At 73.7% G+C, this 112,109-nt stretch carries 100 protein-coding genes, 3 tRNA genes, 1 pseudogene and 1 riboswitch (1 of these 105 only partly in view); of the genes and pseudogenes, 39 read left to right on the top strand and 65 right to left on the bottom strand.

Annotated features, from left to right (window positions below):
* The first annotated feature begins 264 nt into the window (after positions 1-264).
* Entirely contained in the window at positions 265-435 is a 171-nt protein-coding gene (locus ACIQVT_RS30255; RefSeq protein ID WP_403761138.1) for a hypothetical protein, read from the top strand.
* Positions 436-451: 16 nt separating this feature from the next.
* Here ACIQVT_RS30255 and ACIQVT_RS30260 read toward each other — a convergent pair whose 3' ends face one another.
* The 3 genes from ACIQVT_RS30260 to ACIQVT_RS30270 are packed head-to-tail and all read right to left on the bottom strand — an operon-like array spanning position 452 to position 4,523.
* Positions 452-1,684 (bottom strand): NAD(P)/FAD-dependent oxidoreductase, encoded by a 1,233-nt coding sequence (locus ACIQVT_RS30260; RefSeq protein ID WP_403761141.1) that lies wholly within the window; start codon positions 1,682-1,684, stop codon positions 452-454.
* Positions 1,681-3,096 carry an FAD-dependent oxidoreductase gene (locus ACIQVT_RS30265; RefSeq protein ID WP_403761144.1) on the bottom strand — a complete coding sequence of 472 codons (1,416 nt, stop codon included), beginning with the start codon at positions 3,094-3,096 and terminating at the stop codon, positions 1,681-1,683. Before ACIQVT_RS30265 ends, ACIQVT_RS30260 begins: the two co-directional genes overlap by 4 nt.
* Positions 3,093-4,523, bottom strand: a complete 1,431-nt coding sequence (locus tag ACIQVT_RS30270) for an FGGY family carbohydrate kinase (RefSeq protein WP_403761147.1) — start codon at positions 4,521-4,523, stop codon at positions 3,093-3,095. Before ACIQVT_RS30270 ends, ACIQVT_RS30265 begins: the two co-directional genes overlap by 4 nt.
* A gap of 253 nt (positions 4,524-4,776) precedes the next feature.
* Between ACIQVT_RS30270 and ACIQVT_RS30275 the strand changes: the two genes are divergently transcribed.
* From ACIQVT_RS30275 to ACIQVT_RS30285, 3 genes are all read left to right on the top strand, one after another.
* Positions 4,777-5,763 carry a hypothetical protein gene (locus ACIQVT_RS30275; protein WP_403761150.1) on the top strand — a complete coding sequence of 329 codons (987 nt, stop codon included), beginning with the start codon at positions 4,777-4,779 and terminating at the stop codon, positions 5,761-5,763.
* A gap of 114 nt (positions 5,764-5,877) precedes the next feature.
* Entirely contained in the window at positions 5,878-7,416 is a 1,539-nt protein-coding gene (locus ACIQVT_RS30280; protein WP_403761153.1) for an amino acid permease, read from the top strand.
* Positions 7,417-7,604: 188 nt separating this feature from the next.
* Positions 7,605-8,696, top strand: coding sequence for a mechanosensitive ion channel family protein (locus ACIQVT_RS30285; RefSeq protein ID WP_403761156.1), 1,092 nt, complete (start codon positions 7,605-7,607; stop codon positions 8,694-8,696).
* 134 nt (positions 8,697-8,830) lie between these two features.
* Here ACIQVT_RS30285 and ACIQVT_RS30290 read toward each other — a convergent pair whose 3' ends face one another.
* The 10 genes from ACIQVT_RS30290 to ACIQVT_RS30335 form a co-directional block, all read right to left on the bottom strand.
* Entirely contained in the window at positions 8,831-10,261 is a 1,431-nt protein-coding gene (locus ACIQVT_RS30290) for an MFS transporter (RefSeq protein ID WP_403761159.1), read from the bottom strand.
* Positions 10,254-12,167, bottom strand: coding sequence for a glycoside hydrolase family 15 protein (locus tag ACIQVT_RS30295; RefSeq protein ID WP_403761163.1), 1,914 nt, complete (start codon positions 12,165-12,167; stop codon positions 10,254-10,256). The genes ACIQVT_RS30290 and ACIQVT_RS30295 overlap by 8 nt, the downstream gene beginning before the upstream one ends.
* Positions 12,168-12,186: 19 nt before the next feature.
* A complete protein-coding gene (locus ACIQVT_RS30300; RefSeq protein WP_403761166.1) occupies positions 12,187-12,618 on the bottom strand; it encodes a hypothetical protein in 432 nt (143 codons plus the stop codon).
* 33 nt (positions 12,619-12,651) lie between these two features.
* Positions 12,652-13,122 (bottom strand): SHOCT domain-containing protein, encoded by a 471-nt coding sequence (locus ACIQVT_RS30305; RefSeq protein WP_403761172.1) that lies wholly within the window; start codon positions 13,120-13,122, stop codon positions 12,652-12,654.
* A 122-nt stretch (positions 13,123-13,244) separates the two neighbouring features.
* On the bottom strand, positions 13,245-13,889 hold the full coding sequence (locus tag ACIQVT_RS30310; RefSeq protein ID WP_403761175.1) for an HdeD family acid-resistance protein: 645 nt from the start codon (positions 13,887-13,889) through the stop codon (positions 13,245-13,247).
* Between the two features lie 163 nt (positions 13,890-14,052).
* A complete protein-coding gene (locus ACIQVT_RS30315; protein ID WP_392199423.1) occupies positions 14,053-14,250 on the bottom strand; it encodes a hypothetical protein in 198 nt (65 codons plus the stop codon).
* Positions 14,251-14,408: 158 nt separating this feature from the next.
* Positions 14,409-14,927 carry a hypothetical protein gene (locus ACIQVT_RS30320; protein WP_403761179.1) on the bottom strand — a complete coding sequence of 173 codons (519 nt, stop codon included), beginning with the start codon at positions 14,925-14,927 and terminating at the stop codon, positions 14,409-14,411.
* A gap of 46 nt (positions 14,928-14,973) precedes the next feature.
* Positions 14,974-17,646, bottom strand: a complete 2,673-nt coding sequence (locus ACIQVT_RS30325) for a LuxR C-terminal-related transcriptional regulator (RefSeq protein ID WP_403761182.1) — start codon at positions 17,644-17,646, stop codon at positions 14,974-14,976.
* A gap of 101 nt (positions 17,647-17,747) precedes the next feature.
* Positions 17,748-18,986 carry a hypothetical protein gene (locus tag ACIQVT_RS30330; RefSeq protein WP_403761185.1) on the bottom strand — a complete coding sequence of 413 codons (1,239 nt, stop codon included), beginning with the start codon at positions 18,984-18,986 and terminating at the stop codon, positions 17,748-17,750.
* A 645-nt stretch (positions 18,987-19,631) separates the two neighbouring features.
* Positions 19,632-20,510 (bottom strand): YhjD/YihY/BrkB family envelope integrity protein, encoded by an 879-nt coding sequence (locus ACIQVT_RS30335; protein WP_403761188.1) that lies wholly within the window; start codon positions 20,508-20,510, stop codon positions 19,632-19,634.
* Positions 20,511-20,697: 187 nt separating this feature from the next.
* Here ACIQVT_RS30335 and ACIQVT_RS30340 point away from each other — a divergent pair, with 187 nt between their 5' ends.
* The 6 genes from ACIQVT_RS30340 (at position 20,698) to ACIQVT_RS30365 (ending at position 25,922) form a co-directional block, all read left to right on the top strand.
* Positions 20,698-21,375, top strand: coding sequence for a GAP family protein (locus ACIQVT_RS30340; RefSeq protein WP_403761664.1), 678 nt, complete (start codon positions 20,698-20,700; stop codon positions 21,373-21,375).
* A gap of 152 nt (positions 21,376-21,527) precedes the next feature.
* Positions 21,528-21,986, top strand: coding sequence for a DUF6325 family protein (locus ACIQVT_RS30345; RefSeq protein ID WP_403761191.1), 459 nt, complete (start codon positions 21,528-21,530; stop codon positions 21,984-21,986).
* 45 nt (positions 21,987-22,031) lie between these two features.
* A complete protein-coding gene (locus tag ACIQVT_RS30350; protein WP_403761667.1) occupies positions 22,032-22,325 on the top strand; it encodes an SHOCT domain-containing protein in 294 nt (97 codons plus the stop codon).
* A gap of 17 nt (positions 22,326-22,342) precedes the next feature.
* The gene (locus ACIQVT_RS30355) at positions 22,343-22,777 is read left to right on the top strand and encodes a DUF4186 domain-containing protein (RefSeq protein ID WP_403761194.1); all 435 of its coding nucleotides are present in this window, start codon (positions 22,343-22,345) and stop codon (positions 22,775-22,777) included.
* 37 nt (positions 22,778-22,814) lie between these two features.
* The gene (locus ACIQVT_RS30360; RefSeq protein WP_403761197.1) at positions 22,815-25,034 is read left to right on the top strand and encodes an NADP-dependent isocitrate dehydrogenase; all 2,220 of its coding nucleotides are present in this window, start codon (positions 22,815-22,817) and stop codon (positions 25,032-25,034) included.
* A 108-nt stretch (positions 25,035-25,142) separates the two neighbouring features.
* Positions 25,143-25,922 carry an N-formylglutamate amidohydrolase gene (locus ACIQVT_RS30365; RefSeq protein ID WP_403761200.1) on the top strand — a complete coding sequence of 260 codons (780 nt, stop codon included), beginning with the start codon at positions 25,143-25,145 and terminating at the stop codon, positions 25,920-25,922.
* 40 nt (positions 25,923-25,962) lie between these two features.
* Here the strand turns inward: ACIQVT_RS30365 and ACIQVT_RS30370 are convergent, their stop codons facing one another.
* From ACIQVT_RS30370 to ACIQVT_RS30380, 3 genes are read right to left on the bottom strand one after another with little or no spacing between them, the layout of a single operon-like run.
* The gene (locus ACIQVT_RS30370; RefSeq protein WP_403761203.1) at positions 25,963-26,448 is read right to left on the bottom strand and encodes a hypothetical protein; all 486 of its coding nucleotides are present in this window, start codon (positions 26,446-26,448) and stop codon (positions 25,963-25,965) included.
* Positions 26,445-27,083, bottom strand: coding sequence for an RNA polymerase sigma factor (locus ACIQVT_RS30375; protein ID WP_403761206.1), 639 nt, complete (start codon positions 27,081-27,083; stop codon positions 26,445-26,447). Before ACIQVT_RS30375 ends, ACIQVT_RS30370 begins: the two co-directional genes overlap by 4 nt.
* On the bottom strand, positions 27,080-28,504 hold the full coding sequence (locus tag ACIQVT_RS30380) for a S8/S53 family peptidase (protein ID WP_403761209.1): 1,425 nt from the start codon (positions 28,502-28,504) through the stop codon (positions 27,080-27,082). Before ACIQVT_RS30380 ends, ACIQVT_RS30375 begins: the two co-directional genes overlap by 4 nt.
* 76 nt (positions 28,505-28,580) lie before the next feature.
* Here ACIQVT_RS30380 and ACIQVT_RS30385 point away from each other — a divergent pair, with 76 nt between their 5' ends.
* Positions 28,581-31,193, top strand: coding sequence for a CHAT domain-containing protein (locus tag ACIQVT_RS30385; RefSeq protein ID WP_403761214.1), 2,613 nt, complete (start codon positions 28,581-28,583; stop codon positions 31,191-31,193).
* A 954-nt stretch (positions 31,194-32,147) separates the two neighbouring features.
* On the opposite strand, the gene ACIQVT_RS30390 is transcribed toward ACIQVT_RS30385, so the two are convergent.
* Positions 32,148-33,917, bottom strand: a complete 1,770-nt coding sequence (locus ACIQVT_RS30390) for a LuxR C-terminal-related transcriptional regulator (protein ID WP_403761218.1) — start codon at positions 33,915-33,917, stop codon at positions 32,148-32,150.
* Positions 33,918-34,011: 94 nt separating this feature from the next.
* On the opposite strand from ACIQVT_RS30390, the gene ACIQVT_RS30395 reads away from it, so the two are divergent.
* Positions 34,012-35,097: a M12 family metallopeptidase gene (locus ACIQVT_RS30395; protein ID WP_403761221.1), complete on the top strand. Its 1,086-nt coding sequence runs from the start codon at positions 34,012-34,014 to the stop codon at positions 35,095-35,097.
* 381 nt (positions 35,098-35,478) lie between these two features.
* On the opposite strand, the gene ACIQVT_RS30400 is transcribed toward ACIQVT_RS30395, so the two are convergent.
* The 10 genes from ACIQVT_RS30400 to ACIQVT_RS30445 form a co-directional block, all read right to left on the bottom strand.
* Positions 35,479-36,858 (bottom strand): NtaA/DmoA family FMN-dependent monooxygenase, encoded by a 1,380-nt coding sequence (locus ACIQVT_RS30400; protein ID WP_403761224.1) that lies wholly within the window; start codon positions 36,856-36,858, stop codon positions 35,479-35,481.
* A gap of 17 nt (positions 36,859-36,875) precedes the next feature.
* The gene (locus tag ACIQVT_RS30405) at positions 36,876-38,084 is read right to left on the bottom strand and encodes an LLM class flavin-dependent oxidoreductase (protein WP_403761227.1); all 1,209 of its coding nucleotides are present in this window, start codon (positions 38,082-38,084) and stop codon (positions 36,876-36,878) included.
* A gap of 109 nt (positions 38,085-38,193) precedes the next feature.
* Complete coding sequence (locus ACIQVT_RS30410; RefSeq protein ID WP_361997623.1) at positions 38,194-38,316, bottom strand: putative leader peptide; 123 nt, start codon at positions 38,314-38,316, stop codon at positions 38,194-38,196.
* Positions 38,317-38,321: 5 nt separating this feature from the next.
* Positions 38,322-39,134, bottom strand: coding sequence for a GNAT family N-acetyltransferase (locus ACIQVT_RS30415; RefSeq protein WP_403761233.1), 813 nt, complete (start codon positions 39,132-39,134; stop codon positions 38,322-38,324).
* 41 nt (positions 39,135-39,175) lie between these two features.
* Positions 39,176-40,192, bottom strand: coding sequence for an ABC transporter substrate-binding protein (locus ACIQVT_RS30420; RefSeq protein ID WP_403761236.1), 1,017 nt, complete (start codon positions 40,190-40,192; stop codon positions 39,176-39,178).
* A gap of 95 nt (positions 40,193-40,287) precedes the next feature.
* A complete protein-coding gene (locus ACIQVT_RS30425) occupies positions 40,288-41,079 on the bottom strand; it encodes an amino acid ABC transporter ATP-binding protein (RefSeq protein WP_403761239.1) in 792 nt (263 codons plus the stop codon).
* Complete coding sequence (locus ACIQVT_RS30430; RefSeq protein ID WP_403761242.1) at positions 41,076-42,059, bottom strand: amino acid ABC transporter permease; 984 nt, start codon at positions 42,057-42,059, stop codon at positions 41,076-41,078. The genes ACIQVT_RS30425 and ACIQVT_RS30430 overlap by 4 nt, the downstream gene beginning before the upstream one ends.
* Positions 42,060-42,232: 173 nt before the next feature.
* Complete coding sequence (locus ACIQVT_RS30435; RefSeq protein ID WP_163010620.1) at positions 42,233-42,382, bottom strand: hypothetical protein; 150 nt, start codon at positions 42,380-42,382, stop codon at positions 42,233-42,235.
* A gap of 31 nt (positions 42,383-42,413) precedes the next feature.
* A riboswitch (SAM riboswitch) is annotated at positions 42,414-42,525 on the bottom strand.
* A gap of 77 nt (positions 42,526-42,602) precedes the next feature.
* Complete coding sequence (locus tag ACIQVT_RS30440) at positions 42,603-43,490, bottom strand: glutathione S-transferase C-terminal domain-containing protein (RefSeq protein ID WP_403761246.1); 888 nt, start codon at positions 43,488-43,490, stop codon at positions 42,603-42,605.
* Between the two features lie 130 nt (positions 43,491-43,620).
* Positions 43,621-43,743, bottom strand: coding sequence for a putative leader peptide (locus tag ACIQVT_RS30445; protein WP_403761249.1), 123 nt, complete (start codon positions 43,741-43,743; stop codon positions 43,621-43,623).
* Positions 43,744-43,929: 186 nt separating this feature from the next.
* On the opposite strand from ACIQVT_RS30445, the gene ACIQVT_RS30450 reads away from it, so the two are divergent.
* From ACIQVT_RS30450 to ACIQVT_RS30485, 8 genes are all read left to right on the top strand, one after another.
* On the top strand, positions 43,930-45,099 hold the full coding sequence (locus ACIQVT_RS30450) for an NAD(P)/FAD-dependent oxidoreductase (RefSeq protein WP_403761252.1): 1,170 nt from the start codon (positions 43,930-43,932) through the stop codon (positions 45,097-45,099).
* Between the two features lie 59 nt (positions 45,100-45,158).
* Entirely contained in the window at positions 45,159-45,443 is a 285-nt protein-coding gene (locus tag ACIQVT_RS30455) for a (2Fe-2S)-binding protein (protein WP_403761670.1), read from the top strand.
* A complete protein-coding gene (locus ACIQVT_RS30460) occupies positions 45,436-46,929 on the top strand; it encodes an FAD-dependent oxidoreductase (RefSeq protein WP_403761256.1) in 1,494 nt (497 codons plus the stop codon). The genes ACIQVT_RS30455 and ACIQVT_RS30460 overlap by 8 nt, the downstream gene beginning before the upstream one ends.
* A 31-nt stretch (positions 46,930-46,960) precedes the next feature.
* On the top strand, positions 46,961-47,857 hold the full coding sequence (locus ACIQVT_RS30465; RefSeq protein ID WP_403761261.1) for a dihydrodipicolinate synthase family protein: 897 nt from the start codon (positions 46,961-46,963) through the stop codon (positions 47,855-47,857).
* Between the two features lie 13 nt (positions 47,858-47,870).
* Positions 47,871-48,872 carry a proline racemase family protein gene (locus ACIQVT_RS30470; protein WP_403761266.1) on the top strand — a complete coding sequence of 334 codons (1,002 nt, stop codon included), beginning with the start codon at positions 47,871-47,873 and terminating at the stop codon, positions 48,870-48,872.
* Between the two features lie 12 nt (positions 48,873-48,884).
* Positions 48,885-49,577 carry a GntR family transcriptional regulator gene (locus tag ACIQVT_RS30475; protein ID WP_403761269.1) on the top strand — a complete coding sequence of 231 codons (693 nt, stop codon included), beginning with the start codon at positions 48,885-48,887 and terminating at the stop codon, positions 49,575-49,577.
* Positions 49,578-49,808: 231 nt separating this feature from the next.
* The gene (locus tag ACIQVT_RS30480) at positions 49,809-51,227 is read left to right on the top strand and encodes an amino acid permease (protein ID WP_403761272.1); all 1,419 of its coding nucleotides are present in this window, start codon (positions 49,809-49,811) and stop codon (positions 51,225-51,227) included.
* Positions 51,228-51,456: 229 nt separating this feature from the next.
* Entirely contained in the window at positions 51,457-52,995 is a 1,539-nt protein-coding gene (locus ACIQVT_RS30485; protein WP_403761275.1) for a polysaccharide lyase family 1 protein, read from the top strand.
* A 21-nt stretch (positions 52,996-53,016) separates the two neighbouring features.
* Here ACIQVT_RS30485 and ACIQVT_RS30490 read toward each other — a convergent pair whose 3' ends face one another.
* Entirely contained in the window at positions 53,017-56,157 is a 3,141-nt protein-coding gene (locus ACIQVT_RS30490) for an amidohydrolase family protein (protein ID WP_403761277.1), read from the bottom strand.
* 173 nt (positions 56,158-56,330) lie between these two features.
* A complete protein-coding gene (locus ACIQVT_RS30495) occupies positions 56,331-56,705 on the bottom strand; it encodes a cupin domain-containing protein (RefSeq protein ID WP_403761280.1) in 375 nt (124 codons plus the stop codon).
* Positions 56,706-56,775: 70 nt separating this feature from the next.
* Between ACIQVT_RS30495 and ACIQVT_RS30500 the strand changes: the two genes are divergently transcribed.
* On the top strand, positions 56,776-57,216 hold the full coding sequence (locus ACIQVT_RS30500) for a MarR family winged helix-turn-helix transcriptional regulator (protein WP_403761283.1): 441 nt from the start codon (positions 56,776-56,778) through the stop codon (positions 57,214-57,216).
* A 142-nt stretch (positions 57,217-57,358) separates the two neighbouring features.
* Here the strand turns inward: ACIQVT_RS30500 and ACIQVT_RS30505 are convergent.
* Both ACIQVT_RS30505 and ACIQVT_RS30510 read right to left on the bottom strand, forming a co-directional pair.
* A tRNA-Pro gene (locus ACIQVT_RS30505) sits at positions 57,359-57,432 on the bottom strand.
* A 110-nt stretch (positions 57,433-57,542) separates the two neighbouring features.
* On the bottom strand, positions 57,543-58,058 hold the full coding sequence (locus ACIQVT_RS30510; protein WP_403761286.1) for a hypothetical protein: 516 nt from the start codon (positions 58,056-58,058) through the stop codon (positions 57,543-57,545).
* Positions 58,059-58,187: 129 nt separating this feature from the next.
* On the opposite strand from ACIQVT_RS30510, the gene ACIQVT_RS30515 reads away from it, so the two are divergent.
* Positions 58,188-58,532: a cupin domain-containing protein gene (locus ACIQVT_RS30515; protein ID WP_403761289.1), complete on the top strand. Its 345-nt coding sequence runs from the start codon at positions 58,188-58,190 to the stop codon at positions 58,530-58,532.
* Positions 58,533-58,625: 93 nt separating this feature from the next.
* Here the strand turns inward: ACIQVT_RS30515 and ACIQVT_RS30520 are convergent, their stop codons facing one another.
* Both ACIQVT_RS30520 and ACIQVT_RS30525 read right to left on the bottom strand, forming a co-directional pair.
* Positions 58,626-58,844 (bottom strand): hypothetical protein, encoded by a 219-nt coding sequence (locus tag ACIQVT_RS30520; protein WP_403761292.1) that lies wholly within the window; start codon positions 58,842-58,844, stop codon positions 58,626-58,628.
* A gap of 162 nt (positions 58,845-59,006) precedes the next feature.
* Positions 59,007-59,915 (bottom strand): sugar phosphate isomerase/epimerase family protein, encoded by a 909-nt coding sequence (locus ACIQVT_RS30525; RefSeq protein ID WP_403761295.1) that lies wholly within the window; start codon positions 59,913-59,915, stop codon positions 59,007-59,009.
* Between the two features lie 308 nt (positions 59,916-60,223).
* On the opposite strand from ACIQVT_RS30525, the gene ACIQVT_RS30530 reads away from it, so the two are divergent.
* Positions 60,224-61,663 (top strand): cellulase family glycosylhydrolase, encoded by a 1,440-nt coding sequence (locus ACIQVT_RS30530; protein WP_403761298.1) that lies wholly within the window; start codon positions 60,224-60,226, stop codon positions 61,661-61,663.
* Between the two features lie 52 nt (positions 61,664-61,715).
* Here ACIQVT_RS30530 and ACIQVT_RS30535 read toward each other — a convergent pair whose 3' ends face one another.
* From ACIQVT_RS30535 to ACIQVT_RS30550, 4 genes are read right to left on the bottom strand one after another with little or no spacing between them, the layout of a single operon-like run.
* Positions 61,716-64,121: a beta-glucosidase gene (locus ACIQVT_RS30535; RefSeq protein ID WP_403761301.1), complete on the bottom strand. Its 2,406-nt coding sequence runs from the start codon at positions 64,119-64,121 to the stop codon at positions 61,716-61,718.
* The gene (locus tag ACIQVT_RS30540) at positions 64,118-64,936 is read right to left on the bottom strand and encodes a carbohydrate ABC transporter permease (protein WP_403761305.1); all 819 of its coding nucleotides are present in this window, start codon (positions 64,934-64,936) and stop codon (positions 64,118-64,120) included. Before ACIQVT_RS30540 ends, ACIQVT_RS30535 begins: the two co-directional genes overlap by 4 nt.
* The gene (locus ACIQVT_RS30545; RefSeq protein ID WP_403761307.1) at positions 64,933-65,889 is read right to left on the bottom strand and encodes a carbohydrate ABC transporter permease; all 957 of its coding nucleotides are present in this window, start codon (positions 65,887-65,889) and stop codon (positions 64,933-64,935) included. Before ACIQVT_RS30545 ends, ACIQVT_RS30540 begins: the two co-directional genes overlap by 4 nt.
* Before the next feature lie 7 nt (positions 65,890-65,896).
* On the bottom strand, positions 65,897-67,180 hold the full coding sequence (locus ACIQVT_RS30550) for an ABC transporter substrate-binding protein (RefSeq protein ID WP_403761674.1): 1,284 nt from the start codon (positions 67,178-67,180) through the stop codon (positions 65,897-65,899).
* Positions 67,181-67,332: 152 nt separating this feature from the next.
* Here ACIQVT_RS30550 and ACIQVT_RS30555 point away from each other — a divergent pair, with 152 nt between their 5' ends.
* Entirely contained in the window at positions 67,333-68,358 is a 1,026-nt protein-coding gene (locus ACIQVT_RS30555; RefSeq protein ID WP_403761311.1) for a LacI family DNA-binding transcriptional regulator, read from the top strand.
* A gap of 83 nt (positions 68,359-68,441) precedes the next feature.
* Positions 68,442-69,797 carry an APC family permease gene (locus ACIQVT_RS30560; protein ID WP_403761314.1) on the top strand — a complete coding sequence of 452 codons (1,356 nt, stop codon included), beginning with the start codon at positions 68,442-68,444 and terminating at the stop codon, positions 69,795-69,797.
* Here ACIQVT_RS30560 and ACIQVT_RS30565 read toward each other — a convergent pair.
* Complete coding sequence (locus ACIQVT_RS30565; protein WP_403761317.1) at positions 69,739-70,173, bottom strand: ATP-binding protein; 435 nt, start codon at positions 70,171-70,173, stop codon at positions 69,739-69,741. The genes ACIQVT_RS30560 and ACIQVT_RS30565 overlap by 59 nt on opposite strands.
* A gap of 246 nt (positions 70,174-70,419) precedes the next feature.
* On the opposite strand from ACIQVT_RS30565, the gene ACIQVT_RS30570 reads away from it, so the two are divergent.
* The 4 genes and pseudogenes from ACIQVT_RS30570 to ACIQVT_RS30585 all read left to right on the top strand — a co-directional run bounded on the left by ACIQVT_RS30570 (position 70,420) and on the right by ACIQVT_RS30585 (position 73,932).
* Positions 70,420-71,133: a GAF and ANTAR domain-containing protein gene (locus tag ACIQVT_RS30570; protein ID WP_403761319.1), complete on the top strand. Its 714-nt coding sequence runs from the start codon at positions 70,420-70,422 to the stop codon at positions 71,131-71,133.
* A 432-nt stretch (positions 71,134-71,565) separates the two neighbouring features.
* Positions 71,566-72,255 (top strand): glycoside hydrolase family 11 protein, encoded by a 690-nt coding sequence (locus ACIQVT_RS30575; protein WP_403761322.1) that lies wholly within the window; start codon positions 71,566-71,568, stop codon positions 72,253-72,255.
* Positions 72,256-72,336: 81 nt separating this feature from the next.
* Positions 72,337-73,017: pseudogene (locus tag ACIQVT_RS30580) on the top strand (polysaccharide deacetylase family protein); the annotation flags it as partial.
* A gap of 237 nt (positions 73,018-73,254) precedes the next feature.
* Entirely contained in the window at positions 73,255-73,932 is a 678-nt protein-coding gene (locus ACIQVT_RS30585; protein WP_403761325.1) for a hypothetical protein, read from the top strand.
* Here the strand turns inward: ACIQVT_RS30585 and ACIQVT_RS30590 are convergent.
* The 5 genes from ACIQVT_RS30590 to ACIQVT_RS30610 all read right to left on the bottom strand — a co-directional run bounded on the left by ACIQVT_RS30590 (position 73,886) and on the right by ACIQVT_RS30610 (position 81,720).
* The gene (locus ACIQVT_RS30590; RefSeq protein WP_403761328.1) at positions 73,886-76,117 is read right to left on the bottom strand and encodes a SpoIIE family protein phosphatase; all 2,232 of its coding nucleotides are present in this window, start codon (positions 76,115-76,117) and stop codon (positions 73,886-73,888) included. The genes ACIQVT_RS30585 and ACIQVT_RS30590 overlap by 47 nt on opposite strands.
* A gap of 157 nt (positions 76,118-76,274) precedes the next feature.
* Entirely contained in the window at positions 76,275-76,670 is a 396-nt protein-coding gene (locus ACIQVT_RS30595; protein WP_403761331.1) for an STAS domain-containing protein, read from the bottom strand.
* Between the two features lie 112 nt (positions 76,671-76,782).
* Positions 76,783-77,094, bottom strand: a complete 312-nt coding sequence (locus tag ACIQVT_RS30600) for an STAS domain-containing protein (RefSeq protein WP_403761334.1) — start codon at positions 77,092-77,094, stop codon at positions 76,783-76,785.
* Positions 77,094-81,242, bottom strand: coding sequence for a SpoIIE family protein phosphatase (locus ACIQVT_RS30605; RefSeq protein WP_403761677.1), 4,149 nt, complete (start codon positions 81,240-81,242; stop codon positions 77,094-77,096). The genes ACIQVT_RS30600 and ACIQVT_RS30605 overlap by 1 nt, the downstream gene beginning before the upstream one ends.
* Before the next feature lie 404 nt (positions 81,243-81,646).
* Positions 81,647-81,720, bottom strand: a tRNA-Pro gene (locus ACIQVT_RS30610).
* A 105-nt stretch (positions 81,721-81,825) separates the two neighbouring features.
* Between ACIQVT_RS30610 and ACIQVT_RS30615 the strand changes: the two genes are divergently transcribed.
* Complete coding sequence (locus tag ACIQVT_RS30615; RefSeq protein WP_403761337.1) at positions 81,826-82,332, top strand: DUF309 domain-containing protein; 507 nt, start codon at positions 81,826-81,828, stop codon at positions 82,330-82,332.
* 244 nt (positions 82,333-82,576) lie between these two features.
* Here ACIQVT_RS30615 and ACIQVT_RS30620 read toward each other — a convergent pair whose 3' ends face one another.
* The 4 genes from ACIQVT_RS30620 to ACIQVT_RS30635 all read right to left on the bottom strand — a co-directional run bounded on the left by ACIQVT_RS30620 (position 82,577) and on the right by ACIQVT_RS30635 (position 87,021).
* Positions 82,577-83,338 carry a cobalt-precorrin-6A reductase gene (locus ACIQVT_RS30620; RefSeq protein ID WP_403761341.1) on the bottom strand — a complete coding sequence of 254 codons (762 nt, stop codon included), beginning with the start codon at positions 83,336-83,338 and terminating at the stop codon, positions 82,577-82,579.
* A 59-nt stretch (positions 83,339-83,397) separates the two neighbouring features.
* Positions 83,398-84,171 (bottom strand): sulfite exporter TauE/SafE family protein, encoded by a 774-nt coding sequence (locus tag ACIQVT_RS30625; protein ID WP_403761344.1) that lies wholly within the window; start codon positions 84,169-84,171, stop codon positions 83,398-83,400.
* 82 nt (positions 84,172-84,253) lie between these two features.
* Entirely contained in the window at positions 84,254-85,765 is a 1,512-nt protein-coding gene (locus ACIQVT_RS30630) for a long-chain fatty acid--CoA ligase (protein WP_403761347.1), read from the bottom strand.
* A gap of 68 nt (positions 85,766-85,833) precedes the next feature.
* Positions 85,834-87,021, bottom strand: a complete 1,188-nt coding sequence (locus ACIQVT_RS30635) for a thiolase family protein (protein WP_403761352.1) — start codon at positions 87,019-87,021, stop codon at positions 85,834-85,836.
* A gap of 144 nt (positions 87,022-87,165) precedes the next feature.
* On the opposite strand from ACIQVT_RS30635, the gene ACIQVT_RS30640 reads away from it, so the two are divergent.
* The 4 genes from ACIQVT_RS30640 to ACIQVT_RS30655 all read left to right on the top strand — a co-directional run bounded on the left by ACIQVT_RS30640 (position 87,166) and on the right by ACIQVT_RS30655 (position 89,884).
* Positions 87,166-87,975: a lysophospholipase gene (locus ACIQVT_RS30640; protein ID WP_403761355.1), complete on the top strand. Its 810-nt coding sequence runs from the start codon at positions 87,166-87,168 to the stop codon at positions 87,973-87,975.
* An 83-nt stretch (positions 87,976-88,058) separates the two neighbouring features.
* Complete coding sequence (locus tag ACIQVT_RS30645; RefSeq protein ID WP_403761357.1) at positions 88,059-88,550, top strand: Dps family protein; 492 nt, start codon at positions 88,059-88,061, stop codon at positions 88,548-88,550.
* Between the two features lie 31 nt (positions 88,551-88,581).
* A complete protein-coding gene (locus ACIQVT_RS30650; protein ID WP_403761360.1) occupies positions 88,582-88,926 on the top strand; it encodes a DUF3140 domain-containing protein in 345 nt (114 codons plus the stop codon).
* A 163-nt stretch (positions 88,927-89,089) separates the two neighbouring features.
* Entirely contained in the window at positions 89,090-89,884 is a 795-nt protein-coding gene (locus tag ACIQVT_RS30655; RefSeq protein WP_403761366.1) for an SAM-dependent methyltransferase, read from the top strand.
* Between the two features lie 55 nt (positions 89,885-89,939).
* Here the strand turns inward: ACIQVT_RS30655 and ACIQVT_RS30660 are convergent, their stop codons facing one another.
* Positions 89,940-90,794: a Cof-type HAD-IIB family hydrolase gene (locus ACIQVT_RS30660; protein ID WP_403761371.1), complete on the bottom strand. Its 855-nt coding sequence runs from the start codon at positions 90,792-90,794 to the stop codon at positions 89,940-89,942.
* A gap of 254 nt (positions 90,795-91,048) precedes the next feature.
* Here ACIQVT_RS30660 and ACIQVT_RS30665 point away from each other — a divergent pair, with 254 nt between their 5' ends.
* Both ACIQVT_RS30665 and ACIQVT_RS30670 read left to right on the top strand, forming a co-directional pair.
* The gene (locus tag ACIQVT_RS30665) at positions 91,049-91,207 is read left to right on the top strand and encodes a hypothetical protein (RefSeq protein ID WP_403761376.1); all 159 of its coding nucleotides are present in this window, start codon (positions 91,049-91,051) and stop codon (positions 91,205-91,207) included.
* A 16-nt stretch (positions 91,208-91,223) separates the two neighbouring features.
* Positions 91,224-91,751, top strand: coding sequence for an NUDIX hydrolase family protein (locus ACIQVT_RS30670; protein ID WP_403761680.1), 528 nt, complete (start codon positions 91,224-91,226; stop codon positions 91,749-91,751).
* 56 nt (positions 91,752-91,807) lie between these two features.
* On the opposite strand, the gene ACIQVT_RS30675 is transcribed toward ACIQVT_RS30670, so the two are convergent.
* The 13 genes from ACIQVT_RS30675 to ACIQVT_RS30735 form a co-directional block, all read right to left on the bottom strand.
* Complete coding sequence (locus ACIQVT_RS30675) at positions 91,808-92,386, bottom strand: nitroreductase (protein ID WP_403761380.1); 579 nt, start codon at positions 92,384-92,386, stop codon at positions 91,808-91,810.
* A 55-nt stretch (positions 92,387-92,441) separates the two neighbouring features.
* Entirely contained in the window at positions 92,442-93,776 is a 1,335-nt protein-coding gene (locus ACIQVT_RS30680) for an aminotransferase class V-fold PLP-dependent enzyme (RefSeq protein ID WP_403761383.1), read from the bottom strand.
* 2 nt (positions 93,777-93,778) lie between these two features.
* On the bottom strand, positions 93,779-95,521 hold the full coding sequence (locus ACIQVT_RS30685) for a DUF885 domain-containing protein (RefSeq protein WP_403761386.1): 1,743 nt from the start codon (positions 95,519-95,521) through the stop codon (positions 93,779-93,781).
* Entirely contained in the window at positions 95,518-96,423 is a 906-nt protein-coding gene (locus ACIQVT_RS30690; RefSeq protein ID WP_403761390.1) for an EamA family transporter, read from the bottom strand. The genes ACIQVT_RS30685 and ACIQVT_RS30690 overlap by 4 nt, the downstream gene beginning before the upstream one ends.
* Positions 96,420-97,682, bottom strand: a complete 1,263-nt coding sequence (locus tag ACIQVT_RS30695; RefSeq protein WP_403761393.1) for an acetyl-CoA carboxylase biotin carboxylase subunit family protein — start codon at positions 97,680-97,682, stop codon at positions 96,420-96,422. The genes ACIQVT_RS30690 and ACIQVT_RS30695 overlap by 4 nt, the downstream gene beginning before the upstream one ends.
* On the bottom strand, positions 97,679-99,004 hold the full coding sequence (locus ACIQVT_RS30700) for an acetyl-CoA carboxylase biotin carboxylase subunit family protein (protein WP_403761396.1): 1,326 nt from the start codon (positions 99,002-99,004) through the stop codon (positions 97,679-97,681). Before ACIQVT_RS30700 ends, ACIQVT_RS30695 begins: the two co-directional genes overlap by 4 nt.
* Positions 99,001-100,347 (bottom strand): acetyl-CoA carboxylase biotin carboxylase subunit family protein, encoded by a 1,347-nt coding sequence (locus tag ACIQVT_RS30705; protein WP_403761399.1) that lies wholly within the window; start codon positions 100,345-100,347, stop codon positions 99,001-99,003. The genes ACIQVT_RS30700 and ACIQVT_RS30705 overlap by 4 nt, the downstream gene beginning before the upstream one ends.
* Before the next feature lie 72 nt (positions 100,348-100,419).
* Positions 100,420-101,172, bottom strand: coding sequence for a hypothetical protein (locus ACIQVT_RS30710; RefSeq protein ID WP_403761402.1), 753 nt, complete (start codon positions 101,170-101,172; stop codon positions 100,420-100,422).
* A 53-nt stretch (positions 101,173-101,225) separates the two neighbouring features.
* A complete protein-coding gene (locus tag ACIQVT_RS30715; protein ID WP_403761405.1) occupies positions 101,226-101,525 on the bottom strand; it encodes a 2Fe-2S iron-sulfur cluster-binding protein in 300 nt (99 codons plus the stop codon).
* A complete protein-coding gene (locus tag ACIQVT_RS30720) occupies positions 101,522-102,529 on the bottom strand; it encodes an NAD(P)/FAD-dependent oxidoreductase (RefSeq protein ID WP_403761408.1) in 1,008 nt (335 codons plus the stop codon). Before ACIQVT_RS30720 ends, ACIQVT_RS30715 begins: the two co-directional genes overlap by 4 nt.
* Positions 102,530-102,782: 253 nt before the next feature.
* Positions 102,783-103,607: a transcriptional regulator gene (locus ACIQVT_RS30725; protein ID WP_403761410.1), complete on the bottom strand. Its 825-nt coding sequence runs from the start codon at positions 103,605-103,607 to the stop codon at positions 102,783-102,785.
* A 754-nt stretch (positions 103,608-104,361) separates the two neighbouring features.
* Positions 104,362-104,820: a winged helix-turn-helix transcriptional regulator gene (locus ACIQVT_RS30730; RefSeq protein WP_403761413.1), complete on the bottom strand. Its 459-nt coding sequence runs from the start codon at positions 104,818-104,820 to the stop codon at positions 104,362-104,364.
* Positions 104,821-105,399: 579 nt separating this feature from the next.
* A complete protein-coding gene (locus ACIQVT_RS30735; RefSeq protein ID WP_403761416.1) occupies positions 105,400-106,629 on the bottom strand; it encodes an MFS transporter in 1,230 nt (409 codons plus the stop codon).
* 229 nt (positions 106,630-106,858) lie between these two features.
* On the opposite strand from ACIQVT_RS30735, the gene ACIQVT_RS30740 reads away from it, so the two are divergent.
* On the top strand, positions 106,859-107,980 hold the full coding sequence (locus ACIQVT_RS30740) for an IS701 family transposase (protein WP_403761419.1): 1,122 nt from the start codon (positions 106,859-106,861) through the stop codon (positions 107,978-107,980).
* A gap of 46 nt (positions 107,981-108,026) precedes the next feature.
* Here ACIQVT_RS30740 and ACIQVT_RS30745 read toward each other — a convergent pair whose 3' ends face one another.
* From ACIQVT_RS30745 to ACIQVT_RS30760, 4 genes are all read right to left on the bottom strand, one after another.
* Positions 108,027-108,794: an SDR family NAD(P)-dependent oxidoreductase gene (locus tag ACIQVT_RS30745; RefSeq protein WP_403761422.1), complete on the bottom strand. Its 768-nt coding sequence runs from the start codon at positions 108,792-108,794 to the stop codon at positions 108,027-108,029.
* Between the two features lie 114 nt (positions 108,795-108,908).
* Complete coding sequence (locus tag ACIQVT_RS30750) at positions 108,909-109,778, bottom strand: NAD(P)H-binding protein (RefSeq protein ID WP_403761425.1); 870 nt, start codon at positions 109,776-109,778, stop codon at positions 108,909-108,911.
* Entirely contained in the window at positions 109,775-110,398 is a 624-nt protein-coding gene (locus tag ACIQVT_RS30755; protein WP_403761428.1) for a ScbR family autoregulator-binding transcription factor, read from the bottom strand. The genes ACIQVT_RS30750 and ACIQVT_RS30755 overlap by 4 nt, the downstream gene beginning before the upstream one ends.
* A gap of 223 nt (positions 110,399-110,621) precedes the next feature.
* Positions 110,622-110,695 (bottom strand) — tRNA-Pro (locus ACIQVT_RS30760).
* Positions 110,696-110,819: 124 nt separating this feature from the next.
* Here ACIQVT_RS30760 and ACIQVT_RS30765 point away from each other — a divergent pair.
* Both ACIQVT_RS30765 and ACIQVT_RS30770 read left to right on the top strand, forming a co-directional pair.
* The gene (locus ACIQVT_RS30765; RefSeq protein WP_403761431.1) at positions 110,820-111,527 is read left to right on the top strand and encodes a transketolase; all 708 of its coding nucleotides are present in this window, start codon (positions 110,820-110,822) and stop codon (positions 111,525-111,527) included.
* A gap of 41 nt (positions 111,528-111,568) precedes the next feature.
* Positions 111,569-112,109 carry the 5' portion of a transketolase family protein gene (locus ACIQVT_RS30770; RefSeq protein WP_403761434.1) on the top strand. It continues 389 nt past the right edge of the window, so 541 of the gene's 930 nt are visible here — the first part of the coding sequence; the start codon lies at positions 111,569-111,571; its stop codon lies beyond the right edge, outside the window.

Raw genomic sequence — 112,109 nt, forward strand, 5'->3', positions numbered from 1 at the left:
TCGCGGTGCGGCAGACGGGTCGGCTTGGTGGACGTGGGCAGCCGGACGGGACACCGAGGCCCACCGGGCCGTGGCCCGGACGGGCACCCGGGGTGACGCGGCGCCAGTGGCGTGCCGTCGACGGCCGGAGGGTCGGGGGCGGTGGGACGCATGGGGGCCGGGGCCGCGGCGCTCGCGGTGCGGCAGACGGGTCGGCTTGGTGGACGTGGGCAGCCGGACGGGACACCGAGGCCCACCGGGCCGTGGCCCGGACGGGCACCCGGGGTGACTCTGCGGCAGGGGCACGCCGCCGACGGCCGGGAGCGGCAGGGGGCGGTGGGCCGGGGCGGGGCCCGGGCGGCGGCGTTCGCCGTGCAGCAGACGGCCGACCCGCTGGACGAGGGAAGCCGGACGGGGTACCGGGAGGCAGCCGCCGGGACGGGCACCCGGGGGTGACTCGGCGGCGCTGGGGTTACGTGGTCGTGATCCGTACCTCTCCGCCGCCGGGGTCGACCCGGTCGTGCCAGCGGGTGGTGAGGGTCAGGCTGCGGTGGACCGGGACGGTGCCCGGGCCGAGGCGTTCGCGGTGCAGGAGACGGCCGTCCTGGTGGACGAGGAGGACCGGCCGGGTCAGCGGGGCACCGGTGCGCAGCACATGGGGGCTGGTACGGGCGCCGGGGGTGACGCGGTTGGGGGCGATCCAGCGCAGCGGCGCTTCGACGGCGACGGGTACGCCCGGCTCGGGCCAGGGCGCGCCCGCCAGCAGGTCGAGGACGGCGCCGGCCGCGCGGGCGCCCTCGCGGGCCGCGGTGCGGGCCGGTTCCACGGCGTGCAGGACGTTGCCGGCGGCGAGGACGCCGGGGCGCGAGGTGTGCAGGGAACCGCCGACGGCGGGACCACGGGTGCCGGGGTCGAGGACGAGGCCGCCGCGCCTGGCCAGTTCGTGGTCGGGGACGAAGTCGCCGGTGAACACGACGGTGTCGCAGGCCAGTACGGCCGTGCGGCCGTCCCGGTGGCGGACCCGGACCCCGGACAGCCGTCCGTGGCCGAGGAGTTCGGTGACCGTGGTGCCGGTCAGCAGCGGGATGCCGCGCAGCAGCCGGGCCGTCTCGGCGCGGGCGCGGTGCGTTCGGGCGTGCGGATCCTCCGTGACCAGGGCGACGACGTCGGCGCCCGCCGCGCGCAGGGTGCCGAGGGCCGCGTACGAGACGTCCTCGGCACCGACGACGACGGCGCGGGTGCCGATGTGCTGGCCGAACAGGTGGACGGACTGCTGGAGTTCGCCGGTGGTGTAGACGCCGACGGGGCGGGTGCCGGGCACCAGCCGGGCCGAGCGCGGGCGTTCGCGGGCGCCGGTGGCGAGGACGACCGCCCGCGCCTCGACCGTCTCGGGGCCGCCGGGACCGACGGTGTGGAGGGCCGGGCCCTCCGTCGCCCAGTCCAGCGCGGTCGTCCGGGTGCGGATCGCGGCGCCCGCCCGTTCGGCGGCGTCGGAGAGCAGGCGGGCGTAGCCGGGGCCGGTCAACGGGTGTGTCCAGGTGCCGAAGCCGCCGTGGGCGCAGTGGCGGGGGACGCCGCCGGGCGCCGCCTCACGTTCGAGCACCTCCACGCGCCCGGCGCCGGCCGCGGCCAGCCGCGCGGCGGCGGCGAGCCCGGCGGGGCCGGCTCCGACGACGAGGACGTCGACGCGGCGCGGTGTCGTCACGGCCCGTGCCCTCCGTCCGGCCCCCGCTCGAACAGTTCGCGTACCGCCGCCCCGCAGTAGAAGCCCTGGCAGCGGCCCGCGCGGGCCCGGGTGCGGCGGCGCAGGCCCTCCAGGCTGCGGGGCGGGAGCGGGCCGGCGAGGGCGTCGCGGATCTCCCCGCGGGAGACGCGCTCGCAGTGGCAGACCAGGACGCCGTACTCGGGGTCCCGGGCGATGAGGTCCGGCCGCTGGTAGGGCCGGGGGAAGGCCTCGCCGAGCCGGGGCAGGGCGACCGGTCCGGGTTCGCGTGCCGGGCCGGGGTCGAGGCCGGCGTCGGTCAGCAGACCGGTGACGTGGGCGGCGATGGCCAGGGAGGCGGTCAGGCCGGTGGAGCGGATGCCGCCGACGGTGACGTACGCCTGCCCGGGGTGGGCGGTGATGCGGTAGTCGTCGTGCCCGGTGGCCGCGCGCAGTCCGGCGTAGACGGCGGTGACCTCCTCGTCGAGCAGCGCGGGCAGGACGCGCCGGCCCTGCTCGCGCAGCGCGGCGAGCCCGTCGGCGGTGGACCCGGTGGCCCGTCTGTCGGACAGGTCCTCGGCGGTGGGGCCGAGGAGGACGTTGCCGTGGACGGTGGGGGCGACCAGGACGCCCTTGCCGAGGGCGGTCGGCACGGGGAGCAGGATGTGCCGGACGAGGGGGCGGGCGAACTTGTCGAACACCATCAGCTGGCCGCGGCGCGGGGTGACGGTGAAGTCCTGGTGTCCGAGCCGGCGGTCCAGGGTGTCGGCGTGCAGTCCGGCCGCGTTGACCAGGTAGCGGGCGCGCAGGGCGCCCCGGCTGGTGGCCAGGAGGTGTCCGTCCGCCCGGCGCACGTCCCGTACGGCGGTGTTGAGGTGCAGGTCGGCGCCGGCGGCGACCGCCTGGGTGGCGTAGGCGAGGGTGGTCGTCCAGGGGCAGATGACGCTCTCGCCGGGGACGTGCAGGGCGCCGAGCGCGCCGGGCCCGAGGTGGGGCTCGCGGGCGTACAGCTCGCCGGGACCCAGCAGCGCGGTGCCGGGGCAGGCGTTGCGCCCGGCCTTCTCGGCGAGCCGGGGCAGCGCGGCGAGCTGCTCCTCGTCCCAGGCGACGAGGAGCGCGCCGACCTGTTCGACGGGGATGCCGGTGTCGGCGGCGTAGGCGGTGAGCCGTTCGTACCCTTCACGGACCAGGCGGGCCTCCAGGGTGCCGGGGGTCGCGTCGAAACCGGTGTGCAGGATCGCGGTGTTGGCCTTGGAGGTGCCCTGGCCGACGTCGTCCTGGGCCTCGACGAGGGCGACGCGCAGGCGGGGGTGGCGGGCGAGTTCGCGGGCGATGGCGCAGCCGACGACGCCGGCGCCCACGACCGCCACGTCGTACGCCGTCGACGGCAGCGGGCCGGCCGCGGTGACGGTCACGGGCGGAGGAGGGTGGCGACGGCGGTGCGGAAGCGGGCGCGGCGTTCGGCGGCCCGGTCGGCGGGGACGCGGGGTTCGTACACGGTGGCGGGTTTCCAGTCGGGCAGGGCGTCCTCGACGCGGAGTGCCGGGTCCGCGCCGAGGCGGGCGAGGGCGGCGGCGCCGAGTGCGGTGGCGTCGGGCAGCGCGGACACCTCCACGGGGCGCTGGAGCAGGTCGGCCTGGGTCTGCATGAGGAGCGCGGAGCGGGTCAGGCCGCCGTCGACGCGGAGGGTGTCCAGCGGGGTGCCGAGGTCGGTGGCGGCGGCGTCGGCGAGTTCGGCGACCTGGGCGGCGATGCCCTCGCACAGGGCGCGCACCAGGTGCCCCGGAGTGGTGTCGAGACCCAGACCGGTGAGGGAGCCGCGCAGGTCGCCGCGCCACCAGGGGGCGGCGAGTCCGGCGAGGGCGGGGACGAAGGTGACCCCGCCGCTGTCGGGCACGGTGGCGCCGACCGGGTCGAGGTCGGCGGCGCCGGAGAGGACGCCGAGGTCGGTGAGCCAGCGGACGGCGGAGGCGGCGGTGTACACCTGGCCGTCCAGGCAGTAGCTGGTGCGTCCGGCGAGCCGCCAGGCCACGCAGCTGACCAGGCCGGAGTCGCCGCGCCGGGGGCGGTCGCCGGTGTGGGCGAGGAGGAACGCGCCGGTGCCGTAGGTGCACTTGGCGGCGCCGGGCGCGGTGACGCCCTGGGCGAGCAGGGCGGCCTGCTGATCGACGGCGAGGCCGGTCAGCGGGATCTCGGGGCCGAACGCCCGTGTGGTGCCGACGGGTCGTGCGGCGTCGGTCACCTCGGGCAGGCGTTCGCCGGCCAAGCCGTACAGGTCGAGGGCGCGCGGGGACCAGGTGACGCTGTCCAGGTCGAGCAGCTGGGTGCGGCCGGCGGTGGCGGTGTCGGTGGCGAAGGCGCCGGTGAGGCGGTGGACCAGCCAGGCGTCGGAGGTGGTGACGACGCCCTCGCGGGTGAGGTGACGGCGGATCCAGGCCATCTTGGGGGCGGCGAAGTACGGGTCGAGGGGCAGGCCGGTCAACTGCCGCAGCTCGTCCGCGTGCCCGGCCAGCCCGGCGCAGACGGTCTCGGCGCGCCGGTCCTGCCAGACCAGGGCGTCGGTGAGCGGGCGGCCGGTCGCGGGGTCCCAGGCGAGGACGGTCTCGCCCTGGTTGGCGAGGCCGAGCGCGACGACGGGCTCACCGGCCTCGGCGAGCGCGCGGCGGCCGGCGGCGACCACCGAGTCGTACAGCCCGGCCGGGTCCGCCTCGACCAGGCCGCCGGGCAGGTAGCGGGGGCGGACCTCGGCGAACCCGGTGCCGATGACACCGCGTTCGGGGCAGACGACCAGCGCCTTGGTACCGGACGTGCCCTGGTCGACGGCGAGCACCGGCCCCGTCATCGCCCGCCCTCCGCCGCGGCACTGAAGATCACCACGTCAGCCTGCCGTCGCGCGGGGTCCGGCGTCAAGGGTTTCCGGATTCGGCCAACTGATCCATTCGATGGTTGAGTTGGCAATAATGGTTCGGCGGCGAGCCGCGCCTCTATAGTGACCGCCGACCACACGCGAGATCTTCATGACCGCCCAGGGGAGGGCTGTTGCTACGTCACCCCGCCACCACGCCGGTGCGCCAGTGGCCGGGGGCCGGCGGCTGATGGCCAGAGACGGAGCCCGCCCCTCCTACGATCCCGCCGGCCCCGACCAGGCCCTGCGCGCCGCGCTCCAGGACCTGCGTACCGGCCGCTGGATGGCGATGCGCGCCCTGCTCGGGGACACCACCCAGTGGTGGCGGTGGACCCAGCGCACCCAGATCCTCGCGGCGGCCGCGGCCGGCACCGACGTGGTGCGGGCCTGGCTCGCCGAGGAGCCGGGCAACGTGCACGCCGCGGTGATGCACGCCCGGGTGCTGGTGGAGCGCGCGCTGCGGGCCAGGCGGGAACGGCACCGCCGTACGCACGAGTTGTGGATCGAGGCGTGGGACGCCGCCCAGTCCGCCACGGCCACCGCCCCGCGCGACCCCGTGCCCTGGGTGTGCCTGCTGGCGCTGGCCCAGCTCGACCCGGAGCAGCGCTGGGAGGAGCACCGGGCCGCCGCGCCGGAGCCGATGCTGCCGCCGGGACCCTGGGGGCTGCTGGCCGAGGCCCGCCGACGCGACCCGGACAACCGCGAGGCCCACCACCGGATGCTCCAGTTCCTGTACGTGCGCGGCGGTTCCGGCCGGCTGGCGGAGGCCTCCGGGTACGCGCAGTGGGCCGCCGGGCAGGCCCCGCCGGGTGCCGCGGCGCACGTGCTGCCGCTGTACGTGCGGGTCGAGCGCTACCGCCGGGACAGCGGCCACGACGCGGCGCTGGACCTGCACTGGGTGGTGGACGAGGCGGCCCGCGAGGCGCGGCGGGCGCTGGACTCCTGGTTCGGCCGCACCCGGAGCGACGAACGCTCGCTGTCCGACCTCAACCATCTGGCGCACGCCCTGTGGGGTTCGCTCCAGTTCTCCGACGCGGCCCGGGTGTTCGAGGCGATCGGGCCGTACTTCACTCCCCCGCCCTGGATGTACCGCACCCCGGACCGGGAGCGCGCCGTCGAGGTCTTCACCCAGGCCCGGGACCGCTGCCGGGCCGCCGCCGACGGCCCCCGCCCCTGACCGGACCGGTACCGCCGGCGACCACGCACCACCCCGGAACCCCCCGCACCAGGCAAGTCCCGCTCCCCCTGAACGTGCCCTGTTCGACGACCCGTTGATCCCGGAGGTCCCCGCGTGTCCCCCATCCCCGATTCCTCGTCCGCCCCCGCCAAGGGCCTGCCGCAACAGGACGAGGAGCAGCGCCTGCGTGAACTCGGCTACCGGCCGGTGCTGGCCCGCCGCATGGGCGGTTTCGGCAACTTCGCGATCAGCTTCTCGGTGATCTCGATCCTGTCCGGCTGCATGACCCTGTACGGCTTCGGCCTGAACACCGGCGGCCCCGCCGTGATGCTGTGGGGCTGGGCCGGCGTCGGCCTGTTCGTGCTGTGCGTCGGCCTGGCGCTCGCCGAGGTCACCAGCGCCTACCCGACCTCCGGCGCCCTGTACTACATGGCCGACCGGCTCGGCGGCCGCCGCTGGGGCTGGTACACCGGCTGGCTGAACCTGCTCGGGCTGCTCGGCGCGATCGCCGGCATCGACTACGGCGCCGCGCTGTTCACCGGCGCGTTCGCCAACCTCCAGTGGGGCTTCCACCCGACGCCCGGCAGGACCATGCTGATCTTCTGCGCGATCCTGCTGCTGCACGCGGTGCTGAACCTGTTCGGTGTCCGGCTGGTCAGCGTGCTCAACTCGGTCAGCGTGTGGTGGCACCTGGCGGGTGTCGCGCTCATCGTCGGCGCCCTGGCGATCTTCCCCGACCACCACCGGTCGCCGTCCTTCGTGTTCACGGAGTTCGTCGACAAGACCGGCTGGCACAATCCGCTGTACGTGGCGGCGATCGGTCTGCTGCTCGCGCAGTACACCTTCTCCGGCTACGACGCCTCCGCCCACCTGTCGGAGGAGACCTCGCACGCCTCGGTGGCCGCGTCCCGCGGCATCGTCCGGGCCATCTGGGTCTCCTGGCTGGCCGGTTTCGCCCTGCTCGCCGGACTCACCTTCGCCATCCAGGACTACGACGCCACGCGCACCACGGACACCGGTGTGCCGCCCGCGCAGATCCTGCTCGACGGGCTCGGCACCGGCGGCGCCAGCGCGCTGCTGCTCGTCGTGATCGTCGCCCAGCTGTTCTGCGGGAACGCCGAGGTGGCGGCGGCCAGCCGGATGGTGTTCGCCTTCAGCCGGGACGGGGCGCTGCCCGGCTCGCACCTGTGGCGCAAGGTGAGCGACCGCACCCAGACCCCGGTCGCCGCCGTGTGGCTGTCCGTCGGGGTGGCCTGCCTCCTGGCCCTGCCGTCGCTGTACTCGGCGACGGCGTACAACGCGGTGACCGCCATCAACGTCATCGGTATCACCCCGGCCTACGCCATCCCCGTCTACCTGCGACTGCGCGCCGGCGACCGCTTCCAGCGGGGACCGTGGCACCTGGGCCGCTGGAGCAGACCCGTCGGCTGGGTGGCCGTCGTGTGGGTGGCGGTCGTGACGGTCCTGTTCTGCCTGCCGCAGTCGTCACCGGTGACCGTGGACACGATGAACTACGCGTCCGTGGCCCTCGCCGTGGTCCTGGTCCTCGCCAGCGTGTGGTGGTACGTCGCCCGCCGGTCGTACGGCACGCCCACCACCGCCGCCTACGGCAGCGACCGCGACCAGGCCGACCTGGCCGAGGGCATCGTCTGAGCCTGCCGTCCGGTGGACGCCGGTCCCGGTACGGACAGGCGTGCCGGATGCGGCAGGATGAACGAACGCGCCGGCCACCGGAGTTCCGGGGCCGGCGCGGTCGCACATCCCGGACATCGAGCAGGTGACATCGTGACGAGAATCCCCCACAGGCCTTCCCCGGCGGTTTCGTGCCCGGGAGGTGGCCGGTGAACCGCACGCCGACCCTGGACGACCTCGTCCTCGGCGGTGTCGCCCTGGGGGCGGGCCTGCTGCTCGCCTTCGTGTCGCGCACCCTGCTGCACTGGCTCGGCGGGCACGCCAAGCGGACCCGGTGGAGCGGCGACGACGTCATCGTGGACGCGCTGCGCTCGGTCGTGCCGTGGGCGGCGATCGCGGGCGGCGCGGCGGCCGCGGCGGCCGTGCTGCCGCTCACCGGGGTGGTCCAGCACCACGTGGACCAGGTGCTCCAGGTGTGGCTGATCGCGGTGGTGACGGTCTCCGCGGCCCGGGTCATCGCCGGCCTGGTGCGCACGGTCACCCACTCCCGCTCGGGCGTGGCTGGCTCGGCGACCATCTTCGTCAACATCACCCGGGTGCTGGTCCTGGCGATCGGTTTCCTGATCGTCCTCCAGACGCTCGGCATCTCGATAGCGCCGCTGCTCACCGCCCTGGGCGTGGGCGGTCTGGCCGTGGCCCTGGCCTTGCAGGACACGCTCGCCAACCTGTTCGCGGGCGTCCACATCCTGGCCTCCAGGACCGTCCAGCCGGGTGACTACATCCGGCTGAGCAGCGGCGAGGAGGGGTATGTCGTCGACATCAACTGGCGCCAGACGACGGTCCGCCAGCTCTCCAACAACCTCGTGGTCATCCCCAACGGGCAGCTCGCCAAGGCAAACATGACCAACTACACCCGACCCGAGCAGCAGTTGACCGTGCTGGTGCAGGTCGGTGTGGGATACGACTCCGACCTGGAGCACGTCGAGCGGGTGACCTCGGAGGTGGTCGCGGAGGTCATGGCGGATGTCGCGGGCGCCGTCCCGGACCACGAACCCGCCATCCGCTTCCACACGTTCGGTGACTCGCGCATCGGTTTCACGGTCGTCCTGGGCGTGGGCGAGTTCAGCGACCAGTACCGGATCAAGCACGAGTTCATCAAGCGTCTGCACCGCCGCTACCGCGAGGAGGGCATCCGCGTCCCGGCGCCCACCCGCACGGTGGCCCTCCAGCAGGGCGCGGTGGTGATCCCGCACCAGCGCAACGCCGAGGAGGTCGGCCCGGACGCCTTCCGGACCGAGTAGGACGGGCGCGCCGCCGCGTGCCCGTCGTGGGTGTTCGTCGCCGCGTGCCCGCCGTGAGCCGTCGGCGCCGCGTGCCCGTCGTGCGTCGTCGCCGCCGGCCCCTGCCGTGCCTCACGGGGCCGGCGGGCCGCCGTTCAGGTGGCGCCGCTCCGTTCGCCCCGCACGGGCTGGCCGCCGTGTCCTTCTCGGGGCGGGGTCCTCGGAAGGAGCGCCCCGGCGGCGAGGCCGCCCAGGCCGATCACCGCGAGGGTGATCATGGCGACGGCGTACGCGCCCTTGGTGAGCCCGGCGACGAGGATGGTCCCGGCGATCGCCGTGCCGAAGGACGAGCCGAGGTTGGACACGCTGCGGGACAGACCGGAGATCTCGCCCTGCCGCTCCTCCGGGAAGCTCGACTGGACGACGTTGACCGACGGCGTCAGCATCAGGCCCAGGCCGAGGCCCACGAGGAGCAGTCCGGGGACGAAGGCCCAGGCGGTGGTGAAGCTGCCGGCCAGGCCCACGAGCACCGCCACGCCCGCGACGGCGACCACGAACCCGGTGGTGATCAGGGTCCGCTGGGACCGCCGTCGGGCGAGCGCGGCGGCGGACAGCGACGTCACGAGCAGTCCCAGCGTCGCGGCCGTGAAGATCACGCCGGTCTGTACGGCGTCGTAGCCGCGGACCACCTGGAGGTAGGCGGCCACCGTGAACGACGTGCCCATCAGCAGCAGCCATTGCACGTTCTGCGTGATCAGTCCGAGGTTGGAGGTGCGGACGCGGAACAGGCCGAGTGACAGCAGCGGTTCCTCACCGGCTCGTTCCTTGTCGCGCGAGGAGCGCAGGAACCAGGCGAGGACGAGGACACCGAGGACGATCAGGCCGGCCATCAGCCAGATGTTGTTGTCCGCCGCCAGGATGCCCATGACGACCAGGACCAGGCCCGCCGCGGACAGCACGGCCCCGGTGGTGTCGAAGGACCGGGTGGGGTCAGGGGGCAGGGGGTCCTCGATACGGCGGCTCAGCCAGACGATCACCGCGATGACCAGCGCCTGGAACACGAAGGCCGCGCGCCAGCTGATGCCGGTGGTGATGAGCCCGCCGATCAGCGGTCCCGCCGCCGCACCGACGCCGCCCAGCGCCATGATGATGCCGAACGCGCGGGCGCGGGAGGTCAGGTCCCGGTACAGCAGTGTGGTGAGGATGTAGACGGGCGGGATGAGCAGGGCGGTGCCGACGCCCTCCAGGATCGAGTTGCCGAGGATGAGGACGCCGAGCCCCGGGGAGGCCGCGCTCAGCAGCGCGCCCACGCCGTAGACCACCAGTCCGGTGACGAAGCAGCGCTTGCGGCCGTAGCGGTCGGTCAGCTTCCCGCCGGGGATCATCAGCGCTGCCATGACCAGCAGGAAGACGGTGATGGCCACCTGGACGCCCTGGACGGTGGTGTCGAGGTCCTCGCTGATGTCGTTGATCATCACGTTCATGTTGGAGCCGGCGAAGCTGCATATGAACTGGGCCAGGGCCAGCGCGGCCAGGATGTGCCGCTGCTCCGGCGGCGGCCGCGTCGGCCCTGTCGTGTCAGTCATCCGCGGTTGCCTCCGTCGAGGGGTCGTTGGGGACCGTGAGGCCCTGGATGTCGGGGGGCCGGGCGGCGGTGCCCGCGTCGGCTCCGGTCGTGTCCCGGCCCAGCTCCTCGTCGAGGGCCATGGCCGCGGTGACCAGCGCGAGGTGGGTGAACGCCTGTGGGAAGTTGCCGAGTTGCTCCCCGGACGGGCCGATCTCCTCGGCGAACAGGCCGACGTGGTTGGCGTAGGTGAGCATCTTGTCGAAGGCGTACCGGGCCTGGTGGAGCCGGCCGCTGCGGGCGAGGGCCTCCACGTAGAAGAAGCTGCACAGGTTGAACGTGCCCTCGGAGCCGCGCAGTCCGTCGGGCGAGGCCGCCGGGTCGTACCGGTAGACCAGGCTGTCGCTGACCAGTTCGTCGTCCATGGCGTCGAGGGTGCTGATCCAGTCGGGGTCGCGCGGGGAGAGGAACCCGACCCGGGGCATCAGCAGCAGCGAGGCGTCCAGGACGTCGGTGTCGAAGTGCTGGACGAAGGCCCGCCGCTTCTCGTGCCAGCCGCGCTCGACGATCTGCTGGAAGACCTTGTCCCGGACGGCCGTCCAGCGGGCGGTGTCGGCGGGGCGGGAGAACCGGGTGGCGGACCGTATGCCCCGGTCGAACGCGACCCAGGTCATCAGCCGGCTGTAGGTGAAGTCCTGCCGGCCGCCCCGGGTCTCCCAGATGCCCTCGTCGGGCCGGTCCCAGTTGTCGGCGAGCCAGTCCAGTACGCCGCTCAGCGCCTTCCAGCCGCGTACCGCGCCGATGTCCCCGCCGACCGTCAGGGCGTCCGAGGCCTCGCCGTAGATGTCGAGCTGGAGCTGGTCGACGGCCGCGTTGCCCGCCCGTACCGGCCGTGACCCGCGGTAGCCCTCCAGGTGGTCCAGGACCTCCTCGCCCAGGTGGGGGTCACCGTCCACCCGGTACATGATCTGCAACGGGTCGCCCGAGGCGGTGCCGCCGGCCTCGACGCGGTCGCGCAGCCAGCGCCGGAAGGCGTAGGCCTCCGTCTCGAAACCCAGGTCGGTCAGGGCGCTCACGGACAGCGAGCCGTCCCGGATCCAGGTGTAGCGGTAGTCCCAGTTGCGTTCGCCGCCGACCTGCTCGGGCAGTCCCATGGTGGCGGCGGCGATGGGCGCGCCCGTCGGCGCGTAGGTGAGCAGCTTGAGGGTGATGGCCGACCGGTTCACCATGTCCTGCCAGCGCCCGTGATAGGTGCAGGACCGCAGCCAGGACAGCCAGAACCGGCGGCACTTCTCGACGTCCTCGGCGATGCCGGGCAGCGCGGGGAGGTCCGGAGCGGCTGCGCCGGCGCCCGCGCTGGTCAGCACGAAGGCGGCGGCCTCTCCGGTGCCGAGGGTGAACCGCGCGGTGACGTCGGCGCCGTCGGCCCGCAGCGGGGCCCCGACGGTGGACTGCACGTGCAGGTCCGTGCCCGGACCGCGCAGGACGGCGGCGTGGCCGTCGGTGACGTCGAGCGTGTGCGGTACCCGCCCGTAGTCGAAGCGCGGTCGGCACGTGAAGGTGAAGGGCAGGCTGCCCCGCATCACCCGGACGACCCGGATCAGGCGGTGCCGGTCGGTGGGCACCGGGGAGTCGACGGGGGGCATGAAGTCGGCGACCTCGCCGACACCGCCGGGCCCCATGAACCGGGTCACCAGGATCGCCGTGTCGGAGAGGTACAGCTGCCGGACCGACACCTGTCCGTCGAGGCCGTCCACGGCGAGCCGGCAGTGTCCGCCGTGCTCGCTGTCCAACAGTGAGGCGAAGACGCTGGGCGAGTCGAAGCGGGGGGTGCACCACCAGTCGACGGTTCCCCCGGACGACACCAGGGCCGCCGTCTGGAGGTCACCGACCAGCCCGTGGTCCGCGATGGGCGGATACCGGTCCATCGTGTCTCCTCCCGTTCCGTTACGGAGTCACCGCGGAGTCGTCGTCCTCGACCACGCACAGGGCCCAGATGACGAACCCGGAGAGGGCGATCATCATGACCGACCACAGCGGGAAGTAGGGCAGCGAGAGGAAGTTGGCGATGATGACCAGCCCGGCGATGACGATCCCGGACACGCGCGCCCACATCGCCCGCCCCATCAGGCCGAAGGCGACGATCAGCGCGATCACGCCCAGGACGAGGTGGATCCAGCCCCAGCTGGTGAGGTTGAACTTGAAGACGTAGTTGGGTGTGGAGACGAACACGTCGTCGTGGGCGATCGCCATGATGCCCCGGAACACGCCGAGCAGTCCGGCGAGCGACAGCATGACCCCGGCGAAGGAGGTCAGACCGCCCGCCCAGGCCTGCTTGGCGGAGTGGGTACGGGCACGGGTGGGATGTGTGGCGGCCATACGGAGTCCTCGATTCGTTGCCGTGGGCGCCGCTCAGCGCCCGGGGACGGTGGAGACGGTGTCGGAGCCGCGGGCCGGTCCGGCGCCGCTGAGGACCAGCTCCTTGGCCCTGCGGAACTCGTCGTCGGTGATGTCACCGCGGGAGCGCATGTCGGACAGCTTGGCGAGTTCGTCGGCATGGCTGGGCTGTGTCCCGCCGGACTGCGCGGTCTGCCGTACGTAGGAGTCGAGTGCCTCCTGCCGAGCGCGCGCGTCGGCCACCTCGCGCTTGCCCATGCCCTTGCCGCGCGCGATCAGGTAGACGAAGACGCCCAGGAAGGGCAGCACGATGACGAACAACGTCCAGCCGGCCTTGGCCCAGCCGTGCAGGTCGTCGTCGCGGAAGATGTCGACGATGATCCGGAACAGCAGGACGAACCACAGGATCCACAGGAAGAACACCAGCATGGTCCAGAAGGCGCTCAGCAGCGGATAGTCGTACGCGAGGTAGGTCTGCGCGCTCATGTCTCTCCTCGGTCAGGGGCACCGGCACGTGCGGTTCGAGGGCCGGTTTCTGCCGCTTTCAGCGTGCACACGACGAGGGCGGCGCGTCCTCACCCGGAGCGGGTGAACGTGCCCGCGGGGCGTCAGCCCATGGGCCCGGAGGCGCCCGGCAGCGTGCCGCCGCTCCTGCGCAGCGCCGCCCGCCAGGCCAGGGCGACGCCCAGCTCGACGAGGCCCAGCAGCACGAGCCACAGGCCGAGCAGCCGGGTCAGCGCGCGCGCCGACTCGGCGGGCAGCGCCAGCACCACGATCCCGGCGACGATGCCGAGCACCGCGGCACCCAGGACGACACCCCGGTGGGGCAGCTCCCTGACGGCGATCGCCGTGTACAGGGTGAGGACACCGGAGGCCAGCCAGGCCAGTCCGACGATCAACGACAGCGCGGTGATGGTCTGCAACGGGTTGCGCAGGCACAACACGCCGGCCAGGACGTACAGCACCGCGGCCAGCAGCCCGGGAAGCCGTTCCCCGTGCTCCTCCCGCGAGAACGCCGTCACGAACCGGAACGCGCCGCTGAGCAGCAGGCAGAGCCCGAGGATGACTGCCAGGACGTGCAGCGTCTCGTCCGGCCAGACGAGGATCAGCACGCCCGGCACGAGCGTGACGACGGCCGCCCCCAGACCCCAGGTCCAGGAGCGGGCGATCATCGTCATGGTGCCGTCGGGGCCGGTGGCCGTCCCACCGAACGGATCCGACGGTCCCGGCGCCTGTCCACGCGGTTCGGTCATGGCTCCTCCTCGCGTGTCCGTGGCCGGACCGTTCGCCGGTCCCCGGTGGGACGGCACCCGGCCCCTCGGTTCAACAGCCTGGCCGGAACTCCCGGGGCGCCGGATCACCCACCGCGGGTGAATCCCGCCGGTGGACCCGTCCCGCCCCCGGGCTGCGCGCCGCTCACTCCGGCAGCTGACGCATCTCCACCACCCTCAGCCCGAGCGACTGGCAGCGGTTGAGCAGTCCGTAGAGGTGTGCCTCGTCGACGACGGGGCCGAACAGGACGGTCTGCCCGGACATCAGCACCCGCTCGAGCTCCGGGAAGGCCTGGGCCAGGGTCTCGGACATGTGTCCATCGACACGGATCTCGTAGCGCATGGGGCCTTCTCCCGCCGCGGGCCTGGTGCGGTCTCTGGTGCGGTCTCCCTGGCGATCCTGCTCCGTCCGGCCGTGCCGGACCTCACCCGGCACAGGTGACCCGGCACCCGACCGCCCCCAAGGACCCTGGGCCGCCGGTGACGCCGGGTGCCGTGGCGTCAGTGGGTGACGGCGAGCTTGAAGGTGATGATCGCCAGGCCGAGCAGCAGATTGACCGCGGCGGTGCCGGCGACCAACCGCCAGGACGCGCCCGCCCGCCGTGCGCCGACCGCGGACCAGCCCACCTGACCGGCCACGGCCACCGCGACGGCCAGCCACCCCGCCCCCACCACACCCAGGCCGAACAGCGGGCTGACGGCGACCGCGACGGCGGGTGGGACGGCGGCCTCCACGATCGGCCACTCCTCCCGGCACACCCGCACCACGGTCGCCCGGTCCAGCGGGCGTTGCGCGAGGCGGGCCCCGAACAGGTGGGCGTGGACGTGCCCGACCCAGAACACCAGCCCGGTGACCAGCAGCAGGAGCATCAGCCGGAGCCGGGGGAACTCCCCCAGGCCGGAGGCGCCGATCACCACGGACGCGGCGAGCATCGACCCGTACACGGCACCCGTGTAGTCGGCGTGGGACCGGCGCGCGGTACGGCTCTCCGCAGCCGTGTCCTGCTCGGTGGAGGACATCACCGCCGCCTTTCGTCCGCGCTTTCGGGCATCGCCGGGCCGGGAGTCAGATCAGTCCGTGCTCGCGGGCCCGGCGGACCGCATCGGCGCGCCCGTTCACACCGAGCTTGCGGTAGGCGCTCTTGAGGTGGGTCTTCACCGTGTTGACGGAGACGTACAGGTCGGCGGCGATCTCCTCGGTGGACATCAGGTCGGCCAGCCCGCCCACGACCTCGCGTTCGCGCGCGCTGAGGTCCTCCACGACGAGGGGCGGGTCGGACGCGGCCGGTCCCGGGCCGTCGTGCGGGCCGGGCCCGTCCGGGACGAGCCAGCCCGCGGCCAGCCCCTGGAGGGAAGGTGTCTCAAGGAGGCGCCGGATACGGGGTCCGGCGTCGAGGAAGGGCCGCCGCAGCCGCTCCGGCCGGGCCTCCAGCAGGGCGTGGGCGAGCTGTTTGCGGGCCGTCGCGGTGTCGCCCGTCTCCTCGGCGTCCCGAGCGCGCACCAGCGCGGCGCGTACGGTCGCCCGGGGGCCCGTGAGGTCCCCGGTCCGCATCTGGTCGAGCAGGCCGAGGGCCGTCTCGCGGTTCCCGGCGGCGAGCTGGGCCCAGGCGATGTCGGCCGCGTACGCGGGCTCGCCGGCGCAGGAGACGTCGTCGAGGACCTTGACGGCACTGTCCGGGCGGCCCTCGGCCAGATGGGCCGCGGAGGTGATCAGTGCGGTGCGGGCCTCCGCCCAGGGTGAGGTCACGAGTGCCGGGACGGTGGGGACGGCCGCCGCGGCGGCGGCCACCGGCTCGTCCCGGGCCAGCAGCAGCCCGGCCGTGGCGAGGGACCGGCTGGTGGCCGTCACCGGGTCGCGCGGGGAACCGCCGTCGGCCGCCTCGTCCAGCAGGGTCTGGGCCCGCCCGAGCTCGCCGCGGTCCACGGCCACGGCCGCCAGCACGAGCCGGCCGAGGTCCGGGCCGGTGCGGCGCGGGTGGTCCGCGCCGGACGTCTCGCTGTCCGTCAGGGCCGCCAGCGCGGTGCGCTCGGCCCGGCAGAGCCGGCCGTCCAGGTAGTCGATCAGCGCCAGCTGTCCGAGGCAGTCCCCCCGGGGCAGCGCGGTCGGTGCCCCGCCCGGGCCCGAGACGACCTCGGACAGGGCGGCGCGCGCGTCGTCGAAACGCCCGGCCCACAGCCGGACCGAGCCCAGGTGGGTCAGCAGCAGGGCGGTCAGTTCGGGGTGCTTGTCCAGCAGCCGGGCGGGAACCTCGCCGCGCAGTTCCTCGGCGGCGGCCACGGCCTGCTCCGCGGTGCCGGGCGAACCGGACAGCCGGGCGCCCAGGGTGCGCAGCAGCAGACAGCTCAGCCGCAGGGTGGCGTCGGCCGGCCGCCCGGTCAGGTGCTCCTCGGCGCGGCGCAGATGGGCCAGGCCCCGGTCCACGTCGTGCGTGGACAGGTCGCGGGCGGCACGCACCAGGTCGGCCGCCGCGCCGGTGGCCTCGGGTCCCATCGGTGCGAAGAGTTCGGCGAGGTCGTCCGCGCGCAGGCCGCCGAGGAGCTGGCCGATGGCCAGGTCGTCGACGAGCGCCCGGGCCGTGAGGTTCCAGTCGCCGGCGGCGGCGCCGTGCGCCAGTGCCTCGGGCAGGAGACCGGAGGACCGCAGCCACCGCGCGGCACGCCGGTGGAGTTCCGGTTCCAGCCCCGGCGAGCGGGCCCGCAGATGGGCCCGGAGGATCTCCCCGAACAGCGGGTGCAGGCGGTACCAGGACTGTCCCAGGTCCTCCACGAACGCGTTCTGGGCGTGCAGCGCGGCGAGCACCGGCTCCGCCCCGCCGTGACCGGTCAGCTCCGCCACCAGACCGGGGCAGAAGCGGTCCGTGACACTGACGCGCAGGAGCAGGTCCTGGGTGCGGGGCCTCTGCCGCTTCAGGACCTCGGCGAGCAGGAAGTCGGCGATCGTGCTGCGGCCCGCCTCGAAGTCCCTCAGGTACGCCTCCGGGTCCGGGCTGCGCTCGGCGGCCAGGGCGCTCAGGCGGAGCCCGGCGGCCCAGCCCCCGGTGCGTCCGACCAGGGCGCGGGTGGCCTCCTCGGGGAGCCGCAGCCCGTGCAGTTCCAGGAGGGCCGCCGCCTCGTCAGCGGTGAAGGCCAGTTCGGCGTCCCGGATCTCGGTGATGGCGCCGGCCGCCCGGTAGCGGTGCAGGGGCAGCAGCGGCTCGGTGCGGGTGACCAGGACCAGGCGCAGTCCCGGCCCGGCGTGGTGCAGGACGAACTCCAGCTGTTCGGCGATGGGCGCGCAGGCCACCCGGTCGAAGTCGTCGAGCACGAGGACGACGGGCCGCTCGCGCCCGCTGAGGTCGTCGGCGAGGCGGGCCAGCAGCCTGTGCTCCACCCGGCCGGCTTCCGCGGGGCAGCCGACGCCGGGCGACGGGGGCAGGCCGGCGGTGCGCAAGGCCTGGAGCACGTACGCCCAGAACATCCCGCAGCGCTGGTCGCCCGGTTCGCCCGTCAGCCAGGCGACCGGTTGCCCGAGCCGAGCGGCCCAGTCCGCGACCAGCAGCGTCTTGCCCGCGCCGGCCGAGCCGTCGACCATCGTCAGCGGTGTGCCGAAGGCCTGGTCGAGGTGGTCGGCGAGCCGTGGGCGGCGAAGGAAGGTGGCCGGCCTGGCCGGCACCGCGAAGCGGGTCTGGAGGAACGGTTCGCCGAGCGGATCGGCGTACGCGGCGGCGTGCCCCGCCGTGTTCTGCTGCCTCTCGGACATCGGGACACCACCTGTCCGTCGGCCCCGTGGGGGGCTCCACCCGATCAGCATCGCAGTCCCGGGGCCCCGGCGCAGTTCGCGCGGGCGGTATCGCGCCGCCGTCAGCGCTCGTCGCCGGGCGGACGCGTCCGGTCGGGTGCCGCCGGGGCCTGGACGCGGGCGGTGGCCGCGAGCAGGGCGAGCAGGGCGAGGACGCCGAGGAGCACCAGGGCCAGCAGCAGGACCGTGAGCACCGTCGGGTGGTTCCAGAGCGCGAAGACGACCGCGATGACCAGCAGGGCGCCCAGGGTGAGCCACCGGCGGTAGGCCAGGGTCCAGGTGCCGGCTCCGCCGGTGCCGATGTGGTGGGCCGCCGCCCACCGTGCCGCGGAGTCCGCCGTGTGGTCGGAGGCGCCGCGGATCGCCACGGGCAGCCGGCCCGGACCGACGAAATAGGCGCCCAAGGCGATGACGACGCCCAGGACGACGGCGGTCCGCAGGCTGACCCTGAGGAAGCGGACCAGGGTGTCGAAGACGGCCGCGGCGGCGGACCGGGACTGCACCTGGGGCGGCAGGTGGTCGAGGTAGTAGCGGCGCGCCACGACCAGGGCTACGGCGACGACCAGGCAGGCGAAGGCGGCCCCGAGCGCGGTGCGGGCCAGGGCGCGGCGGCGCCGGTGGGCGAGGAGCACCCCGGCGGCGCCGAGGACGACGACCAGCACCGGGAACCAGTTCCCGACGATGTCGAGGAGGTGCGCGGCCTTGCGGTACTTGGCGAGCTGGTCGGAGTGGAAGAGCACGAACTCCTTGTTCACCTGCGGAATCCGGTCGGCGGGTTTCAGTCCCGCGTCGACCAGTTCCTTCTTGACCCGCTCGACGGCCGTGCCCACGTCCAGGGTGACCGTGCCGTCGCTGACCCCGACCGCGCCGCGGCCCTCGCCGGTCAGGGCGTGCACGACGGCGTTGTGGGCCGCGCGGTTGGCGGTGCGCCACACCGTGGCGAAGGCGTCGCTCTTCACGACCCGTGTGGCGATCTTGGTGACGGCCTGGTCGGCGGCGGAGTCGAGCTGTGGGCCCAGTCCCCGGACGGCGTCGGCGGCACGCGGCGGCAGGCCCTGGGACCGCAGCCAGGAGGCCAGGTCCCCGGCGGCCTGCACGCCGTTGACGTGGGGGTCGACGGCCTCGCTGACGCGGTGGATCGCGGCGTCCTGGACGGCCGGGTCGGTGGCGAGGGGCGCGACGGTGGAGACGTAGCGGTCGGTGTCGAGCGCGATGTCGTGCACCCAGGTGGCCAGGAGGGCGAGGGGTACGAGGATGCAGGTGAGGACGATGAGCACGGCCGAGGCGACACTGCGCGCCACGCGGCCGGCGCCGGAACCGTGAGCGCCGGGGCCGTTCCCGCGGGGGCCGTTGCCGCCGGAGCCGTGTCCGCGGGGACCCTTCTCGTCAGAGCGGTGCCCGCCGGGCCCGTTGCCGCCGAAACTGCTCCCGGCAGGACCGCTCCCGCCGGGGACCTTCCCGGCCGGGCCACTCCCGCCAGGGGCGTCCCCACCGGGGCCGTTCCCGGCAGGGCCGTTCCCGGCGGGGGTGCTCCCGGCAGGACCGTTCCCACCGGGACCGTGCCCGGCAGGACCGTTCCCGCCGGGAGTGCTCCCGGCAGGACCTTTCCCCACAGGGCCGCTCCCACTGGTAACACTCCCGGCAGGGCCGCTCCCGCCGGGGCCGTTGCCGCCGGGTGGCCGGGCCGTACCGCCCGGGGGTGGCGCCGTACCGCCGGGAGTCGCGCCGGGGTGCTCCCGCGGGGTGTTCTCCAGGTCCGGCGGGGTGGGCCGCGGGTCGCGCGGTGTCCGGTCCGGGTCCTGTGGCTGCGGGTCGGTCGGCTCGGTCACGGGGGTCTCCGGCGCGGTAGGTGCCTGGACACGCCCATTGCCTCAGCCGCGTCGCCCGGGCGCACTCCGGGTGGGCCGGACGGACGACACGGGCACGCCGCCGGGAGCCGTCAGCCGTCAGGAGGCGGGCGGGCGGCGCTCACGCAGGGGCGGCGGGCTGCCGAGGCGGCTCGCCAGGAAGGGCTCCTGTGCCAGGACGGCACCCACGCTGATGCTGACGGCGACCGCGACGCAGACCACGATCAGCCAGGAGAGCAGCACGAACACCGAGCCGACGGGACCGTACTCGCTCAGGGCGCGGTCGAGCGCGTGCGGCATGTACAGGTTCGCGGTGACGGTCAGCGCGGTGAGGACGCCGGCGGTGATCACGGCTCCCGGCAGCAGCGGCCGCCAGCCGACGCGCCCGCCCAGCAGCAGGTGCTGGGTCCACCACCACAGGCCCGCCTGTGTGAGCAGCACGAGCGGCGTGCCCAGCCAGGCGCCGGCGCCGAAGCCGTTCCGCACCGGTCCCTGGAGGATCAGGACCCCGAGCCACAGGACGAGCCAGGCGGGCCACCGCCAGGGGGCGACCCTGGTGCCGGCCCGGGGGATCTCCCAGGCGCGTTTGCACAGGCGCTGGAGCGCCCGGCTGACCGCGGTGGCCGACAGCAGCACCATCAGGCCGCCGATGATGCCGGTGGCCTGCTGGAGGTTGTTCGTCGTGGGGTGCAGCGCGTGCTTCAGCTCGCTGCTCACCGACTCGCTCAGGCCGAACACCGCCCGGACGGAGTCGATCAGCTGGCGGCGTACCGCCGGCGGGGCGTAGGCCGCGACGACGAAGAGCAGCGGGACGGCCGTCAGGAAGCACTGCGCGGCCAGGCGTGTGGCGGAGTCGAAGATGTTCACGGACACCAAGCGGTCCACGAGGTGCGTGAGGACCGGCAGGCGGCTCTCCGCCCGCCGGTGCGCCGACTTCGCCCGGGCCACCAGCCGCTGGACGCGCCCGTCCGCTGCCATCAGGATCGGGGGGACGGCATGACGTTGTTCCCTTCGCCGCGACTGCCTTCGCTGCGTCCAGAGTGGGGGGCGAGGTGGCCCGCGGCACCTCGGCGATCACCCGGCCGGCCGGGACGGCGGCGGCCACGAGATGTCGTTCCCGGGACCGCTGGCTACTGTCGAGGTGTCCCGACAGGATGAGGTCGCCGTGCTGCCCGACCTGCTGCTCGTGGCCCTGGCCATCGCCCTGGACCCACTGCCCCTGATGAGTTTCGTGCTGGTGGTGGGGTCGGCGAGGGGGGTGTGGAAGGGGTTGGTCTTCATCCTGAGCTGGCTGGCGTGTCTGGTCATGGTGATCGCGCTCGTGCTGACGGTGACCGGCGGGCAGCCGCCGGCGCCCCGGTCGCCGCCCTCGACGGCCGTCCTCGCGGTCAAGCTGCTCGCCGGGGTGCTGCTCGTCGGCTACGGCGGGCACCGGCGCCGGCGGGTCCCCGGCAGCCGCGACCGCGAGCCCGCTCCGGACCCCGGGCCGGCGGCGTCCGCGCGGCTCACCGACAGGATGGACCGCACGACGGTCTGGGCCGCCGCCGGACTCGCCGTGCTCGTGCAGCCCTGGGGACTGGTCGCGGCGGGGGCGACCACCGTGCTGGAGGCGGACACCTCGCACCTGTCGACCTGGTTCGTCCTGTGCGGTTTCTGTCTGCTCGCCACGGCCGAGCTGCTCGCCGTCGAGCTGTACGTGGTCTTCAGCCCCGTCCGGGCGAAGGCGCGGCTGCTGCGGCTGCGGGAGTGGCTGACCGGCCACCAGGAGCAGGCGCTGGTCACCGTCTGCCTGGTGCTGGGCTGCTGGCTGGTGGGGAAGAGCCTGTACCAGCTCACCGCGTGATCCGGCCGGCGCGGAGGTGCGGGGCCCCGTACCGCGTGCTGCAATGGCAGGCGGGGGCCGCCGGCCGCCGGTGAAGGCGCTGCCGGGGGCGACGGTACGGCCGGGCGGACGAACCGTCCCCGGCTCCCCTCCGGCTTCGACGAGGAGTGGCCATGGAGAGTGTCGAAGAGATGGGCCCCGTCGACTACCTCGTCATCGAGTTCCCCGGGAACCGCATGACGGGCGAGGCCTTCCCCCTGCTGGTCGACCTCGCCGAGCGCGGCGTCATCCGCATCATCGACCTGGCCTTCGTGCGCAAGGAGACGGACGGCTCCGTCGTCGCGCTGGAACTGCGGGACCTCGGCGGTGAGGTGGACCTGTCCGTCTTCGAGGGCGCCTCGTCCGGCGTGCTGGACCAGACCGACCTGGAGGAGGCCGGCAACGCCCTGGAGCCCGGCAACGCGTCCGCGGTGCTGGTGTACGAGAACCTGTGGGCGGCCCCGCTGGCCCGCGCGCTGCGGCGCGGCGGGGCCCAGCTCGTGGCGAGCGGCCGCGTCCCCGTGCAGGCCCTGCTCGCCTCGCTGGACGCCATCGAGGACCCGGTGCCGCCCGGCGGCAGCGCGGCGGCCTGAGCCGGTCACCCACCGGCCGACGCATCGACTTGGGAGATGACCGACATGCCCGGACTGCTTCGGGGCGTCGCACGCACAGCCGTCGTCGCCGGAACCGCCACCGCCGTGTCCAACCGCGTCTCACGCCGGCAGGCGGGCCGCTGGGCGCAGCAGGACTACGACCAGCAGCAGGCGCAACAGCAGCAGGCCCCGCCGCCTCCGCCCGCCGCGCCCCAGGCTCCCGCGTCCGACGACATGAGCCACCGGATCGAGCAGCTCAAGCAGCTGGCCGACCTCAAGGCCCAGGGTGTCCTGTCGGACGAGGAGTTCGAGAGCCAGAAGCGCCGACTGCTGGCCTGAGCCGGCGGTGCCCGCCGATGGACGAGGACCGGGCCCGCGCGCTCCGATCGCTGGACCGGCGGCTGGACGCGCTCGCCCGGCAGCCGTTCCGGGCCCGGTTCCACCTGCGCGGACGGGACCGGGCGACCGCCGTGCTGAAGGGGCCGGCGACCGTCCGCCGGCACGCCCGCGACCTGATCGCCCAGCGGCTGGCACCGGCGCAGCCGTACAAGGACGGCAGGCAGACGCCGTACCGCGGACACCCGGTGTTCGTGGCGCAGCACGCCACCGCCACCTGCTGTCGCGGCTGCCTCGCCCGCTGGCACGGCATCCCCGCCGGACGGGAGCTGACCCGGGCCGAACAGCGGTACGTGGTGGACGTGATCTGCCGCTGGATCGCGCGGGAGACGGGAGACAGCGCGTTTTCCGGCCAGGACCCCTGTCGAACCGACCCCGGTCACGAGATATCTTGATGTCGAGCAATGTTGCAGACGTGGAGCGGAGCACCCGGTGACTGACTCGACCATCATCTACACCTACACAGACGAGGCCCCGGCCCTGGCGACGCATTCGTTCCTGCCGGTGATCCGGGCGTACGCCTCGCAGGCCGGTGTGCCCGTGGAGACCCGCGACATCTCGCTGGCAGGGCGCATCATCGCCGTCTTCCCGGAGTACCTGAACGAGGACCAGCGCATCCCCGACGCGCTGACCGAGCTGGGCGAGCTGGCCAAGACCCCCGCCGCCAACATCATCAAGCTGCCGAACATCTCGGCGTCGATCCCGCAGCTCAAGGCCGCCGTCGCCGAGCTCCAGGCCAAGGGCTACGCGCTGCCGGACTACCCGGACGACCCCCGGACCGACGAGGAGCGCGACATCCGCGCCCGCTACGACAAGGTCAAGGGCTCCGCCGTCAACCCGGTGCTGCGCGAGGGCAACTCCGACCGCCGCGCCCCGGCCTCGGTGAAGAACTACGCCAAGGCCCACCCGCACCGCATGGGTGCCTGGAGCGCCGAGTCCCGCACCGACGTGGCGACCATGGGCGAGAACGACTTCCGCTCCACCGAGAAGTCCGTGGTCATCGCCGAGGACGGCGCGCTGCGGATCGAGCTGGTCGGCGAGGACGGCACCACCACCGTGCTGCGCGAGTCCGTACCGGTCCTGAAGGACGAGGTCGTCGACGCTTCCGTGCTGCGCGTCGCCGAGCTGAACACGTTCCTCGCCGCGCAGGTCGCCCGCGCGAAGGAGGAGGGTGTGCTGTTCTCCGTGCACCTGAAGGCCACGATGATGAAGGTCTCCGACCCGATCATCTTCGGTCACGTGGTGCGCACCTTCTTCCCGAAGACGTTCGCGAAGTACGGCGAGACCCTCAAGGCCGCCGGCCTCACCCCGAACGACGGTCTCGGCGGCATCCTGAAGGGCCTGGAGAAGCTGCCCGAGGGCGCGGAGATCAAGGCCTCCTTCGACGCCGAGATCGCCGAGGGCCCCGACCTCGCCATGGTCGACTCCGACAAGGGCATCACCAACCTGCACGTGCCGTCGGACGTCATCATCGACGCCTCGATGCCGGCGATGATCCGCACCTCCGGCCACATGTGGGGCGCGGACGGCCAGGAGCACGACGCGCTCGCCGTCATCCCCGACTCCTCCTACGCCGGTGTCTACCAGGCCGTCATCGACGACTGCCGGGCCAACGGCGCCTTCGACCCGTCGACCATGGGCACCGTCCCGAACGTCGGCCTCATGGCGCAGAAGGCCGAGGAGTACGGCTCCCACGACAAGACCTTCGAGATCCCGGCCGCCGGCACCGTCCGCCTGACCGACGGCTCCGGCAACGTGCTGATCGAGCAGCGGGTCGCCGCGGGCGACATCTTCCGCGCCTGCCAGACCAAGGACGACCCGATCCGCGACTGGGTCAAGCTGGCCGTCACCCGTGCCCGCGCCACCGGCGACCCGGCCGTGTTCTGGCTGGACGAGACCCGCGCCCACGACGCGCAGCTGATCGCCAAGGTCGAGCGGTACCTCCCCGAGCACGACACCGAGGGCCTCGACATCCGCGTCCTCAGCCCGGTCGAGGCCACCAAGCTGTCGGTGGAGCGCATCCGCCGCGGCGAGAACACCATCTCGGTCACCGGCAACGTGCTGCGCGACTACCTGACCGACCTGTTCCCGATCCTGGAGCTGGGCACCAGCGCCAAGATGCTGTCGGTCGTCCCGCTGATGGCGGGCGGCGGCCTGTTCGAGACGGGCGCCGGCGGCTCCGCGCCCAAGCACGTCCAGCAGCTGGTCAAGGAGAACTACCTGCGCTGGGACTCGCTCGGCGAGTTCTTCGCGCTCGTCCCCTCCTTCGAGCAGTTCGCCGAGGCCACCGGCAACACCCGCGCCAAGGTCCTCGCCGACACCCTGGACCGTGCCACGGCGACCTTCCTCGAGGAGGACAAGTCCCCGACCCGGCGCGTCGGCGGCATCGACAACCGCGGCAGCCACTTCTACCTGTCCCTGTACTGGGCGCAGGAGCTGGCCCGGCAGACCGAAGACGCCGACCTGGCCAAGGCGTTCGCGCCGCTGGCCGAGACCCTCGCCGCGAACGAGCGGCGGATCGTGGACGAGCTGAACGCCGTCCAGGGCTCCCCGGTCGACATCGGCGGCTACTACCAGGTCGACCAGGCCAAGGCGGACGCGGTCATGCGCCCGTCGGCCACCTGGAACGAGGCGCTGGCGTCGCTGAGCTGACGTCCCCGGCACCGACCCTCCCCTTAAAGCTCCGCCCCGGCCGGGACACACACCCGGCCGGGGCGGAGCCGTACCCCCGTCCGTCCACCACGCCCCCCGGAGCCGCCCGTGTCCTCGTTCGACCTCCTGCCCGGTGCCGCCGCCTCGCCCGTCCTGCTGCACGTGCCGCACTCCGCGCGGGCGGTGCCGCACGACGTACGGGACGGCATCGTGCTGGACGACGCGGAGCTGGCACGGGAGCTGGACCACATCACGGACGCGCACACCGCGGAGATCGCCGAGCGGGCCGCCGCGCTCGCCGGGGTCCGGCCCTGGCGGTTCGTGAACCGGCTGTCCCGGCTGGTGGTGGACCCGGAGCGGTTCCCGGACGAACGCGAGGAGATGCTCGCGGCCGGGATGGGCGCCGTGTACACGCGGACCACGCACGGCGGGGAACTGCGGGCCGCGGACACCGACCCGGAGCCGCTGCTCGCCCGCTACTTCCGGCCGTACGCCGAGGCCATGACGGATGCGGTCGCCGGACGGCTGGCCGCCACCGGGCGGGCCGTGATCATCGACGTGCACTCGTACCCGGCCGCGCCGCTCCCCTACGAACTGCACGGGAGCGGGCCGCGCCCGCCGGTGTGCCTGGGGACGGACGCCTTCCACACCCCGCCCGCGCTGACCGGGGCCGCGCGCAAGGCGTTCGCCGGCTGCGGGGAGACCGGGCTGGACAGCCCGTTCGCGGGGACGTACGTGCCGCTGGAGTTCTACGGCACCGACGCGCGGGTCGGCGCGCTCATGGTGGAGATCCGGCGGGACCTGTACATGACCGAGCCGGGCGGTCCCGCCGGACCGGGCCTGGACCGGCTCGCCTCGGCGCTGGCCGCGCTGGTCGACGCCCTGTAGCCGGCCGAGCCCCGCACCCGGGCGGTTCCCGGCCCGCGTGTCAGGCCCGCAGCCACTCGGTGACGATCACCTCCGCGCCGGTGCTCAGCCGCAGGGCGAACGGGCCGGCCGGTGGTGTGTGGCCGGTGAACCGGCCGAGGGCGTCCGCCTCGACCGGGCGCGCGTCCCGGGGGCCGCCGAGCACCTCGATCCGGGCCGGCTGCGGCGGCAGCACCTGGCCGATCAGCCCGTCGGCGGTGACCTCGACGTCGACGGTCACCGCGCCCGCCCGGAACGTCAGCATGCGCGGGGCGTCCACCGCTCCCCGCACCGGCAGCGCGTCCACCAACGAGTCGAACGTCAGCTCGGCGAGCCGGGCGTCCAGGTCGTGCAGGGCGTAGGCGTCCAGGGCGCTCTGGAGCAGCTCGGCCGGGACCGGGTCGAGAACGGCGGCGGCCTGGCGCAGCTCCTCCTCCAAGAGCGTGTCCGCGTACAGGTCCCGGTCGTCGGGTACGGCGTCCCGGCCTGCTTCGTCGTCGGCGTTCACAGCGCACCCCGTGTGTCCATCCGGGCCCGCAGCCGGCGCAGACAGCGCTGGCGCAGCGGGCCGATGCTGCCGACCGCGATGCCGAGGGCGGCGGAGATCTCCCCGTAGCTGGGGGGCGGCGAGGCCATCAGCACGCGCAGCAGCTGCCGGCAGCGCTCGCCCAGTGAGTCCAGTTCCTGCCAGAGCCGGCGGACGCGCTCGGCCCGGTCCGCCGCCTCCTCGCTGTCGATCAGCGACTCCTCCGGGGTCCGGTCCTGGCTGGCCCGGTCGAGCAGCTGCGGATCGTCGGTCAGGGTGAGCCGCGTCAACTGCCGCAGCACCTTCAGGCATTCGTGGCGGGCGGTACTGGCCAGCCAGGCGGCGGTCTTCTCGGGTTCCCGGATGCGGCCCAGGTGCTGGGCGAAGCGGAACCACACGGTCTGGAAGACCTCGTGCCCGTCGGCGTCCGAGAGGCGGTGGGCGCGCACCACCGACCACACCAGCGGACTCATCCCTTCCACCAGCGCCTTCCAGGCCGCGGCGTCCCCGTCGACGGCGGACTGGACCAGCGCGCCGACCTCTGCTCGGTCCACGGCTCCACCCCTTGTGTACGGCACGTCATCGTACGCCGCGGAGCAGAGGGTTCCGGCCGTCATGCGGGGAGCGCCGGGATCACGGTGCGGACGGGGCGCCAGGTGGGCGGACGGAGCGCGGGAACGTGCGCCCCGCGCACCTCGGCCCGGTCGGTGCCGGCCGCCAGCAGCCGGGTGGCGGCCGTCCTCGGCTCCCGCTCCGCGTACGCCGTCATCCGGGCGGCGACGAGCCCGGCGGCCACCGGCGCGGCGAAGGAGGTGCCGCTCCACTGCGCGAGCCCGTCGAACATCACCTGGTCCGGCTTGCCGCCGGTGTTCTCCCGGGCCTCGCTCAGCACGCCGGTGTGGCGCGGGTACCGGCAGGTGCAGGCGTAGTCGGACCCGTAGCGGCAGTCGTCGTAGGTGGAGTGCTGGTAGACGTACGGCACGGGGGTGACGAAGCCGGTGAGGGCGCTGGTGAGGCGCTCGCCGGGGGCGTGGACGCGCACCCAGGGGCCGTGGTTGGTGAAGCAGGCCCCCGACTCGCCGTCCGCGCGCAGGGCACCGACGGAGAGCACGCAGTCGGCGTACTCCGGCCGGGCGGCGTACGCGGCGGGCCAGAACGGGGTGTCGCTGCCGTTGTTGCCGGCGGCGGCGACCAGCAGGGTGTGCCCGCCGCGCAGTTCCCGCATGAACGTGTCGAGCCCGATCAGGCCGTCGGTGTCCGCGGCCGGGGTGCCGGCGGACAGGCTGATGATGTCCGGCCAGCCGTCCCGGTCGACGGCCTCGAAGAGCCGGCCGGCGAACTCGGACTCCAGGACGGCGCCCGCGTCGTTGAGGGTGCCCCGTACGGTGATGTCGGTGTTGGGCGCGAGGGCCGCGACGATCCCGGCGATGAACGTGCCGTGTCCGACGTACTGGTGGAGCACCCCGTCGGCGTCGGTCTCGGTCAGCTGGGCGTCGCCGGTGGTGTGGGCGAGCGGCGGGTAGGCGAGGTGGTCGTGGACCAGCCCGGTGTCGATCACCAGGACGCGGACCGCGGTGGCCGGGTCGTGACCGCCCCCGGCGACGGCCGGGTTGGCGGCCTCGGTGCGCGGGGCGGGCACGGGCTCGTCGCCGGGGCAGGCGTTGACCGCGATGTGCAGCACGTGGTTGCGGCCGGCCAGCCGGCGGCCCCGGCGCCGCTCGGCCGCCCGCACGGCGCGCAGCGCGTGCGGCACGGCGTCCTCGCCGCCGGCCGGGTCGCCGACCCGGACCCGGGTGACGCCGGTACGGTCCGCCGCCGGGCCCACCCGGCCCACGTGGTCGGGGACGAGGCCCGGGGTCTCGGTGAAGTGGGCGCGCACGGCGTCCTCGACGAACCGGGCCTCCTCGCCGCCCCGGACGAGGACGACGCCCTTCTCGTAGAGGAGGCCGGGGGTGTCGTCGGGCCCCATGGTGAGGGGGACGTCCGGCAGGGAGCGCCGGATGTGCTCGAACTGCTCGTGCCATCTCTGTGGTGCCATGTCGTGATCTCCCCCTCGGGACGGTGTCCGACAGTGAGAGCCGCGGGACCACCGTCTGATACAGCGGGCCACTACCATGCGAGACGTGACAGCGGGAAGCGAGTCGGTGCTCGAACTGCTGCCCATGGTGTTCGCCGATCCGGGCGAGGCCCGGGCACGCGCCGAAGACGTCCTGCGCTCGGCCGCACCGCCGTCGCACGCCAGCGTCGCCCACCAGGTCCTCGGCATCTGGCAGCGGGACTTCGGGGACCTGCGCATCGCGCTGCGGCACCTGCGGCGGGCCCGGGACCTGGCCGCGCGCGCCGAGTCGGCCGACCGGGAGGCCGACGTGCTCGCCACGCTGGGGGTCGCACTGGTGCACGCGGGGCGCACGCGGCAGGGGCTCGCCTCGTTCGAGCGGGGGGTCGCCCGGGTCGGCGGACACACCCGGGCCCGGGTGCTGTTCCGGCGGGCGTACGTGTGGTGGGTGCTGGGCCGTCACCGCGAGGCGCTGGAGGACGTACGGCGGGCGCTGCCGGTGCTGCGGCAGGCCGGGGACGACATCTGGACCGCGCGGGCGCTGACCCTGCGGGCCACCGTGCACCTGGCCGTCGGGGCGGTGGACCGGGCGGTGGCGGACTTCACGGCGGCGGAACGGCTGTGGGACACCACCGGCCAGGAGCACGACAAGGCCGACGCCGTGGAGAGCCGGGGGCTCGCCGCGTTCCGGTCCGGGGACATCCCGGCGGCGCTGCGGCTGTTGGACGAGGCCGAGGAGCGGTACGCCAAACTGGGCACGCCCACCTACAACCTGTCGATCCGGCGGTGCGAGGTGCTGATGGCGGCGGGACTCGCCCCGGAGGCGCTGGCCGAGGCGGACGCGGCCGGCGCGGCGCTGGACCGGATCGGCGGACAGTCCACCCGCAGGGCCGAGCTGCTGCTCGCGGCGGCCCGGGCCGCCCGCTCGGCCGGCGACCCGCACACCGCCATAGCCCGCGCCGCCGTCGCCGTGCGGCTGTTCGCGGCGCAGCGCCGGACGTGGTGGGAGACGCACGCCCGGCTGGTGCTGATCGAGGCACGGGTGGCGGCCGGGCGCCGGTCGGGGCGGCTGGTCGGGGACGCGGCGGCGGTCGCCGAGCGGCTGGCCTCCTTCGGCTCGCCCGCCGCCCCCGAGGCCTCGCTCCTCGCGGGCCGGATCGCGCTTGCGCTGGGCTGGACGGCGGACGCCGAACGGCACCTGGCGGTGGCCGCCCGCGGCCGGAACTGCGGGCTGCCGCCGGCCCGGATGACCGGCTGGGCGGCGCAGGCGCTGCGGGCGCGGGCCGCCGGCTCGCGGCGCGGCGTGCTGGAGGCGTGCCGGCGCGGCCTGGACGTGCTGGACGACCACCGGATGACGCTGGGTGCCTCGGAGCTGCGCGCCCACGCCACCGCGCAGGGTGCCGAACTGGCCGCGCTGGCGCAGGAGGTGAGCCTCGCCCAGGGCAGTCCGCGGCGGCTGCTGGTGTGGAGCGAGCGGTGGCGGGCGACCGTGCTGTCCGCGCCGCCGACGCGGCCGCCGCACGATCCGGCGCTGCTGAGCGGTCTCACCGCCTACCGGGAGATAGCGGCCCGCGCGGAGACCGCCCGGATGGAGGGCCGCCCGGTGCCCGCGCTGGAGCGCGAACAGCGGCGCCTGGAACGGGAGATCCGCTCCCGGACCCGTCACATGGGTGGCGCCGCCGCCGGCGCCGGGGACCGCCTCGACGTGCCCCGGCTGCTGGACCGGCTCGGTGACGGGTGGCTGGTGGAACTGGCCGTCGTGGACGGCCGGGTGCACGTGCTGCTGTGCGGGCAGGGCCGGGTGCGGCGCTTCACCGGCGGGTCGCTGGCGGATGCGGTGGCCGAGGCCGGTCACGTGCAGGCCGGGCTGCGGCGGCTCGCGCACCCGGGTGCCGAGGCGCGGCTGCCGCTGGTGGAGGCGGCGGGCCGGCGGCTGGAGGAGTTGCTGCTGGCCGGGGCCGCGAAGTGGCTCGGTCCCGGCCCGGTGGTGATCGTGCCGCCGGGGGCGCTGCACCGGGTGCCGTGGGCGCTGCTGCCCTCGCTGCGGGAGCGGGTGCTCAGCGTGTCGCCGTCGGCGGGCAGCTGGCTGCGCGCCCGGGAGACGGAACCGCCGCCGGAGGGGCCGCCGGTGCTGGTGCGCGGTCCCGGCCTGGCGACGGGCGGCGCGGAGGTCCCCGGACTGGCCGGCCGGTACGGCACGGCGACGGTCCTGGAGGACGACGACGCGCAGGTGCCCCGGGTGCTGGCGGAACTCGACGGCGCGGGCCTCGCCCACATCGCGGCGCACGGCACGTTCCGCGCGGACAGCCCGCTGTTCTCCGCGCTGCGGATGGCCGACGGTCCGCTGATCGTCCACGACTTCGAGCGGCTGTCGCGCAGCCCGTACCGGATCATCCTGTCCAGCTGCGACACCGCCCGCCTCGCCTCGGTCGGCGCCGACGAACTTCTGGGGCTGGTCACGGCGTTGCTGCCGCTGGGCACGGCCGGGGTGGTGGCCAGCAGCGCGCCGGTCAACGACGCGGCGGTGGTGCCGCTGATGCTGGCCCTGCACAAGGGCCTCGGCGCGGGCCTGTCGCTGGCCGAGGCGCTCCGCGACGCCCGTACGGCGTTGCCGGGCGACGCGGTGCACCAGGCGACGGGCTGGGCGTTCGCCGCGTTCGGCGCGGCCTGAACCCCCACACCGAGGGCCCCGGTCCCCCAGGGCCCGTGTCCCCGGCCCCGCAATGCCCACGGCGCCTGGCCGGCCCACGCACCCAGGCTCGCTCACCAACGACCGCGGGGGCGGGGCCGGCCGCGGCTGGCGCGCCGGCAGCCCCGGGGCGGGCCGTGACATGCCCACGGTGCCCAGCCAACTCCGTGACACACCGGACGGTCCGCATAATGCCCTCCGTGCCCAGTCGGCCCGACACACACCCGGGCCGCCTCCCGCCCAGGCTCCCCCACCCCACCGACCACGGTGGACCACCCTGACCATGACTGGCGGGCCGTCGCCCCGGATCACGTGCCGCAATATCCGCCGTGCCCAGCCGGCCCCCCACACCCCCCGGGACCCCTCCCGCTCAGGCTCCCCCGCCCCACCGACCACGGTGGACCACCCTGACCATCACTGGCGGGCCGTCGCCCCGGATCACGTGCCGCAATATCCGCCGTGCCCAGCCGGCCCCCCACACCCCCCGGGACCCCTCCCGCCCAGGCTCCCCCGCCCCACCGACCACGGTGGACCACCCTGACCATGACTGGCGGGCCGTCCCCCCGGATCACGTGCCGCAATATCCGCCGTGCCCAGCCGGCTCCACACCCCCCGGGACCCCTCCCGCCCAGGCTCCCCCACCCACCGACCACTGCGGACCACCCCAGCCCCGACTGATGCGCCCATCACCCCGGACCACTCCCCGGAAGGTCCGCCGTGCCCAGCCGGCCCCACACACACCCGGGCCGCCTCACGCCCACGCCCCCACCCCACCCCACCAACCACGGCAGACCACCCAGCCCCCGACTGATGCGCCCATCACCCCGGGTCCCGCCCCGAAATGCCCACCGTGCCCAGCCTGCTCCACACACCCGGGCCCCTCCGGCCCCACCGCGGACCACCGCGCCCACGCCTGACAACGCCCGTCGCCCCCGGTCACGTCCCGGTATGGCCGCCGTGCCCGGCCGGTTCCGCGTGGGCGCGGGGCGGCTCGTGCCCGGGCTCGTCCGCGAGCCACGGCAGGGCGCCCCGGCCGCCGGTGCCCAGCCGGGTGTAGGCGCCGTACAGGTGGTTGCCCACGGTCCGCACGGACAGGGTCAGCCTCTCGGCGATCTCCCGGTTGCTGAGCCCCGCCGCCGCGAGGGAGACGATCTGCCGCTGCCGCGCGGTGAGTTCACCGAGGAGGAGCCCGGTCAGGGCCGGGGTACGGGCGCCGTCGCAGCGGCGGGCGAGCGCGACGGCCCGGGTGCGGGACAGCCGCGCGGCACGCGGGTCCCGGTGGGCCCGGGCGGCCTGCGCGTGCGCCTCCGCCGCGTACAGCAGGAAGCCGCGCCCCGCGAGCGCCCGGGCGGCCCGGTCCAGCTCCGTGCCGTCGCCGCGGGCCAGCGCCTCGGCGTGCCGCGCCAACACGCTGCCGGCGGGCAGCCGTCCGACCGCCTCCCCGGGGGCACCGAGCCGCACCGCGCGGTAGCGGGCGTGGACGTCGTCGGGGTCGGCCGGCTCCCCCGGTTCGCCCTCCGCCAGGGCCAGTTCGGTCCGGCACCCGGGATGCCCGGGCGCCTCCCGCAACCCCTCCCTCGCCCAGGCGGCGGCCTCCCGCAGCTCGCCGCGCAGCCGCGCGAACCGGGCGCGGACCGCGGCGTACCCGGCGGGCAGCGGGCCGCCCTCCTCCAGCAGCCACTCCCCGACGGGCGTCGGCACCGCCCGTACGTCGAACTCCGCCATCCGCCGCTCCAGCGTGCGCTGTTCGGCGGCCAGCGCCGGCCCGTACGCGTACGGCGCGCGGCCCAGCCGGCGGGCCCTGAGCCGGCCGGCCGTGGCGCGCAGCGCGGGGCCGTGCAAGGGGTGGGAGAGGGTGACGGCGCCCTCGTCGTCGACGTCGACGAGGCCGTCCGCCTCCAGGCGTTCGAGGGCGTCCAGGTCCAGCTCGTCCGCCGGCAGCGGCCGGGGTTCGGCGAACGCCAGGCGTTCCAGGGTGTCGCGCTCGCCCGGGCCGGACCGGGCCAGGGCGGGGGCGAGCCGGTCGCGGACGGCGGGGGTGACCGGCGGGGCGCCCCGCCAGGCCCGCTCGCCGGTGCCCGGGACGGGCGTGAGCCGTCCGGAGTCGGTGAGCGCGCTCACCAGGTCGCGCAGCAGCCGCAGGTCGCCCCGGCACGCCCGGTGCAGCCGGCGCACGGTGAGCGGTTCCAGCGCGGCGCCGGCGAGCAGCCGGGCGGTGTCCTCGCGGGACAGCGGGGCGAGGTCCAGCCGGGGCAGCAGTTCCCCGGTCCACAGCCGGGACACGGCGCCCGGCGCGGGCACCTCGTCCGCGGCGGCCACGACCAGCCGGGTGCGCCCGTGCACGGCGAGCTGGTGGACCAGGGCGGCGGAGGCCTCGTCCAGCAGCTGGGCGTCGTCCACGACGAGCAGCCGCACCCCGGACAGGGCGCGGACCGCGTGGTGCAGCGAGACGGTGCCGGGCAGCAGCGCGGCGAAGGCGCCGAAGGTCAGGTCGCGGGCCTCGGGCGTGCCGGTGACCCGGGCGTGGTCCGTGCCCCGCACCGCCTCCGTGACCAGCCGGGTCTTGCCGCGGCCGGCGGGTCCGGTCACCACGACGCCGGGCCGGCCGGCGGCCGACGCGCCGCGTACCGACTCCAGTTCGTCCTCCCGGCCCGTGAACGGCCAGGACGGTACGGGGATTCCCAGGTGCTGCTCGTCAGTTCTCACGTCATCCTGAGCGCGCGTACTCAGGTTTGATACAGGGCGAATTGAGTAGCCCTCGACTCAGGCCCCGGAGCGGGCGGTGGGGCACGCTGGCCGCATGACCCGACGCCTCTGCTCGCTCCCGCGGCAGCCGGCCCCGTCCTTCGCGCCGGGGCTGACCGCCGCGCGGCTGGGCGCGCTGCTGGCCGGGCGGCGGATGTGGGTCAACGGCACGGTGCTGCACTACTGCTTCCTCGACTCCCGCTCCGACGCCTCGGTCATCCCGGTCCCCGGGACCGGTGAGCTGCGCCGGGTGCCGTGGGCGGGCGGCGCGGAGCAGCGGGAGGTGGTCCGCGGCTGCTTCCGCGAGTGGCAGGACCTCGGCATCGGCGTGACCTTCACCGAGGTCGGCGAAGGTCACGAGGCGGAGCTGCGGATCGGGTTCCAGGCCGGGGCCGGCTCCTGGTCGGCGGTGGGGCGGGACGCGCTGTCGGCGGGGCGCGGCGAGCGCACCCTGAACCTCGGCTGGGACGTGACCGCGCCCGGGGAGCGCGGCGCGGTCCTGCACCAGATCGGGCACGCGCTCGGCATGGTGCACGAGCACCAGAGCCCGTCCGCCGGACTGCACTGGGACGACGAGGCCGTGTACGCCGAGCTGGCCGGCCCGCCGAACTTCTGGAGCCGGGAGACGACGTACACGAACGTGCTGCGCCGGCTGGACCCCGGTGCGGCGGACGGCTCGGTGTGGGACCCGCAGTCGGTGATGACGCTGCCGATCGGCCCGGGGATGGTACTGGAGCCGGAGCAGTACCGCGGGGGGCTGCGCCCGCCCGGCGCCCCGTCCCCGGCCGACAAGGAGTTCGTGCTGCGGTGGTACCCGCCGCTGGGCCCGTCCGAGCCGGCCGCGCTGGCGCCGTTCCGGTCCGCGCCGCTCGTACTCGGACCGGGGGAACAGGCCGGCTTCACCGTCGAGCCGCCGGAGACCCGCGACTACACGGTGGGCACCTTCGGCGACACCGACGCCGTGCTGGTGGTCTTCGAGGAGCGGGGCGGGGAACCGCGCTTCCTCGCGGGCCACGACGACGGCGGCACCCCGGGGAACGCCGCCGTCCGGGTCCGGCTCGTCAGGGGCCGCCGCTACACCGTCCGGGTCCGCCTCTACTCGACGTGGGGCTCGGGAGAGACGGCCGTCATGTTCTGGTGACGGCACCCGGACGGCACACGGCCACGGTCCGGCGCCGGGGGAAGGGCCGCGGACGTCACCCACGGGGGAGGTGACGTCCGCGGCCACACCGGTGCCCGCGCCACGAACGCCGGTGCCCACGCCGCGAACGCCGTGTGGCCGGTGCGAACGCGGTGTGTCCGGGCGCGACGGCGGTGTTTCCGTCGTGCGAACGGTTCCACCGGTACGGCAGTGGGGGTGGCGGGGCGTGTGAGCATGACCGCATGCTCCCGGGAGAGGATCGTGCCGCCCGGCGGGTGCTGACCGTCTGACTGGCCGCGGGGCGGAACCGGTCGTACGTGGACGTCCGCACGCCCGTGACCGGGTCCGGCCGGTGCACGATCAGGGTGATCGCGAGGAACCTCACGACGCCGCCCGTGCGGCCGGGGCGTCCACGGCGTCGGGGTGGGCGAGTCCGAGGTGGTCGCGCAGGGTCGTGCCCTCGTAGTCGCTTCGGAAGACGCCCTGTTCCTGGAGGAGCGGAACGACCTTGTCGGCGAACGGGTCGAGGCCGCCGGGCGTGATGTGGGGCACGAGGATGAACCCGTCGGAGGCGTCCGCCTGCACGAAGTCGTTGATGGTCCGGGCGACGGTGGCCGGGGTGCCGACGAAGGTCTGCCGGTTGCCGTTGTTGATCACCAGGTCGCGGATGGACCACTTGTTGGCCTCGGCGAGCTGCCGCCACTCGCGGGCGATGGCGACCGGGTCGCGGTACATCCGGACCTGGGCGCGGCCCCGGGAGATGTGTTCGTCGCCGACCACCGGGTCGACGTCGGGCAGGGGTCCCTCCGGGTCGTACGCCGACAGGTCCCGGTTCCAGACGAACTCCAGGTGCTTGATGGCGGTGGCGCCGCTGACCTGCTGGCGGCGGACCTCGCGCGCCAGTTCGGCGGCCTCCTGGTCGGTGTCGCCGAGGACGAACGTCGCGGCGGGCAGGATGAGCAGCTCGTCGGGGCGGCGGCCGTACGCGGCGAGGCGGGACTTGACGTCGGTGTAGAAGGCCCGGCCCTCCTTCAGCGTGGCGTAGCGGCTGAAGATGGCGTCGGCGGTGGAGGCGGCGAACTCGCGGCCCTCGTCGGAGTCGCCCGCCTGGAAGATGACCGGGCGGCCCTGCGGGGAGCGCGGCACGTTGAACCGGCCCTGGATGTCGAAGTGCTTCCCCTCGTGGACGAAGGCCCCTGCCGCGGCGTCCTGGAGGAAGGTGCCGGCGGCCTGGTCGGCGAGGACCTCGCCGCCGTGCCAGGAGTCGAACAGCTCCTGGGTGGTGGCGAGGAACTCCTTGGCGCGGGAGTAGCGCTCCTCCTGCGGCAGGAAGCCGCCGCGGCGGAAGTTCTCGCCGGTGAAGGCGTCCCAGGAGGTGACGACGTTCCACGCGGCGCGGCCGTCGGAGAGGTGGTCGAGGCTCGCGAACTGGCGGGCCACCTCGTAGGGCTCGTTGAAGGTGGAGTTGATGGTGCCGGTCAGCCCGAGCCGGTCGGTGACGGCGGCGAGCGCGGCCAGCACGGTGAAGGTGTCGGGGCGGCCGACCACGTCCAGGTCGTAGATCTTGCCGCCCTGCTCGCGCAGTCTGAGCCCCTCGGCGAGGAACAGGAAGTCGAACTTGGCGCGTTCGGCGGTCCTCGCGAAATGCGCGAACGACTCGAACTCGATGTGGCTGCCGGCGGCCGGGTCGCTCCACACGGTGGTGTTGTTGACCCCGGGGAAGTGGGCGGCCAGGTGGATCTGCTTCAGCGGCTTGCTCATGGGGGCGGTCTCCCGGCTCAGGCGGTGGCTGCGGCGTAGCGGTTGGCGGGGCGGGCGAGGCCGAGGTGGCCGCGCAGGGTACGGGCCTCGTAGGCGTCCCGGAAGCGGCGGCGGCGCTGGAGTTCGGGCACCAGCTCACGGCTGATGCGGGGCAGGTCGTGGCCGGCGACGGCGGGGCGCAGCCGGAACCCGGTGAGCCCGCCGGCCGCCAGCTCCTCCAGCGAATCGGCCAGTTGGGCGGCCGTGCCGGCGAAGACGCGGGCGTCGCTGGTGTACGGCTCGCCGGCGAGGGCGTCGAGCCGGGCGAGACGGGACTCGGCCTCGGCCCGGCTGTCGTCGAGGAGGACGACGAGTTCACCGAAGACGTGCAGGGTGTCCCCGGCGCGGCCCGCCGCCTCCTGCTCGGCGCGGATCTCCGCGACGATGGCGCGGGCCTCGGCCGCGTCGTGCGGGGTGACGTAGCCGATGTCGGCCTGGCGGGCGACGAGCCGGTAGGGGACGGTCTGGTGGGCGAGGGCGGTGACCAGCGGCTGGCCCTGCGGCGGACGGGGCGTGATGGACGGGCCCTTGACGTCGAAGAAGCGGCCCTCGAAGTCGATGTAGTGCAGCTTGTCCCGGTCGATGAAGCGCCCGGTGGCCGCGTCCCGGATCTCGGCGTCGTCCTCCCAGCTGTCCCAGAGCCGGCGCACCACCTCCACGTAGTCGGCGGCCTCGTCGAACAGGTCGGTGAGCAGTTCCTGGGCGACCGGGCTCTCCAAGCCGGTGATGCGGGGGAGCGCGCGACGGCCGAAGTGGGCGTCCTCGTTCGGGCGGGCCGTGATCTGCACGCGCAGGCCGGCCCGTCCGGTGCTGACGTAGTCCAGGGTGGCGATCGCCTTGGAGATGTGGAACGGCTCCGTGTGCGTGGCCACCACGGTGGGGACCAGGCCTATGTGCCGGGTGAGCGGGGCGACGCGGGAGGCGATGAGGACCGCGTCGAGCCGGCCGCGGACCCGGTCCGTGCGCTCGTCGGGTGTCAGCGGGTCGTCGGACTGCGGGCCGAGACCGTCCTCCAGGGTGACGAAGTCGAGCAGGCCGCGCTCGGCCTCGGCGACGAGGTCGGCCCAGTACCCGGCGGTGAACAGGTCGCGGGGGCGGGCGGCCGGGTCGCGCCAGGACGCGGGGTGCCAGCCGGTGCCGTCCAGGGCGACGGCGAGATGCAGGTGTGCGGGAGGAGTTGGGGACACGTCGGTGCCTTCCTTGACGTCCGTACGGGAGGTCCGGCTCGCGGGCAGGGTGCGGCGAGGGGCGAGCGCGGCAGGAGGAGAACCGGGCCGGGGAGGCCGGGGGCAGCGGTCAGCGGCGACAGAGCGCGGCGGACACGCGCTGGAGGTCTATGTGCGGCCGGGAGTGCAGCCGGACGGAGCGGTAGGGGTGCGGGAGGCACAGCGGGCGCTGCCGCGGTCGTACGGGCGTCACGGCCGTCACCTTCCTCCCTCGGGCGGGGCGGGCCGGACCGGCGTCCGCCCGGCGGACCTCGTCACGACGCTCAACGCCCGGCCGGGAACGGTTGTTCCCGGGGTGCGCAGGTGCACGATGCGGGAACGGCGGCGCAGGGTGAACCCGATCGACTCGTACAGCCGGATCGCCGGCGTGTTGTCGGCGGCGGCGTGCAGGAACGGGGTGTCGCCGCGGTCCCGGATGCCCGCGGCGACCGCGCGCACCAGCCGGGTCGCCAGTCCCCGGCCGCGGTGTGCGGGGTCGGTGCACACGGCGCTGATCTCCGTCCAGCCGGGCAGCCGCAGCCGCTCCCCCGCCATGGCGATCAGCCGGCCGTGGTGCCGGATGCCGAGATAGGTGCCCAGCTCGACGGTACGGGTGAGGAACGGGCCCGGCCGGGTGCGGGCGACCAGGTCGAGGATGTCGGGCAGGTCGGCGGGGCCCAGCCGGACCGTCTCCGGGGCCGGTTCGGCGCGCAGCGCGGTGTCGACGAGCTGGACGCCCTCCCCCTCGGCGAGCGGTTCCCAGCCGTCCGGCACCCGGTCGACGGGCTTGACCCGTACGGTGGCCGAGGGCCCGGCCAGGATGTGCAGGTCGGTCCAGGCGGCCGGGTCCGCCGGGTCGGCGAGGGCGGCGAAGGCGTACAGCTCCGCCCGGTAGCGGGCCGCGCGTCCGTACCGTTCGGCGAGGTGCGCGTGGGGGCCGTCGAGCGCGGCCCAGACGGCGTTGTCCAGCGGGTGGCCGCCGGGCGGGACGGTGGGGGCGCCGCCTCCGCGGGCGTCGTTCGGGTGTGCCACGGAGGCGGGTTCCTCTCGTCGTCCGGGGTGGAGGGATCGGGTCAGGAGTTGGTCAGCGGCAGTCCGGGCGGGTTGACCTCGGACTCGGCGACGGCCTCGTTGGAGAGGTTGTAGGCGGCCAGCCACTTGGCGTACTGCCCGTTCTCGATGAGGTGGTCGACGGCGTCCGCGAGGGGCTTGGCGAGCCCGCTGTCCTTCTTGGCGGTGGCGGCGATCAGGCCCTGGAGCGTCTCGCCGGCGCCGGAGAAGGTGCCCGCGTTGCGCGTGGGGTCGGGCGTGTGCGCGGTCTGCCGCGCCCGGTAGGCCACGGAGGGGTTGGGGCCGAAGTAGGCGTCGATCTTGCCGCTGCGCAGCGCCAGGTTGATGGCGTTCTGGTCGGGGAAGTACTTGACGGTGAGCTTCTTGCCCTTCTTGGCGAGCCGGGCCTTCCACTCCAGGAGGATCTTCTCCTGGTTGGTGCCCGCGCCCACGGAGACCGTCCTGCCCGCGAGGTTCTCGTAGTCGCCGCCGAAGTTCCAGGTGCTCTTCTTCAGCACCTCGAAGGCGAGGTTGTCCTTGCGGTAGGAGGCGAACTCGTACTTCTTCTTGCGTTCCTCGGTGTCGGTGACGTTGGAGAAGGCCACGTCGACCTTGCCGCTGTCGACGCCGACGAAGAGGTTCTCCCAGGTGAAGTTCTTCACCACGGGCTCGAGTCCGAGGACCGCGGCCACCAGGCGGCCGAAGTCGGGCTCGGACCCGGTGAGGGTCTTCTGGTCGGTACCGATGAAGTCGAGCGGCGCGGTCCCCGCGGGCAGCCCTCCGACGCCGATGACGAGCTTGCCGCTCCTGCGCACGGACGCGGGCAGTTCGGCGCGGATGGGCTTCACCGTGGAGACCTTCAACTCGGTCTCCGTGGCCGCCCCGTTGGACAGCCGTCCGACGGTGACCGTGCCCGCGGCGTCGGTGGTGGCGGCCTCGCTGTCGCCCCCGCAGGCGGCGAGCCCGGTGGCGAGGGTGGCGACGGCGGTCGCCGCGGTGATGCCCCGGATCAGGCTGCGTCGGGAGAGGTGGGTAGGCATGGCGTGGCTGTCCTTTGTCTCGCTTGTCCCGCCGATGGCGGTGGTGGGTGTGGTGCCGTGGGGGGAGTTCGTGGGCGCGCCGGCCGGGGCGGGGCTCAGAGCACCTTGGCGAGGAAGTCCCGGGTCCGTTCGTGCCGGGGCCGGTCCAGTACCTCGCCGGGCGGGCCCTGTTCGACGATGCGTCCGCCGTCGATGAAGACGACCCGGTCGGCGACCTCGCGGGCGAAGCCGATCTCGTGGGTGACGATGACGAGGGTGGTGCCGCTGGTCGCCAGGTCCTTGATGACGGCCAGCACCTCGCCGACGAGTTCGGGGTCGAGCGCCGAGGTCGGCTCGTCGAAGAGGATCACCCCGGGCCGCAGGGCGAGGGCGCGGGCGATGGCGACGCGCTGCTGCTGTCCGCCGGACAGCTGCCGCGGGTAGGCGCCGGTCCGGTCGCCGAGGCCGACGCGGGTGAGCAGTTCGCGGGCGAGTTCCCGGGCGGCCGGCCTGCTCAGCCGGCCGGTGGCGACGGGAGCGGCGGCGACGTTGTCGAGGACGGTCAGGTGCGGGAACAGGTTGAAGCTCTGGAAGACGAAGCCGATCCGGCTGCGCTGGGCCAGGATGGCGCGTTCGCTGAGTTCCTTGAGCCGTCCGCCGTGCCGCTTCACACCGATCGGTTCGCCGCCCACGCTGACGTGGCCGATCTCGGGCTTCTCCAGGTGGTTGACGACTCTGAGCAGGGTCGACTTGCCGGATCCGGACGGGCCGAGGATGACCGTGACCTCGCCGGGGCGGATGGTCAGGTCGATGCCGTCCAGGACGCGGTGGGCGCCGTACCACTTGTGCACGTCGTGCAGTTCGAGCGCGGCGGGGACGGCCTGGTCGAGGGTGTCGGCGGTGGTCATACGGCGGCCTCCCTGCGCAGCCGGGCCCGCAGGCCGGCCAGTGCGGCCCGGGCGCGCTGCGACGGTGTCGGCGGCAGGGTGCGCGTGGCGCCCCGGGCGTAGTGCCGCTCGACGTAGAACTGGACGACGGACACGGCGCTGGTCAGGATCAGGTACCAGACGGTGGCGACGAGCAGCAGCGGCACGACGTCGCCCGGGTAGGTGCTGCCCAGCGACTGCACGGACCCGAACAGGTCGAGCAGGGACACGTAGAACACCAGGGAGGTGCTCTTGACCAGGCCGATCAGCTGGTTGACGTAGTTCGGGACGATGGAGCGCAGGGCCTGCGGGAACACGATCCGGCGGAACTGGTAGCCCTTGGGCAGGCCGAGCGCGGCGGCCGCCTCGTGCTGGCCCTGGTCGACGGAGAGGATGCCGCCGCGGACCACCTCGGCCGCGTACGCCGCCTCGTTGAGACTGAGACCGACGACGGCGATCGTCATGTCGGTGGCCAGCTTCGACTCGTCGAAGCTGACGAAGGCCGGGCCGAACGGCACGCCCAGGCTCAACGTCTTGTACAGGGCACTGAAGTTGTACAGGAAGATCAGGACCACGATCAGCGGCACGGAACGGAACAGCCAGGTGTAGGTCCAGCTGACCGCGCGCAGGACCGGGCTGCCGGAGAGCCGGGCGAGGGCCAGCAGGACACCGCCGAGGAGACCCGACAGGGCGCTGAGGGCGGCGACTTCGAGGGTGACGAGGAGTCCGTCGAGGACGGCCGGGCGCAGGAACCAGTAGCGGAACCGGTCCCACTGGTAGAAGGGGTTGGTGACCAGCCCGTGCAGGATCTGCGTGACCAGCACGACGACGACGGCGGTGACGATCCACCGGCCGGGCCGGCGCAGCGGCTGAACACGCTGCGCGGACAGGGGTCTTGGCGGGGCGTCGGTGGATGGTGGCGCCTCGGCGAGGGAGAGGGCGGCGCCTGGCGGTTCACTCATGGCGGACTCCGGCGGAATCGGACACACCCCGGGACGGCGGCGAGCGGGTGCGTACCCCGACGGCACTGGGCGCGGGGGCGGCGCACGGGAACGCGCGGAACCGGAGGCTGGGTGGACAACGGCACACCACGGGCAGGGCGTGCGGCGGGAACGCGGGGGGCTGGGAGGGGGCGTCAGCCCCGGCAGCGGGCCAGGCCCGGCGCGGTACACAGTGCGCTGTTCACGCGGAGCAGGTCGACGGCGCGGTCGGCGACGAGGAGGCCGGCGTACGACGGTACGCAGCCCTGGGGGCGGCTGTCGGCCGTCCTGGGGGCTGCGTACATGGCGTCACCTGTCACTGTTCCGGCCCGTGGGGCCTCGCGCTTACCGAAAAACGTCATCCGGTCCGGTCGTCACCTGGGGCACCCCACCGCGGTGCGAGGGTTGCCGGTCAGCGAGCCAGGGCTTGGCGCTGACGCTCATGACCGTTCTGAGCCGTAAGTAAGGCAGTCGTCCGTTCGAATGTCAACGGCTGTCCGCGCACTGGGCGCCGACAGCCCGCTCTCACCTGCGGGAAGCGTCCGAGCCGTCCGCCGCGTGACCGGCCCAGTCCAGGATCTGGACGGCGGCTCCGGCGGCCTCCAGGCCCTGGCAGCGGCCGTGGTGCCGACGGGCGATGCCGTCCAGGTCGACGTGGCGGCCGAAGGCCGGACGGGCGGTCAGACGGCGGGCGTAGGCCCACAGGGCGCGGTGGTCGGCGATGCGGTGCACGGCTGCGGCATCGAGGTGGCAGCGGTGGACGGTGTCCAACTGCACGAGAGCGACCCACAGTTCGACGTCGGCGGCGGTGAGACGGTCGTCCACCAGGTACTCCTCGGCGGTCAGCCGTCGTTCCAGCCGGCCCAGGGTGTCGAGCAGCACGTCCAGGGCGGCGGCCCGCTCGGCCGGGTCGGCACCGGCCCGGCCGGCGCGCTGCGCGGCCTCCTCGACGCCCTCGGCGCACATCCGTTCCACGGCCTCGATCACGGTCTCCAGGCCGTGCGGGTGGAGGCGCGCGTCGCCGTCACACCGGAAGAGGTCCAGGTCACGCAGGATGTCCGGGGCGTGGGTGCTGACGATGCGCCCGGACCAGTCGTCGCTGAGCACGGGGGCGAGGGCGGGGCCGGTGTGGTGGTGGGCGCTCGCCTCGTACAGCGGGCGCAGCGCCGTGTGGCCGCCGCCGGGCTGGTCCGGGACGGCGGGCAGGAGGTCGACCGGACAACTGGTGTCCAGTTCGAGCAGGCTGTGTCCGACCGCGAGGCGCAGCCCGTCCGGACAGGCGGTCGACAGGTGGAGCCGGTAGCGGTGCGGCACGGCGTAGTGGCCGCTGCGGGCGTCCCGGCCGATCCGGCCGCGGAAGAGGGGGGCGGTGCGGTGGGTGGACGGAGCGGCGGTGAGCGGAGTGATGGACATGCGTCTCCCCGGGGCGAGGGCGTGGTCATGGCGTGTGCGGACGAGGGCGTCGGCGGGGCGCGGCCGGACGGCGGGCTCACGGCGGGACGGCGGGGCGTGCCGCCGGGCGGTGGGCGCGGAGGAGCCCGGCTCAGCGGCGGCTGCTGATCGCGCTGGAGACGCGCAGCAGGTCGATGTGGCGGCGGGAGGTGAGCAGGAGTGCGCGCGACGGCGTCCGGCCCACTGGGCCGGTGACCGCTTCGAGGCGCGCCATGTTTTCCTACCTGTTCACTAGGATTCCCTCACCGGAGTGTCGATCCGCCGTCCCGTGGCGTCAAGGGGTCGTCCACGACCGGGACTCCGGGCGGGTGAGCGGGTGCCGGGCGAGGAGCACCGGGACCGCATTGGTGTTCCCGGCCACCCCCTCCTCAGCGAGTGAGCTATGTGACATAGTACTGGCGTGACGATGCGACCGACCTGTGATGTCGTGGTCGTAGGGGCAGGGATGGTGGGCGCGGCCTGCGCCCTGTACGCCGCCCGCGCCGGCCTCGACGTACGGCTGGTGGACCGCGGCCCGGTGGCCGGCGGGACCACCGGCGCGGGCGAGGGCAACGTGCTCGTCTCCGACAAGGAGCCGGGCCCCGAACTGGAACTCGCGCTGCTGTCCGCCACGCTGTGGGCGGAACTGGCGCGGGAGCCGGGCATGGCGATCGAGTACGAGCCCAAGGGCGGCCTGGTGGTCGCCCGCACCCCGGGCGCCCTGTCCGCGCTCGGGGAGTTCGCCGCGGGCCAGCGGGCCGCCGCGGTCACGGCCGTATCGGTCGACGCGGACGGACTGCGCCGCCTGGAGCCGCACCTGGCGCCGGACATGGCCGGCGGGGTCCACTATCCGCAGGACGCCCAGGTGATGCCCGCGCTGGCCGCCGCGCATCTGGTCCGCGCCTCCGGCGCCCGGCTGCACACGGGATGGACGGTGACCGGCGTGCTGCGCGCGGCGGACGGCGCGGTGTACGGCGTGCGCACCGACCGGGGCGACATCCACGCGCCGGTGGTGGTGAACGCGGCCGGCACCTGGGGCGGTGACCTCGCGGCACTCGCCGGTGTCCGGCTCCCGGTGCTCCCCCGGCGCGGATTCGTGCTGGTCACCGAGGCGTTGCCGCGCATGATCCGGCACAAGGTGTACGCCGCGGACTACGTCGCCGACGTGGCGAGCGACTCGGCCGGGCTGCGCACCTCGCCGGTCGTGGAGGGGACGGCGGCCGGTCCCGTCCTGATCGGCGCCAGCCGGGAACGGGTCGGTTTCGACCGCTCGCTGTCCCTGCCGGCGCTGCGCGCGCTCGCGGCCGGGGCGGTCGGGCTGTTCCCGTTCCTGGCGCGGGTCCGCGCACTGCGGAGCTACGCGGGCTTCCGGCCCTACCTGCCCGACCACCTGCCGGCGATCGGCCCCGATCCGAGGGTGCCGGGCCTGTTCCACGCCTGCGGGCACGAGGGCGCCGGCATCGGACTCGCCCCGGCCACTGGACGGCTGGTCGCGCAGACCCTCACCGGCCGGGCACCGGAGCTGGACCTCACGCCGTTCCGGCCGGAACGGTTCGACACCGACGGAGGCGAGAACCCGTGCGTCCACTGAGACGGCGTCCCGCGCGCCCACCGCGGCCGGCCCCGAGCCGGCCGGACGGGGCCTTCACCATCACCTTCGACGGCCGGCCCCTGCCCGCGCTGCCCGGCCAGACGGTCGCGGCTGCCCTGTGGGCGGCCGGCGTGACCGCGTGGCGCGCCACCCGCGGCGCCGGCCGGCCCCGCGGGGTGTTCTGCGGGATCGGCGTGTGCTTCGACTGCCTGGTGACCGTGGACGGGCGCCCCAACCAGCGGGCCTGTCTGGTCCCGGTGCGCCCGGGCGACGCGGTCCGCACACAGCCGGGGACCGGATGGGCCGACGCCCCGACACGGGACACGGGGGCGGACCATGGGTGAACGGCCGTCCCTCGCCGTCGTCGGCGCGGGCCCGGCGGGACTCGCCGCGGCCCTGGCCGCGGCCGCCCGCGACGTCCGGGTGCTCCTCGTGGACGCGGGCGGCCAGGCCGGCGGACAGTTCCACCGGCAGCCCGCCCCGGCCCTCGCCGCCCGCCGAGCGGGCTCCCCGCACCACCGGGGGCGCGGCTGGGAGCGGCTCCGGGACGGCCTCGCCCGGCACCGCGCGGCCGGCCGCGTCGTCCACCTGACGGACCGGCACGTCTGGTGCGTGACGCGTCAGGAGGCGACCGGGACGTTCACCGTGCACAGCCTGCGCGGCCCGGCGCAGGAGGAGGCCGGCACCGTCCGTGCCGACGGCGTGCTCCTCGCCACCGGTGGTTACGAGCGGGTGCTCCCCTTCCCCGGCTGGACCCTGCCCGGCGTGGTCACCGCGGGCGGCGCGCAGGCCATGCTCAAGGGCACCCTGGTGCTGCCCGGCCGGACGGCCGTGGTCGCCGGCACCGGGCCGCTGCTGCTGCCGGTGGCCACCGCGCTCGCCGGAGCCGGTGCCCGGGTCGTGGCGCTGGTGGAGTCCACCGGCCCCGGCACGCTGCTGCGCCGGGCGCACGCCCTGGCTTCCGAACCCGGCAAGCTCGCCGAGGGCGCCGGCTACGCGGCACGACTGCTGCGGCACGGCGTGCGCACGCTGACCGGGCACACGGTGGTGGAGGCACACGGCACCGACCGGCTGGAGGCGGTGACGGTGGCCGCGCTCGACCGCGACGGGCGCCCACGGCCCGGCAGCGCGCGGCGGCTGCGCTGCGACACCCTCGCCGTCGGTCACGGCATGCTGCCGCACACCGACCTCGCCGAGACCCTCGGCTGCGCCCTGTCCGGTACGGCCGTCCGGGTCGACGCCGAGCAGCGCACCGATGTGCCCGGTGTCTGGGCGGCCGGGGAGGCGACCGGTGTCGGCGGCGCGGACCTGGCACTCGCCGAGGGTCACATCGCCGGCCGCTCGGCCGCCGCCCGCCTGTACGGGACCGTCCCCGACCCGCGGGGCTGGGCCGCCGCGGCCCGGGCCAGGGCTCGGCTGCGGACGTTCGCCGAGGCCCTCGACGCGGCGTACGCCCCGCCCGCGCGCTGGGCGGAGGCGGTCCCGGACGACACGGTGGTGTGCCGTTGCGAGGAGGTCACCGCCGGGGAGGTGCGGGAGGCCGTCGGCGCGCTCGGCGCCGGTGACCTGCGCACCGTGAAGCTGCTGACCCGGGCCGGGATGGGCTGGTGCCAGGGCCGGATGTGCGCGCCCGGGGTGGCGGGGCTGGCCGGGTGCCCATTGACCGCCGGACGCCGTCCGTTCGCGCGGCCGGTCCCGCTCGGCGTACTGGCCGCGCTTCCGGAGCCGGAGATTCCAGGGCCGGAGACAGAGATGCCGCAGTCGGAGATCTCGCCGTCACAGATCCCGGAGCCAGAGATCCCGGAGCCAGAGATCCCGGAGCCACAGTAATATGTCACACCTCACTGAAGGGCCACCACACATGTCCGAGGCGCCCAAGCGTCCCTGGCGCGGCATCCTCGTCGCCACCGCTCTCCCGCTCACCGCCGACCTTCGCGTCGACCACGACCGCTACGCCGAACACTGCGCCTGGCTCGTCGCCAACGGTTGTGACGGCGTCGTACCGAACGGCTCACTCGGCGAGTACCAGGTGCTCACCCCGGACGAACGCCGGCGCGTCGTCCGGACCGCCGTGGCCGCGGTAGGCGGCGCGCGGGTGATGCCCGGCGTCGCCGCGTACGGCTCCGCCGAGGCCCGCCACTGGGCCGAGCAGGCGGGAGAGGACGGCTGCGGGGCGGTGATGCTGCTGCCGCCCAACGCCTACCGCGCCGACGAGCGGTCGGTCCTCGCCCACTACCGGGAGGTCGCGCGGGCGGGCCTGCCGGTGGTGGCGTACAACAACCCGGTGGACACCAAGGTCGACCTGGTGCCCGAACTCCTCGCCCGACTGCACGGCGAGGGGCTCGTGCGGGCCGTCAAGGAGTTCTCCGGGGACGTCCGCCGCGCCTACCGCATCGCTGAACTGGCCCCCGAGCTGGACCTGTTGGTGGGCGCGGACGACGTCCTACTGGAGCTGGCGGTGGCCGGCGCCAAGGGCTGGGTGGCCGGCTACCCCAACGCGCTGCCCCGGGCCTCGGCGGAGCTGTACCGTGCCGCGGTGTCCGGCGACCTCGCCACCGCGCTGCCGCTCTACCGGGAGCTGCACCCGCTGCTGCGCTGGGACTCGCGGACGGAGTTCGTCCAGGCGATCAAGATGTCGATGGACGTCGTCGGACGGTACGGCGGCCCGGTGCGCCCACCGCGCGTCCCGCTCCTGCCCGACCAGGAGTCCTCGGTCCGCGCGGCCACCGAGAAGGTTGTCGCCGCGGGCCTGGCGTGAGGGGGAGCCGTCCATGCGCAGCAAACTCGTCCTGCACGCCGTCGACTCGCACACCGAGGGCATGCCGACCCGTGTGATCACCGGCGGGATCGGCACCGTCCCCGGTGCGACGATGAACGAACGGCGGCTGTACTTCCGCGACCACCTCGACCACCTGAAGCGGTTGCTGATGAACGAACCGCGCGGCCACTCCGCGATGAGCGGCGCGGTCCTCCAGCCACCGAGCCGCCCGGACTGCGACTGGGGGGTCATCTACATCGAGGTCTCCGGCTACCTGCCGATGTGCGGGCACGGCACGATCGGGGTGGCGACCGTGCTGGTGGAGACGGGCATGGTCGAGGTGGTCGAGCCGGTGACCACCGTCCGGCTCGACACCCCGGCGGGGGTGGTGGTCGCCGAGGTGGCGGTGGCCGACGGTGCCGCGCGGCACGTGACCCTGCGCAACGTCCCGTCGTTCGCCGCCGGCCTGGACCGCACGGCCACCCTGCCCGACGGCCGCGAAGTCGCCTACGACCTGGCCTACGGCGGCAACTTCTACGCCATCCTGCCGCTCGACGCGTTCGGCCTGCCCTTCGACCGCGCCCGCAAGGACGACATCCTGGCGGCGGGCCTGTCACTGATGGGGGCGATCAACGAGCAGGCCGAGCCGGTGCACCCCGAGGACCCGTCGATCCGCGGCTGCCACCACGTCCACGTCCTCGCCCCCGGGGCCACCGCCCGGCACTCGCGGCACGCGATGGTCATCCACCCGGGCTGGTTCGACCGCTCCCCGTGCGGCACGGGGACGAGCGCGCGCATGGCGCAGCTGCACGCCCGCGGTGACCTCCCCCTCGGCACCGAGTTCGTGAACGAGTCGTTCATCGGCACCCGCTTCACGGGACGGCTGCTGGGCACCACGGAGGTCGCCGGGATCCCGGCCGTGCTGCCCAGCTTCACCGGTCGCGCGTGGATCACGGGTACCGCCCAGTACCTGCTGGACCCCACCGACCCGTTCCCGGAGGGCTTCGTCCTCTAGACTCACCGGGTGATGCGTGACATGGCACAGGACCAGCAGGGCGCGGAGTCGCCCGCACTCCCCCGGCTGGGCGGCCGGAGCAGCTTCCGCGAACGGGTCGCCGACGCGCTGCGCGCCGCGCTCATCGCGGGTGAGCTGCGCCCGGGCGAGGTGTACTCGGCGCCGTCGCTCGCCACCCGCTTCGGCGTCTCGGCGACGCCGGTGCGGGAGGCCATGCTGGACCTGGCCAAGGAGGGGCTGGTCGACACCGTGCCCAACAAGGGGTTCCGGGTCACCGCCGTCTCCGACAGACAGCTCGACGAGTACACGCACGTCCGTTCCCTCATCGAGATCCCCACCGTGGTGGAGCTGGCCCGGACGGCCGACCGCGTCTCCCTGGAGGCGCTGCGCCCGGCGGCCCGGGAGATCGTCAGCGCCGCGGCGGCGGGCGACCTGATCGGATACGTCGAGGCCGACACCCGCTTCCACCTGGGTCTGCTCGCCCTGGCGGGCAACGGCCACCTGGTCGAGGTCGTCGCCGACCTGCGCAAACGCTCCCGGCTGTACGGGCTGACCGCGCTGGTGGAGGCGGGCCGGCTGCTCGCCTCCGCCGAGGAGCACCTTGAGTTGCTCGACGCCCTGCTGGAGCGCGACGGGAAGGCCGTGCACGCGGTCATGACCCGGCACCTGGGCCACGTCCGGAGCCTGTGGGCGGCGACGGACTGACACTCCGCGGCCCCCGGCGCACCAACCCCGGAGGCCGTGTCCTCGACCCGGCACCGCCCGACCTCCCTGCACATCTGACGGCCGGCGAGCCCCACCGCGACGCTTTTTGCGCCCCCCGACAGACCACACAGGACAAAAAAAGGCGATTTTGCGCCAGAATGGCGCATCCCCGACCATGGGCCCGTCCCCGGCGATCCCGGGACCGTCAGTTCCATGAGAGGCGCACCACCCATGCACAGCACCGGGACCGCCACCCCGTCGGCTCCGGCCCCCACGGAGACGAGCACGGCTCCCGCCGGGGATCCGCACGGAGACTCCGGCAGGCACGCCCGCCGGTTCGGCCTGCCCGTCGCCACCGCGCTGGTGATGGGCAACATCATCGGCGGCGGCATCTTCCTCCTCCCCGCCTCCATCGCCCCCTACGGCACGATCAGCCTCGTCGCCTTCGCGGTGCTGACCGTCGGCGCGATCGCCCTCGCCCTGGTCTTCGGCCGGCTCGCCGCCCGCGACCCCCGTACCGGCGGGCCGTACGTCTACGCCCGCGAGGCGTTCGGCGACTTCGCGGGCTTCCTCGCCGCCTGGTCGTACTGGATCACCACCTGGGTGTCGAACGCCGCGCTCGCCGTGGCCGCCGTCGGGTACCTGGACGTGCTGATCCCGGTCCAGGGCCACCGCTGGACCGCGTGCCTGGCCGCCCTGACCCTCCAGTGGCTGCCCGCCCTCGCCAACTTCGCCGGCACCCGCTACGTGGGCGCCGTCCAGTTGGTGTCCACGGTGCTCAAGTTCGTCCCACTGCTGCTCGTGGCGGTCGGCGGACTCTTCTTCTTCGATCCCTCCAGGCTCGGGCCGTTCAACGCCGGCGGGCACAGCGCGGTCGGCGCGGTCTCCGCCTCCGCCGCCCTGCTGCTCTTCTCCTACCTCGGCGTGGAGTCCGCCGCCGTAAGCGCCGGCGAGGTCAAGGACGCCCGCCGCAACGTGGGGCGGGCCACCGTCATCGGCACCGCGGGCGCCGCGCTGGTGTACCTGCTGGGCACGCTGTCCGTGTTCGGTACGGTCCCGCACGGCCGCCTGCTCACCTCCACCGCGCCGTTCTCGGACGCCGTGAACACGATGTTCGGCGGAAGCTGGGGCGGTACGGCCGTAGCACTCGCCGCACTGGTGTCGATGACCGGCTGCCTCAACGGCTGGACGCTGCTGAGCGCGCAGACGCCGTACGCGGCAGCGCGCGACGGCCTGTTCCCGAGCGCCTTCGCGCGCCGGCGGCGGGGCGTGCCCACCGTCGGCGTCGGGGTGACCGTCGTCCTCGCCTCGTTGCTCACCGTCTACAACTACCTGTCGGGTTCGGGCCGGGTCTTCGAGGTCCTGGTGCTCGTCACCACGTTCACCGCGACCGTCCCGTACCTGCTGGCCGCGTCCGCGCAGATCTTCCACCTCGTCTCCGGACGCCCCGAGGAGGTCGACCGGGGGCGGCTGGTCCGCGACTGCGTGGTCACCGCGGTGGCGGCCGCCTTCTCGCTGTGGCTGATGGCGGGCGCCGGATACGCCGCGGTCTACCAGGGCACGTTGTTCCTGTTCGCCGGGGTCGTCGTCCACGCGGTGATGACGGCGCGCCGCCGACGCGGGCGGACACCGGCACCCGAGGCACGCTAGGGCCCCGCCCGACGGCCTGCGCGAAGCCTTGCCAGGCCGTCGGCGCACTTCTATCCTCCGGACATCAGAAAGCGCTTTCCCTCCCGGCGAGGGGGGAGCGCTGCCGCGTGGGCCGCTCACGGATGACGCCGTACTCGCACCGCCGCCGCATCCGCACGCCGGCGCCTCGGGCGGACGCACCGGGCGCACCCGAGCGACCCCGCGCCAAGGGGCGAAGGAGCAGCCGAGAATGAGACGTTCAGCCGCAGTACGGCTCTACGCGGCCGGTGCCGCCGTGGCGCTCGCCACCGCGACCGGAGCTGTCATGTCCACGACATCAGCGTCGGCGGTGACCGTCGGCGCGACGGGTTTCGCCGGCCAGAACGGCGGCACCACCGGCGGCGCGGGCGGTGCCACCGTACGGGCCACCACTGGTACCGCCATCCACGCGGCCCTGTGCAACCGGGCGAGCAGCGACACCCCCCTCATCATCGAGGTCGAGGGGACCATCGACCACGGGAACACCGCCAAGGTGTCCGGCCCGGGCTGCGACACCGCCGACGGGGTGATCGAGCTGAAGCGGGTCCGCAACGTGACGCTGGTCGGCGTCGGCAGCGGGGCGGTCTTCGACCAGGTGGGCATCCACATCCGGGAGTCCAGCAACATCATCGTCCAGAACGTGACGGTGAGGAACGTCAGGAAGTCGGGCTCGCCCACCTCCAACGGCGGCGACGCCATCGGCATGGAGAGCGATGTCCGCAACGTCTGGGTGGACCACACGACACTGGTGGCGTCCGGGGGCGAGGACGAGGGGTACGACAGCCTGTTCGACCTGAAGGACAACACCCAGTACGTGACGCTGTCCTACAGCGTCCTGCGCGACTCCGGGCGGGGCGGACTCGTGGGGTCGAGCGACACCCAGCTCACCAACGGCTACATCACCTACCACCACAACCTGTACGAGAACATCGACTCCCGCACCCCGCTGCTGCGCGGCGGCACCGCCCACATCTACAACAACTACTACCGGAACCTGAAGAAGTCCGGCATCAACTCCCGTGCCGGCGCCCACGCGAGAGTGGACGACAACTACTTCCAGGACTCCAAGGACGTCCTGGGCACCTTCTACACGGACGCCGCCGGCCACTGGCAGGTCGACGGCAACATCTTCGACGACGTGACCTGGTCCGCGCCCGGCACGGAGAACCACCCCGCCGGCCCGAATCCGACGTCGGACTCGACCGTCACCGTCCCGTACTCCTACCGCCCGGACGACGCGGCGTGCGTCCCGTCGATCGTGACGCGGACGGCCGGCGCCGGCACCGGACTGAAGGTGTCGGACGGCAACTGCTCGGCACAGACACCCACCCCGGCGCCGACCACGCCCACCCCCACGCCGACCACGGGGCCGACGCAGCCCGGTTCCACCAACCTCAGCCTCGGCGCCGGTGCCGACGGCTCCGGCAAGGCGGACGGGACGAGCTACGGCAACGTCCGCGACGGTGACATGAGCACCTACTGGTCGCCCGCCGGCCCGACGGGCTCCGTCTCCGTCAAGTGGGCGACCGCGACCACGGTGTCCCGGATCGGCATCCGGGAGGCGTCCGGCGCCACGGGCGCCGTCCGCTCCTGGCGGGTCCTCGACGGGGACACCGGCGCGACCCTGGCCTCGGGCGACGGGGCGGGGACCACGACGGTTCCCCGGACCGCCCTCAAGAAGATCACTTTCGAGATCACCGGCTCCAGCGGTGTCCCGAGGATCGCCGAGTTCGAGACCTACGCCGGGTGAGGCACCGCGCGCCGGCCCGGCTCAGCCGCCGGGGTGACAGCACGAACCCTGCCGCATCCGGCGCGCCACGTCGAGCCACGTACCGGTCCCGGGGGGCGGGTGGGCGGTGGTCCCCCGGGCTCGGACGAGATCGGACTGGCGGTGGACGATGCCCTCGCGCAGGACCAGCGGGGTGTGGACCAGGCGGCTGAAGTCGGTGAAGGGGTCGCCGTCGACGGCGGTGAGATCGGCGCTCTTCCCCGGTTCGACGGTGCCGAGTTCGCGGTCGAGCCCGAACAGCCGGGCCGGGGCGGAGGTGGCGCGGTGCAGCGCCTCGGCGGGGCTGAAGCCGTGGGCGTGCAGGGCGCGCAGGCCCAGGTGCAGGGAGAGGCCGACCGGGACGAGGGGCGCGTCGGTGCCCAGGGCGAGGAGGGCGCCGGAGGAGGCGAGCCGGCGGTAGTCGGCGACCTCGGTGGCCAGCGCCTGCCGCTGCCGGTCGGTGGGCGGGGTGGCGGCGCGCTCGCGGACCGCCGCCACGTCCCAGGGCGGCATGAGGGTGAGCACGCGGGGGTCGTCGGCCAGGGCCGGGTCGGCACCCAGGAGGCACTGGGCCGTGAACGGGGTCATGATCATGGCGAAGCTGCCGTCGGCGTACTGCTGGACCAGATCCTGGTGGACACCGCCCGTGGGATCGGTGGCATGGCCGTGCGGCAGCCGCTGGGTCGCCTGGAGATGGGTCGTCAGGTCCTGCCCGGCGGCGCGGCCCGGCGCGCACAGGTGGCTGCCGCAGGGGACACCGAGGCGGTGCGCGACCTCGGCCGCGTACGCCATCACCTCGCCGGAGGCCCGGACGTAGGTCTTCACGAAGTCGACGTCCAGCGCGGTGGCCCGCGCCAGGGTGCGCCGCACCCCGGCGGCGGTCCGGTGGGCGCGGCCCATGGCGTACGCGGTGCGCGCGCCGTCGATCAGTTCGGCGCAGGCGAGCAGGCGCGGACCGGTGCTGCGCCCGGAGGCGAGGGACTCCCGCAGCCGGACGGCCTCGTAGAGCGACGCGCCCAGACAGGCGGTGGTGGTGATGCCGTAGGCGAGGGCGGTGAGGCTGTGCCGGGCCCCGTACGTGGCGCTGTAGGGATGGGTGTGGCTGTCGAACAGGCCGGGCAGGACGGTGTACCCGGAGGCGTCGACCGTCCGGTGGCCGGGGCGGCGGGGGCGGTGGGGTTCGACGGCGGTGATCCGCCGGCCGTCGACGAGGATGTCGACGTCCTGGCGCGGGGCGGTGCCGGTGGCGTCCCAGAGCTGGCCGGCGTGGACGCGCAGCCGCTCTCGGTTGCCGGCCCGGCGGTGGGTGAGCGGTACGGGCAGGGTGCGGGGCCCGGACGGGGCGTGGCCGGTGGCGAGGCCGACGAGACGGAGCCGGCCCGAGGACAGATAGAGCAGGGTGTTCGTCTCCCGCGCCCAGCTGGGGTGGTCGGCGGGCTCGTCGGTGAGGCGGCGGGCGGGACCGGCCGGGGCGCCGTCGGGAGTGACGGGCAGCAGCCACAGCGCCGACTCGGCGACCAGCGCCAGGTGGCGGCCGTCGGGCGACCACACCGGTCCGGCGGCGGCGCGGTCGGACAGGGACTGGTGGGCGGCGGGCAGGTGGCGCCGCTCGGTACCGGTGCGGGTGTCGAGCACACGGATGAGGTGGTAGCCCTCGCGGAAGCGGTGGTTGAGCCGGTTGCGGTCGCAGAACGCGACGTACCGGCCGTCGGGCGACCACGTCGGGGCGCCCGGTGGGCCGTCCGCGGCCAGCGGCCGCGCCAGCAGCCGCTCGTGACCGCTCGTCAGGTCACGCAGCAGCAGGTTGCCGGTGACGTCCTGGCAGGCGAGGCGCGAGCCGTCCGGGGACAGCGCCGGATGCAGCCGGCCGGGGCCGGTGACCGACTCGTCCCGGCCGGTGCCCAGGTGCAGCCGGCGTACCGCCGTCAGGCCGTCCCGGTCGGTGCAGTACAGCAGGCTCCGCCCGTCTGGTGCCCAGGCGGGCATGTGCAGGTGGTGGACGGCGGCGGCTCGCAGCAGTTCCCGGGGGGTGCCGTCGAGGGGCATCAGCCACAGCGCGTTCAGCGCCACGAAGGCCACCCGGCCGCCGTCCGGGGACAGGGCGGGCAGGTGGATGCCGCGCACCGGGACCGGGGTCTGTGTCGCGGGCGGCCTGGGACGCCGGCGAGGGCGTGGGACGGGCATGTCCGCGGTGAAGGGCACCTCCCGCACCGAGCCCGGTGCGCCGAGGGTGCGCAGCCGCAGCCGGCCGTCGGCCACCTGGAGGATCCGGTCGTCGCCGAGCCAGCACGGCGGGGCCGCCGCCAGGTCCTCGTCGTCGGTCACGACCCGGCCGTCGACCAGCAGCGCCGACCGCGCGGCCGGCAGGGACGGGGAGCCGGAGGTGCCGGTCAGGTGGAGGCAGGCGACCCGGCCCGACGGCGAAACCGACGGACACAACAGCCGCCCCTCCGCCACCCGGTGCAGCACCTGCGCACGGCCACCGCCGGCCGGCACCCGGACCAGCGTCAGCCCGCCGTCGTCACCCCCGTCGGGCGTGTGGGCGGCCCGCACGCACACCACCGACCGTCCGTCCGGCCACCACACCGGGTCCAGGTCCTCGAACGCCCCGCCGGTCAGCCGGACGATCCGGCCGCCGTCCGCGTCGGCGGTGCACAGCCCGAACGAGGCGCCGGTCACGGGGTCTCCCCCGCGCTCCGAGGAGAAGAGGAGGCGCGTGCCGTCGGGCGACCACGCCACACCGCGGTCGTCCCACGGCCCGTCGGTCACCCGCCGCGGTTCCGCGCCGTCGGTCCTCAGCGTCCACAGGTGGAAGCCGCCGCCCCGATAGCCGACCACCGCCAGTCTCCTGCCGTCCGGTGACAGTGCCGGGCGGGTGGCCTCCAGGTCCCAGTCCGTGATCCGCGTCGCCGCCCCGCCCCGTGGGGGCACGCGCCACAGCACACCCTGGATCTCGGCGATCAGCACGGACCCGTCCCGCGAGCAGGTGACCGACCCGCCGGTCGACTCCCGGTACCTCAGGGTCGTGTCCGCCACGACGCCGGACGGGACCGCCCCCGCGGACACGGGTACGGCGGCCGTCGTCAGCCCGGCGGCGGACACCTGGAGGAGGCTGCGGCGGCTGACGGAACCCTGGTCTGTCATCGTCGCCCCTCACCGCGGCATCCACTCGACCCACCGCCGCGCGGACCGGGTCGCGGCCGACTCCCCCATAGTGTCCGCCCCCGCCCCCGCACGCCGACCGCCACACCGACCCCCACCCGGAAGGGCGACACGGCCACCCGGCCACGGGCCGGTCGCGCCGGCCGTGGGACGGGCTAGTGAGCCCAGGGCGGTGTGAGGGTGCTGCCGTCGGCCAGTTCGGCGGTGAGTCCGACGCGTGTGGTGACCCACATGTGGGCGGGCCGGTCGGTGCTGTTGGCGACCGCCAGTTCGGAGCCTGCGCGTGCCACCGCCGCGTCACCTGCCCGGAGTTCGGCGCTCTCACCGTCGATGGTGAACCGGAGGCGACCGGAGAGGACGTAGAAGGTCTCCTCATCGCTGATCGTGTGGGTCGGCCCGACCATCGCGGCCGGCATCTCGACGCGCCAGGCGGCGAGGTCCCGGCTGCCGGTGCCCGGGCGGACGTACGAGACGAAACGGCCACCGTGGATCTCGTGGACAACGGCCTCGTCACTGCGGATGAACGGCATGCTCACACCCCTATCTAGACAAGAAGCTTGTCTAGATAGACAAGCAGCCTGACGAGTTATAGTCAAGGTCATGGACGACGCCCTGGCTTTCTCCGCACTCGTGCTGGCACTCTCCGGACAGCTGGTGCAGGCGATCCACACCGACGTGTCGCAGCAGGGATTCGGGGACCTACGACCCGCACACGGCTTCGCCTTCGCCCGCATCTCGGCGGGCGGCGCCACCACTGCCGACCTGGCCGAGCATCTCGGGGTGACCAAGCAGGCCGCGGCTCAACTGGTCGAGGAGCTGGTGCGAAAGGGTTATGTGGTGCGGCTTCCACACCCGCACGACGCCCGCGCCCGCCTCCTGGGGCTGACCGAGACCGGCTGGGCCGCCACGCGCGCCGCCGACCGAGCGGCCCGGGCCGCCGTCGCACCCTGGCGTGAGGTACTGGGCGAGGCGCGCTTCAGCGAACTCGTGGCCGACCTGACACTCCTGGCGCCGCCGGGGCCGATCCGCCCCGCCTGGTGAGCCGATGACCACCGCCCCGAAGACCACCGGCCGTGGATGCGTGGGCCGGTGGGCCTTCCCGGTCGGCGCACTGGAGCGGCGTTCACGCCCCCGAACGATCGAAAGGGGCCCCGAAGGACCCCTCTGACCTGCTTCTTCACCGTCGGGACGACAGGATTTGAACCTGCGACCCCTTGACCCCCAGTCAAGTGCGCTACCAAGCTGCGCCACGTCCCGGCGCGGTCCTACGCGGAGCGTTCCGCGTGATCACGCAAGTCAACCCTACCGCACCGGCACGGGTGCGCGGGCCGCGTCGGGGCCGGTCGCCGGGGTGGCCGGCGCGCCGGTCATTTGATGAGCGCGTTGGCCAGCACCACGATCATCCCGAGGAGCGCGTCGACCAGCCCGGTGAGGACGGCGGCCGGCCAGCCGCGGGACGACCAGCGGGCGGTGACGAGGCCCAGCCCGAAGAGGATGACGACGTTGAGGACGAACACCGCGTACTCGACGCCGTTCGCCGGCCACCACCGCCAGTAGGCGCCCGCGAGCAGGAAGGCCGTGGGCAGCACCGCCGCGACGAGCGGCCATTCGTCGCGCACGGCGAGCAGGACGTCCCGGCGGCGGTGCGGGCCGCGCTCGGCGACGTAGTGGGCGTAGCCGTGGGCGAGGGCGGAGGCGAGCGCGGTCACCACCACCCAGGCGGCGTCGTACCCGCGGGCGGCGGCGGAGGTGTGCCCGTACTGGGTGAGTGCCGCGACCATGGAACTGGCGAGGACGGCGCCGTACACCCCGCCGAACAGGATGATCTCGCGGGTGTCGTGGTGCCGGGGCGGCGGTGTGCCGGTCGCCGTGGAGTCGGACATGCCCTCCACGGTCGCCCGCGCTCGCACCGCCCGCCACTCAACCGGGCGACGAAGTGTCCTCCCACCAGGCCCGATGCCCCACACACTGTCGACGGCGGCGCGGTCCGCGTCCGGGCTAGGGTCGGCCGCATGACGCACAGCTTCGCGCTCCACATCCCCGACGCCGACCTGGTGCCCGAGCCTCTCGACCCGGAGCAGATCGTCTCCGGTGGTCCGGAGGTGACCGGGAAGGTGGTCCAGGAGTCGCCGGACGGCCGGCGGATCCACGGCATCTGGCAGATCACCCCCGGCGTGGTCACCGACACGGAGGCGGACGAGGTGTTCGTCGTGATCAGCGGCTCGGCGACGATCGAGGTCGAGGACGGGCCGGTGCTGCGGGTGGGGCCCGACGACATGGCGGTGCTCCGTGCGGGTGACCGGACGACGTGGACCGTGCACGAGACGCTCCGCAAGGCCTACGTGATCGACCTCTGAGCACGCCCGGCCCCCCGGTGCCCCGGGCCGCGCGGGCGGAGGGGGCGACCGGTGCCAGGAGTCAGGGGTCAGGGGTCAGGAAGGGGCTGTCGATCAACCGCAGTAGCGGATCAGCCACTCGTCCGGGTTGTAGGTGTCCCGCGCGGGGTCCGGCGTCGTGGCCGGCTTCGTCTCCACCGTCTCCTCCGGGCGTATCCGCTCGGGCAGGGTGCCGAAGCGGTCGCGGCGCAGGGTGGCCGGGTCGGCCGCCTCGGCGGTGTCCTGGGGCGTCGTGTCCCGGGGCGTCGTGCGAGGTTCCGTACGGTGTTTCATCTCGTCCTCCCGTCTGCGCGGGCGTCCCCCGTCGTGCGCAACGCCCGCGTGACCGGGTTGGTTCCCGGGCGCTCCCCGGCCGAATCCACTGGGGTACCGAAGGAACCGGCCGCGGCCACCGGCGCGCCCCGGGCCGGCCCCCCCCTACACCCCGGGGCGCTCTCAGGCCCCGCAGGACCGCAGAAAGCGCCGGGTGCGCGTCGCGATCGGCAGCGGCGCGTCCGGCTCGCACGGATACATGTCCTGCTCGACGATGGCGAAGAGGTCCACGCCGAGCTTCTGCGCGGCCTCCAGCACCGGCCCCAGTTCCGGTACGCCGGACGGTGGTTCGCACATCACCCCGCGTGCCACGGCCGGCCCGAACGGCACCCCGCCGGCGACCACTTCGGCGAGGACGTCCGGGTCGACCTGCTTGAGGTGCAGGTAGCCGATGCGTTCGCCGTACGTCTCGATGAGCCGCACGCTGTCGCCGCCGCAGTAGGCGTAATGCCCGGTGTCCAGGCAGAGGTCGACCAGGTCGCCGTCGGTGGAGTCCAGGAAGCGCTCGACGTGGGCCTCGGTGTCGATGTGGGTGTCGGCGTGCGGGTGCACCACGATGTCCAGGCCGTACTCCTCCCTGACCCGACGGCCGAGGCGTTCCATGCCCCCGGTCAGGTGGGCCCACTGTGCGGGGGTCAGCTCGGGGGGTTCGAGGATCTCGGCGGTCCTGTCGTCGCGCCAGAAGGACGGGATCACCACCAGGTGCCGGGCGCCCGCCGCCCGGGTGAGCGCGGCGACCTGGCTGACGTGGGCCCAGGTCTCCTCCCAGACGGCCGGCCCGCGGTGCAGCCCGGTGAAGACCGTGCCCGCGGAGACCTTCAGGCCGCGCCGCGCCACTTCGTCCGTCAACCGCGCCGGATCCGTGGGGAGGTAGCCGTAGGGGCCGAGTTCGATCCACTCGTAGCCGGCCTCGCCGACCTCGTCGAGGAAGCGTTCCCAGGGGACCTGCCGGGGGTCGTCGGGGAACCAGACGCCCCAGGAGTCGGGGGCGGAGCCGACCCGGATGCGGTCCAGCGGGGTGGGACGTTCCATGTCAGGGGTTCCTTCCGGGGTGGTCGTCACGGGTGCGCCCGAACCGCCGTCGTCGGGCGGCCCCCGCACTTCGGCACCGCGCACCCGGGCCATGGCCATGTCGAGCGGGAAGGGCGGTCCTTCTTGCCTGCACCTCACCGTGCCTGCCTGCGTGCGTGCGACGGGGAACGGACGCTGTTGCGCCGGGACGGGATACAAGCCTCTGCCGGGTCCGCTGTCAATACTTTGTCAGGACATCATTTCACGCACCGGTGCGAAGGCAAGGACATGTGCGGGACCCCTTGTGGAGCGGCGCCGGCGCTGCTGGGATGCGGGGCACACGAACACCGCCGGCCCGGAGGTCTCCTGTGCTGCGAGTGAGGGTTCCACGAGGAGGAGCGCGGCGGGTGCTGGCGGTGAGCGCGGTCGTCGCCGCGCTGCTCGTCCCGGCCCCCGCCCGGGCGCGCTCCGGGGACACCGGGCGGGACGTGCCCGCGCTCACCGACCGGCAGGGGCGGGTCCTCACCCTGCGGGGCTGGAACATCGAGGACAAGACGCACCGCGGTGACCAGGCGTTGACCGGCATCACCGAACGGCACCTGAGCGACCTGCGGGCCCGGGGCTTCGACTTCGCCCGGCTGTTGGTCCTCTGGGACGACCTGGAGCCCGAGCCGGGCCGGTACAGCCGCACCTACCTGCGCAGGATCGGACGAATTCTGGACTGGGCCGGGCGCCACGGCGTGAAGGTCGTCCTCGACGCCCACCAAGACGTGTTCGGCCCCGCCTTCGGCCACCGCGGCATCCCCGAGTGGGCGACCCGGACCGACGGACTGCCCTTCACCGCCCACCCGGACGACTGGTTCGCCGAGTACTTCGAGCCCGCCGTGCAGCGCGCCTTCACCCATCTCTACGAGGACGCCGACCTGCGCCGCGCCCAGGCCGGGATGTGGCGGACCCTCGCCCGCCGCTTCGCCCGCCACCCCGCCCTGCTCGGCTACGACCTCCTCAACGAGCCGATGGGTGAACAGCGCCCGGGCGAGGACCAGGTGACGGCCGCCGGCCGGATCGAGCGCGAGCAGCTCACGCCGATGTACGACCGGCTGGCCCGCGCGGTCCGTTCGGCCGACCGGCGCTCCTGGCTGTTCGTCGAGCCCACCCCGGTGGTGGGCGAGGGCGTCCCGACCGGCCTCGGCCGCGTCGCGGACCCCCGGGTCGTGTACGCGCCGCACTTCTACGACACCGCCATGGAGGCGGGCGCCGACTACGACCCCGGGGCGGGCTGGATCGAGGCGTACGAGCGGGCCGTCACCGCCTACCCCGAGCGGTACCGGGTCCCCGTCGTGGTCGGCGAGTGGGGTCCGCCCGACAGCACCCTGCCGAACATGGGCCGCTTCTACCGGGACGCGATGGCCTCCCTGAGCCGCTACACCGCCGGCTGGGCGGGCTACGTGTGGTGCTACGGCGGCGGGTACTGCGCCCTCGACGGCTCCGGCGCCTTCCGCCCCCACAAGGAGCTGACCGCCGAGCCGTACGCGGAGGCCGTCGCGGGCACGGTCGGCTCCGCCGCGTACGACGCCGGGCAGGGCGTGTACCGGCTCACCTACCGCGCGGCACGCCGCGGCTCCGCACCGACCGTGCTGTCCCTGCCGCCGGGCTCCTGGCGGATCGGGGCCGACGGCGGCACGGCCGTCGTGCGCGGGACGGCCGGCCGGGCGTGGGTGCGGGCCGTCCCGGGCAGCCGGGTGACCGTGACCGTCACGCGCGGCTGACGGCCGGGGCCGTGGCCCGCACCCCGTCGGGCGGGCCATGGGGCGGTGGCGGTCAGGCCGCGGCGTGCGGCTCCGGTACCGACCGGCCGGCCGCGTCCTCGGCGAAGTGCGCGTGGAACCGGCGGCGGTGGTCCACGTGACGTGCCGCGCCGGTCAGGGTGACCGTCGCGGTCAGCCGGACGTCGCTGCTGGATGCCGCCAGACGCAGGCTCAGCTCGCCGGGTTCGACCACCCGCCGCCCGTCGCGGCCCGTGAAGGAGGCCAGGTCGGCCGGGACGGTCACGCGCAGCCGGCGGGTCTCGCCCGGGGCGAGCGGGACCCGGGTGTACCCGATGAGCCGCTGCACCGGCTGGACCACGGAGGCGACCGGGTCGTGCAGGTACAGCTGGACGGTCTCGGTGCCGGGCCGCTCCCCCGTGTTGCGCACCGTGAGGCCGAGGACGAACTCGCCGGCGGTGTCCGCCTCCGCCCGCTCGACCGTCAGGCCGCCGAACTCGAAGGAGGTGTAGGACAGTCCGTGCCCGAAGGCGAAGGCCGGGGAGGGGTCGATGCTGGAGACGTCGCCGGCCTGGGCGAGCCGGGCGCCGAGGTAGGTGGCGGGCTGGCCGCCCGTAGCGCGGGGCACGCCGACCGGCAGCCGTCCGGACGGATCGGTGCGGCCGCTGAGGACACCGGCGATGGCGGTGGTGCCCTCCGCGCCGGGAAAGAAGGACTGCACGAGCGCGGCGGCCTCGTCCACGGCGCGGCCGAGGGCGTAGGGCCGGCCGGCGAGCAGGACCGCCACGACCGGTGTGCCGCTGTCCAGCAGCGCGTCGAGCAGTTGCTGCTGGGCGCCGGGCAGGACCAGGGACTCGGCGTCGCAGCCCTCGCCGCTGGTGCCCCGGCCGAACAGCCCGGCGCGGTCGCCCAGGGCGACGACGGCCACGTCGGCCGCGCGCGCGGCGCGGACGGCGCCGGGGATCCCGGAGACGTCACCGTCGTCGACGCCGGTGCCCCGGGCCACGGTGAGCTCCGCGCCGGGGAACTCGCGGCGCAGGGCGTCCTCCAAGGTGGGCAGGTCGATGCCGGCCGGTGTCCCCGGGTGGTGCACGCCGACGTGCTGGGGGAAGGAGTAGCAGCCCAGTACGGCCGTGGGCTCGGTGGCGTTGGGGCCGATCAGGGCGATGCGGCGGGGCCGGTCCAGGGGCAGGGTGCCGTCGTTGGCCAGCAGGACGACGGCCTGTTCGGCGACGGCGCGGGCCAGTTCCCGGTTCTCGGCGGTGTCCAGGGCGACGCTGCCGCGCAACGCGTCCGGGTCGTCGAGGTCGGCGCCCCGCAGGGCGGCCGGGACTGGGTCCCAGCCGGCGTCGAGCAGGCCGAGGCGGGCCTTCTGGGTGAGCACCCGGCGCAGGGCGCGGTCGATGAGCGACTCCGGGATCCGGCCCGCGGCGACGGCTTCGGCGAGGGGCGCGCCGAACGTCTTGACGGTGGGCAGCTCCACGTCGACGCCCGCCCGCAGCGCCGTCGCCGCCGCCTCGGCCCAGTCGCCGGCGACGCCGTGCAGGGTCCGGAGGAAGGCGATGCCGAAGTAGTCGGCGACGACCGTGCCGTCGAAGCCCCAGGTGTCGCGCAGCAGCCCGGTGAGGAGGTCCTCGTCGGCCGCGGAGGGCATGCCGTCGGTGTCGGTGTAGGCGTGCATGACGGAGTCGGCGCCGCCCTCGCGCACGGCCATCTCGAACGGCGGCAGGACGACGTCCGCCCGCTCGCGCGGACCCATGCCGACGGGGGCGAGGTTGCGGCCGGCGCGGGAGGCCGAGTAGCCGGCGAAGTGCTTCAGGGTGGCGACGACGCCCGCGGACCGCAGCCCTTGGACGTAGGCGGTGCCGATGCTGCCGACCAGGTAGGGGTCCTCGCCGATGGTCTCCTCCACGCGGCCCCAGCGGGCGTCGCGGACCACGTCGAGGACGGGCGCGAGGCCCTGGTGGACGCCGACGGAGCGCATGTCGCGGCCGATGGCGGCGGCCATCCGGCGGATCAGGCCGGGGTCGAAGGTGGCGCCCCAGGACAGCGGGACGGGGTAGGCGGTGGCGCCCCAGGTGGCGAAGCCGGCCAGGCACTCCTCGTGCGCCAGGGCGGGGATGCCGAACCGGTTGGCGGCGGTGATCCGCCGCTGGGTGCGCGCCAGGGAGAGCGCGCCGAGGGCCGGGTCGACGGGTGCCGTGCCGAAGGGGCGGGTGAGCTGGCCCAGACCGGCCGGCAGGAGGGCGTCGAGGTCGACCGCGTCGTCCATGTCGTTCTGGTGCGGGGCGACTTCGGCGCCCTCGTCGGACGCGCCGACCCACACGCCGTACAGCTGGGCGATCTTCTCCTCGACGGTCATCGCGGCGATCAGCGCGGACACCCGGGCGCCGGTGTCCTGGGCCGGGTCGTTCCAGAGGGGGACTTCGGGGGTGGTCTCTACGGCCACGTTGGCGGTCACTTTCCTCCCATGCCCATCAGGCCCTGGACGAGGGCCCGGCGGGCGAACAGGTAGACGAGCAGGACGGGCACCATGGACAGCGTCACGGCGCCCAGCAGACCGGGGATGTCGATGCCGTGTTCGGTCTGGAAGTTGTACAGACCCAGCGTGATCACCTTGGTGGAGTCGGACTGGGTCAGGACGAGCGGGAACAGGAAGCCGTTCCACGCCTGGAGCGCGGAGAACACCACGATCGTGGAGAGCCCGCCGCGCGAGAGCGGGACGACGAGCTGGAAGAACATCCGCACGGGGCTCGCCCCGTCCATCGTCATGGCCTCGAACAGCTCGGGGCTGATGTCCCGCATGGCGCCGCTGAGGATGAGGGCCGACATCGGCAGGCAGAACGCGGCGGTGGGCAGGATGATCCCGAGCAGGTTGTCATACAGGCCGGCCTCGCTGATCAGGTAGAACATCGGGACGATGACGGCCTGGGCGGGGATGGCGAGGCCCAGCAGGAACAGCCGGAAGATCTGCGAGGTGACGCGGCCCCGGCTGCGGACGATGGCGTACGCCAGGGGCGGCACGAGCAGCAGGACCACGCCGACGACGCAGACGGTGACGACGACGGTGTTGAGGAAGTACCGGCCGAAGCCGGAGTCGAAGGCGCCGGTGTAGTTGTCCAGGGTGAGGTCGCGCGGGAGGGAGAGGGGGCCATGCTCGGCGTAGTCCTCGCGGGTGCGCAGGGTGGCGGCGAGCATCACGTAGAGCGGCAGGCCCACCAGGACGAGCCAGACGAGCGAGCCGGCGCCGGCCGGGTAGTTGGGGCGGCTCCTCATGACACTCCCTCCATGGAGCTGCGCATCTTGTCGTAGCCGGAGACGCGGACGACGATCAGCGAGACGACCGTGGCGGCCAGGACCAGGCAGAGGGCGATGGCCGAACCGGCGCCGAAGTCGAAGCCCTTGAAGGCCTTCTGATACATGTAGTAGGCGCTGATGGTGGTGTCGGTGCCCGGTCCGCCCTGGGTGAGGATGAGCACGGTCTCGAAGGTGGTCAGCCCGCCGACGATCATCAGGATCATCGAGGTGATCACCGAGGTGCGCAGCTGCGGCAGGGTGATGTGGAAGAACCGCCGGTAGCGGCCCGCGCCGTCGATCGCCGCCGCCTGGTACAGCACCTGCGGGACGGCACGGGCGGCGCCCTGGTAGATCAGCGTGTGGAACGGGGTGAACTGCCAGGTGCTGACGAAGGCCAGCACGCCGATGGCCGAGGACTGCTCACCGAACAGGTTGCCGTCGCCGAACAGCCACGTCATCCGCGCGGGGATGCCGAAGTTGGGGTCGAGCAGCGCGCGCCAGAGCACCGACACCGCGGTCGACGACAGCAGCAGCGGGACGAAGTAGATCGCCGAGAGGAGGGCGCGGTTGCGCTGGTGTCCGGCGGCCCAGACGCCGAGCACGATGCTCAGCGGGGTCTGGAGGGCCACGCCGAGGGCGGTGAGCAGCAGGGTGAGCCAGATGCTCTTGACCATGACGGGGTCGTCGAGGATGCGCCGCCAGTTGTCGGTCCCGACGAACCGCGGTGAGCCCAGGCCGTTCCAGCTCATGAAGGACAGCACCGCCACCATGATCAGCGGCAGGATGGCGAAGCAGGTGAAGAACAGGGTGGCGGGCAGGGCCCAGAGGAAGCCGGGGCGCGTGCCCCGGGCGGTGTAGGGGGTCTCCGCCCGCCGCCGGGCCTTTCCGGGGGCCGGGGCGGCGGGCGGGGCGCTGGTGGTCTGTGTGGTCATGGGCGGTTCACTCGGCCGGGAGGGCCTGCATGGCCTTGATGAAGCCGTCGGTGTCGAGCTGCCCGTCGAAGAACTGCTGGACGGCCTGGTGGATGGGTGTCATGGCCGACGGCGGGTAGGCCTGGTCCCACGAGAGCTGGAAGGACTTGGCCTTGGCGACGAGGCCGTACTGGAAGCGGGAGTAGGCGGGGCTGGCCGATGTGCCCAGGAACCGCGGGGTGTTCGTGGTGGTCGGCAGGTTGCCTATGGCCAGCTGGGCCTTGACGAACTGGTCGGAGTACATCAGCTTCAGGAACCGGGCGACCGCGTCGGGGTGCTTGGTCTTCTTCAGCACCGAGTAGAAGTTGTTGGTGTTGCCGACGACGTCGGACGGGTCGCCCTTGCCGCCGGGGACGGCCGGGAACGCGGTGTAGCCGAGACCGTCGGCGGCGAAGTCCTTGGCGTCCTGCTGCTGTTGCGCGTAGTACCAGGAGCCCATCAGCTCGAAGCCGGCCTTGCCCTGGGCCACCAGTGCGGGCGAGGCGCCGTTGGTGTACTTCACGGAGTCGTAGTTCTTGCCGAAGGCGCCGGCGTCGACGAGCTGCCGGAGCATGCCGAGCGCCTTGCGGCTGTCCGCGCTTGCCCAGGCGTCCTTGTCGCCGTCCAGAGCCTTCTGGAACAGTCCCGGACCGGCGACGCGGTCGTAGACGTACTCGAACCACATCAGCGTCGGCCACTGGTCGCCGCCGCCGAGGGCGATGGGGGTGACACCCCGGGACTTGAGCTTCGCGACGGCGTCGACCAGCTGGTTCCAGGTCTGGGGCCGTGCCACGCCGGCCTTGTCGAGGACGTCCTTGTTGTGGAAGAGCAGGACCGGCTGGGTGCCGCGCATCGGGATGCCGTAGGGCTTGCCGTCGACGACGGCGCTGTTGTAGACGGCGGGCAGGAACTTGTCGTCCAGGTTCGGGTCCTTCTTCACGAAGTCGTCCAGCGGCATGAGCAGCCCGGCCTTGACGAACGGCTGGATGCTGCCGCCACCCCAGTTGAAGAAGACGTCCGGCGCCTGCGGGGTGTTGATGATCGTCTGGAGCTTCTGCTGGTAGTCGGCGCCGGGAATGGTGTCGAGGACGGCTTTGACGTCGGACGTCCGGTTGAAGGTGTCGACGATCCGCTTCTCCACCTTGTTGCTGGCGTCCCCGTAGACCAGCACGTGGATCCTGCCGTCGTCCGAGGAGCCTCCCCCGCTGTTCCCGCAGGCGGCGAGGCTCGCCACCAGAGCGAGCGTCGCGCCGCCGGTGAGCACCCGGGGCATCCGTGTACGCATGGTCGTCCGCCTTTCGAAAGTTTCGACACCAAAGCCGAAAGTCCTGCGGCTGGACAGTAGGAGCAGAGCGGAGAATCGGTCAACGGTCGTGCACGCACGCGGCCAAACCGTTATCCGGCGCCATGCCCTATGCTGCGGCCATGGGCGAAGAAGACGAGGTCGGCCGGAGAGTGACCCTGGCAGCCGTGGCCAGGGAGGCCGGAGTCTCCCTTCCGACAGTTTCGAAAGTCCTCAACGGTCGTTCGGATGTCTCCCCCGCGACCCGGGACAAGGTCGAGCGCCTCCTCGACGCCCACGGCTACCGCCGGCGCACCCCGGGCCCCCCGCCGGCGCCGCTCATCGAGATCGTCTTCCACGAGCTGGAGAGCGTGTGGGCGATGGAGCTGATCCGGGGCGTGGAGAACGTCGCCCAGCGCAGCGGCGCGACCGTCGCGCTCACCGAGAGCGGCACCCGGCAGGCGCCCGGACCCGAGTGGATCGAGGGGGTGCTGCGCCGCCGGCCCCTGGGGGTGCTGCTGGTGTTCTCCACCGTGCCGGAGGCCGTGAAGCGGCGGCTGCGGTCCCGGGCCATCCCGTTCGTCGTCGTGGACCCGGCCGGCGATCCCGACCCCGACGTGCCCTCCGTCGGCTCGGCCAACTGGGCCGGCGGCCTGGCCGCCACCCGTCACCTCACCGACCAGGGACACGAACGCGTCGCCATCATCACCGGCCCGGAGGACCTGATGTGCTCGCTGGCCCGGCTGGACGGGTACCGCTCGGCCCTGGCCATGGCCGGACTGGAACCGGACCCCCGGCTGGTGCGCTTCGGCGACTTCCACGTCCAGGGCGGCTACGAACACGCCCTGGACCTGCTGCGCCGCCCGGACCGCCCCACCGCGATCTTCGCCGGCAGCGACCTACAGGCCCTGGGCGTCCTGGAGGCCGCCCGGATCCTGGGCCTGAGCGTGCCGCGGGAGCTGTCGGTGGTCGGGTACGACGACGTACCCCCGGCCCGCTGGTCGAGCCCGCCGCTCACCACCGTGCAGCAGCCGCTGCGGCGCATGGCCGAGGAGGCGGCGCGGATGCTGCTGCGGCCCGCAGACCCCCACAAGGCCGCCCTGCGCATCGAACTGGCCACGCGTCTGGTGGTGCGGCAGAGCACCGCCGCGCCGCCCCCGCCCGGCTGAACGGGCACGCCGGGAGGGGCGCGGACCCGACCGGTGCGCGGGAGACAGGCGTGGTTCGCGTGTCGGCGGGGACACGGATCGACATGTCGATAGCGAGAGAACAGGCGCCCGAGACCACCCCGGGCGGCCCCGGCCTCAAGCAGGCCCTCACCACACCCCTGCTGTACTTCTTCATCCTCGGCGACGTCCTGGGCGCCGGTGTGTACGTCCTGGTCGGCCAGATCGCCGGCGACGTGGGCGGAGCCGTGTGGGCACCGCTGCTCGTCGCCCTCGTACTGGCGATGCTGACCGCGTCCTCGTACGCCGAGCTGGCGACGAAGTACCCCCGGGCGGGCGGCGCCGCCCACTACGCCACCCGGGCGTTCGGCCCGTTCGCCGGTTTCCTGGCCGGATTCTGCATGCTGGCCGCCGGCATCGTCTCCGTCGCCGCCCTGGCCCGCGGCTTCGGCGGCGACTACCTGTCCGCCTTCGTCTCCCTGCCCGTGGGCCTGGTCGCCGTGGTGTTCCTCGCCCTGCTCGCCCTGCTCAACGCGCGCGGCATCAAGGAGTCGACCCGGGCGAATGCCGTCGCCACCGTCATCGAGGTCGGCGGGCTGGTGCTGATCGTGGCCCTCGGCGCCTGGCTGCTGCTGCGCGGCGACGGCGACCCCGGCCGCCTGACCCGGCTCGGCACCGCCGACAAGGGCGCCGCGACCGCCCTCCTCAGCGGCTCGGTCCTGGCCTACTACTCGTTCGTGGGCTTCGAGACCTCCGTGAACGTCGCCGAGGAGACCCGCGATCCCCGCCGCTCCTACCCCCGGGCCCTGTTCGGCGCCCTGGCGACCGCCGGCGCCGTCTACGTCCTGGTGGGCGTCGCCGCGTCCGCGGCGGTACCGACCGGCCGGCTCGTCGCCTCCAGCGGACCGCTGCTGGAGGTCGTCAAGGCGGCGGGCGGCGTCCCCGTCCGCCTGTTCAGCGCCATCGCCCTCGTCGCCGTCGCCAACGGCGCCCTCCTGACCGGGATCATGGCCTCCCGACTCGCCTTCGGCATGGCCCGCGACGGGCTGCTCCCCGGCGCCCTGACCACGGTCCTGCCGGGCCGCCGCACCCCGTGGGTCGCGATCGCGGCCACCACCGTCCCGGCGATGGTCCTCGCGCTGACCGGCAGTGTCGCCACGCTGGCGTCGACCCTGGTCCTGCTGCTGCTCGTGGTCTTCCTCATGGTCAACGTCGCCGTGCTCGTCCTGCGCCGTGACCCGGGCGCGGAGCGGCACTTCCGGACGCCGACCGTCCTGCCCGTGCTGGGCGCGGCCTCCTGCGTCCTGCTCGCCACCCAGATCGAGGGGCGGGTGTGGCTGCGGGGACTGGTGGTGCTGGCCGTCGGCGCGCTGCTCGCCGCGCTCACCGCTCTGCGCGGGGCCCGGCGTCCACGGGAGAAGGCGGCCGGAAGCACGCGATGACGGTCTTGCCGTGCGGGCAGGGCCGTGCCTCCCAGCTCTCCGCGAGGGCGTTCATGAGGAGGATGCCCCGCCCGCCCTGCTGGAGGGTGTCGGGCTGCCGGGGCGACGGCAGCTCGGGGGACGTGTCGTGCACCGCGATGTGCAGGCACTCGCTGTCCCAGGACATCACCAGCTGAGAGCTGCTGTGCGCGTGGATCTGGGCGTTGGTGACCAGCTCGGACACGACCAGCAGTACGTCGTCCGCCGTGTCGGGGGCGGATTCCGTCCAGCCCAGCTCGTCGAGGTGGGACCGCGCCCAGTCACGTGCCGTCTTGACCTGGCTGTTGAGCGGCAGCGAGCGTGCCCAGCCCACCGCGCGAAGCGAACGTTTGTCCACGATCTTCCTTGTCTGTGCCGACTCGGCGGTCTCTGTCTGTCGGCCTACCGGCTACCCGCATACCGGCCCGGTACCGCCACGGCGTGCCGGCGGCCGGGCCGGGTACTCCCTGGACATGGTCTGCCCTCGTCAGCCGGCGCCCCCGTCGCGCCGCCGGTGCCCCCGCCCCGCCGCCGCCGCGGAGCGCGCCGCACGGCCTGCTCTCCACGCCCCGCGCCCCCGACGCCCCGAACCGCGGAGGCCGCGATGACACCGGACGCGACGAAGGCGGCGCGGATGGTCGCGGAGGCCGCGGACGGCGCGCCCCTGACGGAGGTCCCCCGGCGGGTGTGCGCGGCGGTGTCGGAGGGGCTCGGGCTGGACGGCGCCACCTTGTCGCTGCTCACCGACACACCCTCGCGCCAGTTGCTCGCCGCCTCGAACGACACGGCGCTGGTGCTGGAGGAGATCCAGTTCACGCTGCTGGAGGGGCCGTGCATCACCGCGGCGCACCTTGGCGAGCCCGTGGCGGTGGACGAACTGCGCGACACGGTGACGCCCTGGCCGCTGTTCGGTGCCGCCATGGCGGAGAGGCTGCCGGAGGTGGAGTCGCTCTACGCGCTGCCCGTCTTCTTCGGCGACTACGTCCTGGGCTCCATCGACCTGCTCGCGCTGCGCCCCCACGCCCTCGACGAGGAGGAGCTGGAGCGGGCGTCCGCCGTGGCCGACGCGGTGGCGGCGGCCCTCCTGCCCACCAGGGACCTGATCCTCACCGGGGACCGGGCCCCGGCCTGGGAACCGGCCGACGTCGTGCGCGCGCACTGGTTCGACACGGCGCGCGCCGTCGGCGCCCTGGTGGCCACCCGGCAACTGACGCCCGAGGACGCCCTCGCCCTCATGCGCGCCGAGGCCTTCCGCACGGGCAGGTCACTGGCCGACATCACCCGGGACATCCTGCACGAACACCCCGGCTCACCGTAGTCGCGGGCTCGGGGCCGGGGGCACCCGGCTGTTTCCGAAACATTCGCTCCTTTCGTCGAGTGTTGCGTCTCATCAGATGACCTCTCCCCGCCGCAGGCGACCCGGAACCGGTCGGCCGCAACCGCGCTCACGCCCTCTCCAATGCCTCCCTCGGATGACGCCGACCCAGCAAGATCGGTCCATGACGAGCGTTTTGGTGCTCCTCGCCCACCTCGAGCGACGACGATCCTCCCGCTGTGAGGCCCCGGCATACGCCTCCGAAGTTTCGATGAAGTTTCGTAAACGGACGGATTGACCGCCGTTTCGGGCCGGGCGCATACTCTCCAGCATTCGAGCCCTCCCCCAGCCTTTTCCGCTACCGGACGGACGGGCCGCTCTATTTGACGCGTCCATGCCATGCAACGCGTCCCAGTACGCAGAAGGAGACATCCCATGGACAACGCCTTCGACCGCCCCATGAGCCGCAGGGGCTTCCTCAACCGCGCCGGCGCGGTGGCACTCGCCACGTCCGCGTCCGGGCTGCTGCTGCCCGCCACCGCCCACGCGGCCACGACGATCACCACCAACCAGACCGGCACCAACAACGGCTTCTACTACTCGTTCTGGACCGACGGCGGCGGGTCGGTCTCCATGACCCTCGGCTCCGGCGGCAACTACAGCACCTCGTGGACGAACTGCGGGAACTTCGTCGCGGGCAAGGGCTGGGCCAACGGCGGGCGCAGGAACGTGCAGTACTCGGGCAGCTTCAACCCGTACGGCAACGGCTACCTGTCGCTGTACGGATGGACCTCGAACCCGCTCGTGGAGTACTACATCGTCGACAACTGGGGCACCTACCGGCCCACCGGCAACTACCAGGGCACGGTCACCAGCGACGGCGGCACCTACGACATCTACCGGACGACCCGGTACAACGCCCCCTCCGTGGAGGGCACCAGGACCTTCGACCAGTACTGGAGCGTGCGGCAGTCGAAGCGGACCGGCGGCACCATCACCACCGGCAACCACTTCGACGCCTGGGCGCGCTACGGCATGCGGCTGGGCAGCTTCAGCTACTACATGATCCTCGCCTCCGAGGGATACCAGAGCAGCGGCAACTCCAACCTCACGGTGAGCGGCTGAACTCCCCCGTCCCCACGCCCCGTCCGTCCCCACCGCACGCGCACCACCGCACTCCGCCCCCCACGAGGAGGACCCACCCGCATGCGCGCCGCACCCCGCCCCCTGCTGACCGTGCTGGCCGTCGTCGCGACCGCCGTGGCCGGCACCGTCACCGCCACCGTCGACAGCGCTCCGGCGCACGCCGCCGGCTGCGCCGGATACGTCGGACTCACCTTCGACGACGGCCCGTCCAACGCCCAGACCCCCGCCCTGCTCAACGCCCTGCGGCAGAACGGGCTGCGGGCCACCCTGTTCAACGAGGGCCAGTACGCCGCCGCCTACCCGGCCCAGGTCCGGGCCGAGGCAGCCGCCGGGATGTGGATCGGCAACCACAGCTACACCCACCCCCACCTCACCCAGCAGAGCCAGGCCCAGATCGACTCCGAGGTGTCCCGCACCCAGCAGGCGATCGCCGCGGCCGGCGGCGGCACGCCGAAGCTGTTCCGTCCGCCCTACGGCGAGACCAACGCCACGCTCCAGGCGGTCGAGGCCAAGTACGGCCTGACGCAGGTCATCTGGGACGTCGACTCGCAGGACTGGAACGGCGCGAGCACCGACGCGATCGTGCAGGCCGTGTCCCGGCTGGGCAACGGCCAGATCATCCTCATGCACGAGTGGCCCGCCAACACCCTCGCCGCGATCCCGCGCATCGCGCAGACCCTGACGGGCAAGGGCCTGTGCGCGGGCCGGATCTCCCCGCAGACCGGTCGGGCCGTGGCCCCCTGACCACGCCCCCGCCCGATCCGACGGAGCCCCGCCGTGCCGGTGTCCACCGGCGGGGCTCCGTCCGTGGACGCAAGTACACCCACGGGGGTGGTGCCCGGACCACCCCCGGTCGGGTGTCCAGGTCCAGGGACCGCGCGGCCCGGGACCGGCAGGCTTCGAAGGACCGGCGCAGGCGCGCGGCCGCTCGCCGCCGCCGGCGTCCGAACCTGCCATGCCGACCACTCGGGGGATCCCATGTCCGAAGCACTCGCCCGGCGCCTGACCGGCCTCACCGCCGTCGTCGCCGCGGTCGCCCTCATCGTCCAGGTACCGCTGTACTTCCTCTACGACGGGCCGCCGCCGGACGCCAACGTCCTCTCCCGGCTGCTCGTCGGGATCATCGCGCTCGCCTGCCTGGTGGTGTTCGTGACCGCCTTCCGGGAACTGGTCCAACGGGTCGGCCCGGCCCACGCGTGGGCCGGCTCCCTCACGTTCGCCACAGGCCTGGTGTACGCCACGGTCACCCTGGTCTCGATGGGCCTCGAAGCAGGCGCGGTCATCGCCGCCGACCACCCCGTGGACCCGACCATCGAGGTCAGCGGCACCTACATCCTCTACGGGACGATCTCCCGGCTCATGCTCGCGCTCTTCCTCGCCGCGCTCGGCCAGGCCGTCTCCCGTACCCGGCTGCTGCCGCGCTGGACGGGCCGTTCGGCGTACGTCCTGGCCGGCCTCAACCTGGCCTTCGTGCCGTCGCTGTTCTTCGGCAACGACCCCTCGTTCTTCTACGCGGCGAACGGCTGGGGCACGACGGCCCTGATGGGCGCCGTCCTCAGCTACTGGCTGCTGGCCCTGGGCATCAGCGCATACCGCAGCGCGGCACGCGTCACCCCGGCGTTCGGTCGCGGTACGGCGTCGGCTCGTCGGCGCTGATCACCAGAGCGGCCTGGTCGTCGTCCACCTCCCGGCCCGCCGTGAAGGCCCGGACGCCTTCCGTCACGGCGCGGATGACGTCGTCCGCGGTGGGTCGGCGTGGGGCGGAGGCCAGGGCTTCGGCCAGTCGCCCCTCCCCGTACTGTTCGGTGCCGCCGGCGCGGCATTCGGTGATGCCGTCCGTGTAGAGCAGCAGGCTCTCCCCGGGCCGGAGGGTGAGACGGCGGGCAGTGAGCCTCGGCGGTATACCGATGCCGAGCAGCCCGCCGGACGCCTCGACCGTGTCGACCGTGTGGCCGGCGCTCAACAGCAGGGGCGGGGTGTGGCCCGCGCGGACGAGACGGATGTCGAGTCCTTCGGCGGCCGGCACGAGATGGCCGTAGACGAGGGTCACGAAGCCGGTGTTCTGCTGGGCGTAGCGGTCGTTCAGCGCCTTGTCGACGGCTGCGACGACGTCGACGGGATCGTCGAGGAGCGAGGTGACGGCGCGGGCGGTGTGGCGTACCAGGGCGGTGGTGGTGGCGGCGAGGGCTCCGCGTCCGCAGACGTCGCCGAGGATGAAGGCCCAGCTGCCGTCGGCGCGGGGGAAGACGTCGTAGAAGTCCCCGCCGATGTCCAGCCCTTCGCCGGCCGGGTGGTAGAAGGCGGCGAGCCGGGCGCCGGGCACGTCGGGGAGGTCGGGCAGCAGCAGGCCGGTCTGGAGGTCGCGGGCGAGGGCGGCGCGCTGGGTGTACTGGCGGGCGTTGCGGGCGGCCGAGGCGGCGCGGCGCGCCAGTTCCTCGGCGAGGGCGACGCGGTGTCCGTCGAAGGGGCGCCCGTCCGTGGACAGCAGGGTCAGGGTGCCGAAGGGCTGCCCGCGGTCCAGGAGCGGCACGCAGACGTAGCCCGTGACGCCCAGCTCGTGCCAGGGGCCGGGCCCGGTCGGGGTACGGCGTGCCACTTCCGTCACGCCGGAGGCAAGGACGCGGGCGACGGCGTCGTCCTCGGCGTTCCGGGACGGGGTGTGGGAGGCGAGCATCGCGCGCGCCCGGTCGGTCGGGGCGACGGTCGCCACCCGGTGCACGCGTCCGGCTTCCGCCAGATCGACCGCGGCCAGTGGTGCCAGCGCCGGGGCGGCGAGAGTGGCGAGGCGGTGCAGCGTCTGCTTCTCGTCCAGCCGGCCGGCCAGTGAAGTGCTGGCGGCGAGCAGGAAGGCGAGGTCGTCGCGGGCGGCCTTCTCGCGCGCGTTCGCCGCCTGCCGGGCCTGTTCGGCCTGGTGGCGTTCGATGGCGAGGGCGGCGGTGTCGGCGAAGACACGGGCGAGCGCGAGGTCGGTGTCCTGGGGGGAGCGGGGTACGCGGTGGTACATCGCGAAGGTGCCCAGGAGGCGGCCGTCGGGGGCGAGGATCGGCGTGGACCAGCAGGCGGCGAGCCCCGCCTGACCGGCGAGGTCGCGGAAGTCGTCCCACAGGGGGTCGTCGGCGATGTCGGTGACGATGACGTTCCGGCGCCGGTGCGCGGCGGTACCGCAGGAGCCCACGCCTTCACCGGTGGCGATGCCGTCGATGGCCCGGTTGTAGAACTCGGGCAGGCTGGGAGCCGCACCGTGGCGCAGGTGACGGCCGTCCGCGTCGGCCAGCAGCACCGAGACGATCACCTCGGGCGACAGCTCCTCGATCGTCCTGCACATGCCGTCCAGCACGTCCGGCAACGGCGCCTGGCGGGCGATCTGTTCGAGCAGCGCGCGCTGCTCGGCGGCGAGTCGGCGGGCGTGTTTGACCTGGGTGGTCTCCACGCCGATCATCCGCACCCCGATGATGTTGCCGCCGGCGTCGCGGCGGGCCTCGTAGGTGAAGTCGAAGAAGGCCTCACGGGCTTCGTCGCCGACACCGAGGACCACCCGGGCGTCCCGGCCGACATGGCGCTCCCCCGACCGGTACACCTGGTCCAGCAGCGCGATGAACCCCTGGGCGGTCAGTTCGGGCATGAGCTGCACCAGCGGGACACCCGTGCGCTGGCGTCGGCCGCCCCCGATCGCCGAGAAGAAGGCGGGGTTGGCCGCCTCCAGTACGTGCGCGGGGCCCGCCATGGACGCGAACAGCGCGGTCGAGGTGCCGAACAGCACGGACAGGTGCTCGTCCGTGCCGCGCACCGCCTCCGACCGGCCGGTCTCGCCGGTCGACCGCCACCTGCGCTCAGCCGTCATGTCGCCCCCTCCCCGACCGACTTCCCAAAATCTTCACAGATCATCATCCCGCACGACCGCGTTCCACTCCCCGGCAGGGCCGCCGTACGCACCGGCGACCCTCGCGCTGCCGGCGCGTGGCCGTCGAACCGTCGGCAGGGTGCCGTGGTGGTCCGGGTCAGCCGGGGATATCGGCGCCGTCGGCTGCCCCGGCGGTGGTCGAACTGGTCAGCGCGTCGGCGACGGTGGCGTGAACGGGCAGCAACTCGGAGATGCCCGTCATCGTCACCATGCGCATGAGGCGGTCGGGGACATCGGCGAGGTGGAGCGAGCCGCCCGCGTCCTGGGCCACCCGCAGGAGGACGAGGAAGGTGCTGAGACCGGTGGAGTCGACGAAGTCGACCCCCGCCAGGTCCAGCACCAGGTGGGCGGCACCCTGCTCGACGAGGGTCAGGGCGTACGTGCGCAGAGCGGGCGCCGTGTGCAGGTCCACGTCTCCGGTGACGGCGACGACGGCGACGCGGTCGCTGATGGACCGGACGGTCATGTCGAGGTGGTCGGACATGTCTGTCATCACTCCTTGCCGAGGGCTTGGGCGCTGTCGTGGTGGGCGCCGTCGCGGTGACGTGTTCGCCCGCGCCGGGGACGGCGCGGACAGTGCCCGAGGGACGCTGCCGGCGAGCCGGTCACGGCTGCGGCGTGCTGTGGTCGCCGATGCCGTGGACGGTGGCCAGAGCGCCGAGGCCCGAGACGGTCACGACGGGCTCGAGCAACGGCGTGATGAACAGTTCCAGCCGTTCGGCATGGGCGAAGAGGACGCTCAGCCCGGCGCTGTCGAGGTATTCCACCGCGGTCAGGTCCACCACGAGGGCGCCCGAGCTGTCCTCCAGCGCGTCGGCCAGGGAGCCGGCGTTGCTCATGTCGATCTCACCGCTGACGGTCAGACGAGGAGTGCCGTCCGGACGCCGACCGGAGGTGATCGTGAGGGAGGTGGACATCAGGCGATCCTCATCTGCATGTCGACGGTGGTGCCGGACGGGCCGGGAGTGATGGTGACCTGCTGCATCAGGGCCTTCATGAGGCCCACTCCGCGCCCGCGGTGGGCGTTGAGTTCGGGTCGCGGGGCTTTCCACCGGCCGCTGTCGGCGACCGTCAGGCACAGGTTGTCGGCGAAGGCCTCGGCGCGCAGCCGCACGATCTCCCCCGGGGTGTGCCGGTGGCCGTGTTCGATGGCATTGGCACACGCCTCCCCCGCGGCGACGAGAACGTTCTGCACGGTGTGCGGGGGAAGATCGCACTGGTCGAGCCAACTGCGCAGCGCGTTGCGGACGGGAGCGAGTTGGGAGGACTCGGCCGGGAACGTCATCTCCAGCGGTGCCGGGTGACGGTAGAGCAGGAGGGCCACGTCGTCGTCGTAGCCGCCGGCCGGTGCGAGCCGCGACATGACCTCGGTGGCGAGGTCGTCGACGGGCGCGTGCCGACCCTTCTGCACGGCCTCGCTGGCCTGGTCGATCCCGCTGCTGAGCGAGCGCCGGCGGCGTTCGACGAGCCCGTCGGTGTACAGCAGCAACGTGGCTCGCGCGGGCAGGGTGTGCCGGGCCTCGGGGCGCCGCCTGCCCGGCCGGACGGCCAGGGGCAGGGAACGCCCTTGGTCCAGCAGCCGGGTGGTGCCGTCGGGGTGGGCGAGGATCCCCGGCGGGTGCCCGGCGCTGGAGTAGGTCAGCTCTCCGGTGCCGGGGTCGAGGATGCCGCAGAACACCGTGGTGCACAGCGCGCCCGGGACACTGGCGGCGAACTGGTCGAGCGCCATGAGGGTCCCGGCGGGACTCTCCTCCCGCAGCATCAGCGCGCGGCAGGCACTGCGCAACTGCCCCATCACGCTGGCCGCCTCCACCCCTCGTCCGACGCAGTCGCCGACGACGATGCCGATGCGCCCGTCCGGCAGGGTGACGGTGTCGTACCAGTCGCCGCCCACCTCGAGCGGGCGGGTGGCGGGCTCGTACCGTACGGCGAAGCCGTCGGGGAGCCGGGACGGGCCGAGGATGGCGCGCTGGAGCGCGATGGCGGTCTCCCGCTGCTGGTCGATCTGGTGCACCCGGACCAGGCCCTGGGCGAGGTGCCCGGCGAGCAGGGCGAGCAGGAGCTGGTCCTCGGAGGTGAAGGGCCGGTGTTCTCCCAGGTCGATCCAGACGGCCAGCGGGCCGTCGGGGTGTTCGAGCAGGACGCCGGCACCGGAGTCCTCGGCCACCGGGGTGAGCGGTGACCGGCTGCGCAGCGCGAGCAGTGACTCCCGGCGCTCGACGGGCAGGTCCTCCCAGCACAGGTCCTCGTCCGTGGCCGTGAGGACCGGCACGTCACCGCGCTCGAAGACGGCCGCCACCACGCTCCGCGCCCGCCACAGGGACTTCAGTTCGGCGAGGGCACCGAAGAGCGCCTCGGGCAGCGTGGCGGCGCTGGACAGGGAGGTGCTCACCGCGGCCAGCGCCGTTTCCCGCTGCACGGCGTAGTGCTCGGCCGTGACATCACGGAAGGTACCGACGGTGACCTGGCGTCCCGTGTCGGGGTCCTGGGCCTTGTTGTAGGTGGCGGTCACCCACAGGCGGTGGCCGTCCCGGTGGGTGACGGGGACCGTGTAGGAGCCCTTGGGGCGTTCGAGCAGGTCGGCGAAGGCGTCGCCGACCTGCCGGTGGGCGACGGGATCGTGGGAGACGTCGGGCCACCACGGGTGGATGGGTGCGTACGGCAGGTCCTCGGTGCCGTAGCCGAGGATGTCGGTGAAGGCGGTGTTGATCTCCACGACGGCTCCTGACTCGTCGCAGACGAAGAACGCCTCCTGGAGGGAGTCGATGAGCGCCGTCCGCCACCGGAGGTGATGGGTGCGGAGCCGGGCCAGTTCGACGTTGGCGCGGACCCGGGCCAGCAGTTCGGCGGCGGCGAAGGGCTTGACCAGGTAGTCGTCGGCGCCTGCCTGTAGCCCTTCGATGGATGCCTCCTGCCCGGCCTTGGCCGACAGCAGCAGCACGGGCACCGAGGCCGTACGGGTGTCACCGCGCAGGCGGGCCACCAGTTCCAGCCCGTCGAGCCGGGGCATCATCACGTCGCTGACGATGATGTCGAAGGTTTCGCGGCGGACGGAGTGGAGGGCTTCGAGGCCGTCGGTGACGGTGGTGACCTCATATCCCGCTCCGGTCAGGATGCGTGCGAGGTACTCGCGCATGTCGGTGTTGTCGTCGGCCACCAGAACACGGGCATTGGCGGCGGACGCCGCGACGCGGGGGTCCGCCTCGGCCGGCGGTCCGGCGTCCGCCGCGGTGCCGGTGTCGTTGACCGGCAGCCAGCGCAGGGCCTCCTGGACGTAGGGGTCTGCGACGGCGGAGGCCGCGGCGCCGCCCGCTTCGGACACCACCGAATCGGGCGGCAGATGAGCGGTTCCGAACGGCACCCGGACGGTGAAGACGGTGCCGCTGCCCTCGGTGCTCTCGGCCGTGATCGTGCCACCGTGCAGCCCGACGAGTTCCTGCACCAGCGCCAGCCCGATGCCGCTGCCCTCGTTGGAGCGGGAGCGGGCGTTCTCGATGCGGTGGAACCGCTCGAACAGCCGGGGCATCTCCGAGGCCGGCACACCGATCCCGGTGTCGGCGATGGTGACCACGGCGTGGGTGCCCACCCGGCGCGCACCGACGCGGATCGCGCCGTCGAAGGTGAACTTGAGCGCGTTGCTCAGCAGGTTGAGGATCACCTTCTCCCACAGCTCGCGGTCGATGTACACCGGCTCGTCCATCACCGGGCAGTCCACCTCGAAGGCGAGCCCGGCCCGTTCCACGGCCGAACGGAAGACGCTGGCCAGCTCGGCGGTCACCACGGCGAGGTCGACCGGCTCGTAGCGGGCCTGCATCCGCCCGGCCTCGATGCGGGAGAAGTCCAGGAGCGTGTTGACCAGCTTGCCCAGGCGCAGGCCGTTGCGGTGGACGACGTCGAGTTCCCGGCGTACGTCCTCCTGCTCGTCGGCGAACCGGGTACGGAGTTCCTCGACGGGTCCCATGATCAGGGCCAGCGGGGTGCGGAACTCGTGGCTGACGTTGGAGAAGAACGCGGTCTTCGCGCGGTCCAGTTCGGCCAGTTCCTCGGCCCGCCGCTGCTGCGCCTCGTAGCTCCGCGCGCTGCCGATGCCGGAGGCGATGTGTCCCGCCGTCAGCTCCACGAATCCCCGGTAGCTGTCGTCCAGCATCCGGTAGCGGTTCAGCGCCGCCACGCAGAAGCCGTAAGGGGAGCTGCCCTGCTGGAGAAGGGGGACCACGAGCGCCTGCTCGGGCGGTTCGGGCCAGTCACCGGCGGGCAGATCGGCGAAGGCGTCACCGACCAGCCGCACCAGGGAGCTCTCGCCCCTGCCCAGCGTCTCGACGGGCCACACACCCGCGGGGTCGCCGAGCTCGATGACGGCCGGGGCGGCCGGGTGTCCCGCGTCGATGCCGGCCGCGCCGGCCAGTCGCGCGGTCCCGCCGTCGAACAGATAGGTCAGGGTGAAGGGCAGATCCTTCCGGTTGCGGTCGAGCTGGCGGTCCGCGAAGGCCAGCACCTCCTGCTCGGTCCGGATCACACTCGGGTCCGACCCCAGGTCCCGCAGCGTGGACATGCGCCGCTCACCGATCACCCGGTCGGTTTCCTCGCTGACCACGCACAGCATGCCCACGACCTCGCGGCTGTCGTCGCGCAGCGGGCTGTAGGAGAAGGTGTGGTACGTCTCCTCGCTGTAACCGGAACGCTCCAGGAACAGCAGCAGCCCCTCGTCCCAGGTGGCCTCTCCCGTGCGGAGCACGGCTTCGATGCGCGGGCCGATGTCGTCCCAGATCTCGGCCCACACCTCGTTCGCGGGGAGCCCCAGCGCCCACGGGTACTTGCGGCCGAGCGTGTCACGCCGGTAGGCGGCGTTGCAGAAGAAGGTCAGCTGCTCGCCCCACGCCATCCACATGGGGAACCGGGAGGACAGCAGAATGCTGACGGCCGTCTGGAGACTCTGCGGCCAGTCCCGCGGCGGACCCAGGGGCGTGGCCGCCCAGTCCACGGCGGACAGGTCCGCGCCCACCTCGCGGTCGGCGGCGAACACGTCACTGTCGGCCGCCGCCGTCTGTGGACGGTTGCCGGCCATGTCCGAAAACTCCACGCGAAACCCGTCCCTTCGCACGGCCCGCCCCGCGGCCGAACCCGGCCCGCGTGCCTGCACCTGCCTGCCCACAGCGAGCGCCGCACCCGTGCAGCCACCCGAGTGGATGACGACTCCCGCGCCCCGGCCCTCATTATCCCAGATGTTACGACAGGCGATTTCCCACAAAAGTGCTGGTCCACGTCGGATCGGACACCCGGCGTGAGCACGCGGTGGGGGTCGCCGGGGGCGGGCGAGGGCGGTGATCCGAGCCTGGCCACGAGCACCCGCGCCGCCGCTACCTCCGGCACACCGGACCGGCACGCCGGTCGCCCACCGGTGGCCCAAAAATGATCAAGGGCCGGTTTCGGATACCTCCGAAATCGGCCCTGATCTGCGACTGTCTCCAGTCGGGACGACAGGATTTGAACCTGCGACCCCTTGACCCCCAGTCAAGTGCGCTACCAAGCTGCGCCACGTCCCGTCGCTCTCACCCGCGGTGCCCCGCGTGATCGTGCGGACAGCACTTTACCCCACGTCGCGTGGTGCGCCGACGAGGGCCCGGGCGGTACGGGGGACAATCGGCCGTATGACGAACGCGGACGCATCGGACGCCAGGGACCGCGACGCGGACGGGCGGGCCCGCAACGCGCGGCCCCGGGACGGGCTCGGCCGGCCGCTGCCGTACGGCGCCGAGGGGGTGCCCCGGCAGCCGGAGGGCCTCGTGCGGACGCCCCCGGAGACGGTCGCCGAGGCGCAGGCGCTGCTGTCGCAGGGGCGGCCGTTCCACGCGCACGAGGTGTTCGAGGACGCCTGGAAGTCGGGTCCCCCGGACGAGCGGACGCTGTGGCGGGGGCTGGCGCAGCTGGCCGTGGGGCTCACCCACGCGGCTCGCGGGAACGCCCCGGGCGGCGCCCGCCTGCTGCGCCGGGGTGCGCGCGCGGTCGAGGAGTGGCAGACCGGGCGGGGTGAGGACCGGCCGTACGGGATGGACCTGCCGGGGCTGGTGCGGTGGGCCGGGGAGCTGGCCGGACGGGTGGAGCACGGCTCGACGCAGGTGGACGCGCGCGCCGAGGCACCCAGACTGGGTCCCTGACCGGGGCCGTCGCGGGCGGGGCGGCCCACGGGGCCGGCCGTCGGGGACCGGCGCGGCGCCCCGGCTGAGCGCCGAGGAGGGCCCAGGCGACCGGCCCGGTGGCAGGGATCCCGCCCGGAGTGCCGAGTCAGGCGCCCCGGTGGACGTGCGTGTCCTCGACGGCGTACCGCCGGAACGCCTGGTGGGTGTCCGACGTCACCACGACGCCGTCCACCCCTCCGGGACCGGTCTGCGCCGTCTCCCGTCAGCCTGGTGTGTCCGGGCCCTCCCCCAGGCCCAGCCACTGCCAGGCGCCCGCCACGTCCGGCACCGCCCGTGCGCCTTCCGGCAGCGGTGGCCGGCGGACGACGAGCACGGGGAGGGCGAGGTCGCGGGCGGCGGTCAGTTTCGCGGACGTGGCCGCGCCGCCGCTGTCCTTGGTGACCAGGACGTCGACGCGGTGGGCGCGCAGCAGTTCCGTCTCGCCGGCGACCGTGAACGGGCCCCGCGCCAGGACGACCCGGGTGTCCCGCGGCAGGGGCGGGTCGGGTGGGTCGACCGACCGGACGACGAAGTGCAGGCCGTCCAGGTGGGCGAAGGCCGCGAGGCCGAGGCGCCCGGTGGTGAGGAGGACCCGGCGGCCGAGTCCCGGCAGGGCCTCGGCCGCCGCGGCGAGGGACGGGACGTCGTACCAGCGGTCGCCCGGACCCGGCCGCCAGCCGGGGCGGCGCAGCACGACCGCGGGGACGCCTGCGTCCCGGGCCGCGTGGACCGCGTTGGCCGTGATCGACGCGGCGAACGGGTGGGTGGCGTCCACGAGGGCGTCCACCCGGTGGGCGCGCAGCCAGTCGGCGAGCCCCCGCGGACCGCCGAAGCCGCCGGTGCGCACCTCGCCGGGCAGGGCCGCGGGCCGGGCGACCCGGCCCGCGAGGGAGGTGGTGACCCGGACGCCGGGGCGGGCGGCGAGGCCGGCGGCGAGGCGGCGGGCCTCGGTGGTGCCACCCAGGATCAGCACGTGCGCGGGCATGGGGTGAGCGTACGAGGGAGTCGTGGCCGACCGGGTCACCGGCCTGCCGGGCCGGCCCGCTAGCGCAGCAGCAGCTGCGCGCCGCCCACGACGGTCGCCGCGATCACGAGCTGCTCGAAGAGCCGCTGGTCGATCCGGTGCACGGCCCACTTGCCGAACAGGGCCCCGGGGACCACGAACACCGCGAGCGCGGCGTCCAGCAGCAGCGAGCGGCCGTCGATCAGGCCGAGGCCGACGCTGAAGGGCACCTTGGCCACGTTCACGATGAGGAAGAAGAACGCCGAGGTGCCCAGGAAGCCGAGTTTGCGGAAGCCGGCGGAGAGCAGGTACAGCGACATCACCGGGCCGCCCGCGTTGGCGACCATGGTGGTGAACCCGCCGAGGACGCCGTACGAGCGTGCCTTGAGGCGGCCCGCCCGGGTGGTGACCGCGTCCGGTTCCCGGGGGGTCCCGGCGGTCCGGCGGCGCCAGATCGTCACCCCGGCCATGAACAGCAGGATCGCGCCGATCGAGGTCCGTACCACCCCGTCGTCGGCCCACACCAGGAACAGGGTGCCCGCCACGACGCCCGCCCCGACGGCCGGGAACAGGCGCCACAGCGTCGGCCAGTGCGCGTGCCGCCGGTAGCTGGCGACGGCGAGCAGGTCGCCGGCGATCAGGACGGGCAGCAGGACGCCGGTGGAGGCGCGGGCGGGCAGGACGGCGGCGAAGACCGCGAGGCTGATGGTGTTCGCCCCGCTGACCGCGGTCTTGGAGAAGCCGACGAGCAGGGCCGCGGCGGCCAGCGCGGCGAACTGCCAGCCCGAGAGGTGCCAGAGCGTCATGGTGTTCATGGAGGGACCGATGCTATGCGCACGCATGCTTCGGGCGTGAGCGGCGTCCGCCGGCCGGTTCCCCGGGGCGGCCCCGGGCGCGTTACCGGCCCGTGTACCGGGCCCGCAGTTCCCGCTTGAGCACCTTCATGCTCGGTCCGAGGGGCAGGGCGTCCGTGAACTCCACGCGCCGCGGGTACTTGTGCCGGCCGAGGTGCTGCTTGGACCACTCGGTGAGCGCGCCGGCGTCGGGCGCGGTGCCCCGGGCCGGGACGACGACGGCGCACACCTCCTCGCCGTGCAGTTCGTCGGGGAGGCCGATGACGGCGGCCTGGGCGATCTTGGGGTGGCGCATCAGCACCTCCTCGACCTCGCGCGGGTAGACGTTGTAGCCGCCGCGGATGATGACGTCCTTCTTGCGGTCGACGATCCGCAGGAAGCCCTCGTCGTCCTTGGTGCCGAGGTCGCCGGTGCGGAACCAGCCGTCCACCACGGCCTCGGCGGTGGCCTCGGGGCGGCCGAGGTAGCCGGAGAAGACGTTGTGGCCGCGGATGACGACCTCGCCCAGCTCACCGGGCGGCAGGAGTTCGATCCGCCCCTCCAGCTCGGCGCGGGCGATCTCCACGTCGATGCCCCACAGCGGATGGCCGATGGTGCCGGCCTTCGTGCCGAACACCGGCTGGTTGACGGTGGCGGTCGGCGAGGTCTCGGACAGTCCGTACCCCTCGTACACCTTCGCCCCGAACGCGGCCTCGAACCGCTCCAGTACGGCGACCGGGAGGGAGGCGCCGCCGGAGACGCACACGCGAAGCTCGGGCAGCCGGCCGGCGTCGGCGGCCGCCGCGGCGAGGGCGACGAACATGGTGGGCACGCCGTGAAAGGTGTTCACGCCCTCCCGCACCATCAGCTCCAGGGCGCGGGCGGCGTCGAAGCGGGGCAGCAGGACGAGGGTGGCGCCCGCGCGCCAGGTGGAGTTGAGCGACACCGTCTGGCCGAAGGCGTGGAACAGCGGCAGCGCGCCGAGGGCGATGTCGTCGGGCCGGATGTCGTTGGCGTCGAAGGCGTTGACGGTCGCGTTCATCACCAGGTTGAAGTGGCTCAGCACGGCGCCCTTGGGGACGCCGGTGGTGCCGCTGGTGTAGAAGACGACCGCCGGGTCGTCGGCGGACCGGGTGACGTAGGAGGCTGGCGGTTCGGCGTCGGCCGCGAGCTTGCCGAACTCCTCGCCCAGGGTGAGGGCCCGGACGCCGGCGGCGCCGGCGGCGGCGCGGCCGATGTCCGCCTGCGCCGGGTGTACCAGCAGCAGGGTGGCCCCGCTGTCCGTGAGGACGTGCTCGACCTCTTCGGCGGAGAGCAGCAGGTGGACGGGGACGACGACCCCGCCGGCCGCGGCGATCGCGTAGTAGGCGACGGGGAAGTCGGCGGTGTTGGGCGCCATCAGGGCCACCCGGTCGCCGGGCCGCACGCCGAGTCCGGCGAGGGCGCCCGCCTGGGCGAGGGCCCGCTGCCACACCTCGGCGAAGGTGAGCCGCAGGTCGCCCTCGACGAGGGCGGTCCTGCCGGGGCGGCGCCGGGCGTTCTCGGCGAGGATGGCGGCGACGGACAGGGTTGCCATGGGGTACTGCTCCGTTTCCTTGCGGCTCGTACGACCTATCCCCTCGCGGGGCCCCCGTTGCGGGCGGTTCAGTCCCTCTCGACCAGTACCGCGCTGCCCTGTCCCACGCCTACGCACATGGTCGCCAGTCCGCGCCGGGAGCCCGTGCGGCGCATGCGGTGCAGCAGGGTGGTGAGGATGCGGGCGCCCGAGCAGCCGAGGGGGTGGCCGAGGGCGATGGCGCCGCCGGTGGGGTTGACCAGGTCCGGGTCGATGCCGAGCTGGTCGACGCAGGCGAGGGCCTGCGCGGCGAAGGCCTCGTTGAACTCGGCCTCCTGGAGGTCGCCGGTCTCCCAGCCGGCCCGGCCCAGCACCTTGCGGGTGGCGGGGACGGGGCCTAGGCCCATCACGTCGGGGTGGACGCCGGCGGAGGCGCCGGCGACATAACGGCCGAGGGACGTCAGGCCCAGTTCGTTCAGGACCTCCTCGCTGACCAGGAGGAGGCCGGCGGCCCCGTCGTTCATCGGCGAGGCGTTGCCGGCCGTGACGGTGCCGTCTGCGCGGAAGACCGGCCGGAGCCGGGACAGCTTCTCCAGCGAGGTGTCCTCGCGGACGCACTCGTCCTCCTCGACCACGAGGCCGTCCGGGCGTTCCACGGGCAGGAGTTCGTCGTCGAAGTCGCCGTTCTTGCGTGCGGCGGCGGCGAGTCGGTGGCTGCGCAGGGCGAACTCGTCCTGCCGGGCGCGGGAGATGCCGTGGCGGGCGGCGACCTCCTCGGCGGTCTCGCCCATGGCGAGGAGGCCGTGCAGCTCCTTCATCGCTGGGTTCACCAGCCGCCAGCCGAGGCGGGTGTCGTGGGTCTCGATGCGCTGCGGCAGGGCCTCGTCGGGCCGGGGCAGGACGAAGGGGGCGCGGCTCATGGACTCCGAGCCGCCCGCGACGACGACGTCGGCCTCGCCCGCGGCGATGGTCCGGGCGGCGGTGGTGACCGCTTCGAGTCCGGAGGCGCACAGCCGGTTGACGGTGGCGCCGGGCACGGTGTCGGGGAGCCCGGCGAGCAGGGCGGCCATCCGGGCGACGTTGCGGTTGTCCTCGCCGGCCTGGTTGGCGGCGCCCCAGTAGACGTCGTCGACGCGGGCGGGGTCGAGGGCGGGCACGCCGGCCACGAGGTGGCGGATCACGGTCGCCGCGAGGTCGTCGGGGCGGACGCAGGAGAGGGCTCCGCGGAGTTTGCCGATGGGGGTGCGGCGGGCGGCGACGAAGTGGACGGGACGCACGGCTGGGACTCCTGACCTACGACGCTGTGGATCAGCACGGACCGGTGCAGCTGTTAATTAGCACTGCTAGTTTTCGACTATAGACCTCCCACCGCCCCGCTGGGAAGATTCCCCCCGGCCGTCACCGAGCCCGCTGGAGGAGACATGCCCCACGTCCGCGAGCACCTGCTCGACGGCACGCACGGAACCCTCGCCGTACACGAGTGGCCGCACCCGGCGCCCCGCCTCCTCGTCCTCCTGGCGCACGGGTACGGCGAGCACGCCGGCCGGTACGCGGAACTCGCCGCCGTGCTCACCGGGCACGGCGCCGCCGTGTACGCGCCCGACCACGCGGGTCACGGCAGGTCGGCCGGGGAACGGGTGCTGATCGCGGACCTCGAGGACGTGGTCACGGACCTGCGCCGCGCGGCGGACCTGGCCCGGGCCGCCCACCCCGGCCTGCCGCTCGTGCTGCTGGGCCACTCCATGGGCGGCCTCGTCGCCGCCCGGTACGCCCAGCGGTACGGCGGTGAACTGAGCGCGCTGGTCCTGTCCGGGCCCGTGATCGGCACCTGGGAGCTGCCGGGGCGGCTGCTCGCCCTGGCGGAGATCCCGGACCTGCCGATCAGCCCCTCCGCGCTCTCCCGGGACCCGGCCGTGGGCGCCGCCTACGCGGCCGATCCGCTGGTCTGGCACGGGCCGATGAAACGGCCGACGCTGGAGGCGTTCGCCCGGACCCTGGAGACCGTCGCCCAAGGCGGCGACATCGGGGCCCTGCCGCTGCTGTGGCTGCACGGTGACGACGACCGGCTGGTGCCGCCGGCCGGCAGCCGGCCCGGGGTGCGGAGGCTGAGCGGCGGCCCACTGACCGAGCGGATCTTCCCCGGGGCGCGGCACGAGGTGTTCCACGAGACGTGCAAGGCGCAGGCCCACGCGGAGACGCTGGCCTTCCTGGACGGGGTGCTGCCCCGCTGATCAGCGCGTTTGCCTCCCGGTCGGTCGGGGCACCCGCCCTTTCGGACGTGACCCGAATGCTGACGAAAGGGGACCGACCCGCCATGACCGTGGTCAAGAGCACGCTGCCCGAGGAGGCGCTCCGCGTCACCGGGACCGCCCTCCAGGACACCCTGGTCGACCTGCTCGGACTGTCACTGATCGGGAAGCAGGCACACTGGAACATCGTCGGCCCGCGCTTCCGGTCGATCCACCTCCAGCTGGACGAGGTGGTCACCGCCGCCCGCGGCCACTCGGACACCGTCGCCGAACGGGCCGCCGCGCTGGGCGTGTCGCCGGACGGCCGGCCGGAGACCATCGCCGCGGCCTTCGCGCTGCCGAGCACCAAGGACGGCTGGCTGCGCGACACGGAGGTCGTGGAGCTGATGGTGGAGTCGCTGGGGTCGGCCGTCGACCGGCTGCGCGAACGGATCGAGGCGACCGAGAAGGCCGACCCGGTCACCCAGGACCTGCTGATCGCCGTCACCGCCGACCTGGAGAAGCAGCGCTGGATGTTCCAGGCCGAGAACCACTCGCCCGGACAGGCCGACGGCTAGCGCCGCCGCCCGCGCGACGGAAGGCAGGACCATGGCCGACGCCCTGGAACTCGACGCGCTGTGGGAGGACTTCCACCGCGCGGTGAACATGACCTCTGCGGAACTGGCGGCCTGGCTGAGGGTCCGGGACGCCGACGAGGACACGGAACCGCTGCCGGAGGCGTCGGGTTCGCCCACCGGACAGCACGTCCTCGCGATCCTCCAGAAACGCCGTACCGACCTCACCGACGACGACGTGCGAGTGATGCACCGGGTCGTTCGGACGGTCGAGGAACTGGCGGACCCGGAGAACGAACCCGCACCGCAGTCCTCGCCGGAGGACACCCGGCGCCGGCGCCGGCTGATGACGCTGGGCCACGACCCGCTCAAGCCGTAACCGGGCAGCCGCGGAACGCCCGACCGCCCGTGCCGGCCCCCGTGTCGGCGCGGGCGGCGCACGGCCGCCGGGGGCCGTCCGCGCCGGGCCGTGTGATCGTGTCAGACTGCTCCCCGCACGTCCCGGCACGACCACCGGGACCGGACGCGCGGACGAGCAGCACGTGGCGGGGACCGAGCCGGACAACCACTGCATCGACACCACCCGGCCGCATCCGGCGCGGGTGTACGACTGGTTCCTCGGCGGCAAGGACAACTACCCGGTCGACGAGGAACTGGCCCGCAGGATCACGGCGATCGACGGGGGCGCGCCCAAGGCCGCCCGCGCGAACCGGGCGTTCATGCGCCGGGCCACCCGCGCGCTGGCCCAGGAGGCGGGGATCCGCCAGTTCCTGGACATCGGCACCGGCATACCGACCGAGCCGAACCTGCACCAGATCGCCCAGTCCGTCACCCCGGACGCCCGGGTGGTCTACGTCGACAACGACCCCATCGTGCTGGCCCACGCGCACGCGCTGCTGCGCGGCACCCCCGAGGGCGTGACCGAGTACGTGCAGGCCGACGCCCGCGATCCGCACACCATCCTCGAACAGGCCGGCCGCGTCCTGGACTTCGGCCGTCCGGTGGCCCTCTCCCTCATCGCGCTGCTGCACTTCGTCGCCGACGAGGACGGCGCCCACGACCTGGTGGCCGCCCTGGTCGACGTGCTGGCGCCGGGCAGCTTCCTGGTCCTGTCGACCATGACCGCCGACTTCGACCCGGAGAACGTCCGCACGGGCATCGCGGCCTACGCGGCGGGCGGCGTGACCCTGGTCGCCCGCTCGCACGCCGAGGTGGGCGTCTTCTTCGACGGACTGGAGCTGCTGGAGCCCGGCATCGTCTCCGTCGCGGACTGGCGGCCGGAGGAGGAGACGCCGGAGCGCGTCTCGCTGTACGGCGGGGTCGCTCGCAAGCCGTGACGGCGGGGCGCCGACCGGCCGGGCGGCGCCCCCGCGGCCGGCGGCGCCGGCCCGCTCACAGCCCCAGGACGCGGGCGATGGTGCGCGGCACACCGTCGTCGTTGTTGGACGGGGCCAGGTAGCGGGCCCGGCGGATCACCTCGGGGTGGGCACCGGCCATGGCGAAGGACCAGTCGGCGGCGTCGAGCATCTCCAGGTCGTTGAGGTAGTCGCCGAACACCATCGTCTGCGCCGGGGTGACGCCGAGCGCCCGCTGGAGGCCGCGCAGCGCCGTGCCCTTGTCGGCGGTGCGGTTCATGACGTCCACCCAGTGCTCGCCGGAGACGACGACCCGGTGGGTGTCGGCGAACGCGGCGAGGGCCGGGGCGGTGCTGTGCTCGGCGGACCCGAAGTCGAACAGCGCCACCTTGATCACGTCGTCGTCGACGGCGGTGACGTCGTCCACCACCCGGTGCTCGGCGTAGTACGTGCGCACCTCGGCGAGGAACGCCTCGTCGGTGCGCTCCACATACGCCGCCCGCTTGCCGCAGACGACCGCGCCGACGTCCGCGCCGCCCGCGACCAGCCGCCGCACCGTCCGGCCGACCGCCGGGGCGACCGAGCGGTCCAGCGGGTCGGAACTCAGCTCCACGCCGTCGCGGACCACGTACGTGCCGTTCTCCGCGATGAACACCATGCCCTCGGCGACCTCCGCGAACTGCCGGGCCAGCGTCGCGTACTGACGGCCGCTGGCTGGGCTGAACAGCACGCCGCGGCGGCGCAGTTCGGCGAGCACCGGCCACAGTGCGGTGGGTATCCGCTTGGTGTCGTCCAGCAGCGTGCCGTCCATGTCGGTGACGATCAGCCGGATGTCGGCGGGCCCGGCGGCCGGGCCGGACATGTCGTACAGGGGCGCGGGCGTGGCGGGCATGTCCTGCTTCCGTTCGGGGCGGGGGTACCGGTCCAGTGTTCCGCACGCCCACGGCGCGCCCGGACCCGGTGGGCACCGGACCGCGGTGCTGCCCGGAACCGCCCAGGGTGCCCGTTTCCCGGCGCGGGTGATCGGCGCGGGGCACAATGACGCCGGGCCGGAGCCGGCCGCACGCACGGTGCCGTGGCCGGGTACGGCCGCCGTGCGACCCTGGTCCCGGCCGCGTGCGCCGCCGAGCCCGCCGAGGAGGACGTATGACGACTGTCGCCGACGCCGTGCCCGACGGCCGTCCCGCCGATCCGCGCCGGGGTGCCCGGCCCACCGCCGGACCGGACGGCGCCCGCCGGCTGCCCGGGCCGCCCGTATCCGAACCGGCCCGCGACCCCAGCGGGCGCCCCACCCGGAAAGTATGATCAAGCAATGTCTGACATGACCGAAACCACGCCCGGCTGGCTCACCACGGACGAGCTGGAGATGGCCAGGGCCCGGATGCCGATCCTGTACGTCGAGGCCGTGCCCGTGCGCGTGGACGACAGCGGTGAAGTCACCAGCGTCGGGCTGCTGCTGCGCATCGGCCCGGACGGAACGGTCAGCCGGGCCCTGGTCTCCGGCCGCGTCCTGCACCACGAGCGGGTGCGCGACGCGCTATTGCGCCACCTGGAGAAGGACCTCGGCCCGGTGGCCCTGCCCCGGGTCCCGGCCTCGCTCCAGCCCTTCACCGTCGCCGAGTACTTCCCCACGGCCGGCATGTCCCCGTACCACGACCCGCGCCAGCACGCGGTCTCCCTGGCCTACGTCGTCCCGGTGACCGGTGACTGCCGGCCCCGCCAGGACGCGCTGGACCTCGTCTGGTTCAGCCCTGAGGAGGCCGCCTCCCCGGCGGTGCAGAGCGAGATGCCCGGCGGCCACGGCGCGCTGCTGAAGCAGGCCCTCGCCCACGTGGGCGTCGTGTCCTGACGCGGGCGGGTCGGCCGCGGACCGCTCCGCGGCCGCCCCCGGCCCGCCGGCCCGGGTCACGAGCCCGTCAGCTCGGGCGTGAAGACGGAGATCCGGTCGGTGACGTCCTCGGGCACCCGGCGCCTGGACGGCCCCGGCCGCCGGGGCGTGCCGATGTGCAGCCAGCCCAGCAGGCGTTCCCCCGGGCGCAGGCCCAGGACACGGCGCACCCGCTCGGACTCGGTGAGTCCGTCGGTGCGCCAGACACTGCCGAACCCACGGGCGTGCAGCAGCAGGATCAGGGAGCCGGTCATGGCGCTGGTGGCGGCGAGCTGTTCCCACTCGGGGACGGGCCCGCCGGGACCGGTGTCGTCCCGCACCGGCGAGAACACCAGCGTGGCGATGAGCGGTGCCCCGCGGACCCCGGCCTCCGGCCCGTCGTGCCGGGCGGCGGGCGCCGCGCACTCGTCGAAGCAGCGCCCCAGGGCGGCGCGGCCCTCGTCGCGCACCAGGATCCACCGCCACGGCCGGAGCCGGCCGTGGTCGGGTGCCGTGGCCGCCGCACGCAGCAGATAGGCGAACTCCTGGTCCTGCGGCGCGGGTTCGACGAGATGGTGTTCGCTGCGGCGGGTCAGCACGGCCGTCATGACATCCATGGGTGATCCTCCTCTGCATACCGGGGCCGGGGGGCGGGCCGGAGGCCGCGGACGGTCAGGCGAGCGACCGTACGACCTCCAGCGCCCTGTCGACGTCGTGCGGGAAGTTGACGATGCCGGCCGACAGGCGCACGTGCGGCACCGCGTACGGCGTGGTGCTGGCGATGACCCGGTTGTCGCGCAGGATGCGGACCACGTCCTCGGGCTTGCGGTCCCGCACGTCGAAGCAGACGATGCCCGCGGACAGCGCGGGGTCGAGCGGTGTGTGCAGCGTGACGTGGCGCATGCGCGCCAGTCCCTCCTTGATCCGGCCGTTCAGCTCGGCGATGCGGGCGTGGACCCGGTCGCGTCCGATCCGCCGGTGGAAGCGGAACGCCTCGATCGTGGCCCACTGGTGCTCGTAGGCGAAAAAACCTCCCGGGCTGACCCAGGAGGCCCGGGTCGGGCCGGCCGGCGGGCGGCCCTCCCGCCAGGCGTCGACCGTCTCGGCGGACATCAGGCTGGGGATCGTCGGCCGGAGCAGGGCCCAGTTCTCCGGCTTGGCCCAGATGATGCCCGTGCCGTGCGGTCCGAGGATCCACTTGTGCGTGCCCGCGGAGAAGAAGTCGCAGCCCATCGCGGCGACGTCCTCGTCGGCCACGCCGAAGCCGTGGACGCCGTCCACCACCAGCAGGATGCGGTCCTCCTCGGCACGGCCGCGGTTCAGGTCGGCGACGGCGGCCGCGACCTCGGCTATCGGCAGCCGTACGCCGGTGCCGGAGTGCACCCAGGTGACGCCGAGGACCCGGGTCCGCGGGCGCACGGCGGCCCGTATCCGCGCTATGGCCCGGTCCGGGGAGAAGTTCAGCGACGACTCGTACAGTGGGATCTTGCGCATGCTCGCGCCCCACTTCTCGGTGGCCAGACGGATCGACTCGTGGTGCGGGTAGAACTCGTGCGTGGTGGTCAGCACCTCCTGACCCGGCTTCAGGCGCAGGCCGTTGTAGATCAGGGCGAGCCCCATCGTGGTGCTGCTGGTGAGGGCGATCTCGTCCGGCTGCCCGCCGACGTACTCGGCGGCGGCGGCGCACACCTTGCGCCACAGCATGTCCTCGTCGCGGGCGAACATGTTGTCCTCGAGGTAGCTGTACGGGTTCTCGTCGAACGCCTTGCGGTACTTCGCGATCGCGGCGCGGACGGGGGCCGGGTTCGAGGCGAAGAAGAAGTTCGACAGGTGCGCGAGGTCGGGGGCGAGCTGGAACTGCGCGCGGACGGAGTTCCAGTCGTGCGGGACGAAGGGCCGGCCCGCGCTCTCGACCGCGGCGGCGTCCCCGGCGCCCGCGGCCCCCAGGGCCAGCGAGGAAGCCGCGATGCCGGAGCCGGCCAGAACCTTACGACGCGAAAGAGACACGATCACTCCTCCAGAGAGGCGACGGGGTCCGGTTCGACCCGTCGGGACAGGTGGGGGGAAAGGGGAGGCGTTTTCTCCGGGTGTGCGAGGGAGGGCCGGCGGGCCAGTTCGGCGCGCAGCAGGTCCAGGCCCATCGGCCCGAGGTCCAGCGCCCGCTGGTGGAACCGCTTGAGGTCGAAGGCGGCCCCGTCGCGGCGGCGGGCCGCCTCGCGCGCCTCCAGCCACACCTTCTCCCCCAGCTTGTAGGCGAGGGCCTGCCCGGGGCGCCCCAGGTAGCGGTCGATCTCGAAGTCGACGAATCCGGGCGGGCCCAGCCCGCAGTACTCGGTGAGGAACTCGCGGCCCAGCCGCGGCGTCCACCGCTCCCCCTCGTGGAACCCGGTGCCCGCGGGGATCCGCAGCCGCAGGTGCAGCCCGATGTCCAGCACGACCCGTGCCGCCCGCAGCTGTTGCCCGCCGGCGAGCATCCCGAGCCGGTGCGCCGGGTCGGCGAAATGGCCCAGCTCGTCCATCAGCTGCTCGGCGTACAGGCCCCAGCCCTCGCAGTGCCCCGGGTGCAGCTCGGACGCCAGGCGCTGGAACCGGTTGAGGGTGCCGGTGTTGAGGGTCGTCACCCCCAGCTGGAGGTGGTGGCCCGGGACTCCCTCGTGGAACATCGTGGACGGCACCGTCCACGTCGGGATCGGCCGGTCCGAGCCGGACAGCGGCCACCAGACCGCACCGGGACGCGACAGGTCCTCGCTGGGCGCGAGATAGAAGGCGGGTCCGTCGGAGGGGGCGACCCGGCAGTCGATCCGCAGCAGCGGCTCGGGGATCACGAAGTGCGTCCCGTCGAGGTCGGCGATGGCGCCGTCGGCCAGTTCCTGGAGCCGGTCGCGGAGCGCGGCCGGCCCGGCCACCTGGTACCGCGGGTCGCGGTCGAGCGCCGCGAGCACCGCCGGCACCGGCTCGCCGGGCGCGAGGCGCGCCGCCTCGGCGCTCATCTGCGCCCGCACCCGGGCCAGTTCGTCCCAGCCCCAGGCGTAGGTCTCCGTCAGGTCCAGCCGGGTGCCGAGGAACTCCCGCACGCCCAGCCGGTAACGGTCCGCGCCCACGGCGTCGAGCCGCGGCGCGTCCGCCGCGAGCTGCCGCGTCAGGTACGACGCGAAGTCCGACAGCGCCTCGTCCGCGGCCCGCGCGGCCTCCTCCAGGACGCCGCGCAGGGCGCCGTCGCCGTGTCCGGCGGGCAGACCCGTCAGGTACTGCCGCAGGTCCCGGCAGTCCCGGGCGTTGCGCACCACCTGGCGGTACGGTGCGACCCGGCGGCCGCGCCGCGCCTCCTCCAAGCTGTCGCGCAGTCCCGCCAGCGTCGCGGGGACGGCCCGCAGCCGTGCCAGCAGCGTCTCCCAGGCGGTGTCGGCGCCCTGGTCCAGCAGCGCCACGGCCTGCCGCACGCGCTGGACCGGCCCGTCGATGGTGTCCAGCAGCGTGCCGTAGGCGTCGGCGTCGGCCAGCGCCACCTCGGTGGCGAGCCGCTCGCGCAGTACGGCCGCCGCGACGCGTTCCGCCTCGCCCGCGACCGGGGTGCCGTCGACGGCCCGCAGGGTGCGGCGCGCCAGCTCGGCGCGCTCCCCTGCCGCCCGCGGACCGAAGTCGGTCAGCCGTTCCTCCTGGCCGGCGATGCCCATCACCGCGGCCAGGCACGGATCGAGCGCGGCCAGCTCGTCGACGTACCGGTCGGTGAGGTCGTTCAGGGCGGTGGTCATCGCGAGCGGCTCGCCGTCGGGACCCGGACGGCGGGCCCGGACTCCGCCAGCCGTTTGCCGTACAGCCCGATGACCAGGCCGGCCACGACCAGCGCGCCGGCCATGAGCTTGAGCGGCGGCAGCGACTCGTCGAAGATCAGCACCGAGCCCAGTACGCCGAAGATCGGGACGAGGAGGGAGAGCGGCGCGACGGTGGACACCGGGTACTCGCGCAGCAGCCAGTTCCACACGGCGTAGCCGAGGACGGTGTTCGGGTAGGCCTGGAACAGGATGGACAGGACCGCGGCCCAGCCGATCTGGTGGGGCAGCTCGGCATAGCCCTTGGTGCCGTTGACCGCCAGGTCCAGCAGGAACAGCGGGACCGGCGAGAACAGGCTGGACCACACCATGAACGCCAGCGTGTCCTTGGGCGCGGCCTTCTTCAGGATGACGTTGGCGACGCTCCACGAGACCGCGCCGAGCAGCACCAGCGCGACACCGGCGAGCGTCACCGTGCCGTCGGTGACGAAGGTGATGGAGAACAGGCCGGCCAACGCGACCGCGATGCCCAGGTACTGGAAGCGCGACAGCGACTCGCGGAACACCACGGCGCCGAGGACGATCGTCAGGAACGCGCTGAACTGGAGCAGCAGGGAGGCGATCCCCGACGACAGCCCGGCCTTGATGCCCAGGTTCACCACACCCCACAGGCCGACGCCGAACACCAGCCCGTAGCCGATGGTGTACCGCCACGGCACCTGCGGCCGCTTCAGGAAGAACACCGCGGGCAGCGCGCTGAGCGCGAACCTGATGCCGGCCAGGATGAGCGGGTCGACGCTCTCGAGCCCGATCTTGATGATCGAGAAGTTGAGGCCCCAGATCGCGGTGATGACCACCGCGATCAGGATGTGCTGTTTCTTCATGCCAGAACCTGTTTCGCTGTCGTGAGTGCGGCCGGACGGGTGCGGACCGAGACGGAGTCGAAGAGGTCGACGATCCAGTCCCGGGTCTCCTCGGAGGTGTCGCCGGCGACGATCCCGGCGAGTACCGTCTCTCCGGCCTGGTAGGTGATGTGGTCGGGCAGTGGCGCGCCGGGCGGCAGTTCGTGCCAGGCGACGACACGCGGGTCGGCCCGGAACGCCAGGGTGCCGTCGAGGCCCCCGAACTCCCGCCCGGCCAGGTGGTGGCCGGGGTGGACGAACCAGCCGTACCGCCGCGGGCCCGCGGGCGGTTCGGGGAGGGTGCCGGCGACAGGTTCGCCGAGCAGGACCCGCAGTTCGTACGAGGGCAGGTGGACGCCGGTGGCCAGTTCGACGGTCGCCACCACGTCGGCTCCCCCGACCCGGTTGCCGACCTCCAGGAAGACCGGCTCCCCCTCGTGGACGATCGCCTCCAGGTGGAAGCTGCCGTCCTCGATCCGTACGGCGGCCAGGGCGCGCGACACCCAGGCGCGGGTCTCCTCCGGGCAGGGGATCTGGAACGACCCCATGGGCAGGCCCTGCGCGTACCGCAGGCAGGTGCCCACGTACTCGCTCGCGCTGAGGACGAGGACCTCGCCGTCCTGCACCAGGCCGTCGTAGTGCCTGATCGGTCCGGAGACGAACTCCTCCACCTCGAAGTCCTCCAGACCGTGTCCGGCGTCCAGAGCGGCGACTCCGGTGCGGCGTCCGGTGACCGCCGCCGCGGCCTGCCCCGGGGTGTCGAACACGAGCACGTCCTCGCTGGACGCGCCGCGGTGCGGCTTGAGGACGGTCCGGCCGTGCCAGGGCACCGGGGCGCCGGACTCCAGGAAGTCCGGCAGGGGCACGAAGCGCGGCACGCGCAGGCCGGCCTCCGCGACCGCCCGCTTCATCAGCACCTTGTCGCGGGCGAGGTCGGCCTGGTCCACCGGCGGGCCCGGGACCCCCAGGTGCCCGCGCAGCCGGGCGGCGTCGAGCAGTTCGTACTCCGACATCGAGATGATCCGGTCGAAGTCGCGGGGGCGCCGCGCGAGCCAGTCCCGGGCCTCCTCGAAGGCCGGGCGGGTGCCCGGCCGGCTCACGCGCTCGCAGCGCAGTCCGGGCGGCAGGGTGGCCAGCGCCCGGTCGGTGCCGAAGTAGGTGACCTCGTGCAGGTCGTGGGAGATCCCCCGGTGGTACTCGATCTTGAAGTAGGGCACGCGGTGCAGGATGAGGATCTTCATCGGACCTTCCTGACGGGAGCGGGGAGGGCGAGAGCCCGGTCCAGGGCGTCCGACCACGCCTCCCGCAGCACGTGGACGACGGTGCGGATGTCGGCGCGGTCGCCGCGCAGCACGACGCAGCCCTGCGCCGCGAAGTCCGCGTTGTCGCGGGCGACGGCGTGCAGCCGGCGTCGCCCGGACGACAGCCAGGAGAAGTCCGTGACGGTCAGCTCCCCGTCGCCCAGGCCGAGTCGGTCGGCGGTGGCCCGGACCGCGTCCGCGAACGGGTCCGCGCCGGCCGCGACGTCGCCCGGGGAGAACCAGCGGTCACTGCCCACGCCGAGCAGCACCGTCGCCGCCGCGCAGCCGGGGACCAGCCGCCCGGCCTCGGCGGCCGTGCCGAAGGCCGTGTCGACCCAGCGCTGGTGCAGGTCGATGCCGTAGACCCAGCGGGCCAGCGACCAGATCTTCATCCCGCCCGGGCGCCGGTTGGGCTCCACGATCGCGGCGCGCAGCCCGTCGTCGCTCAGTTTCACCTCGTTGTGGAACGGCCCGTCGCACTGGCCCACCAGCCAGTTCGCCTGCCGTCCGGCCCGCTCCAGCGTCGCGCGCTCGTGCTCGTCCAGCCCGGCGGGCAGCACCTGGGCGACCTCGACGGGATAGCGGCCGCGGGCACTGATCTTCTCGGTGACGAACGACAGCGATCCGAGCCCGTCGTAGGAGTACTCGCGCCGGTACGGGATGTACTCCTCGCAGACGACACCGCCCTCCAGGTAGGGGAGCACCTCGGCGAAGGCCGCCGTCAGGTCGTCGCCCGGACGGACCACGACGACGCCCCGGTTGTTGCCCTCCGCGGCGGGCTTGACGACGAAGCCCTCGGGATGGGCGCGCGCGAACTCCCTGAGCTGGTCGAGCGAGGCGATCTCGGCGAAGTCGGGCACCATGATCCGTTGCGCCGCCAGCAGGTCGGCCACGCGTGCCTCGCCGAGCCGGTAGCGGTACTTGGAGAAGGCGCCCCCGGCCAGCGGTGCCGAGTCGACCGGGACGCCGAGCCGCTCCAGCAGCTCGGCCCCGCTGCGCACGGCGTTGTCGGAGAAGACGATGCCGGCCCCGATCCGCTCGCGCCGGTCACCGAGCAGCTTCTCGCCGGCCTCGGCGAAGTCGTCGCGCAGCGGGTCGAGGTCGATCACCTCGTCGGCGATGGCGGCGTCGGCCTCGGTGGGGTCGGCGCGGATCAGGACGACGGTCGCGCCGTGCCGGGCGCGTGCGTGGTCCCGCAGGTGGCGGACCTCGTCGATGCGGCTCAGGTTGTAGTCGACGATGAGGAGGATCGGCCCGGTCATGCGCGCTCCGTCCCGTACACGATCTCGATCGCCCGTTCGGAGGCGGGCAGCAGCTCGGGCAGGACCGCCTCCCGGTCGGCCCGGTCCATGCACCACAGCACCTGGCCGAGGAACACCTCGCGCGAGGACGACTCCACGACGTCGCCGGGCTTCAGCAGGACGTGCGAGACGACCGGCCGCAGCGGGAGGTCGTCGTTGAGTCCGACCGCGCGGATGGTGCCGGGATCGGCGAAGAAGACGCGGAAGAACGTCGCGTTCCCGCTCCGGGCGGTGCCGTCCGCGTCGTACGACAGGTCCTCCAGCGTCTCGCGGAAGCCGGCCGGCCGGTGCGCGGTGAGCAGGGAGTCCAGCCACAGGTCGAGCAGGCCGGGGCCGCCGGTCAGCGCGGCCACGCTGGGCGAGATGAGGCTGCCGCCGACGCGCGGGTTGACCTCGATCAGGTCCCAGCCGGACGGGGCGTGCCGCGCCTCGACGTGGAAGCAGCCCCAGCGGAGTCCGAGGACGTCCAGCACGTCCGTCACCCAGTGGATCCCGGCGGCGGTCTCCTCCCGCGTCAGGCTCGTGGGCGGGCTGACGCAGGCGTTCTCCAGCACGGTGCCCGCCGTCTCCGTCACCTCGCACTTCTCGTGCACGGCCACCACGTACGGCTCACCGTCGACGACGACGACCTCGAAGCTGAACTCCTGTCCGGGGACGTAGTCCTCGACGAGGAAGTCCACCCCCGGCTCCGGGCGCCGGCCGGTGGTGAAAGCGCTGGCGTAGACGGTGTCGGCGTGGGCCTCGGCGGCGATGCGCTCCACGTCGGCCCAGGTCGTCCCGGTGGTGAGGGGGAAGGTGCCGAACGAGGCGATGCCGCTGACCGGCTTCACGAAGTAACGGCCGTCCCCGTCCCGGTGCGCGGCGAGTGTCTCGGGGGTGAGCGCGGACGCCCGGCCCCGGCTGAGTCCGGCGTCCGCGAGGCGGTTGCGCAGCGTCAGCTTGTCGCGGAGTCCCAGGACCTGTTTCTCGTCCAGGTCCGGCACCCCGAGCCGGGCGTTGGCCAGCGCCATCAGGTGCCGGTACCCCTCCCACACGGTGAGGCAGCACAGCACCCGCACGCCCGCCGCCGCCAGCCGGTCGAGGTGTTCCTCGACGTCGCGCTCGGTCAGTACGTGCCCGTCGGTCACCCGGACGTCGTCGGCGAGGTCCGCCAGCGCCCCCGGCCTGGATTCCTGGTGCTGCGGCTCCGGCAGCGAGCTGAGCACGCAGGACCTCAGTCCCCGCGCCGCGACGGTGCCGACGAGGTCCTCCATGAACGAGAACCCCACATGGCTGAGCAGCAGCACTCCCCTGGCGTTTTCCATGCTCGATCCGGCCTCCTCACCGGTGGACGGGGGCGCGGCGCGGTCACGCCGCGCCCCCGCTCGGGACAGAGGTCAGGCCGGCTGCTGCTCGGCCTTGGCGATGGTGTCCAGGTACAGCTCCTCGAAGTACTGCGCCAGGATCGCCTGGTGCTCGCGGAGGTACCGCTTGAACGCGACGATGTCGTCGTCGCCGCGCAGCAGGTGCCGGACTGCCGCCCACACCTCGCCGGGGTGGTCGTCGTTGATGTCGGTGTGCGAGTGGTTGATCTGGCCGCCGATGTTGCCCTCGCCGACCGAACCCTTCAGCGCCTCCAACTTCTTGGGCTCCAGTTTCACGTTCACGTACTCGACGAGGTAGGAGTACGCCACCACGCCGAGCGGGCCCTCGTGGTCCAGGAGGTAGGAGAAGTAGCCGGTCAGCAGCTTGGTCGACAGGTAGGGCTCGGTGGCCAGGAACTGCTCGCGCGAGACGCCCACCTTCTCCAGGTCGGCGATGAACAGCTCGTCGTGGAGCATCTCCTCCTGCTCGTAGTTGGCCCAGACCTGGGCCGCCTCCGGGCTGCGCTTGGCGACCTCCACCAGCGCCTTGGCCTCGGCCACCCGCAGCAGCCGGATGCGCCAGGCGGTCTCGATCAGGTTCCGCTTGTAGTACTCGGAGTCGACGTTGCGCCCTTCGAGGTGGGCGGCCTCGGGGACGTTGGCGTACCACTCGAGGACCTGCTGGTCGAGCTGCTCGTCGATCTCGGCGCGCAGCTGGGCGGAGGCGGCGGCGTTGAGGAACGGGGTCCGGTCCCCGTAGCCGACGTTGGTCACGCGGTTCGGCATGATGTCACCCTTCTCGTGCTTCGTGGACGCTCGGACGTCGCGTACGAGCGGTTTCAGATGTCGTCGGCGACACGGACGGTCGCGTCGCCCCGCAGCCGGCACTGACAGGCCAGGCGGTGGTCGCCGCCGGTCCGGCCGAGGTCTTCGAGGAAGTCGAGTTCGTCGTCGTCGGGCTCACCGAGGGAGCCGAAGCCCTCCAGCACCTCGACGACGCACGCGCCGCACGATCCGGAACGGCATCCGAACGGGATGAGCCGCTGCGTGGTCTCGTACTCGACTTCGGTCAGGGGGGAGCCCGCGGGAAGCAGGATCTCGGTTCCCGCCGGGAGGATGGTCAGCTTTTTCAGGGTCATGACAGCAGCGCGGCCTCGCGGTCGGTGGAGTGCTCCGGCGCGAGGCGGGAGCCGGGACGCAGTTCGACGGCCGCGTGGTTCACGGCGGTCGCCGCCTCGCCGAACCCCACCGAGATGAGCGGGACGCGCCCCTCGTACCCGCAGATGTCGCCGACCGCGTAGACCCGCGGCAGGTTGGTCCGCATCGCCCTGTCGACCGCGATCTGGCGGTTCTCCAGGCGCAGTCCCCAGTCGGCGAGCGGGCCCGGATGGGTGATGAACCCCAGGGCCGCGACGACGGCCCGGGCGGGCAGGGTCAGTTCGCCCCCGCCGGTGCGGACCCGTACCGCCTCCAGCCGGTCCACGCCCTCGCAGGCCGTCACCTGGGCGTCGGTCAGCACCCGCACGTCGGACGCGTACATCCGCCTGACGCCGTGCTCGTGGGCGCGGAAGGACGGGCGCCGGTGGACGACGGTCACGGACCGGGCGATCGGCGCGAGGGCGAGGGCCCAGTCGACCGCGCTGTCCCCACCGCCGACGACCACCACGTCGCGGTCCCGGTGCGCTTCCAGGCGCGGCACGTGGTAGGCCACGCCCCGCCCCTCATAGGGCCGCAGGCACGGCAGCGTGCGCGGTGTGGAACGGCCCAGTCCGGCCGCGATCACGACCGCTCCGGCCCGCACCCGTCCGCCGTCCTCCAGTCCGATCACCCAGCCCGACCGCCCGTCCGGCGTCAGCGAGGCCGCCGTCCGGCCGAGCAGGTAGCGGGGAGCGAACGGCGCGGCCTGGGCGACCAGTTCATCGGTCAGTTCCCGGCCCCGCACGGCCACGTGGCCGGCGACGTCGTGGATCGTCTTCTCGGGGTACAGGGCCGCCAACTGGCCGCCCGGCTCGGGCAGCGCGTCGACCAGCACACTGGAAAGCCCGCGGAATCCCGCGCAATAGGCGGCGTACAGGCCGGCCGGACCCGCTCCGACGACGGCCACGTCCGCGCTCGTCTCTGCACCGGTTAGGGTCGTCTTCACTCGATCTCCCGCTCGATTCGTCCTGGACTCCGGGCATTCCTGGTGTTCGGTCGAACGGCTCGGCCAGCTCGATCCCGTGGCCGGCCGGCCGGTTTACGACCCTTGTTCGCGTCGTGCCGGTAAAATCACCGCAGCGGTTTCCGTGTTCGGTGAATGAATTCCTCCGCCGAGTGCCATTTCATCATTCAGGGCCTCGATCCCACCGTCAAGAAAAGGGGCCGGAACTCCGCTCCGTCCGGGTGGGCGAGGGCATTCAGCATTCCTTTTCCGGTCCCGTGCCGTCCCCGACGGCGTGGTCCAGCACGCTGGCGAAACGCAGCCATTCCCTGGCGTAGGAGTCGGCCAGGTCCGCGACCGCGGCGGCGCAGTGCGGCGGCACCGCGGCCATCAGCTGCCGACCCGCCTCCAGGTCCGGCGCGTGCTCGTTCAGCCAGCGCAGCAGCGCCCGCCCGGACTCGGTGAACCTCAGGGACGGATCCTTGGCCAGGGTCTCGATGCGCTGGGCCCGGGCGGTCCGGGCCGGCCGGCCGGGGGCCGGCGCCCCGGCGCCGGACGCCCGTCCGCGGTCACGGAGCCCGCGCGTGGCACCCGCCGCCCGGGGCGACGACTGCTTCGCCTCGTCACGCCGTACGCGCTGTCTGATCTCGCAGGCGGTGCTGACCGACACCCCCGCGCTGGCGGCGATCTGGTGGAGGGTGGCGCCGGGACGCTCGGCGAGGAAGGTGCGCGCGGCCTCGCGGCGCCGCGCCGCGTCCAGTGGGCGGGAGCGGCCGTCGGCGCCGACCCGGACCTTCGACTGAGGAACTTCCTCACTCGAACCGCGCCGGACGGCGCCCACGGTCTTGGGCGAGAGTCCGGCGACGCGCGCGACCGCGCGGTCCGAGAGATCCGGGTGGGAGGCCAGGATCCGCCGGGCCGCGGCCTTCCGGTCCCGGAGCGTCAGGGGCAGACCGTGGGCGACGTTGGCCTCCACGGAACGGAGGAAGAGCTCACTGACCGGCCCGTCCAGGTACCGGACCGGGACGAATTCCTCGCCGCGCAGCCGCGCGGCCTGGAGGCGGTGCATTCCGTCGACCACGCGCCGCGTCTCCCGATGCACCAGGATCGGCTCGATATCACGCTGCGCGAGAACCTCGACATGTTCTTGATTCACCCCGTCCAGGCGGGGCGAATCGGCAGCCACCAGGGAGTCGACCGGCACCAGATGAACGCCGGCACATTCCCCTCCCGTCACGGCGCCGATATTCCGGGCTAATGACTCTGCATGACCTATCACGCCAGTCCCCCTAATACAACGCACGCGAATTGAACATGCCGCCGCAGGGCGGTTCGGACACGGAGACCGTCTCCTTCTGTCTCGGCTTCACGCTTCACGGCCGGAAAGGTGGCTCGCCGGCAAAGTCGGCAGGGGTGGGCCCGCGGCCGCCGGGCCGAGGGCGTCCCCGCCTCGCCGGCCGCGTCACGGTCCGGCCGTCGCGCCCGGACGAGGGCACGCCGGCGCCTTGCCGCGCGGTGAGCCGCCGGTGCTAGCGGGCTCGGGGACCCCGGCGGAGGGCCGGGCGGGCGAGGCGCCGCCACCCGGTGACGCCCTGTCGGGCAGGCTCGGCTCCGGTCCCGGTCCTGCCGCCGGTGACCGGGGAGTCGTTCCCGGCCGGCGGCGTGGCGGGGTCCGCCGCGTGCGCGTCGCCCAGGGCGCGGCCGGCCGGGGGTCCCCACATCCGCCGGGGACGACCTCGCGTCGTCCGGGCCGGTGCCTCCGTCACCGCCCGCTGCGACGGGCGCGCGGGCGGCGGGGTGTCTGCGAGGTCGGACGGCACCGGAGGTTCCGCTTTCTATCGGGTCTTCTGCACGTGGGTGGTGTCGCTGTCGAGCGGGGTGCCGGCGGCGCTGGTCGGCGCGACCTCCGGCACGGGGGTGCCGTGCTGGTCGACGAGGACGGAGTGGGCCTCGCCGGGGGCGAAGGCGTGGCGTTCGCCCCATTGCCGCAGGGTGAGGATGACCGGGAAGAGGTCGCGGCCGGTGTCGGTGAGCACGTACTCCTGGCGGCGGCCCGACGGCGCGGCGCGCTGGACGAGGAGCCCGTGCGCGGTGAGCTTGCGCAGGCGGTCGGCGAGGATGTTGCGGGCGATGCCCGTGCGCCGCTGGAACTCGGTGAACGAGCGGGCCCCGTCCATCGCGTCGCGGACGACGAGGAGACTCCACCTGTCGCCGACGAGGTCGAGCGTTCGGGCGACGGGGCAGTCCGGGTCGGTCCAGCCAGGGTTCGCGGCAGGCGCGGTGCGGCTCGCCATGAGACCTCCCGGTGAGTTGCGGATCGAAACCATTATGCCGCACGGCACATGGTTGCGATCCGCTACCTACACGGGGAGGCTGCGGCCCGCACCGGCGTACACCCCGGCGACGCGCCGGCCGTTCCGGCGGGCTTCCCGGCGGGCGGTACGGAGACCGGTGAGGCATCCCGCCCCGCCCGCGACTCCGGGATGAGGGGACGGGGTCCGGGGGTGTCGGCGCGTCCCGCGCCCGTTCCTGGTGCCGGCCCGTGCAGCAGTGTCATCGGTGGTCCCTCCGCTGCCCCCGAATCGTGTGCGGACGACTCGCCGCCGGCGACGGGGGGTTCACCCGACGGCGAGACCAGCCAAGCATAAAGAACGCTATGTATGTGAATCACGAGAGGGATGCGCGACGCGACTTCGCCAAGTCCAGTGGTGCGAATCGCCCCAGAAGCCGTAAGTGGCGGTCCGCAGCCCTCGCGCCCGCGCGGACCGGCGGGAAGCCCGCGCCCGATCCTCGCCGGGCTCCCGGCGGGGACACGCAGGACCCCGGGGGCGGGCGATGGGCCCGGCCCCGGGGTCGCCGCGGTCAGCGGATGCTCAGAGCGCGTGTCCGGCCCGGTCGGCCCCGCGGGCCTCGACCGGCTCCCGCCGCGTGTCCGCGTCGTGGGTGCCGGCGCCGGCGGGCCGACGGTCGACCGCCCAGACGACCAGCGCGCAGGCCGCGAACCCGGCCCCGAGGAGACTGGACCCCGTCCAGCCGTGCGCGCTGAAGACGGCGGTGGTCGCGGCGGCGCCGAGGGCGGAGCCGAGCGAGTAGAAGACCATGTAGCTGCCGATGACGCCGCTGAGCCGGTCGGGGAACGCGGCGGTGAGCACGTGCTGGTTGCTCACGTGGACGACCTGGACCGCGAAGTCCAGGAGCACGATCCCGACGGCCAGCAGCCACAGCGACGACGGCAGCTGTCCGGTGGCCGCCCAGGAGATGATCAGCAGGGTGAGGGCGAGTCCGGCGGCCGGGACCGCCCGGCCGGCGTCCGCCCACCGTCCCGCGCGGGCCGCGCCGAGCGCGCCGGCGAGTCCGGCGACGCCGAACAGTCCGATCTGGGTCTCACTCAGGTGCCACGGCGCGGCGGCCAGGGGCAGGGACAGCCCGCTCCACAGGGATCCGAAGGAGGCGAACAGGAAGAACGCGATGAGCCCGCGGGTGAGGAAGACCCGCTGCCGGAACAGTTCGCCGGTGGAGGCGACGGCCCGCCCGTATCCCACGGGCCGGCTGGGACGCTCCTCCGACGGCAGGACAAGGAGGACGAGGGCGGCGAGTGCGAGCGACAGCACCGCGAGCACGGCGTAGACGCTGCGCCAGCCCCACACCTCGGCCAGCGCGCCGGTGGCGACCCGCGCGCCCAGGATGCCGACGACGACGCCGGAGGTGACCACGCCGATGTTCCGTCCGCGTTCCGCGGGCGGCGAGATCGACGCGGCGTAGGCCACCGTGGTCTGCACCACCACCGCGAACATCCCGGCCGTCGCGAGCCCCGCGAACGCCACCCAGGCGGCCGACGCCGAGGCCGTCAGGACCATGCCCGCCGCGGTGACCGTGAGGTGCGCGGCGATGAGCCGCCGCCGGTCCACCACGTCGCCGAGCGGGACGAGCAGCACCAGCCCGGCCAGATAGCCGAACTGGCCGGTCGCGACGATCCACCCGGCGAGCCCCGGGGACAGACCCAGGTCGTGCCCCATCGGCTCCAGGATCGGCTGCGCGGCGTAGATACTCGCCACCGCGACACCGCACACCACCGCGAGCAACAACCGTCGCCAGGCATCCATCGCGCCCCCATCCCAAATCAGTAGCAGATCGCAACCGTTTTCACGGTACGGCACGACGGTTTCGATCCGCAACTCATCGAGGACCGCATCGGGTTCCCCCGGCCGGTAGACATACATAAATAGCGCTCTTTATGCTTGGTACCGCCTCGCCGCCGGGTGAATCCCCCGTCGCCGGCGGCGAGGTCGTCCGCATGCCCGACCGGGGACGGCGGGGGGAGGGACCGTACCGATGACACCGCTGCACGGGCCGGCACCGGGAATGTTCACCGAGTGCGGCGAGACCCATCGGCTCCAGCCGTTCGTCGAGACCGTCTTCGACTGCCTGCCGCGCGTCGACCAGCGCAAGTGGGCGGAGCTGTACATCAGGGCGCTCCTGCGCACCCCCGGCAAGAAGTCGGTGCGGCGGCTGGCGCACTCCGTCAGCGACTCCCCCACGGCGCCCCAGGCGATGCACCAGTTCGTGAACGCGAGCCCCTGGGACTGGTCGGCGGCGCGCCGGGGCCTGCTGCGCTGGGTGCGGCAGACCAGCCCGGCGGTACGGGCCTGGACGCTGGCGCCCGCCTTCATCCCCAAGCGCGGCGAGCACTCCGCCGGAGTGCACCGCAGGTTCGACCCCAGGCTGCGCCGGGTGACCAACTGCCAGCTCGGCATGGTCGTGCTGGCCACCGGCGACCACGGCCCGCTGCCGGTCGACTGGAACCTGTACATCCCGCACGACTGGGCGGCCGACACCGCGCTGCGGTCCAAGGTGCGGGTGCCGGACGAGGTCCGCGGGCCCCTGTGGTCACAGGCCGTCGAGGTCCTGCACCGGGCCACCTCGGGCACCGCGGGCCGGCCGGCGCCCGTCACGGCCGAACTGTCGTGGCTGCCGGAGCGCGAGGCCTTCCTCGCCCACCTCGTGCGCGGCGAGCAGCCCTTCGTGGTGGAGGTCCCCGGCACCGTGCGCGTCAGGCCCGTGACCTCACAGCCGGCCGTCCCGTCGGCACCCGCCCCGGTCCGTCAGGTGATCGAGGAGCGCGGGGCCGCGGACGGCGCGGAGCGACAGCACGTCGTGAGCCTCCCGGTGGCCCTGCCCGGGCCGGCGGTGGGACGGGTGCGGCTGCGGTTGCTGGCGCAGCGCGGGCCGTCCGGCTCGGCCCGGACATGGCTGACGAATCTGGTCGACCGGCCGCTGCCCGACCTGCTGCCGCTGATGGGGCAGCCACGGCTCGCGGCGACCGTGGTCAACACCCTCAGCGGGGACTTCGGGCTGCGGGACTTCGAGGGCCGGTCGTTCCCCGGCTGGCACCACCACACGACCCTGGTGTCCGCCGCCTTCGCCTACGCGCGGGTGCGGGGCGCCGCCCGCTGAGGCGGCGCGGACGGCGCCCGCCCCCGCTCCGCCGGTGCCCGCGCGCCTACCGGGCGGTCCATCCCCCGTCGGCCGGGATGACGGCGCCGGTGGTGAACGACGAGCGGTCCGAGCAGAGCCAGGCGGCCGTCTGGGCGATCTCCTCCGGGTCGGCCAGGCGCTGCTGCATCGCGCGTTCGGTGAAGGGCCCGAGGAGCGCGGGGGTGTCGGTGAGCACCTGGTCCATCAGCTCGGTGCGGGTGCTGCCGACGGCGATCGCGTTGACGCGGACGCCCTGCTTCACGTACTCGTCGGCCGCGGCCCGGCTCAGTCCGATGACGGCGTGCTTGGCGGCTATGTAGGGCGCCGAGGCCCCCGTCGCGCGGACTCCGGCGACGCTCGACGTGTTCACGATCGAGCCACCGCCGTGCTCCAGCATCACGGCGACCTGTGCCCGCATGGCGTTCCACACGCCCCGGGCGTTGACGTCCATGATGCGGTCGTACTCCTCGTCGTCCATGAGGTGCATCGGGGTCCCGGTGGAGGTCCATCCCGCGTTGTTGAAGGCCGCGTCGAGGCTGCCGAAGGTGTCCAGCGCCGTCCGCACCACCGCGCGCATGTCCTCGGCGCGGGTCACGTCGGCCACCACGGCGGTGGCCTGCCCGCCCGCCGCGCGGATCCCGTCCACGATCCGGCGCAGCCGGTCCTCGCGGCGGGCGGCCAGCACCACGCGGCCCTCCTCCTCGGCGAAGAGCCGCGCCGCCGCCGCTCCGATGCCGCTGCTCGCTCCCGTGATGACGACCGTCTTGCCGTGCAGCAGACCCCGTGCGGGCATGGTTCTCCTCAACATGGATGACGTGGGCAACATGGGTTGAGCGGACACCGTTGACATCGCCCGCTGTCGAGGGCGGGGCGTGTGGCTGTGTACGGCCGCCGCGTCCGCCCGTCCTCAGGCGAAGCGGTCCCGGTGGCCGGCCGCCCACCGGGCGAAGGTGGTCGCGGGCCGTCCCGTGAGCCGCTCGACCGTGTCCGTGGTCCGCGCCTTGGCCCCGGCCAGCTGCCGCTCGGCACTGGCGACGAGGGCGTCGGCCATCGCCGTCGAGTACCGGCGCGCGTAACTCGCGTGCGCCTCCTCGCGGGAGAGTTCCCGGCAGACGAGGGGGCGTCCCAGCAGTTCGGCCAGGACGGCGCACTGGTCATGGGCCGTCAGCGACTGCGGGCCGGTGAGTTCATAGGACCGGAAATGGTGTGCGGCCTCGCCGAGGACGCGGGCGGACGCCTCGGCGATGTCCTCCGGCGCGATGCACGCGTTGCGACTGTGGGGGTGCAGCGCGTGGGCGACACCGCGCTCGCGGATGCCGGACGCCCAGGCGAGCGCGTGGGACATGAACAGGCGTGGCTGGATCATCGTCCACGGGATGCCGCTGCGCATGATGCGCTCCTCGTTGACGCGCTGCCACTCGGTGACGAGGTCCTTCGCCGCGCTGTCGCGCACCGCCGCCGCGGAGAGCTTGACGATGTGCCCCACCGAGGCGTCGACGGCCGCGCGCAGGATGTTCCGGTCGTGTTCGGGCCGGGTGGGGTCGTTGGTCACGACGAAGAGGGCGTCGGCGCCGGAGAACGCGTCGGCGAGGCTGCCGGGGGCGTCGTAGTCGCAGGCGACGTGGCGGATGCCGGGATGCCCCGTCACCGGGCGGGGCGTGCGGCTGGTGAGGGTGACGCGGTGGTGCGCCGCCAGGTGCCGGACCACCAGCGGGGCGATCTGTCCGGTGGCTCCGGTGAGGACGATGTGCCGGGACGCGGTGGCTGTGGCGGTCATGAGGCGGGGACACGCTCCGCGCCGAGCCCTATCGCGCCGGCCACCGACTCGCGGGCCACACTGGGCAGCAGCAGTTCCCACATGTCCTGGACGCGTTCGGTGAGGTCGGCGCGCTGGGTGGCGAGCTGTGAGTAGACCTGCATGCCGGTGCAGGCGCCGACGACGAAACGGGCCAGTTGGTCCGGGTCGACGCCCGCACGGAGTTCACCGTCGTCCCGGGCCGCGTCGAGGTGGCCGCGCATGAGCGTGCGCCACTCCTCGAACGAGGAGGCGTCGTTCATGCCGTGGCTGCCCTGTTCTACGGCGAGACGGACCCCCGCGCGCAGGATCGGGTCGCGTTTCATGCGGTCCGCCCACACCAGGGTGATGTCCACCACGCGCTGGAGGCCGGTCGACTCCAGATGAGGCTCTATCGTCGTCGGCTGAGCGTTCATCAGCGCCTCGGCGAGGCCCTGTTTGGAGCCGAAGTGGAAGTAGAGCGCGCCGAGGGTGAGCCCCGCCCGTTCCACGACCTGGGTCACCGCCGCCTTCTCGTAACCGGCCTCGTCGAAGACCTCGGCCGCGGCCAGCAGGATCCGCTGTCGCGTCCGCGCGGCTCGCTCCGCCTTGACACTTGGCACTCGTCACCGTCCTCCGCAGAACATAGATAGCGATCTTTATGTTAGCCGCACCGTGACAAGTGGGCCATCCATTCAGACGGAAAGTGCCGCCGTGTCCAACGACTTGGGGGCCCAGGGGCCGCGCGCGCCGGCGGTACGGCGTCCCTCACCGGCCAGCGGAAATGCGTGAGGGCCGGCTTCCGGACACCTCCGAAAACCGGCCCTCATCTGCGACTCTCACGAGTCGGGACGACAGGATTTGAACCTGCGACCCCTTGACCCCCAGTCAAGTGCGCTACCAAGCTGCGCCACGTCCCGATGCTGTTTGACCTGGGCTTTCGCCCGGCCGAACGCGCAGAGAAACAATACCGCACTCGGGTCGGTGGTCGTGCGCCCCTTTCCCGGTTGACCTCAAGTCCGCTTGAGGTCGCACGATCACCCCATGACGATCACAGCGGACGACAACCGCACGTACGGCTACGCCGACCTGCCCCGGCTCATGGGGCTGATGAGCGGCGACGAGAAGCACGGCCCGGCGGCCACCTCCACCCTCGACGCGCTGTGGGTGCTCTACGACCGGGTGCTCCGCGTCACCCCCGCGCTGCGCGACGACCCGGCCCGTGACCGTTTCCTGCTCAGCAAGGGACACGGCCCCATGGCGTACTACGCCGTGCTGGCCGCCAAGGGCTTCCTGCCCGTCGACCGGCTGTCCGGGTTCGGCTCGTACGACTCCCCGCTGGGGCACCACCCGGACCGGGTGCTGGTACCGGGCGCCGAGATCGGCAGCGGCTCGCTCGGGCACGGGCTGCCGATCGCCGTGGGCACCGCCCTCGGGCTGCGCGCGCGGGGCCTGCCCGGTCCGGCGGTCTGGGTGCTGACCGGCGACGCGGAGCTGGACGAGGGCAGCAACCACGAGGCGATCGCCTTCGCGGGGCCCGCCCGACTGGACCGGCTGCACACCGTGGTGATCGACAACGCCTCCGCCCGCCACGCGCGGCCCGGCGGGATCACCGCCCGGTTCGAGGCCGCGGGCTGGTCCGCGGTCGAGGCCGACGGCCGCGACCACGAGGCGCTGTACGCCGCCTTCACCGCCCCGCATCCCGGCCGGCCGCACGTCGTCGTGGCCCGTGTCGAACCGAAGGACGCCTGACCACCACCGCTCCCCCACCGCCGCAAGGGAAGGACCCTTCGATGGACACCATGCGTGACCGTTTCGCCCCCGTCGTCTCCCGACTGCTCGACGAGGACCCGCGGGTCGCCGTCGTCCTCGCCGAGATCGGCGCCGACGGCTTCCGGGAGGCCGGGCGCCGCCACCCCGACCGGGTGATCAACGTCGGCATCCGGGAACAGCTGCTGATCGGCGCCGCGGCGGGGCTGGCGCTCACCGGACTGCGGCCCGTCGTGCACACCTTCGCCAGCTTCCTCGTGGAGCGGCCGTTCGAGCAGGTCAAGCTGGACCTGGGACACCAGGACGCGGGGGCGGTGCTGGTGAGCGCCGCCGCCTCGTTCGACTGGCCGGCCGGCGGCTTCACCCATATGGCGCCGGGTGACGTGGCCCTCCTGGACACGTTGGACGGCTGGACCGTCCACGTCCCCGGCCACCCCGACGAGGCCGAGACCTTGCTGCGCCACGCGGTCGCCGCGGGCGACGACAAGGTGTACGTGCGCCTGTCCGCGCAGTCCAACCGGCGGGCGTCGGCCGTCGACGGGCGGCACTTCCGCACCGTCCGCG

Origin of the sequence: Streptomyces sp. NPDC100445 (genome assembly GCF_044759735.1) — a bacterium.
Classification (GTDB): Bacteria; Actinomycetota; Actinomycetes; order Streptomycetales; family Streptomycetaceae; genus Streptomyces.

Coding starts and splice junctions, on each gene's coding strand:
- ACIQVT_RS30270 (WP_403761147.1), bottom strand. CDS start 4,523: ATGACGGGGCCGGTGCTCGCCGTCGACCAGGGCACGTCCGGTACCAAG.
- ACIQVT_RS30710 (WP_403761402.1), bottom strand. CDS start 101,172: ATGCCGAACCGCGTGACCAACGTCGGCTACGGGGACCGGACCCCGTTC.
- ACIQVT_RS30310 (WP_403761175.1), bottom strand. CDS start 13,889: ATGACCGAACCGCGTGGACAGGCGCCGGGACCGTCGGATCCGTTCGGT.
- ACIQVT_RS30440 (WP_403761246.1), bottom strand. CDS start 43,490: ATGTCCATCACTCCGCTCACCGCCGCTCCGTCCACCCACCGCACCGCC.
- ACIQVT_RS30375 (WP_403761206.1), bottom strand. CDS start 27,083: ATGACGGCCGGAACCCTCTGCTCCGCGGCGTACGATGACGTGCCGTAC.
- ACIQVT_RS30485 (WP_403761275.1), top strand. CDS start 51,457: ATGAGACGTTCAGCCGCAGTACGGCTCTACGCGGCCGGTGCCGCCGTG.
- ACIQVT_RS30555 (WP_403761311.1), top strand. CDS start 67,333: ATGGGCGAAGAAGACGAGGTCGGCCGGAGAGTGACCCTGGCAGCCGTG.
- ACIQVT_RS30420 (WP_403761236.1), bottom strand. CDS start 40,192: ATGCCTACCCACCTCTCCCGACGCAGCCTGATCCGGGGCATCACCGCG.
- ACIQVT_RS30345 (WP_403761191.1), top strand. CDS start 21,528: ATGGAGAGTGTCGAAGAGATGGGCCCCGTCGACTACCTCGTCATCGAG.
- ACIQVT_RS30650 (WP_403761360.1), top strand. CDS start 88,582: ATGGCCGACGCCCTGGAACTCGACGCGCTGTGGGAGGACTTCCACCGC.
- ACIQVT_RS30595 (WP_403761331.1), bottom strand. CDS start 76,670: ATGACAGACATGTCCGACCACCTCGACATGACCGTCCGGTCCATCAGC.
- ACIQVT_RS30560 (WP_403761314.1), top strand. CDS start 68,442: ATGTCGATAGCGAGAGAACAGGCGCCCGAGACCACCCCGGGCGGCCCC.
- ACIQVT_RS30705 (WP_403761399.1), bottom strand. CDS start 100,347: ATGGAAAACGCCAGGGGAGTGCTGCTGCTCAGCCATGTGGGGTTCTCG.
- ACIQVT_RS30465 (WP_403761261.1), top strand. CDS start 46,961: ATGTCCGAGGCGCCCAAGCGTCCCTGGCGCGGCATCCTCGTCGCCACC.
- ACIQVT_RS30575 (WP_403761322.1), top strand. CDS start 71,566: ATGGACAACGCCTTCGACCGCCCCATGAGCCGCAGGGGCTTCCTCAAC.
- ACIQVT_RS30305 (WP_403761172.1), bottom strand. CDS start 13,122: ATGAGCGCGCAGACCTACCTCGCGTACGACTATCCGCTGCTGAGCGCC.
- ACIQVT_RS30530 (WP_403761298.1), top strand. CDS start 60,224: ATGCGGGGCACACGAACACCGCCGGCCCGGAGGTCTCCTGTGCTGCGA.
- ACIQVT_RS30425 (WP_403761239.1), bottom strand. CDS start 41,079: ATGACCACCGCCGACACCCTCGACCAGGCCGTCCCCGCCGCGCTCGAA.
- ACIQVT_RS30380 (WP_403761209.1), bottom strand. CDS start 28,504: ATGGCACCACAGAGATGGCACGAGCAGTTCGAGCACATCCGGCGCTCC.
- ACIQVT_RS30350 (WP_403761667.1), top strand. CDS start 22,032: ATGCCCGGACTGCTTCGGGGCGTCGCACGCACAGCCGTCGTCGCCGGA.
- ACIQVT_RS30750 (WP_403761425.1), bottom strand. CDS start 109,778: ATGACCGCCACAGCCACCGCGTCCCGGCACATCGTCCTCACCGGAGCC.
- ACIQVT_RS30385 (WP_403761214.1), top strand. CDS start 28,581: ATGCGAGACGTGACAGCGGGAAGCGAGTCGGTGCTCGAACTGCTGCCC.
- ACIQVT_RS30545 (WP_403761307.1), bottom strand. CDS start 65,889: ATGACCACACAGACCACCAGCGCCCCGCCCGCCGCCCCGGCCCCCGGA.
- ACIQVT_RS30480 (WP_403761272.1), top strand. CDS start 49,809: ATGCACAGCACCGGGACCGCCACCCCGTCGGCTCCGGCCCCCACGGAG.
- ACIQVT_RS30275 (WP_403761150.1), top strand. CDS start 4,777: ATGGCCAGAGACGGAGCCCGCCCCTCCTACGATCCCGCCGGCCCCGAC.
- ACIQVT_RS30355 (WP_403761194.1), top strand. CDS start 22,343: ATGGACGAGGACCGGGCCCGCGCGCTCCGATCGCTGGACCGGCGGCTG.
- ACIQVT_RS30430 (WP_403761242.1), bottom strand. CDS start 42,059: ATGAGTGAACCGCCAGGCGCCGCCCTCTCCCTCGCCGAGGCGCCACCA.
- ACIQVT_RS30525 (WP_403761295.1), bottom strand. CDS start 59,915: ATGGAACGTCCCACCCCGCTGGACCGCATCCGGGTCGGCTCCGCCCCC.
- ACIQVT_RS30300 (WP_403761166.1), bottom strand. CDS start 12,618: ATGGCCGCCACACATCCCACCCGTGCCCGTACCCACTCCGCCAAGCAG.
- ACIQVT_RS30740 (WP_403761419.1), top strand. CDS start 106,859: ATGACACCGCTGCACGGGCCGGCACCGGGAATGTTCACCGAGTGCGGC.
- ACIQVT_RS30395 (WP_403761221.1), top strand. CDS start 34,012: ATGACCCGACGCCTCTGCTCGCTCCCGCGGCAGCCGGCCCCGTCCTTC.
- ACIQVT_RS30490 (WP_403761277.1), bottom strand. CDS start 56,157: ATGACAGACCAGGGTTCCGTCAGCCGCCGCAGCCTCCTCCAGGTGTCC.
- ACIQVT_RS30495 (WP_403761280.1), bottom strand. CDS start 56,705: ATGCCGTTCATCCGCAGTGACGAGGCCGTTGTCCACGAGATCCACGGT.
- ACIQVT_RS30510 (WP_403761286.1), bottom strand. CDS start 58,058: ATGTCCGACTCCACGGCGACCGGCACACCGCCGCCCCGGCACCACGAC.
- ACIQVT_RS30615 (WP_403761337.1), top strand. CDS start 81,826: ATGACGAACGCGGACGCATCGGACGCCAGGGACCGCGACGCGGACGGG.
- ACIQVT_RS30290 (WP_403761159.1), bottom strand. CDS start 10,261: ATGACTGACACGACAGGGCCGACGCGGCCGCCGCCGGAGCAGCGGCAC.
- ACIQVT_RS30520 (WP_403761292.1), bottom strand. CDS start 58,844: ATGAAACACCGTACGGAACCTCGCACGACGCCCCGGGACACGACGCCC.
- ACIQVT_RS30605 (WP_403761677.1), bottom strand. CDS start 81,242: ATGGCCGGCAACCGTCCACAGACGGCGGCGGCCGACAGTGACGTGTTC.
- ACIQVT_RS30735 (WP_403761416.1), bottom strand. CDS start 106,629: ATGGATGCCTGGCGACGGTTGTTGCTCGCGGTGGTGTGCGGTGTCGCG.
- ACIQVT_RS30540 (WP_403761305.1), bottom strand. CDS start 64,936: ATGAGGAGCCGCCCCAACTACCCGGCCGGCGCCGGCTCGCTCGTCTGG.
- ACIQVT_RS30325 (WP_403761182.1), bottom strand. CDS start 17,646: ATGTCCGAGAGGCAGCAGAACACGGCGGGGCACGCCGCCGCGTACGCC.
- ACIQVT_RS30295 (WP_403761163.1), bottom strand. CDS start 12,167: ATGGACCGGTATCCGCCCATCGCGGACCACGGGCTGGTCGGTGACCTC.
- ACIQVT_RS30640 (WP_403761355.1), top strand. CDS start 87,166: ATGCCCCACGTCCGCGAGCACCTGCTCGACGGCACGCACGGAACCCTC.
- ACIQVT_RS30445 (WP_403761249.1), bottom strand. CDS start 43,743: ATGGCGCGCCTCGAAGCGGTCACCGGCCCAGTGGGCCGGACGCCGTCG.
- ACIQVT_RS30475 (WP_403761269.1), top strand. CDS start 48,885: ATGCGTGACATGGCACAGGACCAGCAGGGCGCGGAGTCGCCCGCACTC.
- ACIQVT_RS30570 (WP_403761319.1), top strand. CDS start 70,420: ATGACACCGGACGCGACGAAGGCGGCGCGGATGGTCGCGGAGGCCGCG.
- ACIQVT_RS30765 (WP_403761431.1), top strand. CDS start 110,820: ATGACGATCACAGCGGACGACAACCGCACGTACGGCTACGCCGACCTG.
- ACIQVT_RS30745 (WP_403761422.1), bottom strand. CDS start 108,794: ATGCCCGCACGGGGTCTGCTGCACGGCAAGACGGTCGTCATCACGGGA.
- ACIQVT_RS30600 (WP_403761334.1), bottom strand. CDS start 77,094: ATGTCCACCTCCCTCACGATCACCTCCGGTCGGCGTCCGGACGGCACT.
- ACIQVT_RS30700 (WP_403761396.1), bottom strand. CDS start 99,004: ATGACCGGGCCGATCCTCCTCATCGTCGACTACAACCTGAGCCGCATC.
- ACIQVT_RS30695 (WP_403761393.1), bottom strand. CDS start 97,682: ATGAAGATCCTCATCCTGCACCGCGTGCCCTACTTCAAGATCGAGTAC.
- ACIQVT_RS30670 (WP_403761680.1), top strand. CDS start 91,224: ATGACCGAAACCACGCCCGGCTGGCTCACCACGGACGAGCTGGAGATG.
- ACIQVT_RS30675 (WP_403761380.1), bottom strand. CDS start 92,386: ATGGATGTCATGACGGCCGTGCTGACCCGCCGCAGCGAACACCATCTC.
- ACIQVT_RS30645 (WP_403761357.1), top strand. CDS start 88,059: ATGACCGTGGTCAAGAGCACGCTGCCCGAGGAGGCGCTCCGCGTCACC.
- ACIQVT_RS30400 (WP_403761224.1), bottom strand. CDS start 36,858: ATGAGCAAGCCGCTGAAGCAGATCCACCTGGCCGCCCACTTCCCCGGG.
- ACIQVT_RS30460 (WP_403761256.1), top strand. CDS start 45,436: ATGGGTGAACGGCCGTCCCTCGCCGTCGTCGGCGCGGGCCCGGCGGGA.
- ACIQVT_RS30685 (WP_403761386.1), bottom strand. CDS start 95,521: ATGACCACCGCCCTGAACGACCTCACCGACCGGTACGTCGACGAGCTG.
- ACIQVT_RS30515 (WP_403761289.1), top strand. CDS start 58,188: ATGACGCACAGCTTCGCGCTCCACATCCCCGACGCCGACCTGGTGCCC.
- ACIQVT_RS30665 (WP_403761376.1), top strand. CDS start 91,049: ATGACGACTGTCGCCGACGCCGTGCCCGACGGCCGTCCCGCCGATCCG.
- ACIQVT_RS30435 (WP_163010620.1), bottom strand. CDS start 42,382: ATGTACGCAGCCCCCAGGACGGCCGACAGCCGCCCCCAGGGCTGCGTA.
- ACIQVT_RS30660 (WP_403761371.1), bottom strand. CDS start 90,794: ATGCCCGCCACGCCCGCGCCCCTGTACGACATGTCCGGCCCGGCCGCC.
- ACIQVT_RS30690 (WP_403761390.1), bottom strand. CDS start 96,423: ATGAAGAAACAGCACATCCTGATCGCGGTGGTCATCACCGCGATCTGG.
- ACIQVT_RS30320 (WP_403761179.1), bottom strand. CDS start 14,927: ATGTCCTCCACCGAGCAGGACACGGCTGCGGAGAGCCGTACCGCGCGC.
- ACIQVT_RS30625 (WP_403761344.1), bottom strand. CDS start 84,171: ATGAACACCATGACGCTCTGGCACCTCTCGGGCTGGCAGTTCGCCGCG.
- ACIQVT_RS30715 (WP_403761405.1), bottom strand. CDS start 101,525: ATGACCCTGAAAAAGCTGACCATCCTCCCGGCGGGAACCGAGATCCTG.
- ACIQVT_RS30335 (WP_403761188.1), bottom strand. CDS start 20,510: ATGGCAGCGGACGGGCGCGTCCAGCGGCTGGTGGCCCGGGCGAAGTCG.
- ACIQVT_RS30550 (WP_403761674.1), bottom strand. CDS start 67,180: ATGCCCCGGGTGCTCACCGGCGGCGCGACGCTCGCTCTGGTGGCGAGC.
- ACIQVT_RS30590 (WP_403761328.1), bottom strand. CDS start 76,117: ATGACGGCTGAGCGCAGGTGGCGGTCGACCGGCGAGACCGGCCGGTCG.
- ACIQVT_RS30585 (WP_403761325.1), top strand. CDS start 73,255: ATGTCCGAAGCACTCGCCCGGCGCCTGACCGGCCTCACCGCCGTCGTC.
- ACIQVT_RS30620 (WP_403761341.1), bottom strand. CDS start 83,338: ATGCCCGCGCACGTGCTGATCCTGGGTGGCACCACCGAGGCCCGCCGC.
- ACIQVT_RS30470 (WP_403761266.1), top strand. CDS start 47,871: ATGCGCAGCAAACTCGTCCTGCACGCCGTCGACTCGCACACCGAGGGC.
- ACIQVT_RS30630 (WP_403761347.1), bottom strand. CDS start 85,765: ATGGCAACCCTGTCCGTCGCCGCCATCCTCGCCGAGAACGCCCGGCGC.
- ACIQVT_RS30500 (WP_403761283.1), top strand. CDS start 56,776: ATGGACGACGCCCTGGCTTTCTCCGCACTCGTGCTGGCACTCTCCGGA.
- ACIQVT_RS30730 (WP_403761413.1), bottom strand. CDS start 104,820: ATGGCGAGCCGCACCGCGCCTGCCGCGAACCCTGGCTGGACCGACCCG.
- ACIQVT_RS30315 (WP_392199423.1), bottom strand. CDS start 14,250: ATGCGCTACGAGATCCGTGTCGATGGACACATGTCCGAGACCCTGGCC.